At 40.0% G+C, this 115,343-nt stretch carries 98 protein-coding genes and 2 pseudogenes (1 of these 100 running past the window's edge); 58 read left to right on the top strand and 42 right to left on the bottom strand.

What is annotated here, in order from left to right; translation table 11 throughout:
* Nucleotides 1-317: the start of an MFS transporter gene (locus RF53_RS10255; protein WP_006791606.1), read on the bottom strand. Its footprint begins 886 nt before the window's first position; only the first 317 of its 1,203 coding nucleotides appear in the window; it begins with the start codon at nt 315-317; its stop codon lies beyond the left edge, outside the window.
* 55 nt (nt 318-372) lie between these two features.
* Complete coding sequence (locus RF53_RS10250) at nt 373-1,467, bottom strand: NADH:flavin oxidoreductase/NADH oxidase (protein ID WP_006791605.1); 1,095 nt, start codon at nt 1,465-1,467, stop codon at nt 373-375.
* Nucleotides 1,468-1,933: 466 nt separating this feature from the next.
* Here RF53_RS10250 and RF53_RS10245 point away from each other — a divergent pair, with 466 nt between their 5' ends.
* Nucleotides 1,934-4,348: a TonB-dependent receptor gene (locus tag RF53_RS10245; protein WP_039037578.1), complete on the top strand. Its 2,415-nt coding sequence runs from the start codon at nt 1,934-1,936 to the stop codon at nt 4,346-4,348.
* A gap of 92 nt (nt 4,349-4,440) precedes the next feature.
* The gene (locus RF53_RS10240) at nt 4,441-6,024 is read left to right on the top strand and encodes a tetratricopeptide repeat-containing sulfotransferase family protein (RefSeq protein WP_039037577.1); all 1,584 of its coding nucleotides are present in this window, start codon (nt 4,441-4,443) and stop codon (nt 6,022-6,024) included.
* Between the two features lie 131 nt (nt 6,025-6,155).
* Here the strand turns inward: RF53_RS10240 and RF53_RS10235 are convergent, their stop codons facing one another.
* The 6 genes and pseudogenes from RF53_RS10235 to RF53_RS10215 form a co-directional block, all read right to left on the bottom strand.
* The gene (locus RF53_RS10235; RefSeq protein ID WP_008129698.1) at nt 6,156-6,590 is read right to left on the bottom strand and encodes a potassium channel family protein; all 435 of its coding nucleotides are present in this window, start codon (nt 6,588-6,590) and stop codon (nt 6,156-6,158) included.
* 566 nt (nt 6,591-7,156) lie between these two features.
* Nucleotides 7,157-8,566, bottom strand: a complete 1,410-nt coding sequence (locus RF53_RS10230) for a serine hydrolase domain-containing protein (protein ID WP_039037576.1) — start codon at nt 8,564-8,566, stop codon at nt 7,157-7,159.
* A 117-nt stretch (nt 8,567-8,683) separates the two neighbouring features.
* The gene (locus tag RF53_RS19655) at nt 8,684-8,809 is read right to left on the bottom strand and encodes a hypothetical protein (RefSeq protein ID WP_268747292.1); all 126 of its coding nucleotides are present in this window, start codon (nt 8,807-8,809) and stop codon (nt 8,684-8,686) included.
* 212 nt (nt 8,810-9,021) lie between these two features.
* A complete protein-coding gene (locus RF53_RS19600) occupies nt 9,022-9,255 on the bottom strand; it encodes a hypothetical protein (protein WP_235420620.1) in 234 nt (77 codons plus the stop codon).
* A complete protein-coding gene (locus tag RF53_RS19595; RefSeq protein ID WP_235420619.1) occupies nt 9,249-9,404 on the bottom strand; it encodes a hypothetical protein in 156 nt (51 codons plus the stop codon). The genes RF53_RS19600 and RF53_RS19595 overlap by 7 nt, the downstream gene beginning before the upstream one ends.
* A 133-nt stretch (nt 9,405-9,537) precedes the next feature.
* Nucleotides 9,538-9,762 (bottom strand): annotated as a pseudogene (locus RF53_RS10215) (DUF4288 domain-containing protein); the annotation flags it as partial.
* A gap of 104 nt (nt 9,763-9,866) precedes the next feature.
* Between RF53_RS10215 and RF53_RS10210 the strand changes: the two are divergent.
* The 5 genes from RF53_RS10210 (at nt 9,867) to RF53_RS10190 (ending at nt 12,963) form a co-directional block, all read left to right on the top strand.
* Entirely contained in the window at nt 9,867-10,415 is a 549-nt protein-coding gene (locus tag RF53_RS10210; protein WP_039037574.1) for a hypothetical protein, read from the top strand.
* A 141-nt stretch (nt 10,416-10,556) separates the two neighbouring features.
* Nucleotides 10,557-11,078 (top strand): site-specific integrase, encoded by a 522-nt coding sequence (locus RF53_RS10205; RefSeq protein WP_039037573.1) that lies wholly within the window; start codon nt 10,557-10,559, stop codon nt 11,076-11,078.
* Nucleotides 11,079-11,608: 530 nt separating this feature from the next.
* Nucleotides 11,609-11,902 carry a hypothetical protein gene (locus tag RF53_RS10200; protein WP_039037572.1) on the top strand — a complete coding sequence of 98 codons (294 nt, stop codon included), beginning with the start codon at nt 11,609-11,611 and terminating at the stop codon, nt 11,900-11,902.
* A gap of 31 nt (nt 11,903-11,933) precedes the next feature.
* Entirely contained in the window at nt 11,934-12,245 is a 312-nt protein-coding gene (locus RF53_RS10195) for a hypothetical protein (RefSeq protein ID WP_039037571.1), read from the top strand.
* 238 nt (nt 12,246-12,483) lie between these two features.
* Nucleotides 12,484-12,963, top strand: coding sequence for a hypothetical protein (locus RF53_RS10190; RefSeq protein ID WP_039037570.1), 480 nt, complete (start codon nt 12,484-12,486; stop codon nt 12,961-12,963).
* A gap of 115 nt (nt 12,964-13,078) precedes the next feature.
* On the opposite strand, the gene RF53_RS10185 is transcribed toward RF53_RS10190, so the two are convergent.
* Both RF53_RS10185 and RF53_RS10180 read right to left on the bottom strand, forming a co-directional pair.
* Nucleotides 13,079-13,768 carry a hypothetical protein gene (locus RF53_RS10185; RefSeq protein ID WP_039037569.1) on the bottom strand — a complete coding sequence of 230 codons (690 nt, stop codon included), beginning with the start codon at nt 13,766-13,768 and terminating at the stop codon, nt 13,079-13,081.
* A gap of 727 nt (nt 13,769-14,495) precedes the next feature.
* On the bottom strand, nt 14,496-15,638 hold the full coding sequence (locus RF53_RS10180; protein ID WP_235420618.1) for an acyltransferase family protein: 1,143 nt from the start codon (nt 15,636-15,638) through the stop codon (nt 14,496-14,498).
* 490 nt (nt 15,639-16,128) lie between these two features.
* Between RF53_RS10180 and RF53_RS10175 the strand changes: the two genes are divergently transcribed.
* From RF53_RS10175 to RF53_RS10165, 3 genes are read left to right on the top strand one after another with little or no spacing between them, the layout of a single operon-like run.
* Nucleotides 16,129-17,982 (top strand): CIA30 family protein, encoded by a 1,854-nt coding sequence (locus RF53_RS10175; RefSeq protein ID WP_039037568.1) that lies wholly within the window; start codon nt 16,129-16,131, stop codon nt 17,980-17,982.
* 27 nt (nt 17,983-18,009) lie between these two features.
* Nucleotides 18,010-19,050, top strand: a complete 1,041-nt coding sequence (locus RF53_RS10170; protein ID WP_039037567.1) for a histidine kinase — start codon at nt 18,010-18,012, stop codon at nt 19,048-19,050.
* A complete protein-coding gene (locus RF53_RS10165) occupies nt 19,047-19,835 on the top strand; it encodes a LytR/AlgR family response regulator transcription factor (protein ID WP_039037566.1) in 789 nt (262 codons plus the stop codon). Before RF53_RS10170 ends, RF53_RS10165 begins: the two co-directional genes overlap by 4 nt.
* Before the next feature lie 17 nt (nt 19,836-19,852).
* Here the strand turns inward: RF53_RS10165 and RF53_RS10160 are convergent, their stop codons facing one another.
* Nucleotides 19,853-20,257 carry a hypothetical protein gene (locus RF53_RS10160; RefSeq protein WP_039037565.1) on the bottom strand — a complete coding sequence of 135 codons (405 nt, stop codon included), beginning with the start codon at nt 20,255-20,257 and terminating at the stop codon, nt 19,853-19,855.
* Between the two features lie 193 nt (nt 20,258-20,450).
* On the opposite strand from RF53_RS10160, the gene uvrA reads away from it, so the two are divergent.
* The gene (gene uvrA, locus RF53_RS10155) at nt 20,451-23,033 is read left to right on the top strand and encodes an excinuclease ABC subunit UvrA (protein ID WP_039037564.1); all 2,583 of its coding nucleotides are present in this window, start codon (nt 20,451-20,453) and stop codon (nt 23,031-23,033) included.
* Nucleotides 23,034-23,085: 52 nt separating this feature from the next.
* Here the strand turns inward: uvrA and RF53_RS10150 are convergent, their stop codons facing one another.
* Together RF53_RS10150 and RF53_RS10145 are read right to left on the bottom strand one after the other, a co-directional pair.
* Nucleotides 23,086-23,703, bottom strand: coding sequence for a LysE family translocator (locus RF53_RS10150; RefSeq protein WP_039037563.1), 618 nt, complete (start codon nt 23,701-23,703; stop codon nt 23,086-23,088).
* A 71-nt stretch (nt 23,704-23,774) separates the two neighbouring features.
* Complete coding sequence (locus RF53_RS10145; RefSeq protein ID WP_039037562.1) at nt 23,775-26,237, bottom strand: alpha/beta hydrolase family protein; 2,463 nt, start codon at nt 26,235-26,237, stop codon at nt 23,775-23,777.
* 164 nt (nt 26,238-26,401) lie between these two features.
* Here RF53_RS10145 and RF53_RS10140 point away from each other — a divergent pair, with 164 nt between their 5' ends.
* The 7 genes from RF53_RS10140 to RF53_RS10110 all read left to right on the top strand — a co-directional run bounded on the left by RF53_RS10140 (nt 26,402) and on the right by RF53_RS10110 (nt 36,829).
* Nucleotides 26,402-27,406 (top strand): LacI family DNA-binding transcriptional regulator, encoded by a 1,005-nt coding sequence (locus tag RF53_RS10140; protein ID WP_039037561.1) that lies wholly within the window; start codon nt 26,402-26,404, stop codon nt 27,404-27,406.
* A complete protein-coding gene (locus RF53_RS10135) occupies nt 27,403-28,632 on the top strand; it encodes a glycosyltransferase (protein WP_039037560.1) in 1,230 nt (409 codons plus the stop codon). Before RF53_RS10140 ends, RF53_RS10135 begins: the two co-directional genes overlap by 4 nt.
* Nucleotides 28,633-28,739: 107 nt before the next feature.
* Complete coding sequence (locus tag RF53_RS10130) at nt 28,740-29,966, top strand: threonine/serine ThrE exporter family protein (protein ID WP_008129681.1); 1,227 nt, start codon at nt 28,740-28,742, stop codon at nt 29,964-29,966.
* Between the two features lie 145 nt (nt 29,967-30,111).
* Nucleotides 30,112-32,160 carry a S9 family peptidase gene (locus RF53_RS10125; RefSeq protein WP_008129677.1) on the top strand — a complete coding sequence of 683 codons (2,049 nt, stop codon included), beginning with the start codon at nt 30,112-30,114 and terminating at the stop codon, nt 32,158-32,160.
* A gap of 139 nt (nt 32,161-32,299) precedes the next feature.
* A complete protein-coding gene (locus RF53_RS10120; RefSeq protein ID WP_039037559.1) occupies nt 32,300-33,952 on the top strand; it encodes an RluA family pseudouridine synthase in 1,653 nt (550 codons plus the stop codon).
* Nucleotides 33,953-34,236: 284 nt separating this feature from the next.
* Nucleotides 34,237-36,156 carry a tetratricopeptide repeat-containing diguanylate cyclase gene (locus RF53_RS10115; RefSeq protein ID WP_039037558.1) on the top strand — a complete coding sequence of 640 codons (1,920 nt, stop codon included), beginning with the start codon at nt 34,237-34,239 and terminating at the stop codon, nt 36,154-36,156.
* Between the two features lie 247 nt (nt 36,157-36,403).
* Nucleotides 36,404-36,829, top strand: a complete 426-nt coding sequence (locus tag RF53_RS10110) for a hemerythrin domain-containing protein (protein ID WP_006792655.1) — start codon at nt 36,404-36,406, stop codon at nt 36,827-36,829.
* Between the two features lie 85 nt (nt 36,830-36,914).
* On the opposite strand, the gene RF53_RS10105 is transcribed toward RF53_RS10110, so the two are convergent.
* Complete coding sequence (locus RF53_RS10105; protein ID WP_039037557.1) at nt 36,915-37,328, bottom strand: hypothetical protein; 414 nt, start codon at nt 37,326-37,328, stop codon at nt 36,915-36,917.
* A gap of 246 nt (nt 37,329-37,574) precedes the next feature.
* Here RF53_RS10105 and RF53_RS10100 point away from each other — a divergent pair, with 246 nt between their 5' ends.
* The 10 genes from RF53_RS10100 to RF53_RS10055 all read left to right on the top strand — a co-directional run bounded on the left by RF53_RS10100 (nt 37,575) and on the right by RF53_RS10055 (nt 54,206).
* Nucleotides 37,575-39,929 carry a TonB-dependent receptor gene (locus tag RF53_RS10100; protein WP_039037556.1) on the top strand — a complete coding sequence of 785 codons (2,355 nt, stop codon included), beginning with the start codon at nt 37,575-37,577 and terminating at the stop codon, nt 39,927-39,929.
* 189 nt (nt 39,930-40,118) lie between these two features.
* The gene (locus RF53_RS10095) at nt 40,119-42,272 is read left to right on the top strand and encodes an FAD-dependent oxidoreductase (RefSeq protein ID WP_039037555.1); all 2,154 of its coding nucleotides are present in this window, start codon (nt 40,119-40,121) and stop codon (nt 42,270-42,272) included.
* A gap of 1 nt (nt 42,273) precedes the next feature.
* Nucleotides 42,274-43,080, top strand: a complete 807-nt coding sequence (locus RF53_RS10090) for a DUF547 domain-containing protein (RefSeq protein ID WP_039037554.1) — start codon at nt 42,274-42,276, stop codon at nt 43,078-43,080.
* Nucleotides 43,067-44,344 carry an ABC transporter substrate-binding protein gene (locus tag RF53_RS10085; RefSeq protein WP_039037553.1) on the top strand — a complete coding sequence of 426 codons (1,278 nt, stop codon included), beginning with the start codon at nt 43,067-43,069 and terminating at the stop codon, nt 44,342-44,344. The genes RF53_RS10090 and RF53_RS10085 overlap by 14 nt, the downstream gene beginning before the upstream one ends.
* A complete protein-coding gene (locus RF53_RS10080; protein WP_039037552.1) occupies nt 44,341-46,095 on the top strand; it encodes an ABC transporter permease in 1,755 nt (584 codons plus the stop codon). Before RF53_RS10085 ends, RF53_RS10080 begins: the two co-directional genes overlap by 4 nt.
* Before the next feature lie 22 nt (nt 46,096-46,117).
* The gene (locus RF53_RS10075) at nt 46,118-46,756 is read left to right on the top strand and encodes an ATP-binding cassette domain-containing protein (protein ID WP_039037551.1); all 639 of its coding nucleotides are present in this window, start codon (nt 46,118-46,120) and stop codon (nt 46,754-46,756) included.
* Between the two features lie 27 nt (nt 46,757-46,783).
* The gene (locus RF53_RS10070; RefSeq protein ID WP_039037550.1) at nt 46,784-47,428 is read left to right on the top strand and encodes a CDP-alcohol phosphatidyltransferase family protein; all 645 of its coding nucleotides are present in this window, start codon (nt 46,784-46,786) and stop codon (nt 47,426-47,428) included.
* Nucleotides 47,421-48,212 (top strand): sterol desaturase family protein, encoded by a 792-nt coding sequence (locus RF53_RS10065; protein WP_039037549.1) that lies wholly within the window; start codon nt 47,421-47,423, stop codon nt 48,210-48,212. Before RF53_RS10070 ends, RF53_RS10065 begins: the two co-directional genes overlap by 8 nt.
* 262 nt (nt 48,213-48,474) lie before the next feature.
* Nucleotides 48,475-51,138 carry a glycoside hydrolase family 16 protein gene (locus RF53_RS10060; protein ID WP_039037548.1) on the top strand — a complete coding sequence of 888 codons (2,664 nt, stop codon included), beginning with the start codon at nt 48,475-48,477 and terminating at the stop codon, nt 51,136-51,138.
* A 74-nt stretch (nt 51,139-51,212) separates the two neighbouring features.
* A complete protein-coding gene (locus tag RF53_RS10055; RefSeq protein WP_039037547.1) occupies nt 51,213-54,206 on the top strand; it encodes a TonB-dependent receptor in 2,994 nt (997 codons plus the stop codon).
* A gap of 54 nt (nt 54,207-54,260) precedes the next feature.
* On the opposite strand, the pseudogene RF53_RS10050 reads toward RF53_RS10055, so the two are convergent.
* Nucleotides 54,261-54,722 (bottom strand): annotated as a pseudogene (locus tag RF53_RS10050) (S41 family peptidase); the annotation flags it as partial.
* Between the two features lie 53 nt (nt 54,723-54,775).
* Nucleotides 54,776-55,075: a hypothetical protein gene (locus RF53_RS10045; RefSeq protein ID WP_039037545.1), complete on the bottom strand. Its 300-nt coding sequence runs from the start codon at nt 55,073-55,075 to the stop codon at nt 54,776-54,778.
* Nucleotides 55,076-55,278: 203 nt separating this feature from the next.
* Between RF53_RS10045 and RF53_RS10040 the strand changes: the two genes are divergently transcribed.
* A complete protein-coding gene (locus tag RF53_RS10040; RefSeq protein ID WP_039037544.1) occupies nt 55,279-56,940 on the top strand; it encodes an asparagine synthase-related protein in 1,662 nt (553 codons plus the stop codon).
* Nucleotides 56,941-56,994: 54 nt separating this feature from the next.
* Here RF53_RS10040 and RF53_RS10035 read toward each other — a convergent pair whose 3' ends face one another.
* Complete coding sequence (locus tag RF53_RS10035; protein WP_235420615.1) at nt 56,995-57,411, bottom strand: nuclear transport factor 2 family protein; 417 nt, start codon at nt 57,409-57,411, stop codon at nt 56,995-56,997.
* Nucleotides 57,412-57,606: 195 nt separating this feature from the next.
* Complete coding sequence (locus RF53_RS10030; RefSeq protein ID WP_039037543.1) at nt 57,607-58,512, bottom strand: tetratricopeptide repeat protein; 906 nt, start codon at nt 58,510-58,512, stop codon at nt 57,607-57,609.
* Between the two features lie 392 nt (nt 58,513-58,904).
* On the opposite strand from RF53_RS10030, the gene RF53_RS10025 reads away from it, so the two are divergent.
* Nucleotides 58,905-59,936: a LacI family DNA-binding transcriptional regulator gene (locus RF53_RS10025; protein WP_006792638.1), complete on the top strand. Its 1,032-nt coding sequence runs from the start codon at nt 58,905-58,907 to the stop codon at nt 59,934-59,936.
* A gap of 51 nt (nt 59,937-59,987) precedes the next feature.
* Here the strand turns inward: RF53_RS10025 and gtfA are convergent, their stop codons facing one another.
* The gene (gene gtfA / locus RF53_RS10020; RefSeq protein WP_039037542.1) at nt 59,988-61,457 is read right to left on the bottom strand and encodes a sucrose phosphorylase; all 1,470 of its coding nucleotides are present in this window, start codon (nt 61,455-61,457) and stop codon (nt 59,988-59,990) included.
* A 176-nt stretch (nt 61,458-61,633) separates the two neighbouring features.
* On the opposite strand from gtfA, the gene RF53_RS10015 reads away from it, so the two are divergent.
* The 3 genes from RF53_RS10015 (at nt 61,634) to RF53_RS10005 (ending at nt 66,502) form a co-directional block, all read left to right on the top strand.
* The gene (locus RF53_RS10015) at nt 61,634-62,863 is read left to right on the top strand and encodes an MFS transporter (protein ID WP_006792636.1); all 1,230 of its coding nucleotides are present in this window, start codon (nt 61,634-61,636) and stop codon (nt 62,861-62,863) included.
* 167 nt (nt 62,864-63,030) lie between these two features.
* Nucleotides 63,031-65,427 (top strand): TonB-dependent siderophore receptor, encoded by a 2,397-nt coding sequence (locus RF53_RS10010; RefSeq protein WP_039037541.1) that lies wholly within the window; start codon nt 63,031-63,033, stop codon nt 65,425-65,427.
* 127 nt (nt 65,428-65,554) lie between these two features.
* Entirely contained in the window at nt 65,555-66,502 is a 948-nt protein-coding gene (locus tag RF53_RS10005) for a carbohydrate kinase family protein (protein ID WP_039037540.1), read from the top strand.
* A 95-nt stretch (nt 66,503-66,597) separates the two neighbouring features.
* Here the strand turns inward: RF53_RS10005 and RF53_RS10000 are convergent, their stop codons facing one another.
* The 4 genes from RF53_RS10000 to RF53_RS09985 all read right to left on the bottom strand — a co-directional run bounded on the left by RF53_RS10000 (nt 66,598) and on the right by RF53_RS09985 (nt 69,050).
* Nucleotides 66,598-67,002, bottom strand: a complete 405-nt coding sequence (locus tag RF53_RS10000; RefSeq protein WP_039037539.1) for a hypothetical protein — start codon at nt 67,000-67,002, stop codon at nt 66,598-66,600.
* A gap of 170 nt (nt 67,003-67,172) precedes the next feature.
* Entirely contained in the window at nt 67,173-67,553 is a 381-nt protein-coding gene (locus RF53_RS09995; RefSeq protein ID WP_006792632.1) for an STAS/SEC14 domain-containing protein, read from the bottom strand.
* 103 nt (nt 67,554-67,656) lie between these two features.
* Nucleotides 67,657-68,349: a cupin domain-containing protein gene (locus RF53_RS09990; protein WP_039037538.1), complete on the bottom strand. Its 693-nt coding sequence runs from the start codon at nt 68,347-68,349 to the stop codon at nt 67,657-67,659.
* A gap of 77 nt (nt 68,350-68,426) precedes the next feature.
* Entirely contained in the window at nt 68,427-69,050 is a 624-nt protein-coding gene (locus RF53_RS09985; protein ID WP_008128566.1) for a glutathione S-transferase family protein, read from the bottom strand.
* A 204-nt stretch (nt 69,051-69,254) separates the two neighbouring features.
* On the opposite strand from RF53_RS09985, the gene RF53_RS09980 reads away from it, so the two are divergent.
* Nucleotides 69,255-69,782: a TetR/AcrR family transcriptional regulator gene (locus RF53_RS09980; protein ID WP_039037537.1), complete on the top strand. Its 528-nt coding sequence runs from the start codon at nt 69,255-69,257 to the stop codon at nt 69,780-69,782.
* Between the two features lie 67 nt (nt 69,783-69,849).
* Here RF53_RS09980 and RF53_RS09975 read toward each other — a convergent pair whose 3' ends face one another.
* The 5 genes from RF53_RS09975 to RF53_RS09955 all read right to left on the bottom strand — a co-directional run bounded on the left by RF53_RS09975 (nt 69,850) and on the right by RF53_RS09955 (nt 76,623).
* Complete coding sequence (locus RF53_RS09975; RefSeq protein ID WP_006792628.1) at nt 69,850-71,316, bottom strand: carbon starvation CstA family protein; 1,467 nt, start codon at nt 71,314-71,316, stop codon at nt 69,850-69,852.
* Nucleotides 71,317-71,617: 301 nt separating this feature from the next.
* Entirely contained in the window at nt 71,618-72,535 is a 918-nt protein-coding gene (locus tag RF53_RS09970) for a carbohydrate kinase family protein (protein ID WP_039037536.1), read from the bottom strand.
* A gap of 2 nt (nt 72,536-72,537) precedes the next feature.
* Nucleotides 72,538-74,058 (bottom strand): mannitol dehydrogenase family protein, encoded by a 1,521-nt coding sequence (locus tag RF53_RS09965; RefSeq protein ID WP_039037535.1) that lies wholly within the window; start codon nt 74,056-74,058, stop codon nt 72,538-72,540.
* A gap of 40 nt (nt 74,059-74,098) precedes the next feature.
* Nucleotides 74,099-75,820, bottom strand: coding sequence for a purine-cytosine permease family protein (locus tag RF53_RS09960; RefSeq protein WP_039037534.1), 1,722 nt, complete (start codon nt 75,818-75,820; stop codon nt 74,099-74,101).
* A 134-nt stretch (nt 75,821-75,954) separates the two neighbouring features.
* A complete protein-coding gene (locus RF53_RS09955; RefSeq protein WP_039037533.1) occupies nt 75,955-76,623 on the bottom strand; it encodes an HAD family hydrolase in 669 nt (222 codons plus the stop codon).
* Between the two features lie 364 nt (nt 76,624-76,987).
* Here RF53_RS09955 and RF53_RS09950 point away from each other — a divergent pair, with 364 nt between their 5' ends.
* The 11 genes from RF53_RS09950 (at nt 76,988) to RF53_RS09900 (ending at nt 90,360) form a co-directional block, all read left to right on the top strand.
* The gene (locus tag RF53_RS09950) at nt 76,988-78,520 is read left to right on the top strand and encodes a catalase (RefSeq protein ID WP_039037532.1); all 1,533 of its coding nucleotides are present in this window, start codon (nt 76,988-76,990) and stop codon (nt 78,518-78,520) included.
* 95 nt (nt 78,521-78,615) lie between these two features.
* Complete coding sequence (locus RF53_RS09945; RefSeq protein WP_442960100.1) at nt 78,616-79,077, top strand: ankyrin repeat domain-containing protein; 462 nt, start codon at nt 78,616-78,618, stop codon at nt 79,075-79,077.
* Between the two features lie 119 nt (nt 79,078-79,196).
* Nucleotides 79,197-80,066, top strand: a complete 870-nt coding sequence (locus RF53_RS09940) for an alpha/beta hydrolase family protein (protein ID WP_039037530.1) — start codon at nt 79,197-79,199, stop codon at nt 80,064-80,066.
* 171 nt (nt 80,067-80,237) lie between these two features.
* Nucleotides 80,238-80,891 (top strand): TetR/AcrR family transcriptional regulator, encoded by a 654-nt coding sequence (locus RF53_RS09935; protein ID WP_039037529.1) that lies wholly within the window; start codon nt 80,238-80,240, stop codon nt 80,889-80,891.
* Nucleotides 80,892-80,894: 3 nt separating this feature from the next.
* Nucleotides 80,895-81,377, top strand: a complete 483-nt coding sequence (locus tag RF53_RS09930) for a putative 4-hydroxy-4-methyl-2-oxoglutarate aldolase (RefSeq protein WP_008128543.1) — start codon at nt 80,895-80,897, stop codon at nt 81,375-81,377.
* Between the two features lie 340 nt (nt 81,378-81,717).
* The gene (locus tag RF53_RS09925; protein ID WP_039037528.1) at nt 81,718-82,926 is read left to right on the top strand and encodes an amidase family protein; all 1,209 of its coding nucleotides are present in this window, start codon (nt 81,718-81,720) and stop codon (nt 82,924-82,926) included.
* Complete coding sequence (locus RF53_RS09920) at nt 82,923-84,488, top strand: gamma-glutamyltransferase family protein (RefSeq protein WP_039037527.1); 1,566 nt, start codon at nt 82,923-82,925, stop codon at nt 84,486-84,488. Before RF53_RS09925 ends, RF53_RS09920 begins: the two co-directional genes overlap by 4 nt.
* 11 nt (nt 84,489-84,499) lie before the next feature.
* Entirely contained in the window at nt 84,500-85,324 is an 825-nt protein-coding gene (locus tag RF53_RS09915; protein ID WP_039037526.1) for a sulfite exporter TauE/SafE family protein, read from the top strand.
* A 3-nt stretch (nt 85,325-85,327) separates the two neighbouring features.
* On the top strand, nt 85,328-86,557 hold the full coding sequence (locus RF53_RS09910; protein WP_039037525.1) for a pyridoxal-phosphate-dependent aminotransferase family protein: 1,230 nt from the start codon (nt 85,328-85,330) through the stop codon (nt 86,555-86,557).
* Nucleotides 86,558-86,572: 15 nt separating this feature from the next.
* Entirely contained in the window at nt 86,573-87,859 is a 1,287-nt protein-coding gene (locus tag RF53_RS09905; RefSeq protein WP_039037524.1) for an allantoate amidohydrolase, read from the top strand.
* Between the two features lie 1,427 nt (nt 87,860-89,286).
* A complete protein-coding gene (locus RF53_RS09900; protein WP_039037523.1) occupies nt 89,287-90,360 on the top strand; it encodes a hypothetical protein in 1,074 nt (357 codons plus the stop codon).
* Nucleotides 90,361-90,701: 341 nt separating this feature from the next.
* Here the strand turns inward: RF53_RS09900 and RF53_RS09895 are convergent, their stop codons facing one another.
* Both RF53_RS09895 and RF53_RS09890 read right to left on the bottom strand, forming a co-directional pair.
* Nucleotides 90,702-90,947, bottom strand: a complete 246-nt coding sequence (locus RF53_RS09895; protein WP_039037522.1) for a Rho-binding antiterminator — start codon at nt 90,945-90,947, stop codon at nt 90,702-90,704.
* 15 nt (nt 90,948-90,962) lie between these two features.
* Nucleotides 90,963-91,802 (bottom strand): DUF417 family protein, encoded by an 840-nt coding sequence (locus RF53_RS09890; protein ID WP_039037521.1) that lies wholly within the window; start codon nt 91,800-91,802, stop codon nt 90,963-90,965.
* A 472-nt stretch (nt 91,803-92,274) separates the two neighbouring features.
* Between RF53_RS09890 and xdhA the strand changes: the two genes are divergently transcribed.
* Genes xdhA through puuE form a run of 8 tightly spaced genes read left to right on the top strand, consistent with a single transcriptional unit; the run spans nt 92,275 to nt 101,340 of the window.
* Nucleotides 92,275-93,777 (top strand): xanthine dehydrogenase small subunit, encoded by a 1,503-nt coding sequence (gene xdhA / locus RF53_RS09885; protein WP_039037520.1) that lies wholly within the window; start codon nt 92,275-92,277, stop codon nt 93,775-93,777.
* Entirely contained in the window at nt 93,764-96,103 is a 2,340-nt protein-coding gene (xdhB, locus tag RF53_RS09880; protein ID WP_039037519.1) for a xanthine dehydrogenase molybdopterin binding subunit, read from the top strand. The genes xdhA and xdhB overlap by 14 nt, the downstream gene beginning before the upstream one ends.
* Nucleotides 96,096-96,986, top strand: coding sequence for a xanthine dehydrogenase accessory protein XdhC (gene xdhC / locus RF53_RS09875; RefSeq protein ID WP_039037518.1), 891 nt, complete (start codon nt 96,096-96,098; stop codon nt 96,984-96,986). Before xdhB ends, xdhC begins: the two co-directional genes overlap by 8 nt.
* Nucleotides 96,983-97,483 carry a 2-oxo-4-hydroxy-4-carboxy-5-ureidoimidazoline decarboxylase gene (uraD, locus tag RF53_RS09870; protein ID WP_039037517.1) on the top strand — a complete coding sequence of 167 codons (501 nt, stop codon included), beginning with the start codon at nt 96,983-96,985 and terminating at the stop codon, nt 97,481-97,483. The genes xdhC and uraD overlap by 4 nt, the downstream gene beginning before the upstream one ends.
* The gene (gene uraH, locus RF53_RS09865; RefSeq protein WP_039037516.1) at nt 97,480-97,830 is read left to right on the top strand and encodes a hydroxyisourate hydrolase; all 351 of its coding nucleotides are present in this window, start codon (nt 97,480-97,482) and stop codon (nt 97,828-97,830) included. The genes uraD and uraH overlap by 4 nt, the downstream gene beginning before the upstream one ends.
* Before the next feature lie 2 nt (nt 97,831-97,832).
* Nucleotides 97,833-99,197 carry a guanine deaminase gene (gene guaD, locus RF53_RS09860; protein WP_039037515.1) on the top strand — a complete coding sequence of 455 codons (1,365 nt, stop codon included), beginning with the start codon at nt 97,833-97,835 and terminating at the stop codon, nt 99,195-99,197.
* A gap of 3 nt (nt 99,198-99,200) precedes the next feature.
* Nucleotides 99,201-100,412 (top strand): urate hydroxylase PuuD, encoded by a 1,212-nt coding sequence (locus tag RF53_RS09855; protein ID WP_039037514.1) that lies wholly within the window; start codon nt 99,201-99,203, stop codon nt 100,410-100,412.
* Between the two features lies 1 nt (nt 100,413).
* Nucleotides 100,414-101,340: an allantoinase PuuE gene (puuE, locus tag RF53_RS09850; RefSeq protein ID WP_039037513.1), complete on the top strand. Its 927-nt coding sequence runs from the start codon at nt 100,414-100,416 to the stop codon at nt 101,338-101,340.
* A 36-nt stretch (nt 101,341-101,376) separates the two neighbouring features.
* Here puuE and RF53_RS09845 read toward each other — a convergent pair whose 3' ends face one another.
* The 5 genes from RF53_RS09845 to RF53_RS09825 form a co-directional block, all read right to left on the bottom strand.
* Nucleotides 101,377-101,895 carry a hypothetical protein gene (locus RF53_RS09845; RefSeq protein ID WP_006792596.1) on the bottom strand — a complete coding sequence of 173 codons (519 nt, stop codon included), beginning with the start codon at nt 101,893-101,895 and terminating at the stop codon, nt 101,377-101,379.
* Between the two features lie 67 nt (nt 101,896-101,962).
* Complete coding sequence (locus RF53_RS09840; RefSeq protein WP_039037512.1) at nt 101,963-103,519, bottom strand: EAL domain-containing protein; 1,557 nt, start codon at nt 103,517-103,519, stop codon at nt 101,963-101,965.
* 130 nt (nt 103,520-103,649) lie between these two features.
* Nucleotides 103,650-104,270, bottom strand: a complete 621-nt coding sequence (locus tag RF53_RS09835; protein ID WP_039037511.1) for an SGNH/GDSL hydrolase family protein — start codon at nt 104,268-104,270, stop codon at nt 103,650-103,652.
* Nucleotides 104,270-104,779 carry a DsrE family protein gene (locus RF53_RS09830; RefSeq protein WP_039037510.1) on the bottom strand — a complete coding sequence of 170 codons (510 nt, stop codon included), beginning with the start codon at nt 104,777-104,779 and terminating at the stop codon, nt 104,270-104,272. Before RF53_RS09830 ends, RF53_RS09835 begins: the two co-directional genes overlap by 1 nt.
* Before the next feature lie 66 nt (nt 104,780-104,845).
* Entirely contained in the window at nt 104,846-105,319 is a 474-nt protein-coding gene (locus tag RF53_RS09825; protein WP_039037509.1) for a flavodoxin family protein, read from the bottom strand.
* Nucleotides 105,320-105,397: 78 nt separating this feature from the next.
* On the opposite strand from RF53_RS09825, the gene soxR reads away from it, so the two are divergent.
* The 3 genes from soxR to RF53_RS09810 all read left to right on the top strand — a co-directional run bounded on the left by soxR (nt 105,398) and on the right by RF53_RS09810 (nt 107,694).
* Entirely contained in the window at nt 105,398-105,859 is a 462-nt protein-coding gene (gene soxR / locus RF53_RS09820) for a redox-sensitive transcriptional activator SoxR (RefSeq protein WP_039037508.1), read from the top strand.
* Between the two features lie 118 nt (nt 105,860-105,977).
* The gene (locus RF53_RS09815; RefSeq protein ID WP_039037507.1) at nt 105,978-106,619 is read left to right on the top strand and encodes a hypothetical protein; all 642 of its coding nucleotides are present in this window, start codon (nt 105,978-105,980) and stop codon (nt 106,617-106,619) included.
* On the top strand, nt 106,609-107,694 hold the full coding sequence (locus tag RF53_RS09810) for a rhomboid family intramembrane serine protease (protein WP_039037506.1): 1,086 nt from the start codon (nt 106,609-106,611) through the stop codon (nt 107,692-107,694). The genes RF53_RS09815 and RF53_RS09810 overlap by 11 nt, the downstream gene beginning before the upstream one ends.
* Nucleotides 107,695-107,751: 57 nt before the next feature.
* Here the strand turns inward: RF53_RS09810 and RF53_RS09805 are convergent, their stop codons facing one another.
* Nucleotides 107,752-108,054, bottom strand: a complete 303-nt coding sequence (locus RF53_RS09805) for a DUF1294 domain-containing protein (protein WP_442960099.1) — start codon at nt 108,052-108,054, stop codon at nt 107,752-107,754.
* Between the two features lie 136 nt (nt 108,055-108,190).
* Between RF53_RS09805 and RF53_RS09800 the strand changes: the two genes are divergently transcribed.
* The gene (locus RF53_RS09800) at nt 108,191-108,721 is read left to right on the top strand and encodes a hypothetical protein (protein WP_006794431.1); all 531 of its coding nucleotides are present in this window, start codon (nt 108,191-108,193) and stop codon (nt 108,719-108,721) included.
* Nucleotides 108,722-108,784: 63 nt separating this feature from the next.
* Here the strand turns inward: RF53_RS09800 and RF53_RS09795 are convergent, their stop codons facing one another.
* The gene (locus tag RF53_RS09795) at nt 108,785-109,327 is read right to left on the bottom strand and encodes a carboxymuconolactone decarboxylase family protein (protein ID WP_006794430.1); all 543 of its coding nucleotides are present in this window, start codon (nt 109,325-109,327) and stop codon (nt 108,785-108,787) included.
* Between the two features lie 111 nt (nt 109,328-109,438).
* Between RF53_RS09795 and RF53_RS09790 the strand changes: the two genes are divergently transcribed.
* Complete coding sequence (locus tag RF53_RS09790; RefSeq protein ID WP_039037504.1) at nt 109,439-110,026, top strand: TetR/AcrR family transcriptional regulator; 588 nt, start codon at nt 109,439-109,441, stop codon at nt 110,024-110,026.
* A 77-nt stretch (nt 110,027-110,103) separates the two neighbouring features.
* Here RF53_RS09790 and RF53_RS09785 read toward each other — a convergent pair whose 3' ends face one another.
* From RF53_RS09785 to RF53_RS09765, 5 genes are all read right to left on the bottom strand, one after another.
* Nucleotides 110,104-112,224 carry a methyl-accepting chemotaxis protein gene (locus tag RF53_RS09785; RefSeq protein WP_039037503.1) on the bottom strand — a complete coding sequence of 707 codons (2,121 nt, stop codon included), beginning with the start codon at nt 112,222-112,224 and terminating at the stop codon, nt 110,104-110,106.
* Nucleotides 112,225-112,327: 103 nt separating this feature from the next.
* Complete coding sequence (gene arsJ / locus RF53_RS09780) at nt 112,328-113,545, bottom strand: organoarsenical effux MFS transporter ArsJ (RefSeq protein WP_039037502.1); 1,218 nt, start codon at nt 113,543-113,545, stop codon at nt 112,328-112,330.
* A gap of 29 nt (nt 113,546-113,574) precedes the next feature.
* Nucleotides 113,575-114,585, bottom strand: a complete 1,011-nt coding sequence (locus tag RF53_RS09775; RefSeq protein ID WP_039037501.1) for an ArsJ-associated glyceraldehyde-3-phosphate dehydrogenase — start codon at nt 114,583-114,585, stop codon at nt 113,575-113,577.
* A gap of 38 nt (nt 114,586-114,623) precedes the next feature.
* On the bottom strand, nt 114,624-114,977 hold the full coding sequence (locus RF53_RS09770; protein ID WP_039037500.1) for a metalloregulator ArsR/SmtB family transcription factor: 354 nt from the start codon (nt 114,975-114,977) through the stop codon (nt 114,624-114,626).
* 187 nt (nt 114,978-115,164) lie between these two features.
* On the bottom strand, nt 115,165-115,343 hold a 179-nt coding region (locus RF53_RS09765; protein WP_039037499.1), incomplete at its 5' end, for an OsmC family protein.

Below are 115,343 nucleotides of genomic sequence, written 5' to 3'. Positions count from 1 at the left end.
AGCATTGTATTTGGAGTTTGAACAACCCCCAGTCCAATTAAGCTAATAAATGTAATACACAGAGTAATTAACATTAACCGTTTATTTTCAACTAAGTCGGCTAACGGCACTAAAAAAAATAACCCAATGGCATAGCCAATTTGAGTTAAAGACACAATAAAGCTGGCACTGTGTGCACTTAAACCCACATCCGGGGCTAACAATTCTATAATAGGTTGTGCATAGTAAATGTTGGCAACAATTAAGCCGCAACATAGTGCAATAACGCTTACAAGAGTACGGCTGATCTGCACAGGGTCTGCGCTTAAATTAGACATGGCATTCTCAAAATTAATTAAATAAAACCTCAAGAGACTGAGGTTTTTTATTAGGTCACTTTATGGGCGAAGGCTTTCCGTGCGGGCTTGAACGTAAATATTGCTTAGGTGCGTTAACTGTTGCACCCAATTCAGCTGCTGCATGCCATGGCCAATGTGGGTTATATAAAATACCTCTAGCTAAAGCCACTGCATCCGCTTTGTGCTCGCTTAAAATATTTTCTGCTTGTTGCGCTTCGGTAATTAAACCCACCGCAATAACCGGCATATTAACGGCCTGTTTTATTGCAGTAGCAAAAGGCACCTGAAAGCAAGGCTCAACAGGTATTTGCTGTAAAGGGCTTAAACCCGCAGTACTTACATGAATAAAATCACAGCCAAGCTCATCAAGCGCTTTAGCAAGCGCTATTGATTGCTCTAAATCCCAACCACCTTCAACCCAGTCAGTCGCTGAGATTCGAATACCAACTGGTTTATTAACACTAAACTCAGCGCGCACTGCTTTAAATACCTCCAATACAATACGCATTCTGTTAGTAAGGTTTCCGCCATATTCATCGTCACGCTTATTTGAAATGGGCGACAAAAACTGGTGAAGCAAATACCCATGAGCACCATGTAATTCGATCAGATCAAGGCCTAGCTCGTCGGCGCGTTTAGCTGCGCTTGCAAAGTCCGCAATTAATTGCGCTATATCTGCTTTACTCATTGCAACAGGTTCAAACGAATGCTCATCGTAAGCCTGTGATGATGGCGCGATAGTTTGCCAACCATTTTTATCGCTAGGTGAAATAGCACCTACGTCGTCCCACGGTTTACCGGTTGACGCTTTACGCCCTGCATGCGCAAGCTGAATACCTATAGGCATGTCACTATATTGCCTAACCGCGTTTAAAGTTTTACCTAATGCTTTTTGGGTTTCATTATTCCACAGACCTAAATCACCATAGCTTATTCGCCCCTCAGGGCTTACAGCCGTCGCTTCCATAATAAGTAAACCGGCTCCACTTAAACTCAGTTGACCTAAATGAATAGTATGCCAATCAGTTGCCTCACCATTAATAGCTGAATATTGGCACATAGGTGCAATAATAATGCGGTTAGGTAAACTGAGCTTACCCAAAGATAACGGCGAAAAAAGCTGGCTCATAACAGATCCTTGATGCATACGAATTAAAAATTAAATTGAATGTACGAACTAATAAACACATTCGCCCATTTAGTCATATAAAAACCTTTATTTAAAAGTAGGTTATGGGGAGGTAAAACTTTTTTTAAACCGCTACAACTTACTAAAAAATAAATGGCTCCCTGTCCAGCCAAATAAACTTACAAAAAATTAACACCACCAAAATCCAAGCATGCAAAAAAGGATGAATAGTCATTCAAATATTCACAAAAATTAAAACCGTACATAAATTGTACCTTACACGGGTAAAGCTAATAATAAATGGGTGATAAATTTAACAAACCCAACAAACCACACTCATCCAACCCTTTTTTATTCTAAAAAAGTGAATTTTAATTCAATTTACACATTCCCTGATTCGATTGTGACTGATATCATATTCACTGTACTTTACTTATGTTAAATCTTTGAACTAGGGATCATTTTTATGTTTAAACCAAGCTTGTTAACCTTGGCTATGTCGGGCGCCCTATCTAGCGCTTTTTTACTTCCAAATACTGCGTTTGCCCAAGAGCAAGAAGCCGCAAAAGACAAATCACTTGAAGTTATTGAAGTAACAGCAACACGACGTAGCGGCTCAGTGCAAAACGCACCGCTTAACATTACAGCGCTTGATGCCGACATAATGAAAGACCAAAACATCAGCGAGCTCGCCGATGTAGCACGTTGGGTACCTGGTTTAACAATTACCGATCAAGGTGGTCGTTCTGGTTCACCTATTATTGTACGTGGTTTAAACACAAACTCTTCAGGTCCATCATCAGACGGTGGCACCGTTGCAACTTACATTAACGAGATCCCAGTCGCCATTGATATGCGCCTAGTCGACGTAGAGCGCGTAGAGGTTCTTATTGGGCCTCAAGGTACGCTGTACGGTGCAGGTACATTAGGTGGTGCTATTCGTTACATGCTTAAAGAGCCTGAGCTTGATTTCACATCACTTGAAGTATTCGGCAATGTATCGCAAACACAAGAAAGCGACTCTATTGGCGGTGAAGGTGGATTCATATTTAACTTACCATTAATTGAAGACACACTTGCCGTTCGTGCTAGCTTAAACATTTACGAAGACCCAGGTTTTATTGACTATGGTTACGTAGTGCGTGAGCCGGGCGTATCGTTACCTGATCCAGATTGGACCGACAGCGCAGCAGTTAACAACAACCTTAAAAATGTAGAAGACGCCAACGGTGAATCAACCACTACAGGGCGTATTTCTGTTCGCTTTAAACCAAGCGAAACATTTGAAGGTACACTTAACTACTTTTACCAAAATCAAGATAGCGAAGGTCGTTCAATTGTTCATTACAATACATTAAGCGCCGATAACGGTCTTGGTGATTTAATTGGTGAATACGAGTCAGGTTATCGCTACGAAGAACCGCGTGAAAAAGAAAACCAATTACTAAGCTTAGAGTTAAAAGCAGACCTAGGTTTTGCTGAATTAGTATCGGCAACAGGTATTTCGAATTTTGATGCAGACGGCCAACGTGACCAAACCGATTTACTTATTCGCCTTGATTACGGCTACGAAGAATTCCCTGCGTTTTCATCGTTCACACGTGAAATTGAAGAGCAAGACACGTTCACACAAGAAATTCGTTTAGTATCACAAAACGACAGTGACATTAACTGGATTGTAGGTGGCTTTTACAACAAAATTGAAAGCGATGCGTCTAGCCAAGAATACACCCCAGGCTTTGGCGACTTTGCAGTAGAAAATTTTGGCGCAGATCAATCTCGTCCAGACCAACTTGAATACTACTCAGTTGACCGCGTTGAAATAACAGAATCGGCTTTATTTGGTGAAATTGGCTACCAAGTTACCGACAAACTCGATATTACCGTTGGTGCTCGTTTTTACAAATACGATGTAGAATCTGAGTCAGCGGTCGACTTTCCATTATTCAATACCTTATTCGGCGGCGCAGGCCCAGACGACGTAACACTTAACTTTGAACAAAATGAAGCAAGCGACAACGGCAGCCTATTTAAATTTAACGCCAAGTATCAATTTACTAATTCAGTAATGGGTTACGCAACAATAAGTGAAGGCTTCAGAATTGGTGGTTCAAATGGTTTAGCACCTTGTCCTGATCCATTACCAGCTAACCAAGCGGGTTGTGGTAACCCAAGTGAAATGCTTTACGATGCAGATACAACAACTAACTACGAGCTTGGTTTTAAAAGCACATGGTTAAGAAGCCGTTTACACTTTAACGCTGCATTATTTAATATAGATTGGGACGACGCACAAGTTGCCGGTGCAACTGAGGTAGGCCAACTACCGTACTTGTCTAATGCCGGTTCAGCCAATGCGAAAGGTATTGAAATATCGTCGCGTGCAATTTTATCTGACTCATTCTCTGTGTATTCTACATATGCATACACAAAAGCAGAGCTAACATCAGACGCACCATTCTTATTTAATTCAGATGGCACAGATGGTGCAGAAGATGGCGACCGTTTACCAGGCTCGTCTGAGCACCAGTTTTCAATGGGTGTAAACTATCAAACCGATGTGTTTAACGACAAAACGCTTGATATTAACTACGGTATTACCGCACAAAGCGATGTAATTTCTCGTGTTGGTTTACGCGATAACGGTGAAACATTACCAGGTTATAGCTTAAGCAATATTTCAGCTAAACTAACCGCCGATGAGTGGTCAGCGACCGTTTACGTAGACAACGTATTTAATAAATACGCCGTTACGTCAGTTCGCCGTTCAGATGCCGATACTACCTCAGCAAATAGAACTGATATACAACGTAACTATGGTTACTTTATCAACCGTCCATTAACGGTAGGCATTAAATTTAATTATAAGTTTGAAATATAATTAACCGCTAAGTTTAAGTACAATCAAAAGGCTCAAATTTATTTGGGCCTTTTTTCTTTATTAACGCGTAACCAAACAATACAAATTAAAAAATGCAGCCAAATTTAAAGCAACTCCATCAAAGCGCCATTAAATATTTAAACGAAGGCAAAGTACAACTTGCCCACAAAAACTTAGTTGAACTGGTTTCGCATAAACCTGACTTTGCCGACAGCTATTTTTTACTGGCAATGGTTAACTTGCAAGTAGGGCAAATTTATAAAGCCATCAAGCTAATCGAAAAAGCCTTAACACTTGGCTCTAGCATTGAATATACTGCTCAACTGGCAAAATGTTATGCGCTTACCGGTGACTTAAAAAAAGCAAAAAATGTAGCGCTGTCGGTGCCTATTACACAAATAAAAAAAGCACTCGACGCCGATACTCTAGGCGTTGCACTTACGCAAGCAGGCCTACACGAACACGCTTTACATTATTTTGAATGTGCACTCACATTAGCCAATGCCAAACAACAACCTCAACCCCAGTTTTATTACAACTTTGCAGTAAGCGCCAAGTTTTTGGGCCTATTTGACAAAGCACACACCGCGTTTGAACATGCCATTGCACTTAACCCGCTTCATCATCAAAGCCACTTTGCACTCAGTGATTTAACTAAAGTAACAAAGCAAAAAAATAATATTACACGGTTAAAGCAAGTGTTTGAGCAGGTTTCACACCCTGATGCTAAATTACACATAGGCCACGCACTGGCAAAAGAATACCAAGATATTGGCGCATTTTCTGACGCCTTTACCGCGTTACAACAAGGTAAAGCAGCAAAGCATGCGCTTACCCCGTTTGATAACGCGTCGTCAAATGCGTTGTTTGAACATATAAAACAACTCAGTGCTAAGCACAAAGCTCCACAAACGGGGGGTAATCCCACTGCTGAGCCTATTTTTGTACTAGGTATGCCCCGCTCTGGCACCACATTAGTTGAGAGAATATTATCGAGCCATAGCGACGTGCAATCGGCTGGTGAACTACAAGACTTCGGCCTAAGTGTAAAAAGATTAAGCAACACACCCACACCTAACGTGCTCGACATACAAACACTCACTAAAGCGTATGAGCTTGATTTTAATCAGCTTGGCTCAACATATTTAAACGCCACCCGCGTTACTACCGGTAGCCATAAACATTTTATAGACAAACTCCCGTTTAACTTTTTTTATATCGACTTAATCACTAAAGCACTGCCAAACGCTAAAATTATTTGTATGCTGCGCGACCCAATGGACACCTGTATTGGTAACTACCGCCAGCTATTTACTATTAACAACCCTTACTACGCGTATTCGCTAGACCTACTCGACACTGCTAAATTTTATAGCCGCTTTTACTCACTCATGCAGCACTTCAGCGCCCTGCACAGCAATATAAAAATTGTGAAATACGAAGAATTAGTCGCACAGCCCGAGCAGCAAATAAAAGAGTTAGTCAGCTTTTGTGATTTAGAGTGGCAAGCACAATGTATAGACTTTCACTTAAACACCGCACCGGTATCTACGGCCAGTAAAGTGCAAGTACGCCAACCGCTAAACAACAAAGCCATTGGGCGTTGGAAGGCATTTAAACCACATACTGACGAGGCCCAAAATTACCTGTTAGAGCAAGGAATTACGTTGCAATAGCCATTAATTATGCATTGCTTTAGTAAAAGTGAATTTATAAGCCAAAGTTAAAGCTTAGGTTTATATATTCATAACACAATAAACTTCCCAGCTTTAACTAGAGAGTTTTTATATATTGCAATAGAGAGCATTTAACTTGGCTTTTTAGATTGAACTTTTCTTATTTGAGAAATAGCTTCCATTAAAAAAGCCGTATTAAGCCCTACAATTATTAACCCATTAACAGCCGTTAAACTGCCAAGCAGCCGCCATTGAGTGCCCAACACAACGTCGCCATAACCAAGTGTTGTAAAGGTAACAACCGAAAAATAAAGTGCGGGCTCTAATTCGCTAAAAACATCAAAAATTAAAAATATAGCAGCCCATAACCACGCACTCGCCGTTAAGCCTCCTACCAACCAAATTACCATTGCCGTGACGACTAAAATCATCTTTAGAGTTTTTGAGCCGTTTAGTAACCAATCGTTAATATTAGCCAGCGCTTTAGACAAAACACCAATAAACATTGCTTGTATTAGCACCGTGCCACAAATAACAAATGTTCCAATAATAAGCTGTATTAGCATTTTGATCCCACTGCTTAAATCCTTATATTTTAAGTAACATTATACATAAAATTCACAACAGGGTAGGAACCTACATTCACTATAATAAAGTATTTTTACTACCGTTATTTAACAGTTTATTACTGCTATTACTACCGTGCTAAAACTCAGCCAAAACCTAAGTAAGACAATATTTAGGTAAATAAAAACAGAAATAAACACTTAAAACCAAAAGGAAATGCAGTAACCGTAAACATCACTAAACCGCTAAGTAATCACCGGGAAAGCAATAACAAAAATGTTTGGCGTAAATCATCAATTTAATAAAACTACAGATAGTTATGCCTGTACTTGCTTTAACTCACCTGACTCATATTCCGTTAAATTTTCATTTAACTCGATAGATTAGGTTTAATCTGCAAAGTGCCATGAGCAGACATCGAAGGCTTTAATGTCTGAAGTCAAAATTTGACCCCGCTTACTTCCTAAAATGACTAGAAGCATAAGTAAGACTCTAAACAGGAGACTAAACTTTCTGTTACTCATGGCACATAACGCAAAACTAAGCGGCTGGCGATAGCCTGTCCTTACTTGAGCATATTGTCATGACCGTAATTATCACTCACGTAATCACTTTTAAAACTACCATCAATAGTTAAAGATTTGCTAAAAGTACTTTTCGCAGCCTCGCTATCTCCTTTCGATAAATAGGCGAATGCCAAACTGTCGTAGGCCTGCGGTGCATTGGGAAACAATGAAACTAAATATTCGAACATATCAAATGCCTCGGTCCACGATTTGGTATTAAGTAGTTCCATTCCTACTTCATTAATTGTTCTCCCGATGAATCGACTGTAACCATTGTCGTTATAAACCTGTTTGAAGTTTTTAAAGAATTGTTGTTTTCCTTTTGATTGGTAGTACTTAAAGGCAAAGTTTTTTTCCAATTGTCTAATTGGTTGATACTCACCATTTTTGATGTAAGAGTGTATTCGACCAGAAATGCGTTCGGCAACTAAGTGATCAGTGTTTGCCAAAACAACTATTTCATAGCTAGTGTCCAAATCTACTTCCGCGGCCGCACTGATGCCCTGACCACCTCCATATGCACCCCAATGGGAGCCGTCCATTGCAAATAAATGGCGATTAATCGCATCTGAGTTTTTTAATAACTTATTGCTATAGAATAACGCTCGATAAAATCGCTGCACATCAACAACGGTCGATTCAATGCCGCCATCGGGACTAGGATGTTCATTAAAACCGACCTTCCTCAAACTGCCATTGTACTGGAATGTATATCGGACTGACTGATATTCATGAGGATTAACCGGCCTGAAGGTCGTTGAAGACATCTCAACCCGATTGAAGATATTGTTTTTGAGTAGTTCTTCGAAAGGCTTTCCAGTTACTTTCTCAAGAATCACTCCTAATACCACATACCCATAATTTGAATATTTTCGATCAGTTCCAGGTTTATATAAAAGGGGGTTATTTATCAATATCTTTATTTTCTTGTTTAGAGTATCAAATGCAAGTTGATTCTGACGATATTCGGCCACAAAGATATCAGCAAAGCCTGCACTATGATTTAGTAGGTGCTCAATCGTGATTTTATCAGCATCAGGTTGTTTGAACCCCAACTCGAAGCTAACTAGTTTATCACTTAATTTTAATTTGCCAGCCTCAACCTGTTGCAAGATCAAGACCTTGGTAAAGTCTTTCATGATTGAGCCAAGATTAAAGCGACTTTGAATGCTGTTCTTTATTTTTTCTTCGACATTCTGAAAGCCATAAGATGACGCAAACTCCACCTCATTATCTTTAGTTATCAGTAATGCGCCGGAGAACCAGCCCATCTGCTGGTATTGCATGGCGATGCTGTCTGCAATCGTTGCGAGACTAACAGATTTATCTTGCTTTAGATCCTCACTGTCCAAAGCCAGTGAATAACTGGCAAAGAATAAAAGAAAGATTAAAACTAAATTTTGAACCATTTGGCGGAATCCTTTCTGTCATAACGCCGCAAATAAACGGCAAAAATTAGTTGGCTATAGTTTGTGAGGCACGAACAAAGCCAACTGGTTTTTGTCCGCCCTTTTTAATTTGCCTTGTTATGTGTACTTTAGCTCTATAATTTCCAGAGCTTCAACTTCAAGGCTAACAGCTTTATTTTTTGCATCTGTTACTTGAGCACAAGATTCAGGATCATCAGAGTCAAACCATTCGAGGTGAGTCATAACCTCCATTGCGTTAGCTAACACAACATTTTCTGTTTCGTCCTCATAAACGATGCAAATAGGATATTCTGGAGTGTTTTCCAATGCTCAATTGTCCTTGTACACATAACTTCCAAATATGAGACGCAAACACGTGTGCAAAAATGGCGAAGCCGCACACGTGTTTGCGTCCCAACGAGCGCCAGCGAGTGCCATAATTTGTTTGTTATATTTCATTGGTAAAAGACTTCCTTGGTGACATCAAAGCCACAATCCTCACCTAATGTAACGACTATCAAGTGTTTTCGAACTAAGCCTGCGTCGATGTCAAACCAAGTTTTAAATTCACTACCTTCTTCAAAACTTTCTAGGGCTGCCGCAAACGTTGGTTCGTTAAAACTGTCAGCGACTAAGTGGAAACCTTGAAACGGCTCAGAGTTAAGTGCTTTTGGGGCTGAAATCAACACTGTGTATTATGCCCAGATAGTTTTACATCTATTGATATTTGCTCTGCGTACTTGGCGTTATACATTTCTCTCATTTCATCTGAAATACTACACCCTGCTTGGGCGCCAAATGATAGTGAAATTATAAGTCCAAAAAAGTATTTGAGCATCAATTGCTCCCTGAAATATAACGCCTTGCTCAGTTGCGCAGCGGTTGTAGTGGATTTTTGTGCGAAAATGAGCACCGCGAATGCACAAAAAGGAGCGTAGACCGATACGTCAACTGGAGCAATTTGTTAAGTGTTACCCCTCCAAACATTGACTTTTACTTAGAATATTTGATTTTAGATTCTTGAGTTTACGGGTAGATTCCGACCATAAAATTTCGCCCCCATCTCCAATTTCTTCGTAAATCGCTAGAACCTGTGTAACACCAATGAACTCCCATTTCACATCAACACCTTCGGGGCCACCTTTGTACGGATAGTCATGCTTTCGACCAATTTTCTCGACCTTCTCATATGCTTCCGATTTTGAATTAACTGTATGTACATCAAGACTTTAATTTTCAATAACTTACCCTGCAATACTATAATACTTATACAACATTCTATACAACAATAGGTCTTATTATGTATGAAAATCTAGATAAAGGACTGGCTATTTATCGCCAGAAACATACTAAAAGCTATTATGTCAGATTAAGAATAGATAAAAAAGAAATTAGAAGAAGCTTATCAGTATCCGATATTAGCGAAGCTAAAAGTCTCGCTTGGCGCTTTAAGTTTGATATGGAGGGTAAAAAACTAGCAGGATTACCAATACTTGCAACGAAAGAATTAACTATCAATCAGGCTTTTCAGGAAGTCATAAAAGAGCTAGATAATATTAAAGTTCAAAAAACGATATATGATGATTATCGTCTAGTGATCCATAATTTTATAACTCCTTATTTCAAAAATAAAACGATTAAAGATCTAACATCAAAAAATATTAGATTATATTTTGAAAGTTTAAATCTATCGTTGACCAGAAAAAGAATTAATACCACTTGTTTTAAAAAACTATTTCAATTTTTAGAAGAGGAAGAGCATATGAAAAAATCAGAACTCCCAACGTTGCCAAAAGTTGAAAGTAATAAAGTTGAGAACCGTGAAGCTTTTTACAGTTTCGGATCATAAAAAATAATCAATGAACTACAAGAGTTTCACAACCTTGGTAAACCAAACTTTAAAACGAAAGAGTATCGCCAAACTTTATATCATTACTTTATTTTCCTTGGTGAGACAGGTATTCGTGCAGGTGAAGAAATTAAAAACCTAATGTTTAGTGATATTGAAAAAGATGGTTTAAATCACCTTTTAACAATTACTAAAGGAAAAACAAAGGGCTATTCCAGAGACAGGACAATTGCTTTAAGTAGAAAAGCATTTGATGCTTTATGTGCTATTGCTCAAATCCAAAACCCAGAAAAAGATATAAACATTAAAAACTTTATGAGTATTAATAGACTAATACTTGAAGCTTCGTTTGTTGAAAATGAAGTTTCAAGTAATGATGACGATGAAGCGTCAGATATTAAGATCCCTTGCTATATTCGAGTGTTTGGACTTTTTATTAAACACCTAAAAGCTAATAATATTATTAAAAGTCATTACACATTATATTCTTGTAGGCATTTCTATATAACTACAAAGCTTCAAGGTGGAGTTGATGCTTATGTCCTTGCTAAATATGTTGGGAGTTCGGTTGAAATGATACATAAGCATTATGACCATCACAAAATAGGCACGCAAGAGAACATCGACAAACTAACAAGTAAACAACACGAAGTTATATTTTAGTCTGACATTTTGATATTAACCTCTCGCCCCTAATTTTTAATTTTTCTTGTGAGCTTGCGAGAGTGCAACGGGTGAAGCGTAGCAAACGGGTCTGGGGTTTCCCCTGTCCTCGAAGAGCTCACACAGGCGGAGCCTGTTTTAGTGTGCTAAAACAGTGTTTTGCACAGTTCTTTTTATCAGCCTTATAATTTTATTTTTATGCAGTTCTAGCCATTATTCCACAGCCTTTTTCATCAGCCCTTGATTAGCTTTTTTTATATGGTTCATTGTATATAAAAGGAGCTTAAGAAATGGGCAAAAATATTGTGCTGTAAATACAAAATATTATAAAAATAGCAACGTAGGAGAGATTGATCACGTATTACGAAATATGACTATAAACGTTAATGCCATTGAATGTTTAACTAAAAATAACTTTGGTTTTTCATTTGGGAATTGTAATTTAAAAAGTCACTATCAAAACAAACTTGAACAAGCCAAAAAAGCTAATAATTTAGCTCTTCAAAAAAATAGTAATACGTTCATTGATAGTGTTTTTAATTTTTGACTCTGTGCAGTTTGAAAAGTGCCTAAATGATGGTAAAAAAAACGAGATAGAACAAGCCACAAAAAACTTTATGAATGAGTATAAAAATCTTTATGGTTTTGAACCTATCGGCTTTGAGTTTCATTTGGACGAAGGAACAACAATTGATTTTGATAAATATGAAAGATTAGATACTGAAGAACAAAAAAATATGTTGCTCTTGATAATCCAGATGAAGATTTTACAACTGAATATATTAAAAAAATGTTCACGCTCACGCTGTATTTTTAAATTATGATTTTGAACAAAATAAATCTTGTTTACGCAATATGAGAAAAAAGGATTGGGAGAACTCACAAGACTTATTACATAAGCATTTTAAAAAGTTTGGTTTTGATCGAGGAGAAAAGAAACAAACGAGAAAAAAAGATCATAAAAACAAGGCTGATTTTGTTCGAGAGTTAGAATTAAGAACAAATGAGTTGGTTGAAAATCATTCTAAAAATTTGCAAGAGAAAAATAACCTTCTTGATCAAATAATAGAGCATCAAAACGATTTAAACCGATTTGATAACTTAGCTTTTTATGCTGAAAAAATAAAAAGTTTTGTTTTATATTTTCATGAAAAAACCCGGGTTTAACTTTAAAAATAATGAAATTGTCAGGAGCTGAAAAATTAAAAGATATGGCTGTATCAATTTATGATTCATTAACTAAAAAATCAGATATCCCCCCGTTTTTATTAAAGAAATTAAACCTTTAAAAAAGAAAGAAATTACAAAAACTGAAGTAGATATTGAAGCAAAAAAGAAACATATTAAAAAATAAAAAATCGTAGAAAATACAGCAATAAACCCAGACCAAATAAGGATATTTGAAATGAAAAAAACAGCACTACAAGAAATGGAAATTGATAAAAAACTATTGTTGACAGAATTAACTTTAGAAGTAAATCAGCCCGAAAATAAACAAGATGAAAATGCACTTTTAGCAACATCAAAAGCTGAAATACAAAAAGCAGAACAACTTATTTTAAACAATGAAAATAACAAAAATCTAAGTTCAAAACATAATAAAAAATTAAAAATTGATTTAGTTTTAAAAGCTGATTTAGAAAAAGATAATAGACCAGTATCAACAAAATTATTAGACAGAATTGAAAACAATACAGAGTTTTTAAATGATTTAGATACTCAAATGGATTTATCAATTGTTGAGATTAATATTTCAAATACAGATGTAAAAAATGCAATTTCGGCATTAAGAAAAGTTGACCCAAAAAAAGCGGCCGAACTTGAAAATACTATAAATTTAAAAAGTAAAAAAACGAAGAAAATGACAATAATATTTAATAAATAAGAACAGCTCGATTAGTTTATTTCAAACGTTTTTTGTTTGAAAAAAAATAATGAGTAAACAAGAAAACCTTTGGTTTTTGCGTTAGTGAATTAATTATCGTTTTATTACCTTATAATTAAAAAGGTATATCATAAAGTTCATTATCATTCTTTTTGACTGAAACAGGTTCATTAAGCTCTTCTAATAACTCATCTAAATCAAAATCTTCTTCGTTAAAAGTTTTATCAATATTTTCCATTATGTCATTTTTAACTTCTTTTAACGTGCTTTCTTCTTCCTTGATTGTGTCGTTATTTTTTATTGTTGCTTTATAGTGAAACTTGTAATCGTCTGGTGAAATTTTAACATTTTTATTTACTGGATAGATGTATTCCCAGTCTAATAAGCCAAGTTCTTCAAGGCTTTTAAATGCTTGCTTAATTTCCATTATCCTTCCTGTTCTTGATAGTTTTTGATTGGCGTTCAATACTTTTAATAAGTAATTTAAAGGTAAATAACCCTTTGGGTTAATTTCTGTCAGAATCGCTAATTTAGTAATTTTTAAAAATCTAAGAGATTTTAAAATCATCAAGTTAACTTTTGAAAATCCGTTTTTTATTGTCGCTTTTTTATAAACATTTGAAAGCTCAAAAGACACTGTTTTAAGATTTATAGTTAATGTATCAAAAGATTGATTTTCCATATTTTGAATGATTGAAGTTAATTTTTTTAGATTGATTGATTTAGGTAAAAAGCTATTATCGCCCAAGAGACCGACTGTTGAAAAAGTTTGTATATCTTTATTTTTATTTACTTTGAAAATCATTGTCGCTTTAGTTAAAACAGCAATGAAAACTTTTAGTTCGATATTTTCATCAAAGTTTAATAATTCGTAGTGTAAAGGGTCTTGGTGCTCATGATTTCGTTCGGAACCGCCATAAAATATTTTTTATTATTCATATTTTTCTCTCTTATTAATTGTTAAATTAAACGCTTAAACTTCAATAAGAAATAAGAAATAAGAAATAAGAAATAAGAAATAAGAAATACAATAATATTTTTACACCAACTTACTTTACAATATTTAAATAGGTGTTAAATATATACTTATCTCGCAATAGATGAAGTTCAATTTAATCAAGTCACTCGTCAAAGTGGCTTTTTTTACGTCTATGGCATTATTAATATCATCTTTTTATTTATTGTCAAACCCCACAACTCAACACCACCAAACCCCATAAGGCAACACCACTAAACCCCACGAGACAGCACCACTAAAACCCCATAATTCGACACCCTATTAATACATATTAAAAACTAATATATATTCTTTAATGAAAATCCTTTAATAAAGAGCGGAATTGAGATTTGTTTTTATTAAAAAAGTATTTTGAAGAGCATTGCGAGCAATAGAATATGAGATTAAAGCTAATGTATCTTAAGTTGCTTTTTTAGAGGGGTTTTAAGGAAAGCCTACCCGTTAGATAGGCTTGTAAGAAAAGTTGATTAAATGAGAAGTTTGACCTAATAGAATACATCAAAAAGCAATAAGCTTAAGATCTAGTAGCGCTGATTCTAGTTTGCTCTGTACTACTATCTGCCCCTACTTTTTTGTTTAATTTTTGTCCCTTAATCTCTATATATTTATAAGTTAGACTTGAAATATAAATAACTATAGCAAGTATGACAATGACAACTAAATTATTTATCATAGCACCACCAAAGTTTAAAAACCTTATTGTTTCAATCATAGGTGCCATTTCAATACCTGTAATTTTTTGAAGTACCATAGCAGTAGATAACAAACAAAAAAGTATTGCATAGTGAGTCATATAAATTGAATACGATAGCTTTCCTGCATATTGCAATGGTTTTATTTTTAATAATTGTGAAAAAATACCACACTCAAAAGCAAAAAATAATACAGTAAAAAAGAATAACACTGGTGCAATAATTGAGCGATATTCAAAAGTAGATTGAACAATTAAGACAACCAATATAAGTAGTAACGTCTCAACGATGCTTCCCAAAATATAAGATGGTTTGAAATGTGATAGTTTTTTATACATTACATAAGTAAAGGCACCACCAAAAAAACAAGAAAGCCCTCTCAACACAGATGATACTAATATTTCAGATCCTAAATACATAAGAAGAAAGGCAGTGAATGAGATAGCAAACCAAGATATTATTCGATTAGATTTAAATAAGACAATAGATATATATAACAAAGCATACATATAAAACTCAATACTAATACTCCACGAAGGTCCATTAAAGCTAATATTTTCTGTGAACGGTGTCCATGAATGAATTAATAATAAATTAGGTATCATTTCACTAACTGCAGCGGAATTAGTAAAAGGTTCATTATTAAAAACAAAACCACCAAACTTATACGCAAACAACTTACCAAATTCTAGAATAACAAACACCAAAAACATAAAGAAGTGCAATGGATACAACCTGAAAAACCTCGCTTTCATAAACGTATTGAAATTAAGGTTTTCTTTAGACCCATAACCGTGAGCCAAGACGAATCCACTTAAAACAAAAAAGAACTCGACGAAAATACTACTATTATTAAAGAAATCCAGTTCAGTGACAGAACCAAGTACGTTCATATGATATAACACCACTGATAAAGCACATATTCCTCGAAAAGCATCCAATGCCTCAAATCTTTTATTCATCATCCTACTCGCTACCAAAAAATTAATAATCTCGAAAGTATTATACAGGCAAGGCAATGCAAGGCAATGCAAGGCAAGGCAAGGCAAGGCAATAATTATTTTTAAAGGTCAAGTCGAGGGTCAAATCTTGACTTCAGACATTAAGGTCAAGTCGAGGGTCGGTCAAGTCGAGGGTCAGATCTTGACTTCAGACATTAAGATTTTTGACTAACTATTTCTCGCTCATCACTGCCCTTAATAACCATTCAAACATGATCAAATTTTATAGCTTTGCCTTAAAATAGCCCCCCCCGTCAATAGAACCTGTCGCTCATTCAAAGCACTTAATTTAGTGAACCTGAACCGCCCCACCACAACGCTTATTTACTATTGTGTCGGTTCAACTGCCAATAATGTCGATTCAGATAAACATTAATGAAGCAGGTTATAAAAGTCGCTAACTTTCTTATCAACAAAACGCCAAACACCTATTTTTTTGATAAGGAATACAGTCATGAACATTATTACAAAAACAGTTATAGCACTGAGTTTAGGAAGCCACTTTAGTGCTCACGCCATTGACCTGCGAGTCGACAACATTCGTTTGTACCAAAGTAGTTCGCAAAGCTTTTCTGCGCCAAGTTCGCTGTATATTGATGAGGGTAAAATTGTAAGCATTACTAAAGCGACTGACCCACTACAAAACGCAGATAAAACAATTAACGCCAACAACCAGTATGCAATACCCGGTTTAATTGATTTACATGTACATTTAGGCTCATCGGGCAGTAACTTTACTGAGTTTCAGTATTTGCCGGTTAAGTCGCACTTTAATTCTAATTTGTATTTAGGCGTAACTAACATTGTTGATTTGTTTTCGTTTGAACAAACCCTAAACGAAGCCGCTCAATTAAAAGCAGCCCAACTAACCCCTAACCTTTTTTATGCGGGTACTTTGTTTACCAACCCTGGCGGGCATGGCACGCAGTTTGGTGGCCAAGCATACGAAATTGCAAAAGATGAAGACATAGCAGCGCTGTGGCAAAAACATATAAGCACAAAGCCACATGTAACTAAAGCAGTTATTGAAACCTTTGGCGGTGTGGGTAAATCGTTAACTGATAGCCAACTGGCGGAGCTAGGTAAGCGCTCTAAAGCCGCTAATTTACCGTATTTTGTGCATGTTTCTACACTAAATGATGGTAAACGCGCAATTAAGGCCGGTGCAACGGCTTTAGCGCACGGCATTAATAGCGAAGCGATTGACGATGAGTTTATTACGCTAATGAAAGATCATAACGTAACTTACATTCCTACCCTTGCGGTGTACCACAATCACAGCGATGAAAAGCATAACCATACTATTAGCTCACAAAGCGAGTTACTAAAAACTATCCCTGAAAAGCTTCAAGGGTGTTTGTTTGAAAAGGTGCCTGCACCTTCAAAGTGGAAAGAGCACGCGTGGGATGAGCGTAAAACAGCTTATGCAAATATACAAAAGCTACATAAAGCTAATATTACTATTGGCACAGGCTCTGATGCCGGAAACCCATACACGCTGCACGGTATTGGGTTACACAACGAGTTAGATGCGCTTAAAAAAGCAGGCCTAACTAATGGTGAAATAATTAACGCAGCAACGGTTAACGGCGCAAAAGCGATTAATAAAGCTGGGAGCATTGGCAAACTTGCTAAAGGTTTTGAGGCAAGTTTTGTACTGCTTAAACAAAACCCACTTAATGATATAAATCATATTCACACTATCTCACAGGTGTATAAAACAGGTTTAAAAGTAGACCGCCCAGCGCTTATTGCTCAAAACAAGGCCATTACACCACAAGGCCCTACCTGCAATGAAGAAGTTAAAAGCAGCCAAGCACAGCATAGTATTGATGATTTTACCGGTGATACACCATGGCAAGCTATGAGCGATTCGGTAATGGGTGGGCAGTCTGTTGCAACGCTTACCACGCATAAAAATAGCTTAACTATTGATACAACCATTACAAAGCCTACCAGCTTTGGTGCATGGGCGGGCGCTGAAATTAAGTTTTCGTCACCGGCTGATGCCTCAACATTTAAAGGTATTCGCTTAACCTATAAAGGCTCAACTACACCTTTTGCTATGTCTGTTTATCATAGTGATGTAAAAGATTGGGATCACTTTAGTGTACTTTTAAAACCACGCGATGAGTGGACCACGCTTGATATACCTTTCACTACATTTAAACAGTTTGGGTTTGGTAGCCCCGTTACGTGGTCGGCAACAGAATTAACAGGGGTTAACTTAATGTGGCGTAAAATGCCAGGCGCAAGCAACGAGCCGTTAAAAAACACACTACAAATCAAAGAGCTAACTTACTTTTAAATAAGTAACAGTCAAAACGCAAACTCTTTGGGTTTTGACTGTTTTTTGTTATGGTTTAATCACTTACAAAAAGAAGCACCTATTATGCTCAAACATCCTTTTTACAAATACAGCTTTTTTATTCTACTTATTGTTGATATTGCTTATGCCCTTGGGCTGATAATTGCTAACTCTGCGCCCTTAACAGGCGGCAGTGCACTCGCCGCAACCGTGTGGTTTATTACTTTTTATTGGGTTCCGGTATGGAGTGCGGCAGCGGTTATTTTTTTTCTGCGCAATAAGCACATTAATAAAACAGCACTTGAATGGTTAATTGCCGTTGTATTTATGGCCCTCGGTAATGTGCTTACCGATATAGTGCTCACACTACTTTTTGATGGGCATAAATCAATGGGGATATTTGTTGTATTTAACGGCTTACTTTGGGGCTCGTGCATTTACCTTACCAGTATTTTTATTGAAAGCAAAAAACGCGTAACAGCTGAAAAACATGCGCTTAAACAAGCCCAACTTGCTACATTGCGATACCAGCTAAACCCTCATTTTATGTTTAATAGCTTAAATACAATTTCCGCTTACATACACACAAAACCCGATTTAGCCGATGAAGTACTGCATGAACTGGCTGATATTTTAAGGTACTCGCTTGATACCGCAGAGCAACAGCAAATACCTTTACAGCAAGAGCTTACCATAATAGAAAAGTACCTAAATATTGAAAAAGCACGCTTTGGCGATAAGCTTAAGGTTAATTACCACATTCCTAATACCCTTAAAAACAAAACGCTACCACCTCTACTTATTCAACCTATTATTGAAAATGCAATTAAGCACAATGCTAAACAAACTTCACTTACACTTAATATTACCCTGAGTGAAATGTCTAACGGGGTAAAAATTGTGATAAGCGACAACGGAAAAGGCTTTACTGACGACGTATTAAAATGTGGCTACGGAAAAGGTATTGGGATGAAAAACATTATGCTACGCGTTAATCAACTTGGACAAAGTAAAGTATTGCTCAGTAATGATAATGGTGCTGTTGTTACGCTGGAGCTAGCGTTATGAACAATATAAACCTGCCAAATAAAACGACTAAAATGCGCATACTGTTTGCCGATGACGAGCTTCCTGCTCGCGAAAAATTAAACCATCAATTAAGCTTAATGGAGCATGTTGACGTCGTAGGTATAGCCACAAATGGCAAAGAGGCCATTGCATTAATTAATGAGCTGACTCCTGATGTGGTATTGCTTGATATTCAAATGCCTGAAATTAATGGCCTTGAACTCATTGATTTACTTAACTATCAACCCATTATTATTTACACAACCGCGTACGACCAATTTGCGATTGAAGCATTTGAGCACGCCTCAACTGACTATTTACTCAAACCTTTTCCAATTGCACGATTAAAAAAAGCGTTAGCCAAAGCACAGCAGCAATTAGAGCAACAACGAGCGCACACTCATGTAACTAGCTGCGCAGGTGAACCCGCCTTTACACTCACCGAAAGTTCATTAAACAAACTGGTTAGTAAAAGTGGTGAGCGCATATTTTTACTTTCCCCAAGCGATATTAAATTTATTAAATCAGAGCAGGGAAATAGCTTAGCGTGGAATGGAGAAACGTTTAATCATTTGAGCGACACGCTCGATCAGCTTGAACACGCCCTAGCCACGCACAATTTTGTGCGTATTCATCGCAGTTATTTGGTTAATATTGACCATATAAAAGAAATACAGCGCTGGTTTAACGGCAAATTGATGGTGATTGTAAACGACGATGTAAAATCGGAGCTTAACACCAGCAGAGCCGGTGCCGATAAGCTAAAACAATTACTGCATATTTAGGCTTATTTTAAAGTTAGCTACTGATCATTACTTGAGTAAACACTTAAAATAGGAAATTTATGTTCAGCAAACGAGACAGTTACCGACTGCGTTTCGTTACCCTTAAAACTTAATTTAAAAGGTTGAGGAGGTAGTCGCGTTCCATCAGCGAATAAAGCCAGTAAGTGGTCTTCGTTAAGCTCACGATTGCCCGTCGATAAATTAGTGAGTGTTATTACCGCCCAGCGTTCACCCTCGTTATTACTCATTAATATGTAATTTAAAACATTGAAGTCGCCTTTTTTAGGCGTAATGTTAGCATCGTTTGGAAATGCTAAATGCAAGCTATTGGGTATGGCTCTGTCTACGTTTATTACGTTCTCAGTATTTGCCAATACCGAAGACGACAGTAAAATCAACATTAAAATCCATGCTTTAACCATATTAATAACCCCCTTCGAGCGTTTATTGACGTTTGTATAGTCTACGTAGTTAAGCATACTCTCAGCATTTACCTATTATGTAAACATACACAACAAATACAGTAATGCTCACTAAGCGCTCATTCAGGGTGGCTTGTGTAACCTTAGTTTTAATTTCACCTAATAAACATGGCGATTAAACGGAGACAATTACATGGCAACCACATTTAACAGTTCAGCCGCGATTGAAAATTCGCAATCGGCTTTATTAAACACTGAGCACAGCATTCAAGTAAGAGGCGCACGTGTTCATAACTTAAAAAATGTGGATGTAAACCTGCCCCGTAATTCGCTTGTGGTGTTTACTGGTATATCGGGCTCGGGTAAATCATCGCTCGCCTTTGGAACATTATTTGCTGAATCGCAGCATCGTTACCTTGATTCGGTATCGCCTTATGCACGCAGGTTAATCGATCAGGTTGACGAACCCGACGTAGACTCAATTGAAGGACTGCCACCAGCAGTAGCAATGCAGCAACAGCGCGGTGCGCCTTCTGTTCGTTCATCGGTTGGCAGCGTAACTACTATTTCTAACGCGCTGCGAATGCTTTACTCACGCGCTGGCGAATACCCTAAAGGGCAGAGCATTTTGTATGCCGATGCGTTTTCTCCAAATACCCCCGAAGGTGCATGTCCACAATGTTCGGGCATTGGCCGCACTTTTGAGGTAACCGAACAACTACTTGTGCCCGACAATACAAAAACGATACGCGAAGGCGCAATAGAAGCTTGGCCACCAGCATGGCAAGGTAAAAACTTAAGTCGCATACTGGTATCACTTGGTTACGACATCGACATACCATGGTATGAGTTACCGAAAAAAGCACGCGATTGGATTTTATTTTCAGACGACACCCCCACTGTACCTGTTTACCCAGACTACACTATTTTAGAGGTTAAAAACGCCATTAAAAATGGCGAAAAACCTCGCTATAAAGGTACTTTTACCAGTGCTAAGCGCTTTGTTCTTAAATCTTTTGCTACAACACAAAGCCCTCGTATTAAAAAACGAGTGTCGCAGTTTATGCAAATATCCCCATGCCCAAGCTGTAAAGGTAAAAAGCTTAAAAAAGAGTCGTTATCGGTTAAAGTCGCAGGCCTTGATATAGGCGAAATTTCGCAGTTAACATTAAACGAACTTGCAGATAAATTAAGCATTGCCGCTAATATCCCTGCTAAAAGTAACGCTACAAACCCAGAAAAAGCCATCGTCGCTAAGCGTATTACAAGCGATATTATTAAACGTATAGAGTCACTGACTAAACTTGGCCTAGGGTATTTATCGCTTGAGCGCACCACCCCATCGTTATCACCAGGGGAGTTACAACGTTTGCGGCTAGCAACGCAACTTCGCTCAAAATTATTTGGTGTTGTGTATGTATTAGATGAACCTTCTGCTGGTTTACACCCTGCCGATACACAAGCACTTTTAAGCGCATTAGATGAACTAATAGCTGCTGGTAACTCTGTATTTGTGGTTGAGCACGACGTAAGTGTTATTCGACATGCCGACTGGGTAGTCGATGTTGGACCAAATGCGGGCTCCCATGGCGGTAACATAGTTTATAGCGGCCCCGTTGAAGGCTTAAATCAAATTAGTAGCTCACACACTAGTCAGTATTTATTTAAAAATAACCAAACCCAGCAGGCTCCCATACAAAACAAGCAACGCCAGCCTAAAGCGTGGCTAACGCTTAAAAATGTTGAACGTAATAACTTACAAAAGCTTAATGTAGAATTTCCGCTTGGGGTTATTACAAGTGTTACGGGAGTATCTGGCTCTGGTAAATCGAGCTTAGTAAGCCAAGCACTTGTTGACTTGGTTTACGATGCACTTGGGCAAAAATCGCAGCCACAAATGCCAACCGACGAAGCAGATTTACTCGAGCAAGAGCTCAACGTAGCAACCGACGGGAAAATAACTCAGGGCATTGAACACATAAAGCGCCTAATAACGGTTGATCAAAAAGCCATTGGCCGTACACCTCGCTCAAACCTTGCCACTTACACGGGCTTATTCGATCAAGTACGTAAGCTATTTGCAAACACCACTGAGGCAAAAAAGCGAAAATACGATGCCGGTCGCTTTTCGTTTAATGTTAAAAAAGGCCGCTGCGAAAACTGCGAAGGCGTAGGCTTTGTAAGCGTAGAGCTGTTATTTTTACCCAGCGTGTATTCGCCTTGCCCTGTGTGTAATGGCAAGCGCTATAACCAAAAAACACTCGACATTACCTATAAAGAGAAAACCATTGCCGATGTGCTTAATTTAACCGTTGAGTCAGCGCATACATTTTTTTCCGATGATCCCGCTATTTTGCGCGCGCTCAATGCGCTTTTACAAGTGGGCCTTGGCTATTTACGTTTAGGGCAACCTGCTACTGAACTTTCGGGCGGCGAGGCACAACGTATTAAACTTGCCACTGAACTACAACGTACACAGCGAGGCGATACGCTTTATATTTTAGATGAACCAACCACAGGCCTACACCCAAAAGATGTAGCCATGCTAATGGCGCAGTTAAATGGCTTAGTTGATGCTGGCAACACCGTCATTATGGTTGAGCACGATATGCAAGTAGCCAGTAACAGTGATTGGGTTATTGATATTGGCCCAGGAGCTGGCGACGAAGGCGGGGTAATAGTTGCACAAGGAAAACCTGAAAGGGTCGCTGAGTCACAAAAAAGTAAAACGGCACCATTTTTAAAAGCGCAGTTAAATCACGCAGGTTCTAATTAAAAATTAATAGTCGTTATGAGCAAAATAATAAAGAGCCACGGGCTCTTTATTATTAATCTAAGGCTAACCAAACACCTACAAGCATCATTAAACTGCCTGCAATCCGGTTCATCCATTTAATATTATCGCCTCGGGCTAAAAACAAGCGTAGGCTTTTACCACCTGTTGCATACGCTAACATACTTACAAATTCGGTTATCATAATTACGCTAAGTAAAATAAATAACTGTGGCGCAACAGCCTGGTCAACATTAATAAACGGCGGCAATAGTGAGATCATAAACGCCCACCCTTTTGGGTTAGCAACAGCGGTAATAAACCCTTGCGTAAAAAGCGACTGCCTACTTACATCACTTGGGCTATGTGTATTAACCGACATTTTACCTTTGGCGCGCCACATATTTATACCTATATAAATTAAGTAGGCACCACCGACCCATTTTAAAATAGCGAACGCATCAGGATAATTTAGCATGACACTTGCAACCCCAAGTACCGCCGCAATAGCTACACTTGCAACCCCTAACAGCTCACCTATCATCATCCAAAGGGTGCGGCGCACACCGATGCTCATACCTAATGTCATGGCAAGGGTCATACACATACCCGGTGTGATAGATACAAAAAAGAAGGTAGAAATAAAAACTGCCAGTGCTGCTACATCAATCATTAATTTACTCTCGTATTCATAACAAAAACGCGGCTATAAGTAGCCGCGCTGTTGCTTGCCTATGTGTATTGTTATTGCTGGGTATTAACAGCAGGTTCGCTAACGACCTCTACTGGCTGTGGTGTATCATTTAACAAATACTTATCTAACCACTGCTCTTGCTCCCACAATACATGTAATAAGCTTTTACGTGCGCGGTAGCCATGAGCTTCGTAAGGCAGCATAACTAAACGGGCATCTTTTCCTAAGCCTTTAAGCGCGGCATACATTCGCTCACTTTGCATTGGGAAAGTGCCTGAATTAGGATCCTCTTTACCGTGTATCATGAGCATTGGCTCATTGATTTTTTCGGCGTGAAAAAACGGCGACATATTAGCGTATACACTTTGCGCCTGCCAAAAATCACGTTCTTCTCCCTGAAAACCAAACGGTGTTAACGTACGGTTATACGCACCACTTCGAGCAATACCTGTTTTAAATAAATCACTATGCGCCAATAAGTTAGCAACCATAAATGCACCGTATGAATGCCCTGCTATGGCTATTTTGTCTTTATCAGCAATCCCTTTATTAACTAACACATCTACCGCAGCTTGCGCGCTTGCTACAAGTTGTGTTCTAAAGTTATCGTTTGGCTCACTACCATCAACACCTACAATCGGCATTTTAGGATCGTCAAACACGGCAATACCTTTGGCAAGGTACGGCATTGGACCCCAGTAACCAATATACGTAAACTCGTAAGGCGACTCGCGAACTTGCGACGCTACGGCTTTGTCTTTGTATTCAAGCGGGTAAGCCCACATAAGCACAGGCAAAGTGCCTTGTGTTTTGTCGTACCCTGGTGGTAAATATAACGTGCCAGAAAGCTCAACACCGTCGTCGCGCGTATAACGCACTTGTTCTTTTGTTACACCTTTAAAAGCAGGGTATGGGTGTTCAAATTGCGTTAGTTGGGTTAACGAATCGTCATCTAAATCACGAATAAAAAAGTTAGGCTGCTCAGTTTTAGACTCACGAACAGTAATAAAGCGCTCGCCTTCGTCATCAAGCAGCGCCCTTACACGCTCGTAATAAGGCGCTTTAGATTCCCATAAACGCTTGCTACTATTTGTTTTTACATCGTACCTGTCTAAAAACGGGATGTTACCTTGTTCTGACGCGCCATTGCCGCGCAGGTAAATATAACGCCCACCAACCACTTTAATTACATTAGCGCCTAAATCGTTACGCTCGTAAATAGCATTACCTGGGTCTTTATAAGCATCGTTATAACTACGCTCTGAAAACAGCACACGGTTACTATCGGCATTACGCGGCTGTATTACATACGTGCGTAATTGACGGTCGCTGAAGCGCCAATCGCTAAGCATAGCAATGTCGTTATTAGCCCACTCCATACCCTCATAACGACGTTCTACTTTTGCAAATAACTTTGGCTCGCGTTTAAACGGCGCACGTAAGCTATAAATGTAATCATGGTGTGGCACGTCAGTTTTCATGTCGCCGCCATCTTGCGCTTCTGCCCAAATAACTTCAGCACCCTGATCTGCTCGCCATTCAAAATTACGTCTTCCTGTACGTACACTGTCGTAACCTTGTGGAATATTATCGGCCAAAGGTTGCTTAGCAAGCTCGGCTAATGCAAAACCGCGCATACCCCATATTTGCCACGTTGTCGCAAAGCGGCTGTAAGGCACTTGATACGAAAACGGCTCGTTAATTCCCGCCACCAAAATATTAGTTGAGTCAGGCGATACCGAAAACGATTTAAAAAGTGCGGGACTGCCAATGGCTTGAGCTTTTCCATCAAGAGTAATGTAAGCCAACTGGCCTTGACCAAAAAACTTAAATTGAGCTTCATCAAATGGGCTCGTTAATAAATTTTGATACGTGCGTGCAGGGGCTTTTTCACCAGTACTTTGCTGAATAACTGGCACAACATTTTGGCTGTTGTTTTCTAGTCGTGGTTTACCCACATTTACAGCTAGGTTTGCAATAATGGCTGTGCTGTCTGGTAACCATTGGTATGGCGATGCCGTTAAAACTGAATTTAACGCAGCACTTGAAAGCATTTTTGCTTGTTTACTTTCAACACTATACAGCCATAAATTTGCTTCGTTTGTTTGTTCAACAATAAACGCTAAGTATTTGCTATTAGAAGACCACTTAGGCGAGCGAATAATACCATTTGGTAAGTTATTAATATTAATAACAGTGCCACTTTGCACATGTTTAAGTTCTACAGCACTAAAATTTGCGCGCACCCGTGTGCGTGAAAAATTAGCCGGGTTTAGTTTAATCCCCGCAAGCTTTAACTCTTCAATTGCAAGCTCATCAAGCGATACAACACGCCTGCGTTCAAATAGCGCAAGCCACTGACCATCACTTGATAAGTAACTTGTGGGCGCCAATTTAGCATCTACCACTGCCGCTAAATCAGGCGAAGGAGTTTGGTAGCCCTGCTCTGCATGACTAAATGGTAGTAATACAACACAACAAATAAAGGCAACTAACAGCCTAAAAGCGTTCATGTTTTTATCCTTTTGTTATTTTTTACACAATTAAGTGTATATAAACACGTTTTGCTTTGTTCATAAAGCATTAAGGTGGCTCAACACATGGCAAAAGATGACTTAACAGCCCAGTTTAAGCTACACTAACGCGTTTTTAATTTATCACTGCGACAAACACAACTATGCATAACAAAGCTAAATCTGTCACAATTTTTGATGTTGCCGACCTTGCAGGTGTGTCTAAGTCAACGGTGTCTTTGGTGCTTACTCAAAGTAAAAAAGTCAGTGATAAAAGCAAACAAAAAGTATTAAAAGCAATTGATGAGTTAGGCTACGTTTATAATCGCGATGCCGCAGCTATGCGCTCAAAGCGCTCTAATTTAATCGCTGTGGTTATAAATGATTTAACTGACCCTGTTATGGCACAGTTGGCCACCGAGCTTGAGCTAATATTAAACAATGAAGGTTTTCAGGCCGTTATTGTTAGCAGTAACAATAACGTTGAGCAGCAAACACAGGCAATTAATAAACTAAAAGAATACAACGCCGCCGGATTTATAATTTGCCCTGTGACTAATACATGCACCCAATGGTTAGACACATTAAGTTCTCAGCATAGCGTTGTTACGTTAATGCAAGAGCTTGCATTTAGTAATGCACCTTGTGTGTTACCCGACTACAAAAAAGCAAGCCATATAGTTAGCATGCATTTACTTTCTCAAGGGGTTACAAACATTGCGTTTATAGGCAGCAATTTACAATTAAGCAGCTGCTTAACACTTCAACACGGCTTTAATACCGCATGTGCACAACACAGTATATCGCCACTAAACGCAATCGAATGTGGTGAAAATTCCGCTCTTAGTGCCAAAAATGCTTTTGCACAGGCTTATAAAAGCACCCCTGCTATTAACGCCATTGTGTGTGCGAATGACATTATCGCCCACGGCGTGCTAGCAAGCATTAACACACTAAACTTAGCAGCTAATCAACGCATTAAAGTAGTAAGCTGTCAGCAAGTTAAAAATAGCGCCTTACTTGACGATACATTAACGAGTGTTGCAATCAGCACGCATGAAATCGCAAAACGTTGCCTTTTAGTACTACAAGAACTATTACAAAATACAGCCCCACCGGTTAAAACACTGGTAAATGTTAACTTACAAATTAAAGAGTCTAGCCAATGAAAAAAGTGCTGGTAATTGGCTACGTATGGCCAGAGCCCAACTCATCCGCTGCGGGTACGCACATGATGTCATTATTGAACGCATTTACAGCACAAAACTGGCAAGTGGAGTTTGCTACTCCCGCTCAACGCACAGAGCACATGGTAAACCTTGACGACTTTGGTATAACAAGCCAAAGCATTGCCCTTAATTGCGAAAGCTTTGACGAATACGTTAAAGCCTATAACCCAGATATTGTAATGTTTGACCGATTTATGATGGAAGAACAATTTGGTTGGCGCGTTGATAAGCATTGCCCCAATGCCATTAAGATTCTCGATACCGAAGATTTACAGTGCCTGCGAAACGCACGCTATGAAGCGCACAAAGGCGAGCGTGAATTTACAACAAGCGATTTACATTCAGACATAGCTAAACGCGAAATAGCGGCTATTTTGCGTTGCGACCTAAGCCTAATTATTTCAAGCTACGAAATGGAATTACTCAATAGCGTATTTAAGGTCGAACCAAGCTTATTACACCATTTACCGTTTATGGTCGATTTAACCTCGCTGCCCGAAACCACTAAAAGCTTTGATGAACGTCAGCACTTTATGACGATAGGTAATTTTAGGCATGCGCCAAACTGGGACGCAGTACTTTACTTGCAAAAAATATGGCCGTTAATTCGTAAACAACTACCAAAAGCAGAACTACATATTTATGGCTCTTACCCGCCACCTAAAGCCACAGCACTTAATAACCCTAAAACGGGTTTTTTAATAAAAGGCTGGGCCGATAACGCCTTTGATGTAATGCAAAGTGCGCGCGTATGTTTAGCTCCTCTGAGGTTTGGCGCTGGTATTAAAGGTAAATTACTTGAAGCCATGATAATGCAAACACCCAGCGTTACCACCAGTATTGGTGTAGAGGGCATGCACAACGATTTACCTTGGTCTGGTAAAGTGGCTAATAATACCGAAGACTTTGCAAACGCAGCCGTTGAGCTTTACACCAATGAAACCGATTTTAAACATGCCCAGCAAGCTGGCAATACGCTACTTAACACCGTATACGACAAAGTAAAATTAAGCGCGGCGCTCATTAATAAAATAGATGCAATAAGCAGCGATCTAAGCGCGCATCGTGAAAAAAACTTTACCGGACAAATGCTCAAACATCATACAATGCGAAGCACACAATACATGGCGCAATGGATAGCAGAAAAAAATAAAAAATTAGATTAAAAATGACTAGACACACACCAATTAGTCTTTAAAATCGCGCCCATTACATATGGGCGTTTTAGCCTATACTTTTAGCTAATTTATTTACACACTGGCCTAAATAAGATTTGAAAACTGCAACCTTTACAGAAAAACGCAAATTTATCGTTAAGTTGGGTAAAATGCTTCATAAATACGGTACGCCTGCCTACCGCCTAGAAGCACACTTAATGGAAGTCGCCACATACTTAGGCCTCAAATCGTCGTTTGTTATGTCGCCCACCTCGGTCACCTTTGTTATTTGGACCGACGGCCATGAAGATGAGTATACGCATGTGGCACGAGTTGACCCAGGCGATCATGATTTAGGATCACTTGCCGATACCGACGACCTTGTAAATAAAATGCTTAATGAAGAATTGTCTCTTCAAGAAGTAGACCAGCAGCTAGATATAATTTTTGATGCCCCTAACCCTTACAATAAATTAACCACAGGTATTGCATTTGCAACCTCGGGCGGCGCATTTGCAATGCTTATGGGCACCAGTTGGACCGATGTAATTTGGTCTGCGTTACTCACCCTTGTGGTGTATATGTTTGTATTGTGGTCTATGCGCTCTAAACGTGTAGCGCATATGCTTGAACCACTTGTTGCTATTGTTTCAGCAATTATGGCCTGTGCTGTAAGCGTTTATATAACACCCGAAGTAAACATACGCTTAGTGGTGCTTTCTGCCATTATTGTATTTATACCGGGCCTTGCGCTTGCACTTGGATTGGCAGAGCTTGCAGCTCGCCACTTGGTCTCGGGTACAGCAAGAGTAATGGACTCATTTATGTTGCTGTTTAAACTCTATTTTGGTGGCTTTATAGGTATAGGCATTGGCTTTGCACTTTTTGGCCAAGCAGACTTTGTTCAACCAGAGCCTTTACCCAGCTGGACACCTTGGCTTGCTATATTTTTACTGTGTAGCAGCCTAATAGTTATATTTAGAACCAAACTAAAACATGCGGGTTGGTCTATTGCATCAGGCTTTATAGCCTATGGCACAAGTATTGGGTCAGCAATGTATTTAGATTACACATTGGGTACTTTTGTTGGCGCGTTATCGGTGGGTATTTTTAGTAATTTATTTAACCGTGTTGCTAATGCGCCGGCTTCAATTGTGGCAATGCAGGGCTTGATTGTATTAGTCCCAGGTAGCAAAACCTACATTGGCTTAAATTCACTTATTGAAGGCCAAGACTTTATATATGCAGAGCATATAGGCCAGCAAACATTTTTAATATTTATGTCGCTTGTAGCCGGGCTTATATTTGCAAACGTTGCCTTACCGCCTAAAAAAAGTTTATAAAAAGCAGCGCGGTACATTCCGCGCTATTCATTATTTATTTTATCACCTTCATTTAACGCCCTCTTTTGAGCATTAATCGCATTTTTTAGTTTATTAACCTTAGCTTGTTATACTAATCTGGATTTTAAAAATAAAGGATATAACAATGCTTAAGACAAGCTTAGCGCTAGCAATCGGGCTTTCAAGCAGCCTTGCATTTGCGCAATCAGCAATCACAGTTGAAGACATTCCAAAAGTAAAATCGGTAATACAAACAAGTATTAGCCCAGATGGTGAAAGCGTTGCATTTACACGCTCGTTACCACGCAAACTTTACGTTGACGAAAATGGCAGCAATTACAGCGAACTTTACGTTGTAGACGATGAAGGTGTTGAACGCCCATTTATTACCGGCTCGGTTAATATTAAAAGCCTACAGTGGTCAAACGACAGCAAAACAATTTACTTTTTAGCAAAGCTTAAAGACGATAAATTTACTTCGCTTTACCAAATTCCTGTTGATGGCGGACAAGCACAAGCAGTTATGTCGTTAAAAGGGACTTCTATTTCAAGTTATCAACTAAGCCCAGACAATAAACAGCTTGCGTTATTAGCGATGCCCGCTGCCGACAAATCAGATAAAGAATTAAAAAAACTTGGTTTTAAAGCAGAAGTATACGAACTAGGTTTAAAAAACAAACAACTCTTTGTTGTTGATTTGGCCAAAGAAGATAAACCATTATCGCCAACAGCCATAAACATTGATAGCTATGTAAGCGATGTTAACTGGTCAGCCGACAGTGAAAAGCTACTCGTTAAAACTCAACCTACAGCACTTATTGACGATCGCTATACTAAATCAATGTGGCACCTTTACGATATTGCTAACGAAAAAGTAACTTTATCGTTTAAAACACAGGGTAAATTGGGCGATGCCGAGCTGTCGCATGATGGTAAATACGTCGCTATTTTAGGCGCAGAAGATCAGCACGACCCAGCAACTGGCCGCTTATTTATTGCTGACACTGAAACCGCAAAAATCACTGAGTGGCTACCTAACTTTATGGGCCACGTCGTTGATTTTGAATGGTCGCATAAGCGTAACACGCTTAACTTTATTGCCAATGTAGGTACGCAAAGCTTTGTTGCCAGTATCAAAGCAGGCTCTAATAAATACAAAAAGTTAGTTGATGAAGGCCAATTTATTGCAACGCAGTTAAGTGTTTCTGACTCAGATAAAACATTGGCACTTCGTGGTAACAGTGCTAAGCACCCTAACGAAGTGTTTATTGTGCGTAGTAAAAAAGCAAAGCGTTTAACAGACTCAAACAGCTGGCTGAACGATAAACGTTTTGCTAAACAAGAAACGATTAAACTTAAAGCGCGTGATGGCGTTGAACTAGACGGCGTACTTGTATACCCGCTCGATTACAAAAAAGGCACACGCTACCCACTTATAATGTCAGTACATGGCGGCCCAGAAAGTCACGACAAAGATGGGTGGATCACCAATTACTCTCGCCCTGGCCAAATGGGTGCTGCACGTGGGTACGCGGTATTTTATCCAAACTATCGTGGTTCTACAGGTAAAGGCGTTGATTATTCAAAGCTAGGGCAAAACGATTACGCTGGTAAAGAGTTTGACGACCTAGTGGACTTTAAAAACCATTTAGTCGACATGGGTCTAGTTGACAGCAAACGCGTTGGTATCACAGGTGGTTCTTACGGCGGTTACGCCTCTGCTTGGGGCGCAACAAAACTAACTGAACATTTTGCAGCAAGTGTTATGTTTGTGGGTGTCACTAACCAACTTTCTAAGTTTGGTACCACTGATATTTCAAACGAAATGCACCTAGTGCATGCCCGTTCATACCCGTGGGATAAATGGCAATGGTATTTAGAGCGCAGCCCAATTTACTGGGCTGGTCAGTCAGAAACACCGTTGCTTATTATGCACGGTAAAGACGATCCACGCGTGCACCCTGCGCAATCTATGGAGCTTTACCGCTACATGAAAGTACAAGGTAAAGATGTACGCCTTGTTTATTACCCGGGTGAAGGCCACGGCAACCGTAAAGTGGCAGCACAATACGACTACAGCTTACGTTTAATGCGTTGGATGGATAACTATTTAATAGAGGGTAAAAAAGACATGCCTGATTACGAAATAGACCACGCAGCAAAACTTAAAGCAGTAAAAGATGCCAATAAATAATTTGTGGTAAGTTAAAATATCAAGGCCGGCATTGTTGCTGGCCTTTTTTTATTATTTGTAGAACCAATATCCCCTAGCAAGCTCATGCTGTGATAAAATCTAAATTAATTCTTCGCCTCAATTTCATAATTCGACCGCTATGCCTAACAGCCCTTGTTTTACCCCATTTGCTCAACCTGTTTCCACTATTCCTTTACCGGAACAGTTTACTTACCCCTTTTTTTACGAGCCACACCCGTTAACTATTGCAGCAAGCGAACAATTGCAACAGCAGCTCGAAACACTGCCACATTTAAAAGCTGAAAGCGCGGGTAAAATGTTTGGCGTATTAGTGGTTAAAAATGAGCAAAACGAACTGGGCTTTTTAGCGGCCTACTCAGGGCAAGTTGACGCAAACAAAGCCAGTATTAACTTTGTGCCCCCTATTTCAAGTATGCAATTAAACGATGAAAATTACTTAGCTAAAAGCAAAATAATAAATGACTTGAACGCACAAATAGACGAACTTGAAAACAGTGAGCAACTAAAGAGCATTAGCCAATTATTAGCTACCGCCAACGAAGGCTTTGAAAAAGAGCTGCAAGCGCAGCATGCTTTAATGCAAAAAAGCAGAAAAAAGCGTAAAAAACAACGCAGCGACGCTGAAAAAAAATCGAGTAAAACCAAAATCCAACAACTCAAAAAAAAGCTAGCAACACAAAGCATTGAAGAAAAAAAGCAGCTTCAGGCATTAAAGCAAAAATGGCAAACACAGCTAATCACACTTGAACAAGCGCATAGCAAAATAAACGATGAACTTGAACATTTAAAAAAACGCCGTAAAACGCTCTCCAAAAGCTTACAAAAAATACTATTTGCTCAATATCAATTTCTTAATATTGATGGCGAAATAGAAGACCTCAATGCTATTTTTGCCAAATTACCTGAGCATACGCCGGCCTCGGGGGCAGGTGACTGTGCAGCCCCTAAATTGTTTCAATATGCGTTTAAACATAACTTAACACCCATTGCCATGGGTGAATTTTGGTGGGGAGCCCCGCCTAAATCTGCGGTTAGGCAGCATAAAAACTACTACCCATCTTGCTTTAGTAAATGTCAGCCTATCTTAGGCCACATGCTAAAAGGCTTAAATGTAGAACCTAGCCCACTGTTGAATAACCCTGCACAAGGTAAAGAGCTTACTGTTGTTTACCAAGATGACGATTTGGTCATAGTGAATAAGCCGGCAGAGTTTTTATCGGTCCCGGGCATTACCATAGACGACTCTGTATTCTTGCGTATGAAAACACAATTTCCAGAAGCTACAGGCCCACTTATTGTGCACCGATTGGATATGTCAACCTCAGGACTATTAATTATTGCCCTAAATAAACGGGCACATAAAGCCATTCAAAAACAATTTATTGAGCGCACAATAGAAAAGCGCTACGTTGCTTTAGTCGATGGGAATATAGAACAAGAAAGCGGTACTATAGAGTTACCCCTAACACCAGATTTTGATGATAAGCCGCGTCAAAAAGTGTGTTACCAAAAAGGAAAGCCTGCACTTACAACATGGCAAGTACTTGAGCGAAAAAACAACACAACTCGCTTGCAGCTCTACCCTAAAACAGGGCGCACACATCAACTGCGTGTGCACTGCGCACATGTATTAGGTTTAAACACCCCTATTATTGGTGATACACATTATGGTAAAAAAGCAGACCGGTTACACCTGCATGCTGAGTATCTAGCATTCACGCACCCGATTAATCACGAGCGTTTAGAGTTTAAAATTGATGCTGATTTTTAACAGATAAATACTAAAACCACCATAAATAAGGCTGCTATCACGCTTATACTAGGATTATAGGCGTAGATATTTTTATAAAATAACTTTTATGGTAATGTAATTGGATAATTAGTGGTTAACCAATACTTAATAGAGATTGAAAATGCTAGATATAAACGTCTCTCAAGGCTACAACCTGCTTAAGTTTTTGATTACTAAAAGTATATGGATGAGGTTTAGCCAAAATTTAACTAACCCTACGTTTTTCAAAAAAGCTACACGTATCAAGTTAGTAAGGGCTGAATATGACTAATAACATGCAATTTAAAGCAAGTTACCTATCGGTGTTGGTTAAACAGCTTGTTGTTGTGTTTTTTTTACTCGCCGCCTTTCAAAGTATTGCTTATTCAAACAATTCCACTACCCCTGAGCTCAGTCAGCAAGACGTACGCGCGCTGATTAAAAGTGTAAGAACAGACAAACTTGACTACCTGCAAAACAAAAAACAAATCACTCAAGCTTACGAGCAAAGTAAATTAAAACAGAATGACGCTTTGCATTTAGAAGCTGCAGCCATTTATGCCGAACTGCTTTTTAGGGAAGAAAAGTACGAAAAATTAGATAAACACCTCACTGTTTACTTATCAAATCAGCAATTATCTAAACAACCTGACGTATTACTGCTATTTTTGGAGTCACAATTAAAACTGCTTAGCCTACAAAAAGAACTCCAAAAGGCAAACGATGTTGTTAATCAACTAAAAACGCGATTTTCTCAATCTACACCGGCTGAAAAAATCATTATTTTAAGAGCCTTTGCATACTTTTATACCGAAACAGATGAACTGAAAAAAACCTTGAGCGTGGCACTCGACGGATTAGAACTGGCGATGCAAAACAACGATATTGCATCGCAAGGCTATTTTTACAGGAAGATAGCCGATGCGTATAATTATTTAGAAAACAAAGAAAAAGCAATAACATACGCTAAAAAAGCGCTGATCGCATATCAGCAAACTCAAGATGGCTTATATACAGCTAAAGCTTACTGGAGCTTGGGCAATGTATTACTTGAAATAAATAAACCAAACGAATCCCTCATTTATTTAGACAAAGCACTCTCTTACTTTGAATCTGTTAACATGCAAAAAGGACTGTCTTTTGCTCAGTATTCAATTGCTAATATTTTATACAAACAAGAAAACTACGAAGATGCGCTCGCCTTAGCCACAAAAAATATTGAGGTTGCCCACCTAGCCGGAATAGGTGATATGAAACTCGCATCGATGATATTGATGCTAGATATTTATAAAAAACAAGGTTTACTTGAAAAAGCCGATAAAATGAACGATGAAGTATTTTCGATGATCGATGATTTTAGCCGCAGCATTTATAAAGCCGATTACCTTCAAAAGCGATACCAGTTAAAACGAAGCCTCAACAAAACAGACGATGCATTTGACGCAATGGAGCAAATGCTTACATTTATGAAAAAGCATTACGAAGCCACCAGCGAAACAAACATTAAAACACTGCAAATAAAATTTGAAGTAAAAGAAAAAGAAGAAAAAATACTCCAACTAGAATACGACAAAAACATTAACGAATTACTCGCCAAAGAAGAGTATCAACAAAAAATAATTTGGCGGTTAAGCGCAACAATTGCGTTTATTTTAGTTATTATGTCGCTATTACTTATTTATAAACAAGTACTACAACGTAAAAAATATTATAACATTGCGCTGACTGACTACTTAACTAGCTGTTTAAATCGACGCGGTATTATGCAAAAAGCGGCTCAAAAACTTAAGCAAAGCAATGCTACAATTGCCATTGTCGATCTAGATTTGTTTAAGCACATTAACGACACTTACGGCCACGATGTGGGTGACTCCGTTCTTAAAGCTTTTGCTCGTGCAGCACAAAATACACTTGCTGGTGACGACCAATTTGGCCGCTATGGTGGTGAGGAATGGTTATTTGTTTTAAACACTGTTGATAAACAAAGCGTTAAAACAACGTTCGATTCTATTGCCAATACACTGATAGATATTTGTAGCAAAATAGAAGGCTTAAATAATACTGAAACCATTACGTTTAGCGCAGGTGCAGCAATTAGCTCCTCCTCTAACCGCTCACTTGAAAAACTGATCATTCATGCTGATGAGCTTCTTTATAAAGCCAAACAAAGTGGCCGCAATCAGGTTAATGTTGAGCAGCCCTAGGCGTATTAAAGCTTAACAAACACATACCCCCAAATATGTTTTTAACAAGCTAATTGTAAATAGCTGCACATGAAGTATTAGCTCGTATTAAAAGTAAGAAATTATTTCACCCTCTCGTCTGTAAAAAATACACAAACAATCCAAAAACATAGCCTAAAACCTATAAAATCATTACTTTCAATAACTTAAAATATGGCACTGCGTTTGCTTATTAGTTATTAAGCAACGTAATTGATTAGGATGATTTATGAATATTTTTGAAGCACTACGTAATGATCATGACAAACAACGCAAACTAGTTGACGCGCTTATTCAAACCAAGGGCGACACAAAAAAACGTCATAGCTTAATGGATGAGCTAAAAACAGAGCTAGAGGAACATGCAAAATTTGAAGAGCGCTACTTTTATAATCCATTAATTTGTGAAGATTTAACGCAAGAAAAAGCACGCCACAGTGTTGCAGAGCATCATGAAATTGATGAACTAATTGAACAACTTGAAGACACCGAAATGAGCTCATCAGCATGGTTAGTAGAAGCTAAAAAACTACACCATTTAGTGCACCATCATTTAGATGAAGAAGAACATGAAGTATTTCAACTAGCAGGTAAAGCGCTGTCTGAAGGGCAAAAAGAGCGCTTAGGCGACAAATACAACGACGCAATGCATTAATCGTAAAAGTAAGGATTCATACACCTCCCTGTGTACTTTTGGTTATAAGCTAATTGGCTTATAACCATTTTTTTGTCTGGCTGTTTTATTTAACAGTATATTTTACGTCTTGATCCCTTAATAAATAAAGTGCAAAACACGCTGCCCACATTGGCCACGCAGTAAAAAATAATAAGTTATTAAAGCCATCAATGTACTGATTGTAAGATGAAAGCGTTGATAGGCCGTGCATTATAAAAATAATACCGTAAGTTATACGTTTTTTAATACCTGCTAAAAACGCTAAAACAAGTACTAGCTGCAACGCACCAATAATGTAAGCCACCATATCTGTAGAGCCACTGATCCCATAAAAATGCTCAAAAATACGTGCGCTATGTCCAGGGTTAACAAACTTATCGAATGTCCACATAACCATTACAATAAACACACCTACACGCAAAGATAAAAGTGACCACTGCAAACGATTTTGAACATCACTACTTAAAGAATCCGTCATTAAATTTCCTTTAAAAATATATAAATAAACCAAGAACAGAACAAGACCGTATAAGTTATGATTAATTTCAAACTATTTAGATTTAATCCAAGCGAGTATTCAACAACATTTAAAGCTTAAGACTATAATAAGAATAATTTGCACGCATCCATTCTAAAAATTAAAAAAGTTATACTTTAATTGAAAGATATTTTTATTCCTTTCGGTCTTTATCGCCAATAACTAATTACACTAGAGAGACAACCCTTGAAACACGCATACTTAGCACTATCCTTAGCCACCATATTAAACACTCCCCTTGTTGCTTTTGCAGCTGAAAAAACGCAAGTAAAAGATTCGATTGAACACATAGAGGTGGCTGGTCAAGTTATAAAGTCTCAAGGTCTTTCTGTTAAAAATGAAACAATTGACGGTCCTTTTGGTGATAACTTAGCACTTCAAGACATAGCACGCTCAGTTACGCCTATTTCAAGCGAACTTATAGAACAGCTTAACATTACTACTTTACAAGATGTATTAGCAGTAAGCCCAAACACATACTCTGCAAGTGGCTTTGGCGCGCCAAGTTTACCTACTATTCGCGGTCAATTGGGTGAGCTTTTTCAAGATGGTACACGTCGTCAAGCAGGTAACAATGGGTTTGGCGTGCCGTTATCGTTCAATTCTGTCGAACAAATAGATGTAGTAAAAGGCGCACCGCCGGTTTTGTTTGGTTCAAGCCAACGCAACGGTGGGTTTGTTAACTTACAGTCAAAAGTAGCGTCAACGGACGAAAGTAAAGGCAAAGCGAGTTTATCGGCCGGTCGTTGGGACCAATACAGTGCGCAAATAGATTACACTGCGCCAATTATTAAAGACAAAGTTGGGTTTAGAGTAAGCTATGAACATCTTGACCATGGCAGCTACTACGATTATTCAGGTACTAAAAGCGACAGTTTATTTGCAGCACTACGCATTTTGCCAGACGATAAAAGCACTTGGGATATTAACTTTGAGCTATACCAAGTCGAATTTACCGACAACGCCGGTATTAACCGCCCTACCCAAGCTTTAATTGATGATGGCCTTTATATTACTGGCCAAGGCGTGCAAGCAAATGGCAGTACAGTACCGGCGGCGGGTTCGATTGTGTCGCCTACTGGGCAAGTAAACATTGATCGCAGCACTGTACTTACTGACCCTGATAACCAAAACGAAGCTACAACCTATTTAATTCACAGTATTTATAAACGTGAGCTAAGTGCAAATGCCTCACTTAAAAACATCACCTACTTTCAACATTTACAGCGTGAAGAGATTGCCCAAAATAGCTTTGTTGAAATTATTGACGGCGCCGACACGGCGCAAAATCGAACAGAACTAACGTATAGTTGGAACGACGAACAACAAACTATTTTTGCTTTTGACGTACGCTATAACAAAGTGCTTGGCTACAGTCAGTTCACCACAGAGGCCGACTTACCTATTGATTTAACTGGCCCATTATCAAATCGCCGCATTCCTTTAACAGACGCACAAAAGGCACGTTTGGTTGAGCTTCGCCCGGGTGTGTTCGTATCACCTGGTGCACAGTACGATATAGATAACGACGGCAGCGGCGACTTTAACCTATCAGACACTACTGACTCACGTTCATGGCAAACAGGTTTTGCTATTCAGCAAGACTCGGATTGGACAGATAAACTTCATACAAGCGTAGGTTACCGGGTAGATTATTATGATGTAGAAGCACGAGATCCTATTGCACCACAAGGCCAAACTGCAGCAAGTGATAGCATTAACGACACACTTCAGTCAGGTCAGGTAAGCTTTAATTACAAACTAAACGCTGATTTCACAGGCTACGGTGCAGCAAGTTATAACGAGGCCACATCAAATAGTATGGCTGGCGGTAATGTGCTGGGTGGCGACAACGTTATTAGTGAACAAAACTTTGCAACAGAAAACACACTCGTAGAATTTGGTTTAAAATATGCCCCAATCGACAGTGATTGGTATGCCGATGGCGCTGTATTTAGTCAACGCCGCAGCTTGCGTAATCGCGATGGCAGCAATACGGGTATTCGTACCACAGGTTTTGAAAGCCAAGTATTTTACGATGCTTACCCTTATTGGCTAAGTGCGGGCTACAGCTACATAGATGCCCGCTACGACAACTCTGCAAGCAGCCAAGATTCCGCTCAAGTCGCTGATGCGTTTGATAACTCACGCCCAGACATTATTGCTGGTACGGGCGTTGGCGCGCCAAGCTTTACACCATTTGCACCGTCAAACAGTCAAGTACAAGGTATTCCAGAGCAATCGTTTAGTTTTAATGGTAATTATTCAATTACCTCGAAATGGCAAACTGGTTTTTCAGGTCTATATACAAAGAGTTACCCATTAGACTTTTTACAAACAGTTAAAATTCGTGATCAATACACGCTAAACGTAAATACTAGCTATGCATTTACGCCTAGTACCAAGTTACGTTTAGATGTAAATAACATCACAAACCAAAAAAATTGGCGTCCTGTTTTTGAAGGCGGCTACTTTGGCGCAACCTTGGCATTCCCTGAATTGCCAATAAATGCCAAGCTGACTCTGACCCATAAGTTTTAATATTTATGAATATTTAGCTTTAAAGGTTAAATATACATAAATTTGCTTCTTATAAAGCGAGGTAAAGCCTATGTGGTGTGGTTATTCCTCATAGGCGTTAAAGTAAAATTAATGCTAAACAGGCGCAGCCCAAAGGATTTACCTAGTGCAATCCAAAAAGGTTAATAGGGCCTAATTAAGAGAGAGAACATGATAAAAAAATTATTATTAATAGTGATTGCCGCCGCTGCTATTGGCGCGTTCTTTCATTTTAATTTACACCAGTTACTAACACTTGATGGCTTAAAAGGGTCAATGGATCAATTTGATCAGTACAAAGCACAGTCGCCGTTGCTTGTTATTGGCGGCTTCTTTTTGCTTTATGTGGTAGTAACGGCTCTCTCTTTACCGGGTGCGGCTATATTAACACTGGCCGCAGGTGCATTATTTGGCTTAGTTGAAGGCTTATTGGTTGCCTCGTTTGCCTCTACGGTAGGTGCTACGTTTGCCTTTTTAGTATCGCGTTATTTACTGCGCGATACAATTAAACAACGTTTTCCTGAGCGCTTAGACGCTATTGACGCAGGCGTTGAAAAAGAAGGTGGGTTTTACTTATTTACCCTTAGGTTAGTACCCGTATTCCCGTTCTTTTTAATTAACTTACTAATGGGTGTTACTGCAATTAAATCGTGGACCTTCTACTGGGTAAGTCAGGTAGGTATGCTCGCGGGTACTTTTGTATTTGTAAACGCGGGTACGCAACTTGCGCAAATCGAGAGCTTATCTGGCATTTTATCGCTCGATCTTATTCTATCGTTCGCTTTATTGGGTGTGTTCCCTTTTATTGCTAAAGGAATCCTAAACGTGTTTAAAAAACGTCGCGTATACAAAAATTACACTAAACCTAAAAAGTTCGACCGCAACATGATTGTTATTGGCGCAGGTGCTGGCGGCTTAGTGACAAGCTACATTGCAGCAGCAGTTAAAGCCAAAGTAACCCTAATTGAAGCCGGCGAAATGGGAGGCGACTGTTTAAACTACGGGTGTGTGCCAAGTAAAGCCGTTATTAAAAGCGCTAAAATTGCCGAGCAAATTCGCAACGGTGAACACTACGGCTTAGAAAACGCCACACCGCAGTTTTCGTTTAAAAAAGTAATGGCACGTGTACATAAAGTAATTGCCGATGTAGCACCACACGACAGCGTTGAACGCTACACAAACCTTGGTGTAGATGTTGTAAAAGGCTACGGTAAATTATTAGACCCATGGACTGTAGAAATTAAGCTTAACGATGGCGGCACACAAACATTAACAGCCCGCACTATTGTTATTGCCACTGGCGCACGCCCATTTGTACCGCCATTACCGGGTATTGAAGAAACAGGCTATGTAACAAGTGATACGTTATGGACTAAATTTGCTGAGCTTGAAGAAGCCCCTAAAAAGCTTGTTGTACTTGGTGGCGGCCCAATTGGGTGCGAACTTGCACAAAGTTTTGCACGCTTAGGATCAAGCGTTACGCAAATTGAGATGAGCGAACGCATCATGATCAAAGAAGACCTAGAAGTGTCTACCTTTGCTCACGAAGCGCTTATTGAGAGCGGCGTAAACATTTTAACCTCGCATCAAGCACTACGCTGTGAAGAGCGCGATAGCAAAAAGTTCATTGTGGTAAAACATAACGATACCGAAATCGATATTGAATACGATGAGCTACTATGTGCTGTGGGCCGAAGCGCTCGCCTTAAAGGTTACGGCCTTGAAGAACTCGGCATAGAAACCAACCGTACTGTAGTCACTAACGAATACCTAGAAACGCTTTACCCTAACATTTTTGCCGCTGGCGATATTGTAGGTCCGTATCAGTTTACGCACGTAGCCGCTCATCAGGGCTGGTACGCCGCTGTAAATGGCTTATTTGGTAATCTTAAAAAGTTTAAAGTAGATTACCGTGTTATTCCGTGGACTACGTTTATTGACCCAGAAGTAGCACGTGTTGGCTTAAACGAGCAAGACGCTATTGATAAAGGCATAGACTATGAAATCACTCGCTTTGAATTTGAAGAGCTAGACCGCGCCATTACCGACAGCGCCACCAAAGGCTTCATTAAAGTAATTACACCAAAAGGCAAAGACAAAATACTCGGTGTTACAGTGGTATCTGAGCACGCTGGCGATTTAATAGCTGAGTTTGTACTAGCAATGAAACACGGTTTAGGCCTTAACAAAATACTAGGCACTATTCACAGCTACCCCACGTGGGCTGAAGGTAACAAGTACGCAGCAGGCGAGTGGAAACGCGCTCACGCACCTGAAAAAGTACTTAACATGCTTGAAAAATACCACACATGGCGCAGAGGCTAATATGTTTAAAACACCTTTAAAAGCGCTATTGTTAGGGTCTGCTTTGCTTGCAACATCGTTTGCAAGCAAAGCTCAAAATATGCACGAGGGCTGGAATACATTATTAAACAACCATGTTGTGTCTATAAACCATGGCCACAGCACAGAGGTTGATTACGCAGCAATAAAAGCTAAGCACAGCGAGCTTAAAACCTATTTAGATTCGCTATCGGCTGTTACGCAAAATGAGTTTGATACATGGGAAAAACCTAAGCAGCTGGCGTTTTTAATTAACGCATATAACGCCTTTACTGTTGAGCTTATATTAACAAAATACCCAGATCTTAAGTCAATTAAAGATTTAGGCAGCTTTTTTAGCTCACCATGGAGCAAAGAGTTTGTGCCATTACTTGGTAAAACGCGCAGCCTTGATGATATAGAACATGGTTTAATACGTGGCAGTGGTAAATACAACGACCCACGTATTCACTTTGCTGTAAATTGCGCAAGTATTGGCTGCCCAGCACTACGTGAAGAAGCCTACACAGCCACTGATTTAGAAAGCCAATTGCAAGCGCAAACGGTACGTTTTTTATCAGACATGACCCGCAATATAGCGCAAGATAACACGCTAAGTGTGTCTTCAATATTTAAGTGGTACGGCGATGATTTTGAACAAGGCTTTAAAGGTGCGAATACGCTGCAACAGTTTTTTATGCAATACCCTAAAGCACTAAAACTGATACCCGCTCAGCAAAAAGCGCTTAAAAATAACGACATGAAAGTTAAATTTTTAGACTACAACTGGGATTTAAATGCTCGCCAATAAATTTTGGCAAACATTATCGCGATACAGCTTTTGCTGTGTCGCGTTTTGCATTTGCCTTGTTATTAGCTTTAAAAGCCTAGCAAGTACACAACTACAAAGCCGTTGGCAGCAAGTTGAAAGCTTAGGCAAAGACCAAAGCGTATATTTTTATGCGTGGGGCGGCGATGCGCAAATAAATGCGTATATTCAATGGGCTGCGCAGCAAGTAAAAACCAAATACAACATTAACTTAGTACACGTTAAACTAAGTGATACCAGCGAAGCGGTAAGTCGCGTACTTGCCGAAAAAGCAGCAAACAATAACGATAAAGGCAGCGTAGATTTAATTTGGATAAACGGTGCTAACTTTGCCACCATGAGCGAGCACTCGTTATTACTTAAACAATGGGCTAATAAGCTGCCTAATTTTAGCTACACCGACCCTAACAATAACCCCGCTGTTAATTTTGATTTTGGAATACCCACCAACGGGATGGAAGCACCTTGGGGCCAAGCATCGCTCACCTTTTATTACGACAGTTTAGCAATTGACGGCACTGCAAATAACACACTTCCAACAACCCTAGACCAATTACTTAGCTGGAGCGCACAAAACCCAGGGCGATTTAGCTACCCAAAGCCCCCTGATTTTTTAGGCATGAGCTTTTTAAAATACGCGCTTGTTATGCTACATCAGCAAAGTGATGACACACTTAAAGCACAGTTAAATCAGCCAGCTACTGCACAAAACACAGCCCAAGTATTAAACCCATTATGGAACTTTTTAAATAAACTGCACCCAACACTTTGGCGCGGCGGTAAACACTTTATGCAAAGTGGCGCACAAATGCGCCGTTTAGTAGGCGACACCGAGCTAAGCATAGCGTTTACGTTTTCAGCACCCGAAGTGCCCGCAGCCGTTAAACGTTATGATTTACCTAAAAGTATTCGCAGTTATGCAATGCAAGATGGCAGTTTGAGTAACACCCACTTTGTAGCCATACCTTATAATGCAAGCCACCAGCAAAGTGCGCAGTTAGTGGCTAATTTTTTATTAAGCCCAGAAGCGCAAGCTCAAAAACAAAAAGCGCCTATATGGGGCGATAAAAGTGTACTTATTCAGTCAACGCTAACACCACAGCAACAAGCCTTATTTAAAACAACTCAGCCGCATCCAAGCGCGCTGCCTTTGAATAGTATTAAACGCACGCTAAGTGAGCCACACCCAAGCTGGGTAAACGCTATTATGCAAGGTTGGCAAACACGTTTTGGAATAAGCCAATGAGTGTTGTTTCAAATAAGTTAGCAGCAAGCCCAACGCTTAAACCACATAAAAGCGCCGATATGTTTAGTAAATTAGTTAAATTAAGCCCACGCTTTTTACTGGCATTACTAATTTTTCCGGTAATAGGCGGCCTAATTAGCGTGCTACTGCCCGCTTTTGGCTATGCGCCAGTACTTGAGCAAACAACACTTGGCCTACATGGCTTTACTATGCTTATGCAAACACCCGGCCTAACACACATGGTTATGCTAAGTGTTGGCACCGGATTAATAAGTACCTTACTTGCCTTTATCATTACGTTAATGATTTTAGCGGCATTTTTTAATAGCCCGTGGCTTAACCGTATTCAGCGTTTACTGAGCCCTATACTGGTAATTCCCCACGCAGCAGCGGCTATAGCGGTTGGCTTTTTAATTGCTCCTTCGGGCATGATCTCGCGTTTAGTATCGCCTTGGTTTAGTGGGTGGGAACTTGCGCCTAACGGCATGTTTCCGCATGACTCGTTTGGTAATAGTATAATTTTAGGCTTAACGCTTAAAGAGTTGCCTTTTTTACTGTTAATGGCGCTAGGTGTGCTTGCCCAGCCTGAGCTTGGCAAAAAGCTGCGCCAGCAACATAAAGTCGCGCTTAATTTAGGCTACTGCCCTATGACTGCTTTTTTTAAAGTGATACTGCCAAGCCTTTACCCATTGCTGCGCCTACCCATTTTAGCCGTATTGGCTTATGCCAGTGCAAGTGTAGAGATGCCTCTTATTTTGGGGCCAAATACTCCGCCAACGCTTGCAGTTGCTATTATGCACTGGTTTAACGATGTAGATTTAAACCTGCGTATTAAAGCCTCTGCGGGGGCACTATTGCAGCTTGTACTTACTGGCGGTTTGCTAGCACTTTGGCTTGGCGGCGAAAAAGCGATAAAAGCATTATTTAGTGACTTACTCACCAATGGCGAGCGAGAATATGGCGGTGTTTATTGGCAAAAAATAACGACCGTATTAACAGTATTTGTAATTGGCTTTATTTTGCTCTCGTTAATTGGCTTAATTATGTGGTCGGTTGCCGGATTTTGGCGTTTTCCGGCGGCACTGCCCGATCAGCTCACGCTACTTCACTTTAAAAGTGCGCTAATGCAAATGCAAAGCCCGCTTTATAATACCCTTGCTATAGGGCTAGTTACTACGTTATTTGCCATTATTATTACCCTTTTGTGCTTAGAGTCAGAGCAGTTAAGTGCAAAACCCATGTCGCGCTTTACCAGCTTAATTATTTATTTACCGTTGCTTGTACCAAGTATTGCGTTTTTATTTGGCCTAGTGTGGCTGCAACAACTAGTAAATAACCAAGCCGCGTTTTTTAATGTGGTATTTACCCATTTATTGTTTGTACTGCCGTATGTGTTTTTATCGCTTGCGAGCAGTTATAGGCGATTAGACCCTCGCTTTGCTCATGTAGCAGCAAGCCTTGGCGCAACACCCTGCAAAGTGTTTTTACACATAAAATTATCCCAGTTATTTGCCCCTATTTTAATTGCGGCCGCACTTGGTTTGGCCATTAGCTTTGGCCAATATTTACCTACACTTTTAGCCGGTGGCGGGCGCATAGCAACAATTACAACCGAAGCGGTTACCCTTGCAAATGGCGCAAGTAGGCGCACCAGTGCGGTGTATGCCATTATGCAAATGGCATTGCCACTCATTGGCTTTATACTGGCGTGGGTGTTACCTAAGTACTTTTTTAAAAGCGCCCATCGCTAACCCATAAATTAAAAGGTTTTTAATGCAGTCATCTTTAGAAATTAAAAATTGTGAGCTTTATCGTCAACACGAGCTATTACTAAGCTTAAACGAGCATGTAAAAGGCGGCGAAATACTTACTATTATGGGGCCATCAGGCAGTGGTAAATCAAGTTTATTAAACTGGCTTACCGGCACATTACCCAGCGGCTTTAGCGCAAATGGCGAAGTGTGGCTTAACGGTAAAAATATTAATAATTTACCCGCACATTTACGCCACATAGGTGTGCTTTATCAAGATGCGTTATTATTTTCGCATTTATCGGTAAGCGGTAACATTGCCTTTGCTATGCCTAAAGGCAATAAAAAACAGCGCCTTGAAAAAATAGAGCACGCCCTTGAACAAGTAGGATTGAAAGGCATGGCTAATCGCCACCCCGACAACCTCTCTGGTGGTCAACAAGCACGCGTAGCTTTACTGCGTATGCTATTAAGCGAGCCAAAAGCTATTTTGCTTGATGAGCCATTTAGCAAGCTCGATACCCAATTAAGAGTAGATACCCGCGAGCTGGTATTTAGCCAAATACGTGAGCATAAACTGCCCGCTATTATGGTCACCCACGATCATAGCGATGCAGAGGCCGCAAACGGCAAGCTGATCACCTTAAATTTAGCCAAATAAACGCACAAAAAGTACAAGGCACCAAGCATGTTAGACAAATACATCACCCCCGTAATAAAGCCACTGTTAACCCCTGTTGTGGCGTTAATGCAAAAGCGTGGTATAACGCCCGACCAACTTACTGTGGCAGGCTTTTTAATAGGCCTATTAGCTGTGCCATTAATTGCGTTTGAAATGTGGTACGCAGCTTTAACAGCTATTGCTTTAAATCGTATTTTAGATGGGCTAGATGGCGCATTGGCACGCCATGCAAATTTAAGTTCAAGCGCTGGCGGTTTTTTAGATATTACCCTCGATTTTTTATTTTACGCGGCAATTCCGCTTGGCTTTATTTTGGCAAACCCCGAGCAAAACGCCATTGCAGGTAGCATATTACTGGCCACTTTTATAGGTACAGGCTCAAGCTTTTTAGCCTTTGCCATAGCCGCCGAAAAATTTAAGCTCGAAAAACCTCAGTTTAAATACAAAAGCTTTTACTATTTAAATGGTTTAACCGAAGGTACAGAAACTATCGCGTTATTTATAGCCTTTTGTATTTGGCCGCAGCACTTTGCCATAATGGCGAGTATTTTTGCCACTGCGTGCGCTATTACTATTTTTACACGTATACATGGTGGTTATAACACGTTAAAACTCCAAGAAGCTAATGAGGTTACACAAGCCAATGAGTAATGAAATTTGGTGGCGTTTAGGGTTCTTTTTTAGCATTTTGGTTATTATGATGCTTCTAGAATCGCGTATGCCCGCACGCAAATCGCCTATAAAAAGTAGCACCCGATGGCTTGCTAATTTTGGACTCGTGTTTGCTTCATCACTAATTGCCCGCTTAAGTGTGCCCATAGGCTTAACCGCCGTAGCGCTTTATAACCAAGAGCACGGTATTGGTTTATTTAATCAAATAGCCACACCAAGTAGTGTTGCTATTATTTTAAGTATGCTACTGCTTGATATACTTATTTATTGGCAGCATAGGTTATTTCATAACGTGCCTATTTTGTGGCGTTTGCACCGTGTACACCACGCCGATGCGCATGTAGATACCAGCACAGGCTTGCGGTTTCACCCTATCGAAATTGTACTTAGCATACTTATAAAATTGATTGCCGTTACTGCTTTAGGGGTACCCGCTATTGCAGTATTAATATTTGAAATTGCACTTAACGGGTTAGCGCTGTTTAACCACGCCAATATTCGGTTGCCAAATGCAATAGAAAAGCCCCTTCGGTTAATACTAATGACCCAAATACTACATCGTATTCATCATAGCCAACGCGTGAGCGAAACCAATTCAAACTACGGATTTAGCGTTATTTGGTGGGATAAACTGTTTGGTAGTTACAAAAATGAAGCGCAAAAAACCGATAACGACATAGATGTAGGCCTAAAAGAATACCCAAGCGAAAAGCAAAACGCGTCTCTTTGGGCTTTGTTAACCATGCCATTTCAAAAAAAGTAACAACTATCCTCTTAAAAAATAAAATCATTAAACAAAATTACGCAGTTTAATGATTTTAGAACTACTATTTATTCGTTAAACAGTAAATTAATTGTAAATAATTTAGACAAATATGTTGACCAAATCACAACTGCACAATACTATTTGTAAGCGCTTACAATTACACACTTAAATGTAAGCGCTTACAGAAAGTATAAAAGCTATAAAATCAACTAAACTTAAACACATATTCTGACAATTATCAGTTGAACGGGGTTCAGTTATGAACATTGAAACAACACGCATTACACGCCTTCTGGCAGCTATTTCATTAGCGTCTTTGGCCGGCTGTGGTGGTGACGCTGCAACAACAAACACAAATACAGAAGTCGTTAATTCTTCAGAGCCAGTCTCAGACTGGCGCATGGTATGGAATGACGAATTTGACGGCACTAGCATTGATACAAACAAATGGAACTTTGAATTAAACTGTGCTGGTGGTGGTAACAACGAAAAGCAATGTTATACCGATAACGAAGAAAATGCCTTTATCAAAGACGGCATGCTGAACATCGTCGCACTCCCTGCAGAAGAAGGCGCAGCTAAACCTTACACATCAGCCCGCTTAAATACCCGTTACAACGCAGACTTTACATACGGCCGCTTTGAAATGCGCGCAAAATTACCGTCTGGTCAGGGTAGCTGGCCTGCATTTTGGATGATGCCAACTGATGAAGAGTATGGCACTTGGCCACGTTCTGGTGAAATTGATATTTTAGAAGCTGTAAATCTAAAAGTAGCCGCTGAAGATGGCACTATTGAATCTTACGTGCACGGTACTCTTCATTACGGTCGTGAGTGGCCAAATAACGCTAGCTCAGGTAAAGCTTATTTGTTACCTGAAGATATGAACCCAGCTGATGATTTTCATACTTACGCTATTGAGTGGCAAGAGGGTGAAATCCGCTGGTATGTAGATGATTACCTTTACGCTACACAACGTCGTTCTGAAGTTCGTTTTAATTCAAAAGACGAAGCTGTTGGCCTTAAACACAAAGGCTGGTTTGCAGAATACTTTGAACAAGGAAGCGGCGAACTTACAACACATTGGGATAACGCCCCTTTCGATAAAGATTTCTACCTTATATTAAACCATGCAGTGGGTGGCGATTGGCCTGAAAACGTTAACAACCTAGGTATTGATGCAGACGCATTTGCACAAGGCCAAAGCTTTGAAATTGATTACGTTCGAGTATACGAATGTGCATCAGACCCAAGCACAGGCAAAGGTTGTGAAACAGTTCGCCCAGGTTACGACAGCCTAGACGACGCGCTTGTAGAAGGTGCAGCACCTGTACCTACCCCACCTAGCGACGGCGTAGCCCGAAACCTTGATGTATTTAACGGTAGCCTAGACGCTAACTGGATTGCATGGGATTGTTGTGGCGGCACTGTACCAGAGGTTATTACTGATGCAGACAAAGGTGACGCAGTTAAATTTAATATAAACGATAACAACGGAACTGTGCTTGGCTTCTCTACTCGCGGCGGTCACTTTCCAGACGACTTTACAGGAACATCGTCTCCATTTGATGCATCTCCATTACTTGAAGTAAACGGCCGTTTAACGTTTGATATGAAAGTGGTAACGCCTCCAACGTCTGATACTACATGGATACTTAAAGCAGAAGCAGGTGACGGTGGCCCAAATACAGGTGACGTACCATTAAGTGAAAGCAATGAAGGTGTAACACCTGTAACTGGTCAATGGCAAACATATACCTTTCCATTATCACTACTTCAAGAAAAAGGCCTAGATTTAAGCGCAATTGATGTGCTTATGGTATTCCCTGCATGGCAAACAGGTGAAGGAGCTGAGTACCTTATCACCAATGTAGCAATTGAAGGTGACTTGGGTGCTTCTCCTGAGGTTGTCTTATTCGACAACGGACAAAGTTTAGATTGGCCTATGTGGGATTGCTGTGGTGGTTCAACACCAGTTGAAGCATTAGACGACGAAGAGCACGGTTTAACTGCAGAGTTTAGCATTGGTGAAGCACCTACAGTAATGGGCTTTAACACACGCACTTCTGCTGGCGGAAGCGGCACACCATTTGATGCGACTAGTATTTTGGAAAATGGCGTTCTGCAGTTTGAACTAAAAGTAATGTCAAACCCTAATAACCCTGACTCAACTTGGTTAATGAAAATTGAATCTAATGAGGGTGACTCAGCGGTAGAGCTTCCGTTAACAGACGCGGGTGACGCGCCAGTTGCAGGTGAATGGAAAACTTACACTTACACCTTAGCCGACCTAGCAGGTGCAGGTTTAGATGTTAGCGCGATAGATGTTGTTATGATTTTCCCAGCATGGGGAACGGGTGAAGGCGCAGTTTACCGTGTAGATAACGCTAAAATTTATGACCCAAGTGCAGCATCTACTGCAGGAAGTGAAATTACAATATTCCAAGATACTGCTGCAGAGCAATGGAGCATATGGGATTGTTGTGGTGGTTCAACACCTACTGAAGAAACAGACGATAGCGATCACGGTACCGTTGCTGAATTTGTAATTGGTTCAGCGCCAACTGTTATGGGCTTTTTAGCCGATGAAGGTGTTTCTTTTGATGCCTCGTCTATCCTTGCAAATGGGGTTGTACAATTTGAAATGAAAATGGTGACTCCACCTAACGCAACAGACGCTCAATGGTTATTTAAAATTGAATCAACTGGCGCTGCGTCTGCAGTGGAGCTTCCTCTTGCAGAAAGTGTTGAAGGTCAAGTACCGGTTATTGGTCAATGGCAAACGTACACATTTACATTGCAATCACTTTTTGACGCCGGTTTAGACATCAGTGATATCAACGTGTTAATGGTTTTCCCAGCATGGAGTACGGGTGAAGGCGCGGTTTATCGTATCGATAACGTAATTATCGCAAACCCGTAGAACAACCATTGAATGGTAGGTGCCTTTAAATAGGCACCCACTAACTGTAATAAATTTAGAAAAGCAGAGCAATTATGAACACATTCACTTTTAAAAAGAGCCAGTTAGCAGCTTCTGTGTCACTTATCATCGCTGCAAGTACATTTAATTTAGCCTATGCAGCAGAAGAAAATACTGCTGAACCTGAACTAGAAATCATTGAAGTAAAAGGTATTCGCGGATCATTAATCCGTTCAATGGATGTAAAACGAGATGCTTCTGGTGTAGTTGACGCCATCTCAGCTGAAGAAATGGGTAAGTTCCCAGATACAAACTTAGCAGAATCATTACAACGAATTACTGGCGTATCTGTCAGCCGATCAAACGGTGAAGGTAGCCAAATTACTGTTCGTGGTTTTGGTCCATCGTTTAACTTGGTAACACTTAATGGTCGCCAAATGGCGGGAACAGGTTTTACACGCTCATTTAACTTTGAAAACTTATCATCAGAAGGTGTAAGTTCACTTGAAGTAATGAAAACTGCACGCGCTGATTCACCAACCGGTGGATTGGGTGCAACTGTAAATATTGTTACCGCAAAACCATTACAAAAGCCTGGTGAGCGCTTTTCTTTTATGGCTAAAGGTATTCACGATACATCTGTAGAAGAAGGCGATAAAGTAACACCTGAAATTGCAGGTATCTACAGTAATACCTTTGATGACGAGCGTTTTGGTGTGTCGGCTAACTTTTCATATCATCGTCGTGATTTTCAACGACAAGCAGCAAATGTTCGCTCTTGGTTAGTTAATCCAAATCTCTCGGTTGATGCAGCTAATATTGTTGATAACCGCCCAATGGATGCTGAAGGTAACCCGGCTCAGCAATTCTTTGACCCAAACGCTGGGGAAAATGGTGAATTTGTTTCAGCCGCTTTCTTTCCGCAAGAAGTTAGTTTTGCAAAAGATGACATTCAACGTGAGCGCTTAAATGCGCAAGCAACATTTCAGTTTGCACCAACAGATAACCTAACTTTTACGCTTGATCATACAATTTCACAAGCAACGACCGGGAATAACTCATTGTCTTGGGGGATTTGGAACGGGTCGTTTGGTGGTAATGCCAATGCTTATGAACTTGATGAAAATGGCACAGCTGTTTATTACAACTCTGCAGGTGACGATGCATCCTTTACTGCATTTCGTGAAACATCAGAAGTAGATTCAAAAGCAACAGGTATTAACGTTGAGTGGTTAGCAACCGAAAACCTGAGCTTTAACTTTGATGCTCACACATCTAAAACAACGACCGATAATGGTAAAGATCCTGGCTTAGGCGCTAACGCACGAATCATTTTAGGCTCGGCAGACATTTCAACTAAAGAGTACTCTTTCCGTGAAGGTGACGTACCTGGTTTTAATGTAAATTGGAATAACGGCACGCAAGAAGTTGACCCAAACCAAATTGGCTCTAACTTTAGTATATTTACAAGAACACCCGGTGAATCAGAAGTATCTCAAGTACAACTAGACGGTAAACTATTTACTTACACTGACATTGGTTTAGAAACAGTAAAATTTGGTGCTGCATACACTAAGCAAACACTTAGTGGCTGGGGTGGCTCTAATAATGCCAATGCACCAGGCTTTAATAACGGTACATTTGCTGAGATATTCCCAGATAGTATGTTCGAGCGAGTTGATTTAAGTGGCTTTCTTGACGAGTTTTCATTTGGTCCTAACGGTGTAGCGCCAGGCTATGCTTACACTTATGATCTTGATGAAGCATTTGCTCGCCAAAGCGCTTTTTTAACTGAAGACGTAATAGGCAGTGATGTTTACCAAATAGGTACTTTTGATGGCTTCCCAACTAACAAAGTTGAAGAAGAAACAATCAGTGTTTACCTGTCTACAAATTGGGTGTTTAACGTTAGCGACTACGATGTTTTTGTAAATTTAGGCCTTCGCTACGAAGAAACTGACATTGTAAGCCCAGCTAAAAGCCGTGTTGCTCAGCAAGTATATTGGGCAGGTGGTTCTGAGTGGCTAACTGAATTTGCCAGTGGCGGCGAATTAGTTGAGGTTGATTACAAAGGTAATTACGATCTTCTTCTACCTATGATAGATGTAAAAGTCGACCTTTCTGATAACTTAGTGTCACGTGTATCTTGGGGCCAAACAATCACACGCCCTACCCTTGGCGACATGCTTGGTAACTTAAGCTTAACACCGTCACCTAAGTTAAATTCAAGAAGCGGTAGCCGTGGTAACCCAAATTTACAACCGTTTAAATCAACAAACTTCGATCTTAGCCTTGAATATTACTACAATGAAGGTAGCTACGCTGCAGTGGGTATGTTCTGGAAAGATGTAGATAATTGGATTGATAACACGCAAGTAACAACCACGTTTGAAGGCCTGCATGATGTTTATTTAGGTCAACGCTGGAATAATGCAGTAACCGCAATTGAAGGACGTGGCGAGCAGGCAACTGACTCTGCTATCTATAATGAGATTGTGGCAAATGGCGTAGGAATTGGCGAAAACAACCGTGTACTTCCTGACTCAGCAACTGATCCATTAATAGAGTGGACAATCAACTCACCAGAAAACGTAGGTTCTCGTAAAGTAAATGGTGTTGAGTTTGCGATACAGCACTTATTCGGCGAGTCAGGTTTTGGCGCTGGTTTTAATGCCACTATTGTTGACGGTGATGTAGAGTACGACAACTATTACCTTGCATCTCAAGCTGTATTAGCTGGCCTGAGTGATTCTGCCAATCTACAAGGTTTTTACGAAAAAGATGGCTTATCAGTTAAAATTACTGGTGCATGGCGTGATGAATACCTAATTGCGCAAGGCCTACCAGATTCGGGTGCTACGGCTCCTCCACAATATGCTGAAGAATATTTACAGTGGGACATTAGCGTTAACTACGAAGTGAATGAAAGCACTACCGTATTCTTTGAAGGCGTTAATTTAACAAACGAGACAGAGCGTTCGTTCAGTCGTTTTGAAAGTCAGTTCTTAAGCGCTGCACAATACGGACCGCGTTATGCATTTGGTTTTAGATACTCAATGGGTAACTAAACTTAAATAAATACCAAATAAAAACCGCTCTAAGAGCGGTTTTTTATTTTTGAGCTATGGGATGCGCTTAATCTGCTCTAATAGTATATTCGTTGTCCAATCAACGCCGTTATACGCAATATCTGGCTTGTAAAAATCACCTGCCCCTCGCGCTCTATTTACATATACTTTATTTGGCACTACAACTTTACCTAAGCCTGAAGGTAAATCGGCTAAACGTACCTCCATATACATCGAGTCAGCGCTACTGGGTGCACCAAACAACGTGGTATTTTCAAAAAGCTTAAACTTATCAAGCGCATCTAAACAAGCACTAGCGCATTGCGGCGGCACTATAACAAACACCTTAGTTTTAAAGTCACTCACTAACGGCTCTTGTGGTACGTTATTTAGCGTATTAGTCTCTCGTTCTAAATAAAATGAATCAACACTTTTAAGTGATAAAGCCATGCCCGCAGCTACAGCTTTAAATATTTCGGGTTGCTCTTTTATTATGTCCAATAGAGACATTGCATGATACCAAACAGACTGCTGCAAATTTAACCTAAAGGTCAACAGACCCTAATCATTTAATGCTTGAGTAAACGAATCCATTCATCAGGGTTTGCTATAATAAAATCATAAGTATCTTCATTTTCTAATGTGATTGTTATTGCATCGCTTGTTAGTGGTAAAATGCCAGCACCTGTACCTACCGATTTTTCAATTTTTATGATTGCGCTGCGTGTTAAAGTATAAGGCCCTAAACCAGCACATTCATTGTATGGCTCAAAACGTACCTCACCTTGCGTTATATAAAATTTACCATCGGCTTTTGCCACACCGCTTTGGTACGTAGCAGTAGATGATTTGAGTATTTTATTGTTCATTCGGCTTTCCCGCTAATTAATAAATTTACTTTTATAGGATGTATGCACCTTAATAAGTTATATAGTTTTGTGTTTTAAGGCAATTAATTTGTACCTAAAAAGTAAAATTCAATTAGTACTGCGAATCTCTAGCAAAGTATTAATTAATCTTGGTACAAACCTTGATACCTAATTAATAACAAAACGACTTACAGGTACGGGTTATGGCGAAATTTTTTGGAATTTATTGTGCATCTGGGCTAACTCAACATCATGATTTTATTATTAATAAATTTAAAGCTGAAGATGCTAAAGTAAACAGTGGCACAATAAACGAAGTACATGAACAGGCTCTTTACTTAGCTAGTTTAGATTATGAAACCTTTGGCCCACATGCTTTTTTGCAAACAGATTCGCATATTGCAACACTGGTTGGTCACCCACTTTTAAGCGCGAACCGAAATAATGATTTAAACACCCTAAACTCACATTATACCAATGCAATGCTTACAGAATGTGAAGGTGTTTTTTGTATGGCACGGTATAACAAGGTTACGAATGTATTAGACTTAGTTACCGATTCCCTTGGGGTTCGCCCTTTTTACTATATGTATTATGAAGGTGCTTTTATTTTTAGTATCCAATATAGCTTACTCAAAAACTTAGGCTTACCACTTACCTGTAATCACGAAGGAATGATGGAATATGCAACACTTGGGTATTACCTATTTGAGCATACCCATTACAACGAAATTTCGTGTATTCGCCCAGGAACTCGCCTAGAAGCATCAACTAACGGGGTTACTAAAACACAGTATTTTGACTGGAGCAGCCTTACTAAAAATAATGATAATTACGAAAAAACACTGCATAGCTTAAAGCAAGACCTATCTAACAATGTAAACAAATATATTGATAACGATAATCACGTGCTTACTACGCTATCGGGTGGATTAGACTCAAGGTTGATTGCGTGCTTACTTAAAAGGCAAAATGTAAACATCACCGCGCTTAATTTTTCACAGCATCAAACACAAGACTTATACTGCGCAACGGCGTTCGCAAAAAGCCAAAAAATTGAGCTTGATGTTATTCGTGTTAACGATACGCAGGCAAAAACAATTGAAGACAGACTAGGCGAGCATTGGTTAAACGGCCAACATCCAGACCACCCTAAAGTAACACGTCCTCGTTTAGCATGGTCTGGCAATGGAGGCAGTGTTGGGCTGGGTGTTATTTACTACTCAGATGAAGTTTACGAAGCGGCATTAACACAAGAACCTGAGCGCCTTGCTGACGCTTACTTATCGCAACAATTTGCTTATATCCCCAAATCAATAATCCATAACGCTGATAAAATGCAAGCCAGACTAAAAGCTAATATCGTAACGTCATTAAAAGAGTTTGGAGATATTCCTCTTGAAAAAGCTTACTATCTGTTTTTATTACTTAACGATCAGCATCACCATTTAGCCATTCCATTCGATAAAGTGGACGAGTATCAAATGGATTTTTGCCTGCCCTTTTATTCCTGGAAAGTACTTCGACATGTTTTGTCGCAGCCGACGTCACAAGTAAGAAAGCATCGCTTTTATCATGATTTTTTACGCTATGCATTCCCCGAAGCCCTAGATTCGCCTTGGCAAGCATACCCTGGCCATGTTCCATGTTTATTACCAAAAGAAGGTATTGATCAGTGGCAAATTAAACGCCCCAAGCAGTTTAAACCCACTAAGGTGTACCAAATTTTCAGTCAGTTAATGACAAGCCAACATAAGCAATTAGTTAACCTAGCCTCGTTTAGTGCGGTTGCCTTACTGCATGCTTGTGGCATTAGAAGCTATAACGATAAGCTAAAGGTTATTGAAAATATGCTTAAGTGGTAACATTAAAACACCTTGCTGTAGGCCTCTACTCAAGGTGTTTCAAACAAGCTGTTGTTATTTAGTTGGTGGGAACCATACGCTAACAATTTTGCCATTACGCACTTCATACACCGCAACGGCGAACATATCATCTCGCCCCTCACCAAGCCCAGTTAACCGCTCATAATCAACAACCACAGGCCCATTCACTATTCGGTTTTCAAGAATCACTTTAAATGATTTTGGCGCTGTTTTTAAAAACTGATACGCTTTGATTAAGCTTTCTTGCCCAATAATGTCAGGAGCGCCTTCTTGGCTATTTTTAATTTTTATATCTGCCGAGTGACAGCTTGCAAATAGCGCTATATTTCGTGCGTTATAAGCCTCTAGTTGCGCTTGCACTACTTGTTCAGGATCGGTACTTGCCGAGCACGCTAACGCATCACTCGCATAAAAGAGGCTAAATAACATTAGCATTGAGACAACTTTCATAACAATAAACATCCTTGAAAATAAACTAGGTAGTAAAAAAGTTAGTTGTGAAAATGACTACGAAAACTTAAAAAATACAATACTAGCAATAAGCAAATATAACCTAAAGCAGCTTGCAAAATAAAATTATGTATAATTATTTAAATACAAACAAAAAAGGAGAGCATACGCTCTCCTTTTTCAAACGGTCAAGGCCTATTGACCTAAGAAGCGACCTTTAATTGTCCCTGTAACAACATTAGGTATCATACCTGGAGAGTTTCTATTAAATTGTATATAACAGCCATTGCCCGCATCTGAACATGCCTGACCTTGTATTCTAGAAACAGTGCTTCTACCGTCATAATCCGTAGTCTTTAGTTTGGCAATCAAATCTTTAATTTCTGAATGGACGTCCAATAAAACAGGATCTAAACGCTCAATGTCTTGACTTACCTTTAAACCGTCAATGTTTATATTTTGCTGTTCAATTATTGCAACTAATTTATCTAATTTTTCTTGCGCACCTTCATGACCACGAATAGCCAGCGTTTTATGCATTTTAGCTGACTGATACAAACTAGCTTCAGTACCTATACCATGTTCATAAAAAACAGCTAACAGCTCATAAGCTGGCAAATAAGTTGACTCTTTTGCCTTAATTAGCAGATCGAATGCTAATTTGTCTGAATTTTTATTATTTTCAGCAAACAACTGTTTCGCCTTGTCTACCAAAGCTGGCGGAAAACCTCTATCAACAACTCGGTTTAATAACTCATCAGCTCTTGCTACATCTTTATCAAAAATGTGCCCTGTTCTATACCAACGCGAAGCCTGATGGATAGCAAAAGGGTCTTTCCACTTAATAGCTCTTAACATAAACTTTCTGGCATATGCGTCGTCTTGGCTTACGCCTTCACCGTTTGCATAAGCAATGGCAAGTAAGCTAGCAGCTTCGCTACTACCGTTAATGGCAAAATTTCTGAGCTTTTTGAAATCCGATGTACATTCAGCAGTTTCACACAAAGGAAGTGCGTCTGTATCCTGGTCTGTATTTGCATAAGCCAAATTAGCTGATAAGGCCGACGCTATAATTAAAGGTAAAATTTTAGCTATTCTCATTGTTCTCTCCATGGTAATGATTTTGGTGTACCTGATTTAGATTACAACAGTTTGTTTAAAAATCAAGCTTATTATTACAAGAGCATACTGAAGTTATTTATAACCTAAAACCATAATATATAACCAAATTTCATCACATAGTTATAAATTAGTAACTTTTTTAACATTATTATCGGGTAAAAATAATTTAACCCGTTCATGTACTGGCGCCGCAAATATTATAAAAATACTTTTTTGCATAGGTATAAATTAATTGCGTTACTAATCGTTTTTAATTTAAATACAGCAATCTCATAACTAAAAAAATTAACGATAAAACCCAAATTTTTTATTATGTTAAACAGTTCAATATGTTAATTTGTGTAGTGTAGTTATACGGCAAAGAGTAGTTAATGAGTAAACAAATTCGATGGACCCTAAAAAGTATTGCCAAAGAGTTAGGTGTGTCTAATGCAACGGTATCTAATGCATTTAATCGACCAGATCAGCTCTCAGAAAAACGCCGAGAAGCGATACTCAAAGCCTGCAAAGAGCTTGGTTACTTTGGCCCAAATAAAGCAGCACAATCATTAAGAAACGGTACATTTAACATTGTCGCTTTGGTGCTACCCGACAGCGTTGAATACATGGTATCAGACCCAGTTGCCAGCAGCTTTATGCGTGGCGTGACTTCTGTACTCGAAAAAAACAATATTAACGTTTTATTGTTCTCTGGTAGTAACAATAACCTCAATAGTGTTGTTGATTTTGTAGATGGTTTTATTTGCTACGGTCGCCCTCGTAACCACGCATTAGTAGAACAACTTAAAACTACGCCAAAACACGTCGTCACTGTAGATTTTGACATTAACCGCAATGCGTCGGTTAACATTAATAACGAACAAGCTAGCTACGAAATTGCCAAGCATGTTTTGCACAATATAAACGATAAAGTCGCCATTCTAGGGCTAAGACTTCTCGATGAAAACGTATTATGCCGCGTTTATGAACATCACGAGTTTCAAACCGGAGAGTCAATTTCTCATCAGCGTTTACGTGGCTATCAACGTGCATTAGTTGAGGCAAATATCAGTGTTGCTGACGATCGTATTTGGAACATACCTGAAAGCAGTGAGCGCTTTGCTAATATAGCTGCAAAAGAAGTATTATCAGCTTCACCTCGCCCTAACGTTATTATCTGTATGAGTGATTTAATTGCACTCGCCACAATGCGAGAGGCAATCAAGCAAGGTATAAAAATTGGAAAAGACCTACGTATTGTTGGATTTGATGGGATTGATGAAGCAGCACGGTTCGTGCCTAGGTTAAGTACTATTCATCAAAACAGTGAAGAAAAAGGCGTAATTGCTGCAAACTTATTTATTTCTAAAGAAAACAAAATACAAGAAGTCAGCTACGAACTCGACATTGGTGCCAGCAGTTAATAAAAAAGCCAAGCTAACTAGCTTGGCTTTTTGTTAAGCAAAACTCTATTCTTACAATAAAGAATCTAAACTTATCGATGTTTCTTCATCACCATTTACTTGCGTTATAAGGGCGGTTCTTGCTTCAAAATCAACACTTAATGAAATAGATTGCTCACCAAGTTGCCATGTTAAACAACACATACTGCCTTCACCTTGCGCTGAAAACTCCCCAGAGAACGCAGGGTGTTCGTTACGAATTTTAATCAGTTCAATTAAGCCTTTTACAACGGGCTTATCAAGTGATTCGCTTATTTTATCTGCATTTAAATATGGGCGGTTAATATCACGGCCAACATTTGTTTTGGCTAAAAGCTCCATGTCGTTTTCGCATGCAAATAAACCGCCGTAGTAAACTTGTGGGACACCTGGTGCAAAAAACTGAATGGCGCGAGACAATAAATAATCAAAATCTTTAGCCCCCAATGCGTTGTAATAAGTACAGTTAACTTGGTACAAATCAACATTACTGGCTGCAGCTCCAGTTGCTTGTCGGCTTTCGTTATTACTGTTTGCATGCATTGTTTCAACAAGGTTATCAATTTGCTCAGCGTTTAATAGACCGGGTTTGTCGCCCATTGGCCCAGCATCAATAATACCAATGCCGTCATGTGTATCGAGTACAGTTAAACAGTTACGTGGTGATATTTTTAGCCACTTCAAAAGTGCATCAACATCGTTATTAAACAAGCTATGTAAAATAAGCGGCGGCAGTGCAAAGTCATAAACCATGTTTACGCGTTTAGCCACTTCAACCTGAGTTTGATAATGGCTGTGTATTTCAGCAATTGTTTCCATACCTAATTCATTTGCTTGCTTAGATAAGTTATCTAAGTAACCAAACGTTTCATCTAGCATAAAACAGTTAGTACCCGCTTGCTTAATAGCGTAACCCGCTGCATCTAAGCGAATAATATTTACATTATTAGCAGAGAACTTGGTGAGTACATTATTTAAATACGCAACGCCAGCCTCTACCTTTACATTAATGTCAATTTGATTATCGGTAAATGTAGTCCAAAAATCATACGTTTCACCATCACCACATTTCATTGGTGTAAAACAACTACCAGGGCGAGGACGATAAATTGCTTTTTGCTCTGCGTCGCTCATGCCATTTGGAAATACGTCTTCTTTGGTTAAAAACAAATCCCAAAATTCAGAGGCTTTACCTTTAGCAAGCACATCCTGAAACTGAAAAGATTGCGCCGAAACATGGTTAACAATTAAGTCGGCCATTAAATCATGGTTGTTACCAAGCGCTTTAATGTCTTCCCAAGAACCTATTCTTGAATCTACTTCACTATGGTCTATTGGGTCAAAGCCAGCATCACTGCCGTCAATTGGGTTATAAAATGGCAACAAATGCACACCGCCAAATACACCTTTTAAAGATCCATTTAAAAGTGTAGTGAGTGCATTAATGTCTTGGCCAGTGATTCGATCAGCATATGTGATCAATTGAACTTTGTTTTGCATCATTGTGTGATTACCATGTTGAATCTTAATCGATTAAGATATATCTTTAACTAGAGAGTGAGAATTTACAAGTAATTTTTAAAAATTTTACATACAAATATCGTTGCATGAATAATACTTCACTAAGTAACTAACTGACTTAGCGCGTATTAGTCTGCATTTAACGAGGATTAAATAAAATGACAAAACCACACACACAAGTAAGCAGCGATCCGTTGCGACAAATACGCTGGCTCACATATATGATGTTTTTTATGTTTGCCATGACCTCTGATGCGGTCGGCATGATCATCCCTGAGCTTATAAAAGACTTTGGCTTAAGTATGACCCAAGCCAGTGCCTTTCATTATGCGCCAATGGCTTTAATTGCTTTTAGTGGACTATTTTTAGGCTTTTTAGCCGACAGCCTTGGACGAAAGCAAACCATTATGCTGGGGTTACTCATTTTTTCTGCGAGTTGTTTTTTATTTGCAGTAAGTTCTAGTTTTAATTTTTTCTTGGTACTTCTTTGCTGTATTGGTTTGGCAATCGGTTTATTTAAAACAGGTGCATTAGCTTTATTGGGTGATATTTCACACAGTAACGAAGAACACACCAAAACAATGAACAAGGTAGAAGGCTTTTTTGGAATAGGTGCTATTGTTGGTCCTGCACTGGTAGGTGTTTTACTCGTTCAAAATGTAAGTTGGACATACCTTTACATTATTGCTGGTGTTATGTGTTTGATCCTTGCGCTTCTGGCGTGGCGTGCAGATTATCCGCCAGTTGTAAAAACAACCGAAAAACCCGCTTCACTTGCCACCACCATGAAAATGATTAAAAACCCTTATGCACTGGGCTTTTCAATGGCTATCGCACTATACGTAGCAACCGAGGTGGCTATTTATGTATGGATGCCAACACTACTACAAGACTACACAGGTTCATGGCCATTACTTGCAACCTACGCACTAACCATATTCTTTATACTTCGCGCAGCGGGTCGTTTTATAGCGGTATGGTTACTTAATCGCTTTAGTTGGCAAGGTGTAATGACCTACCTGAGCCTTGGCATAGCACTATGTTATGTAGGCACATTAATTGGCGGTGTAGATTGGGCCGTTGGATTGCTTCCGCTTTCAGGTTTATTTATGTCAATGGTTTACCCTACTTTAAACTCTAAGGGCATTTCCTGTTTCCCTGTTCAACAACATGGTGCTGTAGCCGGCGTTATATTATTTTTTACCGCATTGTCAGCAGCATTAGCCCCGCTATTGATGGGCATGATCAGTGATTACTTTGGTCATGTGCGTTACGGTTTTTACTTAGCAACTGGTTTTGCAGTTATTCTATTTTTGGCTATGCTATTTAATTATTTACGTGACCCATCAGCATCAGCTTTAGAGCAAAATAACGTAGTTACTAATTAATTTGATAATTATTTAACAAAAAAATTACCCTATAAATCAATGGGTGAGTAAAAAAAGAGCAAATTAATAATAAAATAATTTGCATCTTGTAAAAATTTTGTTATTTTTACTTAATCGATTAAGTAAAAATAAATAACCACTTAGGTTCAACATAACGAGGCGTTCACATGACAACACACAACACTCCTTTATATTTAATCAGTGCATTAGCACTTGCAGTAAGCCAAGGCATTAATGCTCAAGAAGCAGAAACTACACAGCCAGAAGCATCACAAAACAAAGGACTTGAAACAATCGTTGTAACCGGTGTTCCACGCCGTACAACAATTATGGCTTCAAGCGTATCTGTAAGCAGTGTTTCGCTTGAACAAGTTCAAGTTTCAACACCTCGCTCTACCGCTGAAGCATTTAGAATCATTCCGGGTATCCGTTCAGAATCTACTGGCGGTGAAGGTAATGCAAACATTGCAGTTCGTGGTCTACCGGTTGCATCAGGTGGCGCTAAATTTTTACAGTTACAAGAAGACGGTTTACCTGTACTGCAATACGGTGACATCGCTTTTGGTAATGCTGATATTTTTATGCGCCTTGACAACACGGTACAAACGGTTGAGTCAATTCGTGGTGGTTCAGCGTCAACAGCAGCAAGTAATGCACCGGGCGGTATCATCAACTTTATCTCTAAAAACGGCGAAAACGAATCGGGCAGCGTTGCAACCACTGTTGGCCTAGATTTCGATAGTGTACGTACTGATTTTGAATACGGTACTTATTTAACCGACAGCGTTCGCTTTCATGTAGGTGGCTTTGTACGCCAAGGTGAAGGCCCACGTGAAACAGGTTACACTTCAAATAAAGGTGGTCAAATAAAAGCTAATTTGACTAAAGATTTCGAAAACGGCTATGTGCGTCTTTACTACAAACACTTAGACGACAAAAGCGTTGGTTACCTTCCAATGCCAATGTACTCAAATGGTGATTCAGTTCCAGGGTTTGATTCTCAGTCAGATACACCGCATTCAGCACTGTTCACTAAAACAGTTCGCTTAAATGGTCAAAACCAAATTAGCAATGGTGACATTCGCGATGGTATGAACCCAAATGTTGATTCTATTGGCTTTGAAGCTGTATTCGACCTAGACAACGACTGGCGTATTGAAAACCGTTTCCGTAAGTCATCAGTTAGCGGAAACTTTAATTCTGTTTTCCCTGCTGAAGTAGGTGATGCATCAGCAATGGCAGCAAGCATTGGTGGAGCAGGAGCAACACTGAGCAATGCAAACACAGGTGACGCATTCAATGGCGATTTAGCTATGCGTATCCATACGTTTGACGTAACAATGAATGACTTTGACTCTATTGTTAACGACTTTAAACTAACAAAATCGTTTGACGATGACACAAGCCTTACGTTTGGTTACTACGCATCAACGCAAAACATAGCGATGTCGTGGTTGTGGAACTCTTATGTTATGGAGCTCAAAGGTGACAATGCCGCACTGTTAAATGTAACGGCTGCCGACGGCACTGAGTTTTCAGAAAATGGTTTATACGCATACGGCACGCCATTTTGGGGTAACTGTTGTCAGCGCGACTACGACACTGAATACGACACACGAGCACCTTATGTTGCGTTCTCAACTAAACTTGGTGACTTGAGTATCGATGCAAGTGCGCGTTATGACAGCGGTGAAGCACGCGGTAATTACGCAGGAGCAGTAACCTCTACTGTAGACATGAACCGTGATGGTGTTATTTCAGTACCCGAGCAGAATGTTGTCGGTATTGATCATGCTAACTCAAGCCCAGTAAATTACGACTGGAGCTACTCTTCTTACTCAATTGGTGCTAACTACCAAATAGACCCTAGCCTTGCAACATTTGCACGTATCAGTAAAGGCGGACGTGCAAACGCTGATCGTCTTTTATTTGGTAAAGTACGCACAGATGGCTCAGTAGCTGATGAAGATGCAATTGATGAAGTAAATCAATTTGAGTTTGGTGTTAAAAAGCGTTTTGACTCACTATCGGTATTTGCAACAGCGTTCTACGCAGAAACTGAAGAACAAAACTTTGAAGCAACATCACAAAAGTTCTTCGACCGTGAGTACGAAGCCAAAGGTATTGAACTTGAATCAACGTACTTCATGGATGCGTGGGATTTTCGTGGTAACTTGACGTGGACTGATGCTGAAATTGCTAAAGATGCGCTATCTCCTGACGTTGTAGGTAACACACCACGCCGTCAGGCTGATTTAATTTACTCACTAATGGCTCGTTATAGCTATGAAAAAGGGGCGGCAGGTCTAAGCTTTATTGGTACAACTGACGCTTACGCTCAAGACAATAACGACCTTAAATTCGATGGTTACACACAGGTAAATGGCTTTGTGAGCTACGACCTATCTGAAAACCTTAGCCTAGCACTTAATGTTAATAACCTATTTGACACAGTCGGTATTACAGAAGCAGAGGAAGGCTCTGTACCAGCAAACGATATTATACGCGCACGTACAATTAATGGACGTACAACATCACTAACGCTTAAATACGCGTTTAACTAACCGAGTCTGAGTGTGTTAAGCGCTGAAATGCAGTTTTATTTCAGCGCTTTATTCCTCGCTTAACTCACACTTTATTACTCTCCCTTACATTTAACCTAGCCTTGCTAGGTTTTTTAGGATTTATAACATGACCAAATTACTTAGCCTTGGCGAGCTGCTTATTGATATGTTGCCACAAGACTCACACAACACAGCGTATTTACCTATTCCTGGCGGCGCACCTGCAAACGTAGCAGTCGGTTATGCAAAGTTGGGCGGAAACGCAGCTTTTTGTGGTGGTATGGGTGATGATTACTTTGCAAAACAACTTACTGACGCGTTAAAGCAATATAATGTCGGCACCGAGTATTTATTCACTATAGAAAATGCGCAAACAGCGATGGTTATCGTCAGCTTAGATGAAACTGGCGAACGCAGCTTTAATTTTTACCGCCATAACACCGCCGACCTACTCCTTGCTCCTGAACATTTACAGCAAATTCAGTGGGATGAAATAAGTACTCTACACTTTTGCTCAAATACGCTAACCAGTATTGCCATTGCAAACACAACATTGAGCGCTTTAAAACAAGCAAAAATTCATAATAAACTTGTTAGCTTTGACGTAAATTTACGATACAGCCTTTGGCATAATATTCTTGATATTGAACCTAATGTGCGTGCCTGCTACGCCCATTGCGACATTATAAAACTATCACGTGATGAGTTAAATTTTTTAGCAGAACAAACCAGTCAATCAGGTGATGAATATTTACAATCGCTATTAGAGTTAGGCGTTAGTTTAATTTTCTTAACCGATGGACCCGAGCCTGCCACTGTTTTCCATAAAACGTTTAACGTAAGTGAAGCTGCACCGATTATTAATGCAATAGATACAACCAGTGCCGGAGACGCGTTTATTGCAGGTGTACTATATCATTTAAATCATTACAACGAGACGCTATTACCAAGCGACAAACTCAATAATAAACAAGTAATTAAAGACGCATTAAGTTTTGGCCTTCGCTGTGGCTCAAAAGCCTGTTTATCAAAGGGTGCTTTTCCTGCATTGCCCGTTTTAGACGATGTACTTTGAGCTAACACACCCAGCAACATTTTAAAAATTAATCTAAAAAAGCCCCTGTAGATAAATACCTACAGGGGCTTTTTCAACTATTGTTAATCTGAGTGCTATAAAGCAAGCTCTTCTTTAGCGCGCGTTAAGTTATGCGATACCATATCGTTGTTAGATAGTTGTTTTGCTTCGTATAGGTCAGCAAGGCCGGCCGTTTTGTTTTTAGCTTTTAGGCGCGCTACACCACGATTGCTTAATGCAAATGATGTAAGCTGACGAACTTTAAATTTAGGGGCATCTGCATCTTGTAATAGTGCAATTGCTTTAGTACAAATTTGTTCTGCTTCAGCATAGTTTTTTGACTTAACATTAAGTGCACAGCTATTAAAAGATTGCTCAAGTGGCTGCGGCGCGGTTTGCGCTTCAATAACCATTAATTTGTAATCACTTTGATCAGCCATTGCAGCAGCTGAACATGTTAATAGTGAGCCAAGAGCGATAGTTTTGATAAGTGTTTTCATGGTCATAATCCTGTTAAGTTAAGTCGTGCTTGTTGCCGACAACTGAACTTTAGAGGATCCCTATAAAACCGACAAACGATAAAAACAAAACTAATAAGTGAAGAAATCTAACCTATAGACTTTAGTCTAATAACACTAGCCTAAACCCAAAATAATAGGCCCATTTAAAACTAGTGTTCAAGCCAATCAATTGCCGCAGTGGCATTTTCAAAGTAAGCCATTTCACCACAAATAATACGATTCCCAATGTTTGCAGCGGTTGCTTGCCATGTTTTATTACCGTAAATAGCTACTTTACTTAGCGCTTTATTATGCTTTATCCCTAAATTCAAATCGTCTAATATCGATTTAAAACCCACGCCCTTTAACTCAATGCCGTCTATAAATAAATTAATAATCGGGTTGTTTACCTTTAAAAGCGCGGCTTCAATTTTAGGGGTAATTGCATTGTAATCAGCGTGCTTTAAATTACCCACTGCTTTTAACGTTATAAAAATTTCGCGTCCAGCGCCTTCTATATCAAGTGTTAAACTAGGAATTAAATTTGCCATTACATTTGCTCATTCTTATAGTAAGTTTTGAGCATAAAGCACTTTATATTAATCAATGATGAAGCAAATCAACAAAACCGTATTTAACCTGCGCTTAAGTTAGTTAAGCTCCCTGCACTCGTGCAATTTGGTTATCTACATCGTTTAAATGCCCTTCTTTAACCCATAACTTAGCACCCATCTTGCCTGCTTTTGCTAAAACATTAGAATTTACAGGCGTACGCAACCAGCTACTTTTTTCAAGCAAATCTTGCCCTTCTGTTACGGCGCCTTCAATTACTAACAACTCAGCTCCGCACTCAGCATCTAAAACAAACTGCGCATTAGGCGCTAAATGAATTAAGCTAACTTCCTCAAACTCATCTTTGTATAAAGGTGTTACCGCAACCCCTTGTTGTGTTGAGTGTTCAACGCTTCCCATAAAGTGAGTTTGCAACCGAACGTGTGTTCTATCCTGTGGCTGAAACTGCCAAAGCTTAACAAAAATAATACATCCCTCTTTTGAACCCGGCTTATGTTGTGATTGCGGTGGGTTTCTGATGTACGAGCCAGCAGGAAAATCGCCATGTTCATCCTGAAAAACACCTTCTAACACAACAAACTCTTCCCCGCCGGTATGAACATGTGGCGAAAACTCACTACCTGGTGCATAACGAACAATACTCGTTGCACGCGCAACCTCATCGCCGATGCGATCAAGAGGTCGCCTATCAACGCCTGCCATAGGCGATTTTACCCACGGTAATGTATTACTGTTCACCACTATACGCTGACTAAAATCGGCTGCTATTTTCATGCTTGCCCCTTAAATTTTTGTTTTGCCAATTAAACTCAATATACCGAGTTTAATTGGCCTATTGAACCCACTTTTACTTATAAGCCCGCTACGCTTGGTCGAGCTGCAACTGCTTTTTGCCACGCTAGCAAATGAGTTAAATGACTCGGTAGCGCAATGTTGGCAAACCCAGCAAACACTAATCCAGCATAAAGAGTTATATCGGCAATACTAAAATTATCGCCCGCAACAAACCTTGATTTAGCAAGTATATCGTTAAAATAATTTAAGTTAGTACGCGCCTTTTCACCTTGCTTTTCGCCCCATGCAATATTTTGATATGTTTCAAGCTCTGGGCCTAATCCATCAGTAGCATGATGAAAATACGTTGCAACAGCATCAAGTACCATAGACTCAGCACGTTTTTGCATCATATTTATTACTGCGCGCTCTTTTGCCGAAATGCCCATCAATGATGGTCCTGTAAAAGCAGCATCAATATATTCAGTAATTGCTGTGCATTCTGATATAAATGTTCCGTCATCAAGCTCTAATACTGGCACACCAGCTAATGGGTTTTTAGCTATAAAAGCCTCTGTCCGGTGTTCACCATTAAGCAAGTCAACCGCAATAAATTCAACTTCAGTTGTCGCATTTTTTTCTGCTAGCGCAATACGAATGCGAAGCGGGTTTGGAAAGTTTTCTACATCATAAATTTTCATTGAGTGTGACCTTCTTTAATTCACCTACCTACTGATAGGTATTTATATTCTTTATACCAAACTAAGTCAAACTTTAAAATAACTACATAAGCAGAGTATTTGCTAACCGCATGAAACTTAATATTTTATTTATAAAAATATTAAGGCTTGAAAATAACTACCTACTGGTCGATAATTTTATGGTCAACAATAGGATGAAGATGTATGAGCAAAAAAGAGGCCCTACTCAAAGCGGCAGAGAATAAAGTACGCCTAGGCGGATACAGCAATTTTAGCTTTAGAGAACTTGCTAATGAAGTAGGTATAAAAAGTGCCAGTGTACATTATCACTTCCCTACTAAAGCCGACTTAGGCGCAGAGCTTGCACATCAATATACTGATGCGTTTTTGCTTTCATTAGGGGAACCCGCTGAGTTAAAAGCGCAAGGTAAAAACCCTATCGACTTTTATACGTCGCTATTTAGAGGCGCATTGGTGACCGATAAAAAAATGTGCTTATGCGGTTTACTTGGCGCCGAGAGTGACAGCTTACCTGAAAAAGTACGTGAAGAAGTAAAGCGCTTTTTCACTCAAAATTTAACCTGGCTAAGCGCAGCGCATTCGGTCAACGGTGAAATAAACCCACAAAAAGCAGCTATTCAAACGGTAAGTATGCTTCAGGGTGCGATGATGATCAGTAAAACACTCGACGATCACAGCTACTTTGATTTAGCAACGCGAGACAGTATTTAACCAGACGATTTGACGAATAAAAAAGCGAGCTTAAATAGCTCGCTTTTTAGTTTTACACGGAAATTATTTAAACTGCTGGGCTCGCTTTATGCTTAGCATGCACGATGGCAAGTATGATCAGGCCAACCACCGCGACCCCTGCACCTATGGGTTTACCTAAATCGCTCGATAAGTTAAAACCAATTGCAGCTGTTGTGATATACGACAAGGTCACAGCCGTTGCAATAACCGCAGGTATACTTGCAATCCAGTGAAAGGTGCCACGGTCAAACAAATATTTAGTAGCAAGCCATAGTACACTGGTAGAAAGCAACATATTTGAAAACGCAAAGTAACGCCAAATTAATGAAAAATCCAACTTGGTCATAAAGTAAGCAATAGTTAGAATAGGTAAAGCCAACAACAGACGATTACGTATACTTTGCGGAATATTAAAGGCATCAACTACCGTTAAGCGCAGTGAACGAAATGCGGTGTCGCCTGAGGTAATAGGGAAAACAGCAACCGCAATAATAGCCATAATACCGCCAAATACACCTAAGTAACTATTTGCAATATGGTTTACAACTAAGCCTGGACCACCTTGATCAAGCATTGCTTTTAAACCAGCATAACCTTCAGGGAAAGCCGCAATACCAGCCAATGCCCAAACACAACCAACAATGCCTTCACACATCATGGCACCGTAGTACACCGGGCGTACATATTTTTCGTTTGTTAAGCAACGAGCAATAATAGGTGCTTGCGTTGAATGAAAACCACTAATAGCACCACAGGTAATGGTTATGAATAATAGGGGCCAAGTTGGTAACCCGTCGGGGTTTGGTGCTAAAAAGTCATGCGCGTGATCGGCTTCAAAATACGCCAAAAAGTCGCCAGCAACCGGTAAATGTGGCGCGTTAATAAGTAACGACACGGCAACAGCGACTGTCATAACAATCATTAACAAACCAAAAATAGGGTAAAAACGTGTAATGATCTTATCAATTGGTAACAGCGTCGCTAAAAAGTAATAAGCCAAAATAGCCAATACCCAAAAAGTATTATTGGCTAAAAATGTACCTTCAAATAAATTTAAGTTACTAAGTAAACCCGCTGGGCTCATTATGAATACTACACCAACAAAAAATAACAGCATTGCGGTGAAAATAAGCATAAAGCCTTTAAATACAACATTGTAATAGTGACCAGCTATTTCAGGTAAGCTTTTACCGTCTTCTTTTATACTCATTACACCTGAGAAAAAGTCGTGAACAGCGCCACCTAATACATTTCCTAACACAATCCATACGAGCGCAACCGGACCATATAAAGCGCCCAGTATAGGGCCAAAAATTGGACCCACACCCGCAATATTTAAAAATTGAATTAAAAAAGCACGAACAGGGTGAATAGCCACGTAATCAACACCTTCACTAAAGCGTTTTTGTGGTGTATCAACCGTTGAATCCATGCCTGCTTGTTTTTCTACAAATGGGCTATAAAACTTATATCCCAAAATTAATATAGTGAGGCAAATAAAAAAGATAATCATAAAGCACGTTTCTCTTTTGTATGTGTATTTAGAAGCGCAGTGTGTATCGCTTCGCATAAAGGTGACTTAATAACTTTGGAACAATATCAAAGCTATTTTTTACAGACAATTAGACGTTTAGCTAATACCTTAGTCGCAATCGTTCATGACTTGTTCAATTTATAAAGTAATTTGATAACTCGTTTAGAAACCTGACGAATACCGCTGTTTAAACGTTCAAAATGTATGTTTACCACACTATTTTTAGGCAAAAAAAAGCGGCTAAGCATATTGCTTAAGCCGCTTTCAACACACAATTTTTTTAAAGAGGACGCATAAATTCGTTAATTTTTTCATGAGTCAATGTAGGTGTAGCACCTGCACTTTCTGCAACCATAGCCCCTACCGCACAGGCAAAATCAACCGCATGCTGAGCACAATCGCTGCTACATAATTGATATATCAATGAACCTAAGAATGAATCCCCAGCGCCCACTGTGTCTACAACACTAATTAAATAGCCTGAATTGTAATAATTTTGGCCCTTAACCGTTAACAGTGCGCCGTGACTGCCTTTGGTTACACATAAATATTCGGTGTTAGTTTGCTCTGCAATAAACGCTAGATTTTGCTCAAGCGAATGGAACTTACAGCCCATTGCTTTGGCAATTTCGTAAAGCTCTTCATCGTTTAACTTGATAAAATCTGCTTTATTCATCAAATCTACTAGCGTGTCTAACGTGTAATGCGGGGCGCGTAAATTTACGTCAAACACTTTAAAGTTAGCTACATCAACTAGCTGGTTTAGCGTAGCAAGTGAGGCTTCACTGCGGCCAATTAGGCTGCCAAATACAAATACATCACTTGCTTTTACTTTTTCAATAAGTGAACCAGTAAGAGTAATGTTGTCCCACGCCGTATCAGCGACTATTTCGTAGCTGGCTGAACCGCTTTTGTCTAAAGTAACTTGTACGATGCTGGTTTTTTTGTCGTTATTAACGGCAATATAATCGCAACTAACGCCTTTTGCTTTAATTTCGCCAAGAAGCTCAGTACCTAATTCATCGTTACCTACTGCGCTTATCATGTCGGCTTTAATACCTAATGAGTTAATGCGCACACACATGTTTAATGGTGCACCACCTAAGCGTTTACCTGTTGCAAAACAATCCCATAGCACTTCGCCAAAACAACTTACGCTTACGTCCTTACCTTGTTTAGAATCAATTAAAATGCTCATTATTAGTTACCTTTAGGCTCAAGCACGTTTTTCATAATTGCTTTAATTTTGCTTGCTGGTGCGTATAACGCGTCTACATTGTTTTTGTAGTGAGACGTAAAGGCGCTTTGCGTGTTTAAATCGCCAAATAAGCTTGTTAGCGATAAAAATGCAAGGTCATCAGTCGTCGTTTTAGCAGCAGCTTCATGAAGCTCGCTTTGCATTGCATCAATTACTTCAAGCGTATTGCCTTGCTCATCTTCCCCTCTGTCGCTATAAAAACACCATGCAGCAATAACGAGTGTAGCTAGTGATACATCTCGCCCTTGCGCTAGGTTTTCGTTAATAGTGGCAATTAAAAACTTAGGTAGTTTAGCTGCACTCTCCGAACAAATACGCGATAAGCTGTCTTTAATATTAGGGTTTGCAAAACGCTCAATAAGTGTGTCTTTGTAGATTTCAAGATCAATGCCTTCTAATTGCTCTAGGTTAGGCGTTACTTCTTTATCCATAAACGCACGTAAGTACTTTGCAAATAAGGGATCTGATACTGTTTCGTCAATTGTGCCATAGCCATGTACAGACCCCAGTAAACCCAGTACTGAGTGGCCTGCATTTAATAAGCGAATTTTCATGGTTTCAAAAGGTGTTACATCTTTTACAAATTGAGCACCAGCGTTATCCCAATTTGGCCGCCCGTCACAAAATGAATCTTCAATTACCCATTGTGTAAACGATTCACACGTTATTGGCCATTCATCGCTAACACCGTAAGCATCAACAACGTAGTCAATATCACTTTGTTTAGATACTGGCGTAATTCGGTCTACCATAGCATTGGGAAACATTACATTAGCAGCAATCCATTCACTTAATGCAGCATCTTGCTCTGCGGCAAAAGCGAGTAACATTTTGCGCGTTACATTGCCATTATGTTGAATGTTATCGCACGACTGTACTGTAAACGCATTAAGGCCTTGTTCTTTACGTAGCTTCAACGCAGCTGCTATATATCCAAATGCAGTAATAGGATCGTTTGGATTATTAATGTCGTTAATTATGTCTGGGTTTGCATAATCAAACTCACCCGTTACTGGGTTAAAGTTGTATCCGCCTTCAGTAATAGTTAAAGACACAATTTTAGTATCAGGGTGTGCGAGCTTATTAATAACAGCTTGTTTGTTCTCAGGCGCAAACAAAAAATCAATCATAGAACCTATAACGGTATTGTCTATTGTCCCATTTGGGTGTCTTACCGTTAATGTGTAAAGGTAGTCTTGCTGCTTTAATACATCGCGAAGTCCACGATTTGCTTCAAGCAAGCCTACACCACAAATACCCCATTGCTCAGAACCTGGCGTTTTTAATAACTCATTAATATACATGGCTTGATGTGCACGGTGAAAACCGCCAACGCCAATGTGAACTATACCTGCTTTTACTTTACTGCGGTCGTAGCTAGGGGTGTCTACATGGCTTGGCATATATGCCAAACTTTGTTGATTTAGCCCTTTAACAAGAGCATTAGTGTGATGTTGTGTCATGGTGCGGCCTTACTAAAACAAAAATTAAAAAACGTGTAAATTACAATGCAGCATTGAGCGCTTTATGGCGTTTTAATGACCAATAAGCGGTAACAAAATAGATAACCGTACAGATGAAACACGCTATCTCAAACTGCAATTTGTTTGCGCTATATATGCTCATTGTGTCGCTAAAAAACATGACTTGGCTTGCAAATATACAAATAATGACAAGTGAAATAGTCGAAACCGCATTAAGCACTTTAGTAAACATAGAACCATCAACTACAGGTTTTGGAATATCTTTCGCCTGCGCTGCTTGATACGCTTTAATATCACGTTGCTCTTGTTCCTCAGCAGCTATATGTTGTTTGTAGTCTTCACCAGCGCCATACTTTTTCGCTAACAGCGTGTAAACAACAATGGTAAAAAACCAGGTAGGTATAAATAAGTAATAAAACGACATAACATCTAGCGCATTTAAACCAAAGCCAAACACTAACGCTAACGCCCAAGACGCAATGGCCGGCACACTTCGAGTTATGTTTTTGTATTTAGCCCAGTAGCGCGTTAAGCCAATTTTAGGAAATAATACATGCTCGGCAAATACAATCGCCCCAACAGGCACAACCAATAAGCCAGCATAAGTAAGTAAAGGTAGCATTTGAGAAAATACGAACGGGAAACATGCAATAACTACGGTCACAATCCCTACAATAGCGGTTGTGCGCTCACGAGAGTGGTTTACAAAAATAGATTGCGCCGCAAGCCCCGCACGATAAAGGTTTGCGTTAGCAGTAGTCCAACCTGCAATAATTACAATAACAAACCCAGTCCAACCTAATGCGTGGTAAGCCACATCGCCCGGATCGAGTGATGAAATAGTTGTTTTAAGTAATACCGCAACACCTGCACCCATAATACCGGCAGAGATCCACGCTAAGTAATGACCAAAAAACATGCCTACGCCCGAGAACAAACCATAGCTTTTGCGCTTGGCGAATCTAAAAATCGCCATATCAATTAAACCAAAGTGAGTAATAGAGTTAGCAGCCCACGCAAAACCAATTACTTCAAGAAGGCCAATCCCCTGCTCCCCTTCTGCGTTCGTACCGGTCCATATGGATGAGTCGCCAATGGTCATAAAGTCACTAAAGCTGGTTAACGTGGTTGACCCAATTACATGATTTGAAAGTTCAGGGAAAAGTGCAAACGAGCCCGCAATAAAAATAACAAATAGCCAGGGTGCACAAATTTTAGAAAAGTCAGCTACAGTAGAAAAACCATACATAGCAACAAACACAACAATAGAGCCAACGGCTAAAACAATACCCACAAACGCTAAACTATTTGGGTACCAATCTAACTGTGCAGGAATATCAAATAAAAATCGAACCGCAGTGGACGATACCGTAATCATCGCCGCCGATATAACACTAAAAATAATGACGTTAGCCCAGTTATAGAGCTTAGTCATTGAGTTACCAGCAATTTTGTTCAAATAATTATATAAGCTTAAACGCGTCTCTACTGCAATTGGCGCTGTAATTAGCCACCAAGAACACATTGCTAATAAATTACCAATTAATAGACCTAGTAAAATGTCGATTGTTGATGCACCCAGTGCAACAAATGTTGCACCAATAACAAACTCAGTGGCTGCAACATGCTCACCCGCGTATAAACCGGCAAAATGCTTCCAACCATGAAGCTTATTATTAGCAACGGGAAGTTGCTCTTCGTTTACATCTTTAAACGTGTGTGTGTGTGGACTCGTTGCCATGGTACTTCCTATTGTTTTAACACGATAATAATCACAAAAACGTGCATTTAGTTGTGTGTGCGGCTACGCACACAACCTCGAAAATTCTTAAACAACGTCATTCATGTCAGTGTGGGACTAAATCAACGCTATTTTTATATTTTTAGGGTTGGATACATTTCATAAAACGCTTTCCAATCTGTTAAATGAGCAACCTCGGGGTATGCCTTGTGAACAAAATTAACAGCTCCTTGCATATGCCCTCCACCGCTGTAATGAAGTACTTGCATATTTGCGGCAAGCGCAGCACTCACGCCCGCTATAGAGTCTTCTATTACCAAGCAATGGGCTGGACTAACCCCCATTTTTTTAGCGGCGTGTAAAAATAAATCCGGCGCAGGTTTGCCATTTTTTACTTCACTTGAAGTAAACACCTCATCAAAATAATGACTCAATTTAACTACGCTTAATGCTTTTTCTGTTCGTGCAGGGCTACTACTAGTTGCTATACAGCTAGGTGTAGCTAAATTAGCCAATACCTCTTTAATGCCATTTGTGGGCATTAGGGCTGTTTCAAACTCATGTAAAAGTGCATTTCTATAATCAGCTTCAAATCGCTCTGGCAATTCAACATTAAAAGCATCAGCTATCTTTTGAGTAACCGCTTTAAAATTGCACCCTAAAAAATGTTCTTGTACATAAGCACGGTCAATAAACACCGCTTTATCAACAAGCATATCGATGAGCACTTGCGCACTTAAAACTTCGCTGTCAATTACAACGCCATCACAGTCAAAAATAACCAGTTCAATTTTAGGGTTCATTTTTTTACCTTATTGCATTTAGTTTTATGCAAACACAATCTTGAGCATAAGCTCAGGGAGTGGGCATATTCTCTTTATTATTATAATATGTCAACACGTTGTGAACTTAAAAACTCGCTACATAGTTCAAATAATCAACACCTCAATACAAAAGCTGTTGATTTTCATTAGTTTTGATTTTAGCTGTTACGACTAAAATCGCATGCTGTATTCACAGCAAGTGTATTTACTGCAGATACCAATCTGCTTTTATGATTATTACAATCTAAACAATCAATTTTACCGAAATAAATTTAACCCATACACTCGTTAACAGTTAAACAGCCAGCAACACTGCCGGCACTTTTAAATAATGAGGTCGACAATGAAAACTCAAATAAACACAACAAAAACTAAATTAACTTTAAGCGCATTAGCCCTTGCAGTGGCATTACCTGCAAGTGCGGTTACCACTCTTACAAAGGACAACGGCGCAGCTGTTGGCGATAATCAAAACTCAATGACCGCCGGTGAGCGCGGCAGTGTATTGCTTGAAGACGTACACCTAATTCAAAAGCTGCAACGTTTTGCACGCGAGCGTATCCCTGAACGTGTAGTGCATGCGCGAGGAACTGGCGCACACGGCGTGTTTGTAGCCTCAAAAGAACTAGACGATTTAACAATTGCGGCGCCATTTGCAGAAGCAGGTAAAGAAACAGACGTATTTGTTCGTTTTTCATCAGTAATTCACTCAAAAGGTAGCCCTGAAACGCTGCGTGATCCTCGTGGTTTTGCTACAAAATTTTACACAGACCAAGGTAATTGGGATTTAGTGGGTAACAACTTACCTGTGTTCTTTATCCGTGACGCGATTAAATTCCCAGATATGGTTCACTCGTTAAAGCCATCTCCGGTAGATAACATTCAAGATCCTAACCGCTTATTTGAGTTTTTCTCGTACGAGCCGGGCTCTACTCACATGTTAACGTGGGTATACAGCGACTACGGTACACCAGCAAGCTTACGTAAAATGGATGGTTGGGGCGTACATGCATATAAAATGATTAATAAATCAGGCGATGTTAAATACGTTAAGTTTCATTGGGTAAGCCAACAAGGTATCGACAACCTAGATTCAAAAGAAGTAGCCGAAGTACAAGGAAAAGATTTTCAACACTTAACACGCGACCTGTACACCGAAATTGGTAAAGGCAACTTCCCTAAGTGGGACCTATACATTAAAACACTTGACCCATCGCAGTTAGATGACTTTGATTACAACCCATTAGATGCAACAAAAATGTGGTTAGACGTTAAAGAAACAAAAGTGGGTACAATGACCTTAAACCGTATGCCAACTAACTTCTTTCAATCTACAGAACAAGTTGCAATGGCACCGGCAAATGTAATCCCGGGTATTGAGCCTTCTGAAGACAGACTGCTACAAGGGCGTGTGTTTTCATACTCAGATACACAAATGTACCGCTTAGGTGCTAACCACCAACAATTGCCAATTAACCGCGCAAAAGTTGATGTGGTTAACTACAACCAAGACGGCGCAATGAACTACGGTAATACAACAAGTAATGTGAACTACCAACCAAGTCACGAAAACGTTGCAGAAAACCCAATTGCACGCAGAAGCAACACTGAACTTAAAGGTTTTGTACAACAAGCCGCGATTAAAAAGCAGCAAAACTTCGCACAAGCTGGCGTACTTTACCGTGGCTTTAGTAAGCAAGAACGCACTAACTTAGTTAACAACTTAGCCGGCGATTTAGGCAAAGTGAAAGACAGCAAAGTAAAGCACAAAATGCTCAGCTACTTCTACAAAGCCGACAGCGAGTACGGTACACGTTTAACTAAAGCCGTAAATGGCGATATTAAAATGGTTAAACAATTAGCCGCTAAACTTTAATAATTTTACCCAACCAAGAGGAAGGATCGACTCTCCTTCCTCTTTTTTAAAAGGTAAACCGTATGCGTAAATTCCTTATCATATTTACTTTAGTAATGAGCTTTTCAAGCCTTGGTAATGAACAACAAAATACTGTGAATAAGCCAACAACCGCACAAGCACAATACGACAGCTTACTTGCATATTACTTTGCTGCCGCACGTACTGACGACACCGCCGTAATAACGCAGTTTGTTGATGCTGGTATTCCTATTAATAGTTACAACAACAAAGGTTACACCGCGCTAATGATTGCCACTTATCACGGTAATAAAAGCACGGTTAACACGCTTTTACAGTTAGGCGCTAATGCGTGCCTTGAAGACAACCGCGGTAATACGGCCCTAATGGCCGCTATCTTTAGGGGCGAATTTAGTATAGCTAAAACACTTGTCAGCCTTGATTGCGATAACGCCCATCAAAACAAAGCCGGCCAAACAGCAGAGCAATTTGCACAAACTTTTGGGCAACAAAAAGTACTCGACTTACTAGCGCAGGTGAATAGTGACGCAAAATAGCTTGTTTTTGATTTTTTGCCATTAAGACATGAACACGGGAAAAATAGTATTATTGCCTTTACTGGTCTAACCAGCTATTCTTTTCATCTGTGTACTTTATATGGAAAATAATAACTCTAATGGCCACACCACACTTTGATCACATCACTATTACCTGTAATAACAGGCAAACATTAAGCGCGCATGTATTTAAACCAGAAGGCACCATAAAAGGCGCAGTAATGATTGCACCTGCAACGGGGATTAAACAGCAGTTTTATGCAAACTTTGCTACTTACTTGCAGCAAAATGGATTTTCCGTTATTACGTTTGACAACAGCGGGATAGGCCAATCACTTAAAGGCAGCATTAAAAATAGTAAAGCGAATTTGCAATCGTGGGGCGAGCAGGATATGCCCGCAGTGCTAGAACAACTTCAAAAAACATTTCCGAATACCCACTACCATTTGATAGGTCACAGTGCCGGCGGGCAGCTAGTAGGTTTAATGCACAATGCCACTCAACTCAGCTCACTGTTTAACTTTGCGTGTTCGTCGGGCAAGTTGACCAATATGCGCTTGGCGTATCAGGTTAAAGCTCACTTTTTTATGAATGGGGTTATTCCGGTGAGTAATGCACTATTTGGCCATACTAAATCACAATGGTTTGGTATGGGCGAGCCTTTACCTAAAGGCGTAGCTCAACAGTGGCAAAAATGGTGTAACGCACAAGGGTATGTTAAATCAGCATTTGGCAATACAGTATTTCAACATTTTTATAATGAACTAGCCATGCCTTCCCTTTGGATTAATGCCAGCGATGATGATATAGCAAATAACGATAATGTTGCTGATATGCTTTCTGTTTTTCCAAAACTTAACGCACAAACGCTACATTTAACGCCCAGTGAATATAACCTGAAAGATATTGGCCACATGAAGTTTTTTAGTAAAAGGTCTGCCGCTTTATGGCCTTTAGCACTAGACTGGCTAAACAAACATAGTATTTAACACCATGGTGTGTTTAGCTCCCTATACGCTAAACACACACCTGCTAACTCCATCTAACCTCTGCATACCTAAGCATATTTACGTGCTGTTAAATTTAAAGCCACTTTAGTAATTGACCTTTCGGTCAGTAAAGCTACAATCAATCAACACGTTAAACACGCACAATCAATAATGACCACACAAATAAAACCAAATAAAAAAGAAGTCACTCGGGAAAAAAACCAACTGCTTATATTAAATGCCGCCGAGCAATTATTTTCTCTTAATGGGTATGACGGCGCAAGCATGAGCATGGTTGCAAAAGAGGCTAACGTTCCAAAAGCTAACATACTGTATTACTTTAAAAGCAAAGATGGCCTTTACGAAGCGGTAATAGATAGAATAATAGCAAATTGGAACTTAGGCCTAGATAACGTCACCGTTGAAGACGACCCCGCAGCAGTGCTTTATAACTACATAAAAAGTAAAGTAATACTTGCCGTAAACCAACCTCTTCAATCTCGTTTATTTGCCAATGAAATTTTGCGTGGCGCCCCCTATTTACAAAACTACTTTAGAACAAATACACGGCCTTGGGTTAAACAAAAAATTGATGTGTTTCAATCCTGGATGGACGCAAAAAAAATAGACCAAGTGGACCCCCATCACCTTTTATTTACTATTTGGTCAACAACACAATACTACGCAGACTTTCAAGCAGAAGTACTGCTAGTTATGAATAAATTAGAATATGACGAAACCGACGTGGCACAAATAACACAATCAATTGCCCACATAATTTTAAAAGGTATTGGCTTAAAAATACCCGCCCCAAACGAGGCCTAACACATGGAAAACTTTACAACCCCTGACCTATTCGACGATCACCGCAACTCGGTTCAAGTAGCAGATAGTGGCTTGCGCCACTTTGGTAAAAAAACCACCTTTAGTGGCCAAGCAGTAACGGTAACCTGCCCAGAAGACAACTCGCTTGCCGCCGATGTTCTCCATCAAGATGGTAAAGGGAAAGTGTTAGTAATTGATGGGTTTGCTAGCAAACGTTTTGCTTTTATTGGCGACATCATGGCCGAACGCGCGCTACAAAATGGCTGGGAAGGTGTTGTAATAAATGGTTGTTGCCGAGATATAGAAATACTTGCCACTATGAATTTACCCGTAATGGCAATTGGTTCAACCCCTCGTAGCACACTTAAGCGCGGTTTTGGCGATCAAGACCAAGTTATTAATATGCTGGGTACCGCAATAGCACCAAACGATTGGCTGTATGGCGACGTTAATGGCCTAATAATTAGTAAAGCCCCCCTTATTTAATAAATTCGTGTAAATAATAACAACTAGTTTGGTGCAGCAATGCACCAAGTTGGTTTGTTTTGCGGTTAAAAACACCCACTTTAAAACTTCAAAATTATAAATCCCCCTCTGCAACCCCCAAAAACCTGACCAATCGGACAGGAATTTAATTTTGGCATTTGTTTTGCTTGTATTAAGTTCGCTAAAACCACAACCACCGATGCAAAGTATAATTAGTGCTCAGTTAATAAAAATAAGATATTACGTAGAGAGCTGAAAAAAATAACAACACTATTCTCTTTTACTCAATTTAAAATTAGTAAATAACCATTTGGTCAGTTTTATGTAGATGGGTTACAAAATGAACACGCAATTAAAAAATAAAAACACAGGTATATTTTGTGACCATGGACCCAGTAATTGGCAATCAAGTCAAACGGGCATACTAAGCACTAAGCGCCTAGCCGTAAAAGATGTATTTGCCGTTAAAAAGCAAAAAAACAGTGCAGGTAATCCCTGCTGGTTTAAAACACATCCACCAGCCCAGCAAACAGCAAGTAGTGTAAACAAATTAATGGATGCAGGCTGTATTTTTAAAGGTTTTACCCATACCGACGAGCTTGCCTATAGCTTAGAAGGCAATAACACTCACTATGGCGCAGCACAAAACCCCAAAATAAAAGGGCATGCATGCGGTGGTTCTAGTATGGGATCAGCCGCCGCAGTAGCCGGCAATTTAGCTGACATCGGGTTGGGCACCGATACCGGAGGCTCTATTAGAATACCCGCAAGTTATTGCGGTTTATTTGGTATTAGGCCAAGCCATAACGTAATTGAAAAAGACGGCCTAATCCCGCTAGCACCGCCTTTTGATACCGTTGGTTGGCTTACCCAAAGCGCAGAACTATTAGAAAAAGTAGGCGACATATTGTTACCAAGCCAAGCTATTAATAGTGTAAATACCTTGGTTATTTGTGAGCCCTTATTTGAGCTAGTCAGCCCAGCTTTACAAGCACCACTTAAACAACTGCTTAAAAAAACCAAACCTTATTTTAAACACCACAAAAATTTTGAACTACCTAACATCAGCTTATTAAGCGAACTCGCTGATAGTTTTAGAATATTGCAAGGACGTGCTATTGCTAAAGTGCACAAAGATTGGCTTCAGTTGCCGGAGCACCCTCCCCAGTTTGCTCCGGCAATCGCGGCCCGTTTTAAAATGGCATTGGCACTAACCGCCCAAGAAGAAAAAGAAGCACTTAACGTTCAAACCCAATGGCAAACATTAATTGCTAAAAACCTAAATTCAACTAGCTGCTTATTTTTGCCAACAACCCCAACAACCGCACCTAAATTGGGCGCCGACACAAGCGCCTTACGCATGCAAATAATTACGCTATCGGCTATTGCGGGCTTGAGCCGCTCGGCGCAAGTTCACTTACCATTGGCTAATCTAGCAAATGGCCATCCATATGGGTTTTCACTCATGATGAGCCACAGTAACGATAAAAGCTTACTTGCCTGCGCAACACAACTAGCTGCATATTTTAAACAGGAAACTCTCACATGAACGCACACAACATTGCCTTTACGGCCCCGCACTTCTCAGCGACCGAGGCAGGCACCTTTATACTAAAACAAGGCGGCACAGCCACCGAGGCTATGGTTGCAGCAGCCGCTGCTATTAGCGTGGTTTACCCACATATGAACTCAATTGGTGGCGACAGTTTTTGGCTTATTGACAACCCAAACCAAAGCACACCCACCGCAATTGATGCATGCGGCCGTGCACCAAACGACATCAGCGCCTACAGCAATGAGCAACAAATACCAGAGCGTGGCGGTTTAAGCGCATTGACTCAAGCGGCTACACTTCGTGGCTGGCAAAAAGCCCTTGAATTAGATGAGCACGCAGTCCTTTCGCTAAGTACTATTTTAGCCCCAGCTATCAAACTTGCCCGCGAAGGGTTTACTGTTACCAAAAGTTTGCAAGCAGGCTGTGAAAAACTCGCGACGGTTACCAGTACAAACGATGCCTTTAAAGCGCTATACATACCCAACGGTAAACCGTTACAAGCAGGCCAACATTTTAAAAACCCACAACTGGCCAATACTTTTGAGCATTTAGCAAAGCACGGCTTAAACGCTTTTTATGAAGGCGAACTTGCCGAATCGTTTGCAGCCGATTTAGCCAAAGCTGGCAGTATTATTACCCCAAATGATATTGCCAACACGCAAGCCGATGTAGTAAGCCCGCTAAATGCTAATTTGTCGGGTATTAATTGTTATAACTTACCTGCACCTACTCAAGGCGTACATTCGCTACAAATAATCGGAACCGTTGATAAGCTAAAACACACCGCTAAAACCGAAGCCGATTGGACCCACTTAATTGTAGAAGCCACCAAGCAAAGCTTTACGCACCGCCCAACGCTTTGGGCCGACCCTAAAGCGCTTGGCGATGATTATAAAAACGCATTAACTGATGAGCGTTTAACCGAGCTTGCCAACAATATTGATATGAATACCGCCAAAAAATGGCCGTTTGATGCCCAGCCCGGCGATACAGTTTGGATGGCAGCACGTGATAAGAACGGCCAACTAGTGAGCTTTATTCAAAGTATTTACTGGGAATTTGGTAGCGGCATACTCATGAGCGAAGGCGGATTTGTATGGAATAACCGCGGTTTAAGCTTTAGCTTAAACACTAAAGATACCAATGCACTAGCGCCAAATAAACGCCCAGCACATACCCTTAACCCAGCTATGGCTAAGTTTGACGATGGCAGACGCCTTGCCTACGGCACTATGGGTGGTGAAGGCCAACCACAAACTCAAGCCGCTGTATTTGCCGGATACGCGTGGCGAAATAAATCAATTAACCAAGCGGTAAGCGATCCGCGCTGGTTACTGGGCCGCACATGGGGCGACACCAGCACAAATTTAAAAATAGAACACAGCCTCGCTGCCCAAATAGACAATGAATTAAATAAACGTGGCCACGATTGGGTAAGTGTCGAGGACAATAACGAAATGATGGGTCACGCAGGTGCTATTTTAGATACACCTACAACCCTTGAAGCTGCAACGGATCCTCGCTCTGATGGCCGTGCAACTGTTTCATCAACGTAGTAGGAACACACATGACAGAAATAATAAACCAATGGCCAATTATTGTGGCCTTAATAGCAACTGGGATTTTTGCCGGAATTTTAGCAGGACTTTTTGGCGTAGGCGGCGGTATTGTTATCGTGCCTGTGCTGTACTTTTTACTGCAAGGCTTTGGCGTAAGCCCTGAGTCGGCCATGATGATAGCCACCGCGACATCGCTTGCCACCATAGTGCCTACGTCTATTTCATCTATTCGCTCGCACCATGCAAAGGGAAACATTGACCTTGCTTTAATTAAATACTGGGCGCCGTTTATTTTAGTAATGGCCGTTGTAGGCAGCTACTTAGCGCACTCAATACGCGGTAATGCACTGGTACTTATGTTTGCTTGTATTGCTATTTTAGTCAGCCTTAACATGTTGTTTAGAGCCGGCGCACCAGCCCTTGTAAGTAAATTACCGGGTAAATTTGGCCAAGGCGTAATGGCAAGTATTGTCGGTGGCTTATCGGTAATGATAGGCATTGGCGGCGGCACAATTGGTGTGCCCATGCTTAACGCATTTAACGTACGTGCCCATGTTGCCGTTGGCACAGCAGCTGTATTTGGCTTATTGATTGCCCTACCTGGCGTAATTACCTTATTAAGTATTGGCACCACGCCAACCGATGCTCCCCTAGGTACGTGGGGGTTAGTTAACCTCCCTGCCTTTTTACTTATTATTCCACTCACTATTTTGTTTGCGCCTATTGGCGTAAAAATTGGTAGCAAGCTGGATCAAAAACAATTAAAACGCGCCTTTGCCGTTGTATTAATGATAACGGGCATTCGCATGCTTATTCAGACTCTCGGAGCCTAAAACATGTTTAGTAACACGCAAATTCAAACTTTAAACCCGCCGCAGCGTTTACTCATGGGGCCTGGGCCAATTAACGCAGATCCACGCGTACTGCGTGCTATGTCGGCGCAGCTAATTGGCCAATACGACCCAGTAATGACCGGTTTTATGAATGAAACCATGGCGCGTTATCGCGAAATATTTAAAACCAAAAACGAATGGACCATGTTAGTTGATGGTACATCGCGCGCAGGCATAGAAGCCGTATTGTGCTCTATTTTACGCCCTGGCGATAAAGTACTGGTGCCCATTATGGGCCGCTTTGGCCACTTGCTTGTTGAAATAGCCGAGCGCGTTGGCGCAAAGGTACACACCATAGACGTACCCTGGGGCGAAGTATTTACCCCCGAGCAAATAGAAAAAGCCATTGTTGACGTAAAACCCCATGTACTTGCCATGGTGCAAGGCGATACTTCAACAACCATGAACCAGCCGCTTGAATACATTGGTGATATTTGCCAAAAGCACGATGTATTATTTTACTGCGATGCCACCGCCTCAATTGTAGGTAACGATTTACCCGCCGATGAGTGGAAACTCGACGCGCTGTCGGTTGGTTTGCAAAAATGTTTAGGTGGCCCGTCTGGTTCTGCGCCATTAACACTAAGCGATAAATGCGCTAATTGGATCCAAAAGCGTAAAAAAGTAGAAGCGGGGATCCGCACCGCGGAGCATACCGACGGCACCGAGCCATTTGTACGCTCTAACTACTTTGATTTAGGCATGATCATGAATTACTGGGGGGAGGAGCGCCTTAACCACCACACCGAAGCCACCAGCATGCTGTATTGCGCATCAGAATGTGCACGCATTGTTATTGAAGAAGGCGTAGATAACTGCGTTGCCCGCCACAAATTACACGGCGATGCAATGCTAACGGGTATTCAAGCACTGGGCTTAAACGTATTTGGCGACATTAGTCATAAAATGAACAACGTAGTGGGTGTGTATATTCCCGAAGGAATTAACGCCGACCATGTACGCGGACAAATGCTAACCGACTTTGGTATTGAAATTGGCACCTCGTTTGGGCCGCTGCATGGCAAAATTTGGCGTATTGGCACCATGGGCTACAACGCCCGTAAAGATGCCGTATTACAAACATTGGCAAGCCTAGATGCCTGCCTGCATGCCAACGGTTACAAAGGCCCTAAAGGCGAAGCCGCTATTGCCGCCCTTTCCCATTACAAATAATAAAAAGGATTTAGCATGACGATTGCAAGCCCACTCCATGAGCCATTATTAAACAGCGAGCTGGCTAATAAATTTGCTGCACGCGCCTTAGTGCGTTGTAAAACACTTAGCAGCCTATCGCAAATGCAAGGTGGCATTCACCGTGTGTATTTATCTAAAGAGCACAAAGAATGCAATAGCGTTACTGCCGAGTGGATGGCTGAGGCAGGCATGCAATCGTGGCAAGACGAAGTAGGCAATTTATGGGGGCGCTTAGTATCATCAAACCCAAACGCTAAACGCTTAATTATAGGGTCGCACCTTGACACTGTACCAAACGCCGGTGCATTTGATGGTATTTTAGGGGTGTTACTTGGTATTGAAATAGCCGCCCTAGCACATGAATTAGAGCTAGATCTACCCTTTCATTTAGATGTTGTGGGTTTTTGTGATGAAGAAGGCACCCGCTTTGCCACCACATTAATTGGCTCAAAAGCACTAGCAAACGAGTTTGCCCCCCAGTGGTTAAATATACAAGATACAAACGGCATTACCATGCGCCAAGCCATGCTGGATTTTGGTTTAAACCCAGATGATTACGCTAAAGCTGCGCTTAACAAAAACGAATTACTCGGTTATTGGGAAACCCACATAGAGCAAGGCCCTGTGCTTGAGTCGGTAAATCAGGCGCTAGGCATAGTAACCGCTATTGCTGGCGCCAAACGCGCTATGATCACTTTAACAGGTCAAAGCGGCCACGCGGGTACAACTCCAATGAACTTGAGGCAGGATTCACTAGCAGGCTGCGCTGAATTAGTAACCGAAATTGAAAAACTAGCAAACAATGCTAAAAATGGCGAAGTTGCCACCGTAGGACAAATACAATCGCGCCCCGGCGCAACAAACGTTATTGCCGGTAAAACGACTATAAGCCTAGATGCGCGTGCTCAAAACGATGACGACCTAGCAGTATTACTTAATGCAATACATACTCGCGCGGAGCAAATTGCAACTAACCGTGATTTAACGCTTGATTGGCAATGGACGCATGCAGCCGGTGCAGTTGCATGCGACACCACTATTCAACATTTGTTTTCAAGCGCATGTAAACTCAACAACCAAGCATCGCCTTCACTTGCCTCAGGCGCTGGGCACGATGCAATGGCAATCGCTCCAATTTGCCCCGTTGGCATGCTATTTATACGCAGCCCTGGCGGCATAAGCCATCACCCAGCAGAAGCTGTTATTGATGAGGATGTAACAAAAGCACTCAACGTAATGTACAGCGCACTTGTACTGTATACACAAACGTTAAAAGAATAGTGAAGCTAATAAGTAATACAGGGGTTAAAATGTAAGTATTGCTCTATTTAACGATTAACCTTGTGAGGTTTTACTCGCATATTACCAAGATGAGCTACAGCAGTAATAGTAAATACCTGCTTTTTATCTTCAATTGTAATATTACTGATGTTTAAACGGCGCATTTACGTCAATTATTTCTCTTTTGCAATTACCAATAGTAATTATAAGCCACTACCTTTTTTGGTGTTTTTAATCCAACGATAAATAACCTAAAGTGTTATTACAAATAAAAGGTAGAAACTTGATTGCATTAAATAATAAATGGCCGTTTTCGGACAGCCCAAAATACAGATTGATATAGTAAAACTTAGGGCTATAGCTGTAGAAAGTAATAAGAGTAAAAGTAAAATACCAAATTTAATATGTATCATGCCATTTGACACTTAAAGAGAATTTAAAGTCAAAATCACCTATTTTTGATACATCAATATAAAGCATAGTTAACATGACAAAGAACAGCTGCGCTTACTCTCCTTTGCTATTTGTCAAGTTGCGTTCACATCCAACTTTATTTTATAACGTAATTTAATACTAAGTAGAGTCCCTAATAAAACAGCAAGAACATGCAGCAAAGCTGCCGACACATAAGTTAATAAACCAATAAACAGTCGCGACTAAACCAGCTTGTTTATAGGGGGTCACTGTTTGCGTATACCCTAGGTAACAATAAACGATAAAAGAGGTTACAGACTCGATGGCGTAATGGGAAAAAGTGTATGATGTACTTTGAATGATCTCATCAAAGCCAACAATCGACGTCACTATTGTTGATAAAGCAACTAGTAATAGATACAAGCTGACTGAAAAGAGTAAAACCCTAGAGTATTTCACGATAATCCTTTAGCAACATAATTAGGCTGTAGATTTGAATGCTAACACTTACGGTAAACGGCACAAAATAGAAGGCTAAAACTGGTGCAAAAGAAACGCAGCCTGCTGTTTTTTGTCCTTTGTTTTACACCCAAACCAGAATCATCTTAATTTACATTCGCTAATTGAAGCAGCTTATTTTCAACCCGCACTCGTCGATGCTCATAAGATCGATCAGTAAAACTAGTCTTGGGCACATAAAAATGCTCGACGAAATCACCATGAAATAAAGTAATAGTATTGTGTATTACCCAAACTTTCTTCACGCTTTCTAGCAATAATCATAAAGCACTCTGCTTGTTTTCTTTAATAACTGAAACGTAATTTAAAAAAAGAAAAATTCAAGATGGGTGTCTAGTTAATTATTTATTGGCAGCGAGATTTAAATACGAACTTTAATAGATTACTACAGCTGTAAAGCTCAGTGTTGTTAATGTTTCATCTTTTCAAATTCCCCACATTCAATTAAAATTAAATAATAACAATATTAAAATCATAAACATAAAGGTTATATAGTGAACAAAAAAAGAATAACTACATTATTTATAGCTATCGCATTAACAGGCTGTGCATCCTCACCAGAAAATACTGCTCAAGAACTTAATCATATAGAGAATAAACTGGCATCTTACCATAATGGTCTACCAGTATTAAAAGCTTCTGGTATAAAAATTAACTTTAGACGATTTGCATACTCACCAAATATGCTCTTTGATAAAGCTTTTGGAGATATTCGAGTTTCTGGTAATAATATTCATGGATATAAAGATATGTTAAACCTAAAACTATGGGGAATGCTTTACACGAAATGTACAACTACAAAACCTATTGATATTACTACCTTAGAAGAGGCTACTAAGTGTAACATTACAACCAGCAAATTTTCATATGTATCATTATACGATATTAAAGAAGCATTTGATAATTATGAAGAAAATTTTAAAAGTATATATTTCGAATTATCTAAAATTGAGTCTATGCTTATTAAACTAAATAAAGAACAAGTTAAACTCTGGGCTAAAAGTTTTCAAGATACTTTGAAATCAAGGTATACCTTTTCAGAGTTCCCCGCAGTACTAAAAGAATTTTCTGATGCACCAATTCAAGACTATTTAGTACGAGTTAATATAGAAAACGAAAAAGTTATAAAACATAATGCTTTAATAATGAAACAAAAAGAATTAGAAATTGCTCGTAAAGAAGCTTTGAGATTGGAAAGAATCAAAAACGAAAATGCTAAAAATAAACTTTTGAATGCCCAAAAAGAACAACTGAAAGAAATCAATAATCTCAAAAAGCGTTTGTGGGGTCTTCAAGAGTCCCTCTTAAAAACGGCTTCAAATGGTGACCCAATTTGTAGTTACAAAAAAAATAGAATGGGCTTTATTGAAGCAAAATCAGGTGATAATTTAAAAGTCTTATGGAAAGGTGAAGTTCTCTATCATAGTTCTGGGTTCTTCTTTGGTGGCATGCCATTAAAAGCAATGAGTAAAACTAAATTAGGTGAGTACAACTTTGAATATAAAATAATAGATGAATTAACCTGGGTCAAGAAGAAAGAAGTCAGTTCCTGCTCGTTTGATTTATAGTAAATTCCGAATTAGCCATAGTGGAGTCAAGTATTTAAGCTTGGCTTTTTTATGCTCAGAGTATCATTTTATTTGGAGAAGAGTAGTACAATTTATGAAAAGCTCTTCAGCCCTTTGAATCATGCGTTCATTAAACGCCATCTATTATTCATGCAATAGTTTGCTCTTTAGTTGCAGTAGCAACTACTGCTGTAAAAATATCAAACGTAGCATTATCTTTTAAATTAAAGATTTAGCGAGGACAAATTAAGGTATTATCATGTGTAAAAACAGATTTCAAAGTAAAGGAAAACAGCTAAGCATTATTCGCTTAGCTTAAACAAAAACATCCTACTTTTCATTCAAATAAAGTTCACGTGGTAAAAGTATGGGTTTTTCTCACGCGCTTTGAGTAGACTAATTGTAGTGAGCACAATAAGCTTTAGCTCGCCACTTACATTTATGGCAATGCACTCTTGTTTGAGTGCATTGCGTTTTATATCAGCGGCTACACCACACACAACATCGCCATTTTTTAAAATAAGCTCAATACTTAAATGGTGCATACAAGCAATTTCGATGTAATCGTAATGGTTGCAACTGATCATAAGGTTCTCTTTACATTATTTAGCTGGCTTAAGTAGCATTAAAGTAGCAATAACAATCAAGTTGCCTACATACCATAAATCTTTAATTACAAATTGGCCTAATCGATCTAATAACGCGCCTGAACTCAATGCGCCGGTGGCGGTAAATAGAAATGTTTGGGTCATTAAAAATACACTTAAACACGCTAAACCACTAACAATAATGAGCTTTTTATTATTAAGTAAAATACCTGCGCCAAGAAGCACTGCAAATAATACATCAAACCCACCAATGATATTTGACGCGCCTTGCACACTAAATACTGTATATAACCACGACATAAACGGTGAGGTTTCTACTAAGCCTACAATAGCTTTAGCTTCAAACTCATAAAATTTCATGCCGCCAATCCACAGTAAAACCATAGCAACCGGTATAAAGTTTAAAAGTACGTGTTGTTTGTCGGTGAGCTTATTTTTATAAAACAAAAATAAATACAAAGGGATAACAGCAAAGTATTTAATTATGCCTTGCCCACTGCCAATAATTGGAAAGCCGCCTAACTGTGCCATCCAGCGGTTACTGGCAAATAAGGTAAGTAAAGGCACTATGCTAACAACTAACGCTAAAACCGCTACTGGCAAAGGCTTTAGTAATTTAAAATGTGCAGCGAAAGTGGCGAGTGCCAATGCAATCATAGCGGTGCCTGTGAACAAACCTAACGTATTTACACTGAATAACGTATCAAGTTCATAAAAGCTAAAGGTCGCTATGAGTGTGTTTGGGTTTGCACCTAGAGCAAACGATACGCCAAGTAATGCAAAGCTAAGTGTAAGTAAAAAGGTGAGTGCGTTATTTGTGTGTGTTAAGTTCATTATGTGCCCATTAAATCTGTAATGGCTAACAAAGACCTTATTTTTACAAAAAGTAATTCAACCTAGACAAACAAATATTCACTCATATGTAACTTAAAAAGTTATATAAGCGCACTTTTCAAAAACAAAAAACTCACATAAATAAACATATCCTTTTGGTCAGGTTGATGCGTAAAAACTATTAAAACCCTGCCTAAAAACCAACAAAAAAATTTAATCACCTCATATAAAAAAGAATAAAAACAAAATAAACCTCTGATATAAAATATAAAAATAAATACACACCCTTGCTTTTAATGCTTATTAAACTCACAGAGACACAAGAAGCTAACCGATCGGTCAGATATGGCATGTTAACTGCAAAGTATTAATCATAATAAAACAGCTTTTTTCTTACTTGCGCAATAACAATACGAAAAAGCAAACAACAAACCTTATTAAAACAAGGTGTTAAAAAGCTAAGGGGGTCTGTGTGATTCAGTTTTTATTAAATGACACGCCAATTGAAGAACAAGAATACTCGCCAAGTCTCACCATTTTGGACTGGCTACGCACCAAAAAAGGGAAAGTGGGCACCAAAGAAGGGTGTGCTACAGGCGATTGTGGCGCGTGCACAATTTTAGTCGGCGAAGAAAAAACAAATGCAAACGGTAACCCAGTTTGGCACTACCAAACCATGAACAGCTGCCTGCTTTTATTGGGCAATGCACACGCAAAACACATAGTAACCGTAGAGGCTGTAACAACGGGGCTTTACCCAACCCTTGATGACTTACACCCAGTACAGCGCGCATTAGTAGAGTGCCATGGTTCGCAATGCGGTTTTTGCACCCCAGGTATAATAATGAGTATGCTGGCGCTTTATATTAATAACCCGAGTTACCCAGGTAAAAAAGCCGCTATTCATGCTTTAGGTGGTAACTTGTGCCGTTGTACTGGCTACAGCCCTATTTTACTCGCAGTAGAAAAAGCCTACAGCTATGAGCGTAAAAATGAGCCTTACTCAGCCATGGCGGCACAATTTAAGGCATCACTAAATATAGGTGATGATATTCCTTGCTTAAAAAATGGCCCTCGTACGTTTTATTTACCGCAAAGTGCAGCGCAACTTGTTGAGCTTAAAGCGCGTTACCCGCATGCACACTTGGTTGCTGGTGGCACCGACTTTGCCATTGAGCTTAGCCAAAACATGCTATTGCCCGATGTAATAATATCCCTTAGCCAAACCAGTGAGCTGTGCACATTAAGCGATAACAACGGTGAGCTACATATTGGTGCAGCACTACCTTACAGCCAATTTGTTGAAGCGTTTTACACTTACTACCCTGAGTCTAAAGAGCTGTTTGAACGCCTAGGCTCTAATCAAGTACGTAACAGTGGTACCTTAGGCGGCAGCATAGGAAATGCCTCTCCTATTGGCGACCCAGCTCCATTATTAATTGCACTTAATGCCACCATGGATTTATTAAGCGCAGCAGGCACACGTACCATAAACGTGGCCGACTACTTTGTTGATTACAAAAAAACAGTCATTAATAGCGATGAAGTAATTAGCAAAATTACAGTGCCAAAACGCCCAGACTTGTTAAAGCTTGCGTGCCATAAAATTTCAAAACGCTTTGAAGACGATATATCTACTGTGTGTTTAGTACTGGCTATTGAGCAAACACAAGGCGTAATTAGCAATGCCCGCTGTGCCATGGGCGGTATGGCTGCAATACCCAAACGCGCCGCGCACATAGAGCAAAAACTAAATACTCAGCCATTAGAAGTAAGCGCGTTTGTAGATGCCGCTAATGCTATAAATAATGACTTTGCCCCCATGAGCGATGTACGCAGCAGCGCACATTATCGCACTTCGGTAAGCAAAAACTTGCTACAGCGTATTGGTATTGAGTTTTGCGGTGCACAGCCTAGTAGTAATAAAAATAATAACAACATTGCCATTACGAGGATCTCACATGCGTCACTTTGAAATGGATAAACTAAAAGCCCAAGGCGGAAGCGTTGGCCAATCTAAGTACCACGAAAGTGCAATAAAACAAGTATGTGGCAATGCAAACTACGCCGACGATAACCCAGAGCCTCATGGCTGCTTACACGCCTACCCTGTACTTGCGCCCATTACCAGCGGCTTTATTAAATCAATTGATACAAGCAAAGCGCTTGAAGTGGCAGGTGTTAAGCGTATTTTATCGGCTGATGATGTACCCGGTAAGCTTGATATTGGCCCAATATTCCCAGGTGATGTGCTATTAACCAATCACGAAATTCAATACCACGGGCAACCGGTACTGATAGTCGTTGCCGACAGCTACGAAATGGCGCGCCGCGCTGCTCGCTTAGTGGTTATAGAGTGCGAGCAAACCACCCCCATACTTGATATTAAAGAAGCGATAAAAAAAGAGCACTGGGTAAGACCGCCACATTCACTCAAGCGCGGTAATAGCGAGCAAGCCATAAATAATGCAGCCCACCAACTTAAAGGTGAAATACACATAGGCGGGCAAGAACACTTTTACCTTGAGGGGCAAATAGCACTCGCTCAGCCCGACAACGATGGCGGGATTCATGTTCAATGTTCTACGCAACACCCAACAGAGGTGCAGCACTTAGTTGCAAAAATTTTAAAAAAGTCATTTAGCTTTGTAAACGTAGAAACCCGCCGTATGGGCGGAGCGTTTGGCGGCAAAGAAACTCAAGGAGCACCGTGGGCTTGCCTTGCAGCGCTTGCAGTTTACCACCTTGGCTGCGCCGTTAAAATGCGCCTAGCCCGTAGCGACGACTTTAAACTTACCGGTAAACGCCACCCATTTTATAACCAATACCATGTAGGGTTTGACCAAAATGGCCTAATTGAAGGCGCTGATGTAACCGTAAATGGGTTTTGTGGTTATTCGCCTGATTTATCTGATGCTATTGTCGACCGTGCAATGTTTCATGCAGATAACGCTTATTACTACCCAGCTGCCACCATTAAAGGTAACCGCTGTAAAGTAAACACCGTAAGCCACACCGCCTTTAGAGGGTTTGGTGGCCCGCAAGGCATGATCATGGGCGAGCTAATAATGGACGACATAGCCGCTAAATTAGGTAAAGATCCACTTGAGATCCGAAAGCTTAATTTATACAAAAAAGGCCGCGACACTACGCCGTATCATCAAACAGTAGAGCAGCATATTTTAAAAGATATGATAAGCCAGCTTGAGGAGTCAGGTGATTACTGGGCGCGAAAAAAGGCAATTAAAACCTTTAATGCATCATCGCCCATTATCAAAAAAGGCCTTGCGATGACGCCGGTTAAATACGGTATATCGTTTACCGTACAGCACTTAAACCAGGCGGGTGCACTCGTACATGTTTATAGCGATGGCTCGATACATTTAAATCATGGCGGCACCGAAATGGGTCAAGGGCTTAATACAAAAATAGCGCAAATTGTAGCCCATGGCTTTGGCGTTGATTTTGACGCAGTAAGCATAAGCGCTACTCGTACCGACAAAGTACCAAACACCTCGCCAACCGCCGCATCAAGCGGGACTGACTTAAACGGTATGGCGGCACTAAATGCAGTAAACACAATAAAAGAACGCTTAATAAACTTTATAAGCGAGCACTTTGAAGCAGACAGCCAAAGTATTGTATTTAAAGATAACCTGATTACCTTTAGCAAAGGCGAAATTAACTTTAGCGAACTTGCAAACCTTGCTTACATGAACCGTATATCGCTTTCATCAACCGGTTATTACGCCACGCCTAAAATTCATTACGATAGAGCGAAAGGCGAAGGCCGACCGTTTTTTTACTACGCGCATGGCGTAGCACTCAGTGAAGTAGAAATCGATACGCTAACAGGCGAAAACACCGTAACCCGCGTAGATATACTGCACGATGTGGGCAGCTCAATTAACCCTGCACTTGATATAGGCCAAATTGAAGGGGCTTTTGTGCAAGGTATGGGCTGGCTTACCACCGAAGACTTACAATGGAACGATAAAGGCCAGCTTGCCAGCTTTGGCCCTGCTAACTATAAAATTCCGGCTATAGGCGATACCCCAGCGGAATTTAACGTCAATTTATATAACTCGGCCAACCCAGAAACCACCGTTTTTAGATCAAAAGCAGTTGGCGAGCCGCCGTTTATGTTGGCCTTTAGTGTGTGGAGCGCTATTCGTAACGCCATAAGCAGTGTGGCCGATTACAAATACACCGCCCCACTTGATACACCTGCCACACCAGAGCGTGTACTTAATGCAATTGAGCGAACCGCCAGCTGGTTTAAGGAGCAGCAACATGGCTAATTTAAATGAGTCGTTTCAGGGTTTTCATACGCAAAACTGGGCGCAAGCTATAAACCAGCATGAACAAAGCGGCACTAACTATGTTATTGCAACTGTGCTTGGCACCAACGGCTCAACCCCACGTGGCACGGGCTCTAAAATGGTAATAAGTGGCGAGCATATTTACGATACCCTAGGCGGTGGTCACCTTGAATACGTAGTAATAGAAAAAGCACGCAGACTACTTGCCAAAGGTGAGGCCGCCCAAGTTATAGAGCAGTTTAACCTAGGTGCAAATTTAGGCCAGTGCTGCGGGGGAGCTGCCACCGTGATGCTTGAGTGTATGCAAAGTGAGCGCTTTACGCTGGATATTTATGGCGCAGGCCATGTAGCACAGGCGCTTATTGGTATATTGGCACAGCTGCCTATGCGTATACGTTGGATAGATAGCCGCGCCGATGTATTCCCGCAGGTTATTCCTAATAACGTAGTAAAAGTGGTTGATGAAGAGCCAACAGAGCAAGTTAAACGCGCGCCAAAGGCTAACAATTACTTAATATTAACTCATAACCACCAGCTCGATTTTGCACTCACACAAGCCATTATTAAACGCGCTGATGCCAATTGGCTTGGTGTTATTGGCTCTGATACCAAAGCAAAACGCTTTAAACAACGCTTAGCTCATCGCAATTTTACCACCGAGCAAATAAAGCAAATGACCTGCCCTGTTGGGCTTGAAAATATAACGGGCAAGCTCCCTATGGAAGTAGCCATTTCGATTAGTGGGCAGTTAATTGGCCTTTATCAGGCTATGCAAACCCATGCGCCCAAACGCCAAGGCCTGCAATGGCGCGCACTTAAAAATGCCTTAATTAGCACCACGCACGAGGAAGAAAACGCATGAGTAGCTTAAAAATTAATAACCTAAATGCAGCGCAAGCGCATCAAGCATTAGAGCATTGCTGCGCCGCACCTAACTGGGTACTCGGTATGCTAAATATGATGCCATTTGAAAATAAAGAACACCTCTTTCAAAGCGCGCAAACCGTATGGGATAGCCTAAGTGAGAGCGATTATTTGGCCGCTTTTGAAGGCCATCCGCAAATAGGCGATTTATCAACATTAAGTAAAAAGTACGCCGCTACCGCACAAAAAGCAGGGCACGAACAATCGGGTATGAGCAAAGCAAACGAGCAAACCCTAAAAAAAATGATTGCGCTAAATAAACAATACCTCAGTAAATTTGGCTTTATTTTTATTGTGTGTGCCAGCGGTAAAAGTGCTGAGCAAATGCTTGAGCTAATAGAGCAGCGCGTACACAACACCCGCGAAAAAGAGCTAACAATTGCCGCGGGCGAACAAGCCAAAATAACAAAAATAAGATTGGAGTCCCTGATATGAATAAAAGTATGAACAAAAGCCCTATCACTACCCATATTCTCGATACCAGCACCGGTAAACCTGCAGCAAATGTAGCTGTACACTTGTTTGTATACACTAATAACAAGTGGGAATTAATCGCCCAAGGTAAAACAAACAGCGACGGGCGAATTACCGACTGGCTAAATACAGACGTAGCATTTGCCACCTATAAGCTGGTTTTTGACTTAGACAGCTATTATGAAAACCAACCTACCCCAGCGTTTTACCCAGAGGCGCAAATTACCTTTAGGTTACAAGATCAAAAACACCATCATATTCCGTTATTGCTTAGCCCATTTGGCTACTCAACGTACAGAGGTAGCTAATAATGAGCACGCAAAACAATAATAAACTAACCGTAATTTGTGCCAACATACTCGATTTTGTTGACGACCCCGCCATAGTAGGCGAAAGCGCCCATCGCTATTTTGAAAAAGGCGCGTTAGTTATTCAAAACGGCAAAGTCGTTAACCTTGGTTACGAGCAAGACATACTGCCAAGCATTGATAAGTCAGCCACTATTATTCGCCACGATGGCAAATTGGTTATGCCTGGCATGATAGACACACACATACATTTGCCGCAAACCGAAATGGTCGGCGCGTATGGCGAGCAGCTTTTAAGTTGGCTTACCGAATACGCCTTCCCCACTGAAAAAAAGTTTGCCAGTGAAGTGTACTCAAGTGAGGTTTCAAACCGCTTTTTAGATGAGCTACTACGTAATGGCACCACCACCGCGCTTGTGTTTGGCACGGTACATCCACAATCGGTTGATGCGTTTTTTAACGAGTCTCAAAAACGTAATTTACGTATGATTGCCGGTAAGGTAATGATGGACCGTAATTGCCCTGACGATTTATCAGATTGCGCGAAAACCAGTTACGAACAATCAAAAGCACTCATAAAAAAATGGCACAACGTTGATAGGTTGAGCTATGCGGTAACCCCGCGTTTTGCGCCTACATCTACCCCTGAGCAACTACAAAAATGTACTCAGCTATTAGAAGAATACCCCGACACTTACCTGCATACGCACTTATCTGAAAACAAAGACGAGTGTGAATGGGTAAAAGGGTTATTTCCCGATGCCGATGACTACTTAAGTGTTTACGAGCAAGCTAAAATGGTGCGTAAACGCTCTGTATTTGCTCATAGTATTCATTTATCTGAGCGCGAGCTTTGCTGCCTTGCCGATAACAACGCGGCTATTTCTCACTGCCCTACCTCTAACTTATTTTTAGGCTCTGGCTTATTAAACTTAAAGGCCTGTGAAGAGCACGGTATTAATGTAGGCATGGGAACTGATGTAGGCGCAGGAACAAGTTTTTCGATGCTGCAAACAGGCAACGAAGCGTACAAAATTCAACAGCTTCAAGGTCAAAAATTCTCAGCTTTTAAGGGCCTATACTTAGCAACTCTTGGTGGTGCACGGGCGCTTGATTTAGAGGGCACCATAGGTAATTTTGCAATAGGTTGCGAGGCTGACTTTATTGTAATGGATTACGCCGCCACCTCGTTTTTAAAATTCAGAATTGGCCATGCAAAAACCCTGCACGAGCAACTCTTTGCCATGATGATGCTAGGCGACGACCGCTGCATTGAACAAACCTACATCATGGGTAAAAGCGTGTATAAGCGCGATGATAAAAAACAATTTACAGCCACCCAGACACCGCAATTAGAAGAGGCTTAGCCAATGGAAAATTATTTATTTGAGCTTGCTCATTTAGTACTGCGTTATTTTCATGTAATTGCAGGTATAGCGTGGATTGGAGCGTCGTTTTATTTTGCATGGCTTGATAATAACTTACAAACCCCGCCACAGTGGAAACAAGACAAAGGCATAAAAGGCGATTTATGGGCCGTGCACGGCGGTGGCTTTTACGAAGTTGCTAAGTATCAAAATGGCCCTGAAAAAATGCCGCACACCCTGCACTGGTTTAAGTGGGAAGCCTACACAACATGGATCACCGGTATTTTATTATTTAGCCTACTTTATTATGTTGGCGCCGATGTTTACCTAATCGATAACAGTAAAAGTGAGCTCAGTAAATTGGCTGCTATTGGCGCATCGCTTGGCTTTATTGGCTTAGGTTATGGTGTTTATCGTTTGTTGTGTAAAACCCCACTCGTTGAAAACGGTAAAGCGTTTATTGCTGTGGTAATTGGTATATTGGCCCTTTGGACTTACGGAGTCGATCAGCTATTTAGTGACCGCGCGGTGTATATTCATGTAGGCGCGCTTATTGGCACGTGTATGGTTGGTAATGTGTATCACATTATTATGCCAGGGCAGCGCTACATGGTAAGCGAAGTAGAAGCTGGCCGCATTCCTGATTCAGCACCGGGTTTAAAAGCAAAGCTGTGCTCTATTCATAATAACTACGCTACGTTACCAGTGGTATTTATTATGCTGAGCAACCACTTTCCTTATACCTACAGCCACAGCTTTGGCTGGCTTATATTAATTGCGTTATTTGGGATTGGCATGTGGATACGCCATTACTTTAACTTAAAGCACCAAGGCGTTAATAAACCCTCGGTACTTATAAGTGGTATTGCCGGCTTTTTTGCCTTAATGCTTGCCATAGCGCCTTGGCCTACCAGCACAACAAATGCAGACGAAAACCCGTCTTTACAAGCAAGTATTACCGACACTCAAGCGTGGGAAATAATCAGTAAGCATTGTACACAATGTCACAGTGAAACACCTACATCAAAGCTTTTTCAAACCGCGCCGCTTGGCTTTAAGCTCGACTCTATTAATGATGTAAAAAAAGCCAGTGCACTTATTCATACCCGCGCGGTTATAACCAAAGACATGCCATTGGCAAATATGACCAAAATGACTGATGCAGAGCGCGAAACGCTAGGCTCTTGGCTCACAGCGCTTAAAAAGGAGCAATAACATGAGCGAGCAATTTAAACACTACCCGCGCGATTTAATTGGTTATGGCTCACAGGTGCCCCACGCTAATTGGCCCAATAAAGCCCGCATAGCCGTGCAAGTGGTATTAAATTACGAAGAAGGCGGCGAAAACTGTGTATTACACGGTGATGCAGCGGCCGAAACATTCTTGTCTGAAATAGTCAGTGCTCCGCATGTAGAAGACCGCCACATAAGCATGGAGTCTATTTACGAATATGGCTCGCGCGCAGGCGTGTGGCGCTTACTTAAACTCTTTAAAAAATACGATATACCGGTCACCATTTTTGCAGTCGCAATGGCCCTTGAGCGCCATCCCGATGTAGCTAAAGCGTTTGTTGAGGCAGGACACGAAATTGCAAGCCATGGTCTGCGCTGGATCAACTATCAACATATAGATAAGCAAACCGAGCGCGAGCACATGCAAAAAGCCATTGAGATCATTCAAGCACTTACCGGTAAAAAGCCTAAAGGCTGGTACACCGGACGCACAAGCCCAAATACTGCTGCCCTAGTGGTAGAAAATGGCACATTTTTATATGACGCCGACGATTACAGCGACGACTTACCCTTTTACAGCATTAAAGAAGGAAAAACACAGTTAATAGTGCCCTACACGCTTGATGTAAACGACATGCGCTTTGCTGCTGTGCAAGGCTTTAATGCCGGCGATCAGTTTTATAATTATTTAAAAGATGCATTCGATACGCTTTATGAAGAAGGCGACCCACAAGGTGAAAACGCCCCAAAAATGATGTCGATAGGGCTGCATTGCCGCTTAATTGGCCGCCCTGGGCGCATTAAAGCCCTCGCACGGTTTTTAGAATATGCCCGCTCTCATGAACAAGTTTGGTTTGCCACGCGCGAGCAAATTGCGGAGCATTGGCTTAAAACCCATCCATACAAATAAAATCCATGGCCGGCTATAAAAATTACCGGCCTTTTATTATATTTTTGCCTTTAATTTATTGAGCGCATCAACAGAGAAACCACGGTCGTAAAAATATAATATTTTCCCTGTGCTATCTATAAGAATAACGCGCGAATTGTTAGGACTTTGGTTACCAGTAAACTTTTGCACCGCTTCACCGTCTTTATAAATAGTAATAACACCACCCCATAACTCTTTAGGAATCCCTTTGCGCATACCATTATCAATAAACGTGCTAAACATTCGCGGTGCCATGCCGGCAATGGTAGGTAACTCATAGGTAGGGAGTGTTACACCTGCCATATCTAAACCAATTAACCAGCGATCAATATCAAACTGGCTATCTTGTTTATAGCCTATAAGCAGCAAGGTTTTTTCAGTGTTAAAATCACTCGGAATAACAAATTCTTTCTTCTCTAAGCTTTCGCCAGTAATCGTTGGAAATTGCTTTCCGACAACTTGCTGATTAGGGTATTGCGATGCGCAGCCAGTTATTAAGAGTAACAAAAGCATTGTAAATATTGATCTAATCATTCTAATTAGCCTGTTTTTATAATAAATTTAACTGCTTATACGCTTTAAAAAAGATCGTCGATCTTTTTTAAAGCGTTTGCTGTGCTATATACCGTTTAAATTTATCGACCTTCATTGGCCGGCCGTATTTCCAACCTTGCCCATAATGTACACCCGCGCTTTTTAACATAGCTTCTTGCTCAGTTGTTTCTATTCCTTCAGCTACACAGGTGTAATTAAACTTACGCACTAACTCCATTATATTAGGGATCATAGACGCCTTTAAACCTTGCGTGGCTATATCTTGTACAAAAGTTCGGTCTATTTTTAACTGGTGGAAACTTAAATTTTGTAAATTTCTTAAATTAGAATAGCCAGTACCAAAATCATCCAGCGACAAATTAAATCCAGAATCAACCAGCGTTCTAAAATGAGCATGTGCAATGCTAGTATCGAGGTACTCGTCTTCGGTTATTTCTAGGCAAATAATAAAGCGTGAATTAATAAGTGCAGGCTCTTGTGTCAACAGCGATACATTTCCAAGCTCTACATCGCAAGGAAATATATTAATAGACACCTTAAAACCCGTTGGTAAATCGTCCAACTCTGTAAGCTCTTTAAGCACTTTTGCTACCATTGCTTGAGTAAACGACCACGTTAAATTATTTTTTCGTATCACCGGAATAAACTCATCGGGGTATAGTGGCCCGTATTTGTCTTCAAAGCGAGCTAGCACCTCACAACCAATTACTTTACCTGTGTGCAAACAAATAATAGGTTGGTAAGTCCAATAAAATGAGCCCTTTGCTAAGCCTTTACGCACTCTATTATTAGTAGAACGACGAGCGGCAATTTGATAATCGACTATTAGCGCGCTCGACACACCCGTTAGGCAGGTTAAAATAAGAGAAATGATCAGCAAAAATTGATTGTCAGCGAAAAACTCACTCCATGGTGTTCTAACCGCAACGCAATATCCTTTATTTTTATTGCTGCACATAAGTGCGGTTTCAAATGGTATTTGTTTGTGGCTTACAAGCTCTTTACTCAAGCCGCTTTTACCTGCCAAATGAAATGACTCAGAACCCGTTTTATACGTTATTTCCCAGTACGGTGCTGCAATATTACTGCGACTAATGGCTGCAGTATCCATAATTAAATTATAGTTACCCTGCCTTACAATCACGACCTGCATTATTCGCTCTTCAAAAAGTAAAATTCTTAAGTTTGGCTCAAACCGAACTCTGATGTTATTGTCGTTTTTACTTTCAAGATTGTTACGAATATAGTCGGGGGTTCTATCGTTTATTGGGTTTTTTAGTACACCCGAACCTGTGGTACAAACAAGCTGATTATTTTTAAAAAAGCCGATATCTACAACATACTTGGCATCAAAAAGTGCACGTCGCATTTCAAGCAGGTTTTCGTTGCTACACTCAGAGAAGTTTAATGCATTCAGAGGAAACAGTATTTGGCGTCGCTCGCTTACAGCTGCGTCTATGTGGTTAACAATTTGCTTTGCATCTTTATGTATTGCAGCCGCTAATTTTTGCCCCGCAAAATACAGTAAAACGAGGCTACCTAACACAAAAACCAAAACACCGGTTAAAACTGCAATTAATGACTTTTGTTGGTATTTTTTCATTATGTCCTTATTGCCTATAAAGCATTCACTATCAGTGTGTTCTCCATCATTGCATAATCAGCCTTAAATGCAAATAAGCTCACAATATTCATAGTAAATAGCGTACTTATAATTTAAGCGTTAGCGTTAATTAAGCATCAACTTCATTTATTAAATTACACACTAAACCCGCTATTTTAGCATGGCTATTGGCTTCTATATGTACCCCATCAATGGGTGAAACAGAAACGATTTTTTGTAAATCATAAAAGTTGGCATTTTTAATACACGCTACATTTTCAAACTCTTTACTCAAAGCTAGGTTTTTACTCGGTGCGCCCTCGTAAACATGTTTATATTGCCCTACACAACTAACATAGGGTGGGCTCAATATTATGAGCTTGGGTTGTTTATTCCCATCGTAAAACCCTTCAATACTGTCTATTAAATTTGCTAAGCCATTCCCTATTTGCTCAGGCGTTAATTTAAAGCGCTTTTTTAAATCGTTAGTACCAAGGGCTATCACTATAGCAGTCAAAGAGTGCGCTTCTAAAAGCGGTTTTAAATAACTTACCCCCGATAAGTCCCCATTAAATGGTGGATTATTCACAAGCGTACGATTAGGCTGCCCTGCTTCTATAATAGCAAATTGGTCACCTAGCCTTTCTGCTAATACCGACGGCCACCTTACTTTTTCCTCAAAACGCTTTCCCGTTGCGGGGTTTAACCCCCACGTATTTGAGTCACCAAAACATAAAATAGATTTTTTCATTAAAATGGATTCAAAGTGTAACCTTGCTGCTGAAGTTGAGCATGCGCGGTCATAGCAGATAAAGACATGGTAACGCCTTGTATAAGCTGTTTAGGCGTTACTTTAAAGTGAGTAGCCGACTGCCCGCACACAAATACCTGCGTGTTATTTGTCAATAATTGTTTTATTAAGCTCGCGTTTTTATTATCAACGTTAAAGCGTTTTTTATATTCACCGTTCGATAGCACATCTACACTTGCACCACCATGTACAACTAATGCTAACTTAATGTTCTCTGGTTTAATGCCATGTGCAACATGCATATTTATAAAGCGGGCAAGTGAGTTCATCGCATTATTTTGCTCGCCTTTTTTAGCGCCATCGGCCACATCAAACGCTATTTTAAATTGAGTCGAATCATTAATCGCTGCATGCTCTGGTACTTTATAGTAATAACCAAAACCGTTAATAGGTTGCTCATTAGCGAAAGATAATGGGCTTAACAACAAAAGTAATAGTAAATATTTCATAAACAATCCTTTGGCTTTTTTAGTGTATAAATAAAGTACCAGATGCTTTGTACAAAAGGCAGTTATTCACGATAAAGTGTGCGAACTTTTATGGTGATGCGTTAAAAAACGCATGCCTAAATAACTAAATGTGTTTTTAAACATCGCAACAAAAGCATCTGGCGCCTCACTCGACGACGCATTAGACAACAACGAAAAATCTTTACTGCGCAGTAAACGCAACTTTGGTTTTAAATGTTCGTCATCCATGTAATCGGTAATTCTATCTATGAATGTTTTCATTTGTGTTGTGGTGCTATACCAATACACTGGCGAAGCAAATACCCAATGGTCGTAATTTAAAAGTGATTCAAAAAGCGAGAAAAATTCATCATCAGTATATTTTTTACTGTAACTGTAAGGCGGTATTTTAAATTCATCTAAACACACAACATGCAGCTCATTTTGCTCAGCAAAACTTTTAACATGTGCGGCTGTGTTACCATTTTTTCGTGCCGATGAATAAATAATAACGGTGTTACGACTAAGTTTTTGTTGCATTTTTCCAGCTCCTTTTTTAATGTTGAAGGGAGCTTAAAACCTCAAGTTATATTGAGGTCAATACATGGAATAAAATTAATGTCTGCTGAGCAAAAAAAGCTGATCGACGCCACTTTAACAGTAGGTTACGTAGCAAAAAGAAGTGGTGTAAAAGTGTCTACATTACACTTTTACGAAACTAAACATTTAATAAAAAGCTGGCGAAACAGCGGCAATCAACGCCGCTACAAACCCGACGTACTTCGCCGAGTGGCCGTTATAAAAGCAGCACAAGCCATGGGCATTTCGCTAGACGACATAAAACAAACACTTGCCTCACTCCCCGATAACCGCACGCCCACTAAAAACGATTGGTCTGCGCTTTCAAAACGCTGGCAAGCTCAATTAGATGAACGCATAGCGTATATGCAACGCATACGCGACCGCGTAGATGGATGTATTGGCTGTGGGTGTTTATCACTTAAAAGCTGCCCTATTTATAATAAAGACGATCATTTAGGGAGTGAGCAAAGTGGGGCGGTGTTGTTAAAAAGTGGTTAAATCAAGCAATGTGATTAGTGAAAAAACTAGTGACATGAATATTTAATAAATCATTGATTATTAAATGTTCATTCATTAATATATTTCGCTTCAAAGGAAGTAAAAAAAGGATTTTGCAGTGAACCCCACAACTCCGTCATCTCAAAGTGAGCCCAAAAACCCTGCGGCCACTCAAAAACTAGCTCAAGCACTTAAAACAGTTGATAACAAAGAGCTCAAAAGCACAGGCTTTTGGTTAAATCAACTTTTTATGGTTATCTCTACCATATTTGGCGTGTATTTAGCCGCTCAAAGTGGTTTAGAACAAGCTTTAAAATTTGATTCTTTTAGTAAAATGGAAGATAACTATTATCTACGTACTTCTTTATTTGATGAAGTTAACGATAACGTAAATGCCGTTGCGGAATATGCAGAGCGCTTAGCAAAAAGCCCACCAAAATCTGAAATGGAATTTTTTAAACCTACTTTAGAGAAGTACATATGGAAAACAATGCAGTTTTCACGTACTACACTTGAAACACCCAGTGAGTTTTTAACTAAAATTCGTCGGTTTTATTCTAGAGCAGACTTTGTAATCAATGCAGCAATATCAAGGAAAATGTCAGCTAAACAAGCCGCAATTGAACTAAAAAAAATTACTCATTTAATAAAAGATGAAACTTTACCCGCATTAAAACAAAATGCGGAACAGTTAAAAATGGAATTAAAACAAAATGATATTTCTGTTGGATCGCTAAAGGAGCTAAAAAATGCCAACTAAACACTGCCCACATTGTAAAACACACGCTTTAGAAGCTACAAACTATCAAGGTGAAGAAATAGACATCTGCCGTGAATGTGGTGGCCTTTGGTTTGAAAAAAATGAAGTTAATCGCATGATTGACGAAATCAACGATGGTCCTGTCGGTGAGAAATTTGAAACCAGCTTTGGTGATTCATTAGGTATTTCAGAACTTGACTGTCCTGATTGCAATAAAAGCTTGGAACGTTTTCATCTTCTAGAAGATTTTCATACCGAAATTGATATTTGTAGGCATTGTGATGGTACCTGGATTGATAAAGATGAGCTTGAAAGCGTTGAAAAAAGTCCAGAATTAAAAGCTACTCTAAACGAGCTAAATCAAAGAACAAGCTGGAAAACGTATTTTTTTCAATTTTTAACTCAAATGCCTGTTGAATATAATATAAAACCTCAGCGAAAAGCATGGGTCACTTTAAGTTTAGTAGCACTCAACACATTAATTTTTGCTTTATACTTTTTCAATAGTGAAGCATTTGGCTTCGCCATTGAGTTTTTTGCCATGACACCGTCAGATATAAGTGAAGGCAATAAAGCATGGACACTGCTAACTTGTATGTTTTTGCATGGCTCAATAATGCATTTGCTAGGGAATATGTATTTTTTATATGTGGTAGGTGACAACTTAGAAGATGTGTTAGGGCATAAGCGCTTTTTAATCTGGTATTTAGTGTGTGGGCTAATTGCTTCTCTATCCAGTTACCTTGTAAGTCCAACATCAGCAATACCTAGCGTAGGTGCAAGTGGTGCAATTGCGGGCTTATTTGGTATGTACTTAATGTGGTTTAGGCATGCCAGCCTCACTTTTATGATTATTATTTACCAGAAAAAACTGTCAGCTGCTTGGTTTTTTGCAATTTGGTTGATTATAAATATATCTGGTGCGTTAAGCGGCCCTGATGGCATTGATTATGGCGCACATATTGGGGGCTTTGTTGCCGGGTTATTGATTGGCTACTTTTTAAAAAATAAAATATTAGAACAAAACCCTATTATTAGATTACTTAACCAAAGCGAAGCACAGTTAAAACGATAATGTTGTTATTCAACCATCGCCCCACTGATTTAGTTGTTTTTCAGTGGGGTCGTTTTTTTAAAGGCTTACCTTAGCTATTTCCAAATACCCAAGAAACTCTAAAGCAAAAAAATATAAAACTACATTTAATAAAATGCACACCCAAAGTACCGTTATAAAACGCTTTTTTTGTGATTTATGACGCAACAATTGCTGAGCAATTAACGCCCCTGGCCAGCCCCCACATAGTGCTAATAAATGAAGAGTTCGCTCGCTCGTACGAGTCACTTTTTTATTTACCGACTGCTTAGCTTTGTGTTTATCCCACGCATACATAATAAATGTTATGGCACTACTAGCTGTTATATAAGTAGGCGCCAAAATAGTTACGCCCCACTGAAAATGTACAAACCATACTATAGATATAAAAAGTAAGGATAGAACTATTAAGATTTTCTTTATCAAGTAATTATCGCCTATACTGGTCTGTATCAATTCAAATAATAAGAGAATAATTATGACATATTTTAAAGTGCTATTTTTTACTTTGTGCTTTTTAGCTTTTACAACTCACGCAAAAGAACAACCACTTAAACTTGATAAACACCTTAGTGTATTTCAGCCTTATTTAGGCTCGTGGCAAGCTGATTTTGATGTTGCACCAGGCACTAAACCAGTTCAAGACGTAGGCTTATGGGAGCGTGCGCTTAATGGTAAGGCAATAAGAACAAAACACTCTATTAATGAGGGTGAATATGGTGGCGAGTCGATGATTTTTTACGATAGCAAAAAAGACTCATTGGTTTTTTATTATTTTACAACAGCCGGTTTTTATACAAAAGGCACTATAAAAGTACTCAGCCCTACGCAGTTTGTTGCTTACGAAGAGGTTACAGGTAGTAAAGAAGGCATTACTAAAGTGAAGTCGACCAGCGATTTAAAAGATGGGAAATTGGTTGTGTCTACCTCCTATTTAAAAAAAGGTGAATGGACCAAACCAGAGTCACGCATTTATACGCGTAGCAATCAAGCCGTAAAATTCAAATAGCTCCCGGTGCTTACGGCACAAAAAAGGCAGCTTTCGCTGCCTTTTTTGTTAATTATAACGCGATTATTTTGCGAATTTTTTAAATGGTTCGTCCACTGGCGTATTTGCTAGGTGGTTAGTGTAGTTGCTCATTACCTTTTGCGATAAACCTACAATAATCTCTAGTAGTTGCTGTTGACCGTAACCCGCTGCAAAAAACTTTTCTATTTGCTCGTCACTAATTACGCCGCGTTCACGCGTCATAGCCAGTGTTGTTTCACGTAGTGTTTCGAGTTTTGCATCTGCAAGCGGTGTTTTATTCACTAAAGCATCAACAATACCTTGGTCAACTTTCATTGACGCTGCAATGGCACTGTGTGCTGGTACACAGTAATGACAGTCATGTTCAACGTTAATTGATTGCCATACCACTGTTAACTCTTCTGCGTTAAACGAAGTGTTTTGAAATAATTCGTGAAGTACTTGGTAACCTTTTAATAGCGTTGGTGCTTCAGCCATTACTGCGTGTAAATTAGGTAACATGCCAAATGCAGCAACTGAATCGGCTAATAAAGGTTTTGACTCTTCAGGTGCATTTTCTGCTGTATATAAAGTAAATTCTGCCATTGTTAGCTCCAAAAATAAGTTGTTTAAGTAACGTCGAAGCACATACTATTTGATTTTGAGCGACTGCTCAAGTTAAAATTGAGCAAATGTTCAAATTAATTGAGAAACAGCATGGTCAACAAAGTTAAATTTGAGCGCGAGACTGTTGTCCGCCTTGCCAGTCAGCTATTTTGGGAAAAGGGATTTAATGCCACTTCGACCCGCGATCTACAGGACGCAATTAATATGCGCCCAGGTAGTATTTATTCTGCGTTTGGCTCAAAGGAAGGGTTGTATATTGAGTCTTTAAAAAATTACACCATGCAAATAGAAGATCAAATAAAAACGTGTTTATTGGCTTCGCCTACTATTATTGGTGGTTTACAAACGTTTGTTGAAAACGTCATCATTAAAGATAAAAAAAATGCCCCGAGCGCTATTTGTATGCTAGTAAAAGCAAATTGTGAGTTTGCGGATGAAGACAGCTGTTTGTATTCATTAAGCCTTGATTTATCAGACAAATTTGAATATTATTTAAGCGATTTATTTGCACAAGCCATTGCGCGTGAAGAGCTAAAAGGCGAGGTTAGCCCAAAAGACTATGCTCGCTTTTTTAAAGTGCAATTTACAGGGCTACGCGGCTATTTTAACCGCCCGGGTGTTGAAGAGCTTGCACAACCTATGATCGATCAAATGTTTAAAATTATGAAAACGCTCTAAACTAAACAACTCAATTAATGAAAAAACGGCGGTAATATAATTACCGCCGTTTTTTATTTTTAGGAATTATGTACCTGTTAGGTTTTTAACTTATTGAGTTCGCTATCTTGTTGAGCAACCAGCTTATTAAGAACTTCGCTACTATCGCCTGCCTGCGAAGATAAACCAGACAACTGAGATGCCGCATCAGAAATAAGCGTTAAATTACGATTTATTTCTTCTGTTACTAAGCTTTGCTCTTCAGCCGCTGTTGCAATATGCGTTATTTGATTGGTTATTTCATCCACTTTTACAACCACACTGTGCAACGCGTCAAAGGCGACAGAGGTTTCGTCAACCGCATTTTGTGCTCTTACAACGCCTTTTTCTATAACGGTGGAAGCATTACCAACCTCATGCAGTAGGCTGTCTATTAGGTTGCTAATGTCATCAGTAGATGAACGGGTTTTAGAGGCAAGTGCTCGTACTTCATCAGCAACAACTGCAAAACCTCGGCCGTGTTCGCCAGCCCTTGCTGCCTCAATGGCTGCATTGAGTGCCAGTAAGTTAGTTTGCTCTGAGATGGTTCTGATCACATCTAAAATTTGCGTTATGTCTTTACTACGCGTCGCTACTTTTTCAACTGCTTGGTTTGCCTCTTTTATTTCTTCAGACATGGTTTTTACTTGCGTCATAGCCGACGACAAGCTCGACTCACTGCTTACCACTAAGCCGTTTATTTCGTCAGCTTGCTGCGCTGATTGTTCTGAAGCTCTTGCAACTTCAAGCGCCGTTGCGCTCATTTCGTTCATAGCAGTAACAACGCTTTCTATTTCTTTAAACTGCGCCTGCACATTATGTTTTGTGTCGATGGCTATATGCTGGGCAATTTCGCCTTGTTGCTTAGTCTGATCTGATACGGCTTTAAGCTCAGCAATTAGGACGCGTAATTTAGTTAAAAAGCGGTTAAAGCCACCAGCCAGTGCAATTAGTTCGGCATGGCTGTCTACATGTAAGGTGTGTGTTAAGTCGCCTTCTGAACTGCCTAGGTTATCAACGCGTTCTTGTATTTGTTCAAGTGGGGCTATAACACCTGCTACAACAAATTTCATAACTACAAAAGCAACACCCGCAATAATTAAGCCGGTTACTAAAATAATAGTGCCCAATGCTGCTGCGGTACTTTGCATATTTTCACTCAAAGCCTGTGGGCCAGCCAGAGCTAAATTTGCAGGTACTTCAATAATGAGCGACCACTGAGTGTCTGCAAGCTTTATATTTATAGGGTAATTAACCAGGTAAGTGTCATCCGCTTTTAAAAGATTATTTTCACCTCGTACCTTTTCAACTTTACTGGTAATAGTGGATGACATTGCTTCTTTGTAAGGCCGGCCAAGCTTGGTTTTGTAGTGGCTACTGCCTACGATTAAACCAAAATCACTTAATAAGGTAACCTTAGCTTGACCGTTATACAGCTCTTTTGAAAGCTGCTCTGTTAACTTTTGAAAAACCGGTAACGTTAAATCAACGCCAGATATACCAACAAACCGACCGTCTCTGATAATAGGAACCGTAAGAGACGTCATCATTTCTGAATTGCCTGGCGTAATTTCGTATAAGTAAGGTTCCATAATACACGGCTTAACGTTGTCTTTAGCACACAAATACCATTCAGACTCTCGTAGGCCAAATTCATTAAGCTTAGTGAAATATTTTTCGGCAGGGTCGTCTACAATTTGCTGCTCGACCACGCCTTCTTTACTGCGTGTAAAATAAATTTCGAGTGTACCAGCACCATCAACAGAGTGACTGTAGCCATTTGTAAATTGAGTATCTTTTGAATCATAACCATTTACTTCAAACTGGGAATAAATGGAAGAAAGCGACTCATTATTATTTAATATGGATTTATTTAGATTAACCACGGATTCGCGGCTAAGTGCATCATTACCCGCCGTGCCACTTAATATGGCAGCTAGTGAAAAAGGAACACGGTATGCCTCGTTAATAAACCCTGCAATTCTTTCACCGTATACAGCCGCGTTTGCACTTAGTTTTTCTTCAACTTCTGCCACTATGTATTTTTCTGACTGGCTTGATAGCTCATCGTTACTCGACGACAGCTCCCACCACAGAATGCTCGATAGCAGTAACACGGTTATAAATATGCTACCTACTGTAAGCCATAATAGTTTTTTTGCTAACGATATTTCTCGCATTGACCTGCCCTTTGTTTAAACTACAAGTACAGTTTAGACGATTTTACTAATCAAGCTATCGATAACCGCGAACAAAATTTAATTTAATACAATACGTTGAGTTTTAACGCTTAGCCAAAATAGCTGTGGTTATTGAGGCACCTATGAGTAAAGCAACGCTCACCCATAAACATGCTACAAAACCATAAACCTGAAACACCCACCCCGAAAGCACCGTACCCAGTAAACGCCCCATGGCATTGGCCATATAATAAAAGCCAACATCAAGCGATACACCATCGCTTTTAGCAAAGCTGACAATTAAATAACTATGCACAGATGAGTTAACGGCAAATACACCGCCGAATATAAGTAAACCTATAATCAAGGTGGCATGCACAGCTACATCAAATTGCATAAGTAGTGCTAAAAGTGCAGTTACACCACTTAATAGCAACACCCATAAATAGGCATGTTTAACGGTATCAACGTTTGAGTTACTGGTGCCGGTAATACGCGGCGCTTGCGATTGCACGCCACCATAGCCAATCACCCAAAGTGCCATAAAGCCACTTACCCACCAAAAGTTCCAATTAAACTGCTGGGCTAAATAAATAGGTAAAGCCACTACAAACCATACATCACGCGCGGCAAACAAGCATAATCGTGCTGCACTTAATAAATTTAGTGCACGAGATTTAGAAAAAAGCTCTTTAAACTTAGGCTTATTTTTAGCCTTGCCCATGTCGCCTTTTAAAAATACAACGCTAATAATCCACGCAATAGTGAGTAATAAAATTAGGGCTTTTAAAGCACCTACAAAACCCAGTACCGTAAGGAGTAAACCACCTAAAAAGAAGCCGACCCCTTTTAACGCATTTTTAGAGCCCGTTAAAATAGCCACCCACTTGTAAAGCTGGCCTTGGCCGCTTTTTCCCTCGGGCACTAAGTGTTTAATGGCGCTTTTGGCGCTCATTTTATTTAGATCTTTTGCTATGCCGCTAAGCGCTTGCGCCGCCATAACATAAGCGACTGTGAGCCATTCACTTGGCGCGCATAACATGGCAAGCGCCATTATTTGCAGCGCCAAGCCAAAGTTCATGGTTTTATTAAGACCTAAATGAGCTCCAAGCCAACCGCCCACTAAATTGGTGATCACACCAAAAATTTCGTAAAACAAAAACAGCATGGCAATGGCCAGTGCACCATACCCTAACTGATGAAAATGCAGCACCACCAGCATACGTAGTGCGCCATCGGTTAAGGTAAATGCCCAGTAATTACCGGTAATTATTAAATACTGTTTTATTGCTGTAGGTAAATTAGCGAGTTGCTCAAACATGGTTTACGCCCTTAAAACCTTATAAATGGTTAAACCAAGTCGCTTTTAGCAACTTTAAGCATAAGCTCGGCGGTACGATTAGCGTAGCCCCATTCGTTATCGTACCAAGCGTATAATTTAAGCTGGGTATTATTAATAACCATGGTAGAAAGCGCATCAATAATGCTACTGCGTGGATCTGTTTTGTAATCAATCGATACCAGCGGTTTTTCTTCGTAACCTAATACACCTGCAAGCTCGCTTTTAGACGCCTGAGCAAACCATTCATTCACCTCTGTTGCAGTAACTCCACGCTCAAGCTCAAATACACAGTCGGTAATAGATGCGTTAGTTAAAGGTACGCGCACGGCATGGCCATTTAACTTACCTTTTAACTCAGGGAATATATGCGTAATAGCTGTTGCACTACCGGTTGTGGTAGGTATTAAACTTGTCCCGCACGAACGAGCACGGCGTAAGTCTTTATGTGGCGCATCAATAATAGTTTGGGTATTGGTAATATCGTGAATAGTGGTCATTGAGCCGTGCTTAATGCCTACTTTTTCTTGCAGTACTTTTACAATTGGCGCTAAACAGTTAGTCGTACACGAAGCCGCCGTAACAATTTTGTGCTCATTTGGGTTATATAAATTATCGTTAACGCCCATAACCACATTTAAAATGCCGTCTTCTTTTACCGGAGCGGTTACCACAACGCGCTTAACACCTTGGGCTAAATATTGATTTAACAACTCAGTGGTTTTCATTTTACCGCTGGCTTCTATCACTACATCGCAATCAGACCAATCAGTATCGCTAATGGTTTTGTTATTAGTAACGGCAATCGTGTGTTTAGCCACACTAAAGCTATTCTCGTTTGCTGTAACGCTGTGCGCTAAACGCCCGTGCACTGAGTCAAACTCTAATAAATGGGCATGTGTTTTAGCATCGCCCGCTACATCGTTTACTTTAATAAATTCTACTTCTGGCCACTCTAGTGCTGCGCGCAGTGTTAAACGTCCCATACGGCCAAAGCCGTTAATACCTACTTTAATTGTCATAATAAATACCTTTAGTAAAGTTATATCAATTTGCTTAATTAACAGCAGCTTGCTGCACGCTCTGGGCGATTACCCATTGCATTGAGTCGATTTAAATCGTCGTTATAAAACGCAGAATTTTCGTTTTTGGTTTGTGCTATTACGCTAAGAGCCCACTGTGGCAGGGCTTTATTAATACTGTAATACACCCATTGATTTTGCTTACGATCGCTCAATAGACCACATTGCCTAAGCTGTGCTAAATGGCGCGACACTTTAGGTTGGCTCAGTTCCAGCGCAGCAACAAGCTCACACACACACAGCTCTTGCTCATGGCTAATTAATAACATGGCTTTTAAGCGTGTATCGTCGGCTAAGCATTTGTAAAATTGTAGTGGGTTGAGTTGTTCCATAGCATCCTCGTTTAGTTAGTGTGCATACAATAAAACAAAATTAGAATATATGAAATAGTGAATATACGATTTTCCGTATATTTATTTAAAAGCCCACTTTAATTAATGTGATCTCTAGTAAATTGCAGCGCACAAAAAAGCCCAGTGGCAAACCACTGGGCTATTACAATGCTAAGTAAACAGTTAATTAAATAACCGAAAGCTCTACTTCAATGTTACCGCGTGTAGCGTTTGAGTATGGGCATACTTGGTGTGCTTTATTTACCAGCTCTTGCGCTGCTGTTTTATCCATATCACCGAGTGATACAGCTAATTTAACTGCAATGCCAAACCCGCCTTCAATCGCGCCAATAGATACTTCAGAGA

Origin of the sequence: Pseudoalteromonas sp. ECSMB14103, assembly GCF_000813065.1 — a bacterium.
Lineage (GTDB): Bacteria > Pseudomonadota > Gammaproteobacteria > Enterobacterales > Alteromonadaceae > Pseudoalteromonas > Pseudoalteromonas marina.
This window is presented reverse-complemented; position numbering and strand designations above follow the sequence as displayed.

Bases quoted from the DNA above. Each gene is read 5' to 3' on its own strand.
- RF53_RS09945 (WP_442960100.1), top strand. From the start codon at position 78,616: ATGAGCTTTTCAAGCCTTGGTAATGAACAACAAAATACTGTGAATAAG.
- RF53_RS10115 (WP_039037558.1), top strand. From the start codon at position 34,237: ATGACTAATAACATGCAATTTAAAGCAAGTTACCTATCGGTGTTGGTT.
- RF53_RS09935 (WP_039037529.1), top strand. From the start codon at position 80,238: ATGACCACACAAATAAAACCAAATAAAAAAGAAGTCACTCGGGAAAAA.
- RF53_RS10000 (WP_039037539.1), bottom strand. From the start codon at position 67,002: ATGAAAACACTTATCAAAACTATCGCTCTTGGCTCACTATTAACATGT.
- RF53_RS09915 (WP_039037526.1), top strand. From the start codon at position 84,500: ATGACAGAAATAATAAACCAATGGCCAATTATTGTGGCCTTAATAGCA.
- RF53_RS10125 (WP_008129677.1), top strand. From the start codon at position 30,112: ATGCTTAAGACAAGCTTAGCGCTAGCAATCGGGCTTTCAAGCAGCCTT.
- RF53_RS09965 (WP_039037535.1), bottom strand. From the start codon at position 74,058: ATGACACAACATCACACTAATGCTCTTGTTAAAGGGCTAAATCAACAA.
- RF53_RS09840 (WP_039037512.1), bottom strand. From the start codon at position 103,519: ATGAAAAAATACCAACAAAAGTCATTAATTGCAGTTTTAACCGGTGTT.
- RF53_RS10150 (WP_039037563.1), bottom strand. From the start codon at position 23,703: ATGATTGATGTAGCAGCACTGGCAGTTTTTATTTCTACCTTCTTTTTT.
- RF53_RS10240 (WP_039037577.1), top strand. From the start codon at position 4,441: ATGCAGCCAAATTTAAAGCAACTCCATCAAAGCGCCATTAAATATTTA.
- RF53_RS09810 (WP_039037506.1), top strand. From the start codon at position 106,609: ATGCCAACTAAACACTGCCCACATTGTAAAACACACGCTTTAGAAGCT.
- RF53_RS10140 (WP_039037561.1), top strand. From the start codon at position 26,402: ATGCATAACAAAGCTAAATCTGTCACAATTTTTGATGTTGCCGACCTT.
- RF53_RS10040 (WP_039037544.1), top strand. From the start codon at position 55,279: ATGGCGAAATTTTTTGGAATTTATTGTGCATCTGGGCTAACTCAACAT.
- RF53_RS10235 (WP_008129698.1), bottom strand. From the start codon at position 6,590: ATGCTAATACAGCTTATTATTGGAACATTTGTTATTTGTGGCACGGTG.
- RF53_RS10180 (WP_235420618.1), bottom strand. From the start codon at position 15,638: ATGATGAATAAAAGATTTGAGGCATTGGATGCTTTTCGAGGAATATGT.
- RF53_RS10205 (WP_039037573.1), top strand. From the start codon at position 10,557: ATGTTTAGTGATATTGAAAAAGATGGTTTAAATCACCTTTTAACAATT.
- RF53_RS09910 (WP_039037525.1), top strand. From the start codon at position 85,328: ATGTTTAGTAACACGCAAATTCAAACTTTAAACCCGCCGCAGCGTTTA.
- RF53_RS10165 (WP_039037566.1), top strand. From the start codon at position 19,047: ATGAACAATATAAACCTGCCAAATAAAACGACTAAAATGCGCATACTG.
- RF53_RS10160 (WP_039037565.1), bottom strand. From the start codon at position 20,257: ATGGTTAAAGCATGGATTTTAATGTTGATTTTACTGTCGTCTTCGGTA.
- RF53_RS09920 (WP_039037527.1), top strand. From the start codon at position 82,923: ATGAACGCACACAACATTGCCTTTACGGCCCCGCACTTCTCAGCGACC.
- RF53_RS10005 (WP_039037540.1), top strand. From the start codon at position 65,555: ATGACCAAATTACTTAGCCTTGGCGAGCTGCTTATTGATATGTTGCCA.
- xdhC (WP_039037518.1), top strand. From the start codon at position 96,096: ATGGCTAATTTAAATGAGTCGTTTCAGGGTTTTCATACGCAAAACTGG.
- RF53_RS09985 (WP_008128566.1), bottom strand. From the start codon at position 69,050: ATGAAAATTTATGATGTAGAAAACTTTCCAAACCCGCTTCGCATTCGT.
- RF53_RS09980 (WP_039037537.1), top strand. From the start codon at position 69,255: ATGAGCAAAAAAGAGGCCCTACTCAAAGCGGCAGAGAATAAAGTACGC.
- RF53_RS09960 (WP_039037534.1), bottom strand. From the start codon at position 75,820: ATGGCAACGAGTCCACACACACACACGTTTAAAGATGTAAACGAAGAG.
- xdhB (WP_039037519.1), top strand. From the start codon at position 93,764: ATGCGTCACTTTGAAATGGATAAACTAAAAGCCCAAGGCGGAAGCGTT.
- guaD (WP_039037515.1), top strand. From the start codon at position 97,833: ATGAGCACGCAAAACAATAATAAACTAACCGTAATTTGTGCCAACATA.
- arsJ (WP_039037502.1), bottom strand. From the start codon at position 113,545: ATGTTTGAGCAACTCGCTAATTTACCTACAGCAATAAAACAGTATTTA.
- RF53_RS19595 (WP_235420619.1), bottom strand. From the start codon at position 9,404: ATGCTCAAATACTTTTTTGGACTTATAATTTCACTATCATTTGGCGCC.
- uraD (WP_039037517.1), top strand. From the start codon at position 96,983: ATGAGTAGCTTAAAAATTAATAACCTAAATGCAGCGCAAGCGCATCAA.
- gtfA (WP_039037542.1), bottom strand. From the start codon at position 61,457: ATGATGCAAAACAAAGTTCAATTGATCACATATGCTGATCGAATCACT.
- RF53_RS10095 (WP_039037555.1), top strand. From the start codon at position 40,119: ATGATAAAAAAATTATTATTAATAGTGATTGCCGCCGCTGCTATTGGC.
- RF53_RS09975 (WP_006792628.1), bottom strand. From the start codon at position 71,316: ATGATTATCTTTTTTATTTGCCTCACTATATTAATTTTGGGATATAAG.
- RF53_RS09940 (WP_039037530.1), top strand. From the start codon at position 79,197: ATGGCCACACCACACTTTGATCACATCACTATTACCTGTAATAACAGG.
- RF53_RS10110 (WP_006792655.1), top strand. From the start codon at position 36,404: ATGAATATTTTTGAAGCACTACGTAATGATCATGACAAACAACGCAAA.
- RF53_RS09785 (WP_039037503.1), bottom strand. From the start codon at position 112,224: ATGCGAGAAATATCGTTAGCAAAAAAACTATTATGGCTTACAGTAGGT.
- RF53_RS09970 (WP_039037536.1), bottom strand. From the start codon at position 72,535: ATGAGCATTTTAATTGATTCTAAACAAGGTAAGGACGTAAGCGTAAGT.
- RF53_RS10025 (WP_006792638.1), top strand. From the start codon at position 58,905: ATGAGTAAACAAATTCGATGGACCCTAAAAAGTATTGCCAAAGAGTTA.
- RF53_RS10230 (WP_039037576.1), bottom strand. From the start codon at position 8,566: ATGGTTCAAAATTTAGTTTTAATCTTTCTTTTATTCTTTGCCAGTTAT.
- RF53_RS09895 (WP_039037522.1), bottom strand. From the start codon at position 90,947: ATGATCAGTTGCAACCATTACGATTACATCGAAATTGCTTGTATGCAC.
- uvrA (WP_039037564.1), top strand. From the start codon at position 20,451: ATGGCAACCACATTTAACAGTTCAGCCGCGATTGAAAATTCGCAATCG.
- RF53_RS19655 (WP_268747292.1), bottom strand. From the start codon at position 8,809: ATGACTCACCTCGAATGGTTTGACTCTGATGATCCTGAATCTTGTGCT.
- RF53_RS09835 (WP_039037511.1), bottom strand. From the start codon at position 104,270: ATGAAAAAATCTATTTTATGTTTTGGTGACTCAAATACGTGGGGGTTA.
- RF53_RS09890 (WP_039037521.1), bottom strand. From the start codon at position 91,802: ATGAACTTAACACACACAAATAACGCACTCACCTTTTTACTTACACTT.
- RF53_RS10135 (WP_039037560.1), top strand. From the start codon at position 27,403: ATGAAAAAAGTGCTGGTAATTGGCTACGTATGGCCAGAGCCCAACTCA.
- RF53_RS10080 (WP_039037552.1), top strand. From the start codon at position 44,341: ATGAGTGTTGTTTCAAATAAGTTAGCAGCAAGCCCAACGCTTAAACCA.
- RF53_RS10035 (WP_235420615.1), bottom strand. From the start codon at position 57,411: ATGAAAGTTGTCTCAATGCTAATGTTATTTAGCCTCTTTTATGCGAGT.
- RF53_RS10195 (WP_039037571.1), top strand. From the start codon at position 11,934: ATGAGAAAAAAGGATTGGGAGAACTCACAAGACTTATTACATAAGCAT.
- soxR (WP_039037508.1), top strand. From the start codon at position 105,398: ATGTCTGCTGAGCAAAAAAAGCTGATCGACGCCACTTTAACAGTAGGT.
- RF53_RS10175 (WP_039037568.1), top strand. From the start codon at position 16,129: ATGAACATTATTACAAAAACAGTTATAGCACTGAGTTTAGGAAGCCAC.
- RF53_RS10120 (WP_039037559.1), top strand. From the start codon at position 32,300: ATGCCTAACAGCCCTTGTTTTACCCCATTTGCTCAACCTGTTTCCACT.
- RF53_RS10105 (WP_039037557.1), bottom strand. From the start codon at position 37,328: ATGACGGATTCTTTAAGTAGTGATGTTCAAAATCGTTTGCAGTGGTCA.
- RF53_RS10045 (WP_039037545.1), bottom strand. From the start codon at position 55,075: ATGAACAATAAAATACTCAAATCATCTACTGCTACGTACCAAAGCGGT.
- RF53_RS10210 (WP_039037574.1), top strand. From the start codon at position 9,867: ATGTATGAAAATCTAGATAAAGGACTGGCTATTTATCGCCAGAAACAT.
- RF53_RS09775 (WP_039037501.1), bottom strand. From the start codon at position 114,585: ATGACAATTAAAGTAGGTATTAACGGCTTTGGCCGTATGGGACGTTTA.
- RF53_RS09855 (WP_039037514.1), top strand. From the start codon at position 99,201: ATGGAAAATTATTTATTTGAGCTTGCTCATTTAGTACTGCGTTATTTT.
- RF53_RS10030 (WP_039037543.1), bottom strand. From the start codon at position 58,512: ATGAGAATAGCTAAAATTTTACCTTTAATTATAGCGTCGGCCTTATCA.
- RF53_RS09930 (WP_008128543.1), top strand. From the start codon at position 80,895: ATGGAAAACTTTACAACCCCTGACCTATTCGACGATCACCGCAACTCG.
- RF53_RS10145 (WP_039037562.1), bottom strand. From the start codon at position 26,237: ATGAACGCTTTTAGGCTGTTAGTTGCCTTTATTTGTTGTGTTGTATTA.
- RF53_RS09825 (WP_039037509.1), bottom strand. From the start codon at position 105,319: ATGCAACAAAAACTTAGTCGTAACACCGTTATTATTTATTCATCGGCA.
- RF53_RS10185 (WP_039037569.1), bottom strand. From the start codon at position 13,768: ATGATTTTCAAAGTAAATAAAAATAAAGATATACAAACTTTTTCAACA.
- RF53_RS09795 (WP_006794430.1), bottom strand. From the start codon at position 109,327: ATGGCAGAATTTACTTTATATACAGCAGAAAATGCACCTGAAGAGTCA.
- RF53_RS10015 (WP_006792636.1), top strand. From the start codon at position 61,634: ATGACAAAACCACACACACAAGTAAGCAGCGATCCGTTGCGACAAATA.
- uraH (WP_039037516.1), top strand. From the start codon at position 97,480: ATGAATAAAAGTATGAACAAAAGCCCTATCACTACCCATATTCTCGAT.
- RF53_RS10190 (WP_039037570.1), top strand. From the start codon at position 12,484: ATGAAAAAAACAGCACTACAAGAAATGGAAATTGATAAAAAACTATTG.
- RF53_RS09770 (WP_039037500.1), bottom strand. From the start codon at position 114,977: ATGGAACAACTCAACCCACTACAATTTTACAAATGCTTAGCCGACGAT.
- RF53_RS09995 (WP_006792632.1), bottom strand. From the start codon at position 67,553: ATGGCAAATTTAATTCCTAGTTTAACACTTGATATAGAAGGCGCTGGA.
- RF53_RS10085 (WP_039037553.1), top strand. From the start codon at position 43,067: ATGCTCGCCAATAAATTTTGGCAAACATTATCGCGATACAGCTTTTGC.
- RF53_RS10075 (WP_039037551.1), top strand. From the start codon at position 46,118: ATGCAGTCATCTTTAGAAATTAAAAATTGTGAGCTTTATCGTCAACAC.
- RF53_RS10245 (WP_039037578.1), top strand. From the start codon at position 1,934: ATGTTTAAACCAAGCTTGTTAACCTTGGCTATGTCGGGCGCCCTATCT.
- puuE (WP_039037513.1), top strand. From the start codon at position 100,414: ATGAGCGAGCAATTTAAACACTACCCGCGCGATTTAATTGGTTATGGC.
- RF53_RS09845 (WP_006792596.1), bottom strand. From the start codon at position 101,895: ATGATTAGATCAATATTTACAATGCTTTTGTTACTCTTAATAACTGGC.
- RF53_RS10060 (WP_039037548.1), top strand. From the start codon at position 48,475: ATGAACATTGAAACAACACGCATTACACGCCTTCTGGCAGCTATTTCA.
- RF53_RS09830 (WP_039037510.1), bottom strand. From the start codon at position 104,779: ATGAAATATTTACTATTACTTTTGTTGTTAAGCCCATTATCTTTCGCT.
- RF53_RS09950 (WP_039037532.1), top strand. From the start codon at position 76,988: ATGAAAACTCAAATAAACACAACAAAAACTAAATTAACTTTAAGCGCA.
- RF53_RS09800 (WP_006794431.1), top strand. From the start codon at position 108,191: ATGACATATTTTAAAGTGCTATTTTTTACTTTGTGCTTTTTAGCTTTT.
- RF53_RS09925 (WP_039037528.1), top strand. From the start codon at position 81,718: ATGAACACGCAATTAAAAAATAAAAACACAGGTATATTTTGTGACCAT.
- RF53_RS10070 (WP_039037550.1), top strand. From the start codon at position 46,784: ATGTTAGACAAATACATCACCCCCGTAATAAAGCCACTGTTAACCCCT.
- RF53_RS09955 (WP_039037533.1), bottom strand. From the start codon at position 76,623: ATGAACCCTAAAATTGAACTGGTTATTTTTGACTGTGATGGCGTTGTA.
- RF53_RS10065 (WP_039037549.1), top strand. From the start codon at position 47,421: ATGAGTAATGAAATTTGGTGGCGTTTAGGGTTCTTTTTTAGCATTTTG.
- RF53_RS10055 (WP_039037547.1), top strand. From the start codon at position 51,213: ATGAACACATTCACTTTTAAAAAGAGCCAGTTAGCAGCTTCTGTGTCA.
- RF53_RS10010 (WP_039037541.1), top strand. From the start codon at position 63,031: ATGACAACACACAACACTCCTTTATATTTAATCAGTGCATTAGCACTT.
- RF53_RS10090 (WP_039037554.1), top strand. From the start codon at position 42,274: ATGTTTAAAACACCTTTAAAAGCGCTATTGTTAGGGTCTGCTTTGCTT.
- RF53_RS09790 (WP_039037504.1), top strand. From the start codon at position 109,439: ATGGTCAACAAAGTTAAATTTGAGCGCGAGACTGTTGTCCGCCTTGCC.
- RF53_RS09990 (WP_039037538.1), bottom strand. From the start codon at position 68,349: ATGAAAATAGCAGCCGATTTTAGTCAGCGTATAGTGGTGAACAGTAAT.
- RF53_RS10250 (WP_006791605.1), bottom strand. From the start codon at position 1,467: ATGAGCCAGCTTTTTTCGCCGTTATCTTTGGGTAAGCTCAGTTTACCT.
- RF53_RS09905 (WP_039037524.1), top strand. From the start codon at position 86,573: ATGACGATTGCAAGCCCACTCCATGAGCCATTATTAAACAGCGAGCTG.